The sequence below is a fragment of the Allobacillus salarius genome (assembly GCF_007559425.1).
GTDB lineage: Bacteria > Bacillota > Bacilli > Bacillales > Alkalibacillaceae > Allobacillus > Allobacillus salarius.
In genome coordinates this window covers 1-115,343 of sequence record NZ_VMHE01000002.1, presented here as the reverse complement: position 1 = coordinate 115,343, position 115,343 = coordinate 1, and the positions used below count along the sequence as shown (strand labels likewise).

118 protein-coding genes, 1 pseudogene, 1 riboswitch and 1 other annotated feature (1 of these 121 running past the window's edge) are annotated in these 115,343 nt (G+C 38.7%); of the genes and pseudogenes, 15 read left to right on the top strand and 104 right to left on the bottom strand.

The window, feature by feature from the left end:
* The 11 genes from fliH to topA all read right to left on the bottom strand — a co-directional run.
* A protein-coding gene (gene fliH / locus FPQ13_RS02525) for a flagellar assembly protein FliH (protein ID WP_186279524.1) crosses the window boundary here: on the bottom strand, nt 1–193 show its beginning. It extends 578 nt beyond the left edge of the window; 193 of the gene's 771 nt are visible here — the first part of the coding sequence; it begins with the start codon at nt 191–193; the stop codon falls past the left edge of the window.
* A complete protein-coding gene (fliG, locus tag FPQ13_RS02520; protein WP_186279523.1) occupies nt 186–1,199 on the bottom strand; it encodes a flagellar motor switch protein FliG in 1,014 nt (337 codons plus the stop codon). Before fliG ends, fliH begins: the two co-directional genes overlap by 8 nt.
* 12 nt (nt 1,200–1,211) lie before the next feature.
* The gene (fliF, locus tag FPQ13_RS02515) at nt 1,212–2,789 is read right to left on the bottom strand and encodes a flagellar basal-body MS-ring/collar protein FliF (RefSeq protein ID WP_144087735.1); all 1,578 of its coding nucleotides are present in this window, start codon (nt 2,787–2,789) and stop codon (nt 1,212–1,214) included.
* Between the two features lie 80 nt (nt 2,790–2,869).
* Nucleotides 2,870–3,148, bottom strand: a complete 279-nt coding sequence (fliE, locus tag FPQ13_RS02510; protein ID WP_144087867.1) for a flagellar hook-basal body complex protein FliE — start codon at nt 3,146–3,148, stop codon at nt 2,870–2,872.
* A gap of 59 nt (nt 3,149–3,207) precedes the next feature.
* Complete coding sequence (flgC, locus tag FPQ13_RS02505; RefSeq protein ID WP_144087734.1) at nt 3,208–3,666, bottom strand: flagellar basal body rod protein FlgC; 459 nt, start codon at nt 3,664–3,666, stop codon at nt 3,208–3,210.
* 2 nt (nt 3,667–3,668) lie between these two features.
* Nucleotides 3,669–4,058, bottom strand: a complete 390-nt coding sequence (flgB, locus tag FPQ13_RS02500; protein WP_144087733.1) for a flagellar basal body rod protein FlgB — start codon at nt 4,056–4,058, stop codon at nt 3,669–3,671.
* 338 nt (nt 4,059–4,396) lie between these two features.
* Nucleotides 4,397–5,176, bottom strand: a complete 780-nt coding sequence (gene codY, locus FPQ13_RS02495; RefSeq protein ID WP_144087732.1) for a GTP-sensing pleiotropic transcriptional regulator CodY — start codon at nt 5,174–5,176, stop codon at nt 4,397–4,399.
* 19 nt (nt 5,177–5,195) lie between these two features.
* Nucleotides 5,196–6,587, bottom strand: a complete 1,392-nt coding sequence (hslU, locus tag FPQ13_RS02490; RefSeq protein ID WP_144087731.1) for an ATP-dependent protease ATPase subunit HslU — start codon at nt 6,585–6,587, stop codon at nt 5,196–5,198.
* Between the two features lie 3 nt (nt 6,588–6,590).
* Entirely contained in the window at nt 6,591–7,148 is a 558-nt protein-coding gene (gene hslV, locus FPQ13_RS02485) for an ATP-dependent protease subunit HslV (protein WP_144087730.1), read from the bottom strand.
* 22 nt (nt 7,149–7,170) lie between these two features.
* Nucleotides 7,171–8,070 carry a tyrosine recombinase XerC gene (gene xerC / locus FPQ13_RS02480; RefSeq protein ID WP_144087729.1) on the bottom strand — a complete coding sequence of 300 codons (900 nt, stop codon included), beginning with the start codon at nt 8,068–8,070 and terminating at the stop codon, nt 7,171–7,173.
* Nucleotides 8,071–8,472: 402 nt separating this feature from the next.
* On the bottom strand, nt 8,473–10,545 hold the full coding sequence (topA, locus tag FPQ13_RS02475) for a type I DNA topoisomerase (protein ID WP_144087728.1): 2,073 nt from the start codon (nt 10,543–10,545) through the stop codon (nt 8,473–8,475).
* Between the two features lie 180 nt (nt 10,546–10,725).
* Between topA and FPQ13_RS02470 the strand changes: the two genes are divergently transcribed.
* On the top strand, nt 10,726–10,914 hold the full coding sequence (locus FPQ13_RS02470; RefSeq protein WP_144087727.1) for a hypothetical protein: 189 nt from the start codon (nt 10,726–10,728) through the stop codon (nt 10,912–10,914).
* Nucleotides 10,915–11,029: 115 nt separating this feature from the next.
* Here FPQ13_RS02470 and dprA read toward each other — a convergent pair whose 3' ends face one another.
* The 7 genes from dprA to ylqF all read right to left on the bottom strand — a co-directional run bounded on the left by dprA (nt 11,030) and on the right by ylqF (nt 18,094).
* A complete protein-coding gene (dprA, locus tag FPQ13_RS02465) occupies nt 11,030–11,908 on the bottom strand; it encodes a DNA-processing protein DprA (protein ID WP_144087726.1) in 879 nt (292 codons plus the stop codon).
* A 170-nt stretch (nt 11,909–12,078) separates the two neighbouring features.
* The gene (gene sucD, locus FPQ13_RS02460) at nt 12,079–12,984 is read right to left on the bottom strand and encodes a succinate--CoA ligase subunit alpha (RefSeq protein WP_144087725.1); all 906 of its coding nucleotides are present in this window, start codon (nt 12,982–12,984) and stop codon (nt 12,079–12,081) included.
* Nucleotides 12,985–13,000: 16 nt separating this feature from the next.
* The gene (gene sucC, locus FPQ13_RS02455; RefSeq protein ID WP_144087724.1) at nt 13,001–14,161 is read right to left on the bottom strand and encodes an ADP-forming succinate--CoA ligase subunit beta; all 1,161 of its coding nucleotides are present in this window, start codon (nt 14,159–14,161) and stop codon (nt 13,001–13,003) included.
* Nucleotides 14,162–14,259: 98 nt separating this feature from the next.
* Entirely contained in the window at nt 14,260–14,532 is a 273-nt protein-coding gene (locus tag FPQ13_RS02450) for an EscU/YscU/HrcU family type III secretion system export apparatus switch protein (RefSeq protein WP_246065313.1), read from the bottom strand.
* Nucleotides 14,533–14,540: 8 nt separating this feature from the next.
* On the bottom strand, nt 14,541–16,403 hold the full coding sequence (locus FPQ13_RS02445; protein ID WP_144087722.1) for a hypothetical protein: 1,863 nt from the start codon (nt 16,401–16,403) through the stop codon (nt 14,541–14,543).
* A 12-nt stretch (nt 16,404–16,415) separates the two neighbouring features.
* Entirely contained in the window at nt 16,416–17,189 is a 774-nt protein-coding gene (locus FPQ13_RS02440; protein ID WP_246065311.1) for a ribonuclease HII, read from the bottom strand.
* Nucleotides 17,190–17,245: 56 nt separating this feature from the next.
* Nucleotides 17,246–18,094, bottom strand: coding sequence for a ribosome biogenesis GTPase YlqF (gene ylqF, locus FPQ13_RS02435; RefSeq protein ID WP_144087721.1), 849 nt, complete (start codon nt 18,092–18,094; stop codon nt 17,246–17,248).
* 154 nt (nt 18,095–18,248) lie between these two features.
* On the opposite strand from ylqF, the gene FPQ13_RS02430 reads away from it, so the two are divergent.
* Both FPQ13_RS02430 and trhA read left to right on the top strand, forming a co-directional pair.
* Nucleotides 18,249–19,448, top strand: a complete 1,200-nt coding sequence (locus FPQ13_RS02430) for an iron-containing alcohol dehydrogenase (RefSeq protein ID WP_144087720.1) — start codon at nt 18,249–18,251, stop codon at nt 19,446–19,448.
* A gap of 21 nt (nt 19,449–19,469) precedes the next feature.
* On the top strand, nt 19,470–20,105 hold the full coding sequence (trhA, locus tag FPQ13_RS02425) for a PAQR family membrane homeostasis protein TrhA (RefSeq protein WP_144087719.1): 636 nt from the start codon (nt 19,470–19,472) through the stop codon (nt 20,103–20,105).
* A gap of 60 nt (nt 20,106–20,165) precedes the next feature.
* On the opposite strand, the gene FPQ13_RS02420 is transcribed toward trhA, so the two are convergent.
* From FPQ13_RS02420 to smc, 15 genes are all read right to left on the bottom strand, one after another.
* Nucleotides 20,166–20,894 (bottom strand): ECF transporter S component, encoded by a 729-nt coding sequence (locus FPQ13_RS02420; protein ID WP_144087718.1) that lies wholly within the window; start codon nt 20,892–20,894, stop codon nt 20,166–20,168.
* Entirely contained in the window at nt 20,870–22,546 is a 1,677-nt protein-coding gene (locus FPQ13_RS02415; protein WP_144087717.1) for an ABC transporter ATP-binding protein, read from the bottom strand. The genes FPQ13_RS02420 and FPQ13_RS02415 overlap by 25 nt, the downstream gene beginning before the upstream one ends.
* Nucleotides 22,528–23,358 (bottom strand): energy-coupling factor transporter transmembrane component T, encoded by an 831-nt coding sequence (locus tag FPQ13_RS02410; RefSeq protein ID WP_281281189.1) that lies wholly within the window; start codon nt 23,356–23,358, stop codon nt 22,528–22,530. The genes FPQ13_RS02415 and FPQ13_RS02410 overlap by 19 nt, the downstream gene beginning before the upstream one ends.
* A gap of 182 nt (nt 23,359–23,540) precedes the next feature.
* Nucleotides 23,541–24,524 carry a DUF4430 domain-containing protein gene (locus FPQ13_RS02405; RefSeq protein ID WP_144087715.1) on the bottom strand — a complete coding sequence of 328 codons (984 nt, stop codon included), beginning with the start codon at nt 24,522–24,524 and terminating at the stop codon, nt 23,541–23,543.
* A gap of 21 nt (nt 24,525–24,545) precedes the next feature.
* Nucleotides 24,546–26,819, bottom strand: a complete 2,274-nt coding sequence (locus FPQ13_RS02400) for a prenyltransferase/squalene oxidase repeat-containing protein (protein WP_144087714.1) — start codon at nt 26,817–26,819, stop codon at nt 24,546–24,548.
* Nucleotides 26,820–26,981: 162 nt separating this feature from the next.
* Nucleotides 26,982–27,176, bottom strand: a riboswitch (cobalamin riboswitch).
* A gap of 147 nt (nt 27,177–27,323) precedes the next feature.
* Nucleotides 27,324–27,668, bottom strand: a complete 345-nt coding sequence (gene rplS, locus FPQ13_RS02395; protein ID WP_144087713.1) for a 50S ribosomal protein L19 — start codon at nt 27,666–27,668, stop codon at nt 27,324–27,326.
* A 131-nt stretch (nt 27,669–27,799) separates the two neighbouring features.
* Nucleotides 27,800–28,534: a tRNA (guanosine(37)-N1)-methyltransferase TrmD gene (gene trmD / locus FPQ13_RS02390; protein ID WP_144087712.1), complete on the bottom strand. Its 735-nt coding sequence runs from the start codon at nt 28,532–28,534 to the stop codon at nt 27,800–27,802.
* Nucleotides 28,531–29,052: a ribosome maturation factor RimM gene (gene rimM, locus FPQ13_RS02385; protein WP_144087711.1), complete on the bottom strand. Its 522-nt coding sequence runs from the start codon at nt 29,050–29,052 to the stop codon at nt 28,531–28,533. Before rimM ends, trmD begins: the two co-directional genes overlap by 4 nt.
* A gap of 5 nt (nt 29,053–29,057) precedes the next feature.
* Complete coding sequence (locus FPQ13_RS02380) at nt 29,058–29,447, bottom strand: YlqD family protein (RefSeq protein ID WP_186279521.1); 390 nt, start codon at nt 29,445–29,447, stop codon at nt 29,058–29,060.
* Nucleotides 29,448–29,523: 76 nt separating this feature from the next.
* Nucleotides 29,524–29,751, bottom strand: coding sequence for a KH domain-containing protein (locus FPQ13_RS02375; RefSeq protein WP_144087709.1), 228 nt, complete (start codon nt 29,749–29,751; stop codon nt 29,524–29,526).
* A gap of 15 nt (nt 29,752–29,766) precedes the next feature.
* Nucleotides 29,767–30,039: a 30S ribosomal protein S16 gene (rpsP, locus tag FPQ13_RS02370; RefSeq protein WP_144087708.1), complete on the bottom strand. Its 273-nt coding sequence runs from the start codon at nt 30,037–30,039 to the stop codon at nt 29,767–29,769.
* A gap of 79 nt (nt 30,040–30,118) precedes the next feature.
* The gene (gene ffh, locus FPQ13_RS02365) at nt 30,119–31,459 is read right to left on the bottom strand and encodes a signal recognition particle protein (protein WP_144087707.1); all 1,341 of its coding nucleotides are present in this window, start codon (nt 31,457–31,459) and stop codon (nt 30,119–30,121) included.
* A gap of 14 nt (nt 31,460–31,473) precedes the next feature.
* The gene (locus tag FPQ13_RS02360) at nt 31,474–31,800 is read right to left on the bottom strand and encodes a putative DNA-binding protein (RefSeq protein ID WP_144087706.1); all 327 of its coding nucleotides are present in this window, start codon (nt 31,798–31,800) and stop codon (nt 31,474–31,476) included.
* A gap of 13 nt (nt 31,801–31,813) precedes the next feature.
* Nucleotides 31,814–32,809, bottom strand: coding sequence for a signal recognition particle-docking protein FtsY (gene ftsY, locus FPQ13_RS02355; protein ID WP_144087705.1), 996 nt, complete (start codon nt 32,807–32,809; stop codon nt 31,814–31,816).
* An 18-nt stretch (nt 32,810–32,827) separates the two neighbouring features.
* Nucleotides 32,828–36,394, bottom strand: a complete 3,567-nt coding sequence (gene smc, locus FPQ13_RS02350; protein ID WP_144087704.1) for a chromosome segregation protein SMC — start codon at nt 36,392–36,394, stop codon at nt 32,828–32,830.
* Nucleotides 36,395–36,504: 110 nt separating this feature from the next.
* Between smc and FPQ13_RS02345 the strand changes: the two genes are divergently transcribed.
* Entirely contained in the window at nt 36,505–36,729 is a 225-nt protein-coding gene (locus tag FPQ13_RS02345) for a DUF1128 domain-containing protein (RefSeq protein ID WP_144087703.1), read from the top strand.
* Between the two features lie 504 nt (nt 36,730–37,233).
* On the opposite strand, the gene rnc is transcribed toward FPQ13_RS02345, so the two are convergent.
* The 9 genes from rnc to sdaAB form a co-directional block, all read right to left on the bottom strand.
* Nucleotides 37,234–37,923, bottom strand: coding sequence for a ribonuclease III (rnc, locus tag FPQ13_RS02340; RefSeq protein WP_144087702.1), 690 nt, complete (start codon nt 37,921–37,923; stop codon nt 37,234–37,236).
* Between the two features lie 138 nt (nt 37,924–38,061).
* Nucleotides 38,062–38,295 (bottom strand): acyl carrier protein, encoded by a 234-nt coding sequence (locus tag FPQ13_RS02335; RefSeq protein WP_144087701.1) that lies wholly within the window; start codon nt 38,293–38,295, stop codon nt 38,062–38,064.
* Nucleotides 38,296–38,341: 46 nt separating this feature from the next.
* Nucleotides 38,342–39,082 carry a 3-oxoacyl-[acyl-carrier-protein] reductase gene (gene fabG, locus FPQ13_RS02330; protein ID WP_144087700.1) on the bottom strand — a complete coding sequence of 247 codons (741 nt, stop codon included), beginning with the start codon at nt 39,080–39,082 and terminating at the stop codon, nt 38,342–38,344.
* A complete protein-coding gene (gene fabD / locus FPQ13_RS02325) occupies nt 39,083–40,027 on the bottom strand; it encodes an ACP S-malonyltransferase (RefSeq protein ID WP_144087699.1) in 945 nt (314 codons plus the stop codon).
* Nucleotides 40,020–41,030, bottom strand: a complete 1,011-nt coding sequence (gene plsX / locus FPQ13_RS02320) for a phosphate acyltransferase PlsX (protein ID WP_144087698.1) — start codon at nt 41,028–41,030, stop codon at nt 40,020–40,022. The genes fabD and plsX overlap by 8 nt, the downstream gene beginning before the upstream one ends.
* A 14-nt stretch (nt 41,031–41,044) precedes the next feature.
* Nucleotides 41,045–41,605, bottom strand: coding sequence for a transcription factor FapR (gene fapR, locus FPQ13_RS02315; protein WP_144087697.1), 561 nt, complete (start codon nt 41,603–41,605; stop codon nt 41,045–41,047).
* 519 nt (nt 41,606–42,124) lie between these two features.
* Nucleotides 42,125–44,155, bottom strand: coding sequence for an ATP-dependent DNA helicase RecG (gene recG, locus FPQ13_RS02310; protein ID WP_144087696.1), 2,031 nt, complete (start codon nt 44,153–44,155; stop codon nt 42,125–42,127).
* Nucleotides 44,156–44,158: 3 nt separating this feature from the next.
* Nucleotides 44,159–45,049 (bottom strand): L-serine ammonia-lyase, iron-sulfur-dependent, subunit alpha, encoded by an 891-nt coding sequence (gene sdaAA / locus FPQ13_RS02305; protein ID WP_144087865.1) that lies wholly within the window; start codon nt 45,047–45,049, stop codon nt 44,159–44,161.
* Nucleotides 45,050–45,076: 27 nt separating this feature from the next.
* On the bottom strand, nt 45,077–45,739 hold the full coding sequence (gene sdaAB / locus FPQ13_RS02300) for an L-serine ammonia-lyase, iron-sulfur-dependent subunit beta (RefSeq protein ID WP_144087695.1): 663 nt from the start codon (nt 45,737–45,739) through the stop codon (nt 45,077–45,079).
* Between the two features lie 166 nt (nt 45,740–45,905).
* Between sdaAB and FPQ13_RS02295 the strand changes: the two genes are divergently transcribed.
* A complete protein-coding gene (locus FPQ13_RS02295) occupies nt 45,906–47,165 on the top strand; it encodes an NCS2 family permease (RefSeq protein ID WP_342778562.1) in 1,260 nt (419 codons plus the stop codon).
* Nucleotides 47,166–47,221: 56 nt separating this feature from the next.
* Here the strand turns inward: FPQ13_RS02295 and FPQ13_RS02290 are convergent, their stop codons facing one another.
* Both FPQ13_RS02290 and FPQ13_RS02285 read right to left on the bottom strand, forming a co-directional pair.
* On the bottom strand, nt 47,222–47,785 hold the full coding sequence (locus FPQ13_RS02290) for an FtsX-like permease family protein (RefSeq protein ID WP_144087693.1): 564 nt from the start codon (nt 47,783–47,785) through the stop codon (nt 47,222–47,224).
* Nucleotides 47,745–48,623, bottom strand: a complete 879-nt coding sequence (locus FPQ13_RS02285) for a hypothetical protein (protein ID WP_144087692.1) — start codon at nt 48,621–48,623, stop codon at nt 47,745–47,747. Before FPQ13_RS02285 ends, FPQ13_RS02290 begins: the two co-directional genes overlap by 41 nt.
* A gap of 113 nt (nt 48,624–48,736) precedes the next feature.
* Here FPQ13_RS02285 and FPQ13_RS02280 point away from each other — a divergent pair.
* Nucleotides 48,737–48,823: pseudogene (locus FPQ13_RS02280) on the top strand (IS3 family transposase); the annotation flags it as partial.
* A gap of 69 nt (nt 48,824–48,892) precedes the next feature.
* Here the strand turns inward: FPQ13_RS02280 and FPQ13_RS02275 are convergent.
* Nucleotides 48,893–50,563, bottom strand: a complete 1,671-nt coding sequence (locus FPQ13_RS02275; RefSeq protein WP_144087691.1) for a DAK2 domain-containing protein — start codon at nt 50,561–50,563, stop codon at nt 48,893–48,895.
* Between the two features lie 35 nt (nt 50,564–50,598).
* Nucleotides 50,599–50,958: an Asp23/Gls24 family envelope stress response protein gene (locus tag FPQ13_RS02270; protein ID WP_144087690.1), complete on the bottom strand. Its 360-nt coding sequence runs from the start codon at nt 50,956–50,958 to the stop codon at nt 50,599–50,601.
* 197 nt (nt 50,959–51,155) lie between these two features.
* Here FPQ13_RS02270 and rpmB point away from each other — a divergent pair, with 197 nt between their 5' ends.
* Complete coding sequence (gene rpmB / locus FPQ13_RS02265) at nt 51,156–51,344, top strand: 50S ribosomal protein L28 (protein ID WP_144087689.1); 189 nt, start codon at nt 51,156–51,158, stop codon at nt 51,342–51,344.
* 137 nt (nt 51,345–51,481) lie between these two features.
* Here rpmB and FPQ13_RS02260 read toward each other — a convergent pair whose 3' ends face one another.
* The 15 genes from FPQ13_RS02260 to FPQ13_RS02190 form a co-directional block, all read right to left on the bottom strand.
* Nucleotides 51,482–51,703, bottom strand: coding sequence for a hypothetical protein (locus tag FPQ13_RS02260; protein ID WP_144087688.1), 222 nt, complete (start codon nt 51,701–51,703; stop codon nt 51,482–51,484).
* A 251-nt stretch (nt 51,704–51,954) separates the two neighbouring features.
* Entirely contained in the window at nt 51,955–52,032 is a 78-nt protein-coding gene (spoVM, locus tag FPQ13_RS02255) for a stage V sporulation protein SpoVM (protein ID WP_144087863.1), read from the bottom strand.
* A gap of 37 nt (nt 52,033–52,069) precedes the next feature.
* Nucleotides 52,070–52,708, bottom strand: a complete 639-nt coding sequence (locus FPQ13_RS02250; RefSeq protein ID WP_186279519.1) for a thiamine diphosphokinase — start codon at nt 52,706–52,708, stop codon at nt 52,070–52,072.
* Nucleotides 52,709–52,726: 18 nt separating this feature from the next.
* Entirely contained in the window at nt 52,727–53,374 is a 648-nt protein-coding gene (gene rpe, locus FPQ13_RS02245; protein ID WP_144087686.1) for a ribulose-phosphate 3-epimerase, read from the bottom strand.
* Between the two features lie 3 nt (nt 53,375–53,377).
* Nucleotides 53,378–54,265: a ribosome small subunit-dependent GTPase A gene (gene rsgA / locus FPQ13_RS02240; protein WP_144087685.1), complete on the bottom strand. Its 888-nt coding sequence runs from the start codon at nt 54,263–54,265 to the stop codon at nt 53,378–53,380.
* Between the two features lie 15 nt (nt 54,266–54,280).
* Complete coding sequence (pknB, locus tag FPQ13_RS02235) at nt 54,281–56,281, bottom strand: Stk1 family PASTA domain-containing Ser/Thr kinase (protein WP_144087684.1); 2,001 nt, start codon at nt 56,279–56,281, stop codon at nt 54,281–54,283.
* Entirely contained in the window at nt 56,275–57,036 is a 762-nt protein-coding gene (locus tag FPQ13_RS02230) for a Stp1/IreP family PP2C-type Ser/Thr phosphatase (protein WP_144087683.1), read from the bottom strand. The genes pknB and FPQ13_RS02230 overlap by 7 nt, the downstream gene beginning before the upstream one ends.
* Before the next feature lie 38 nt (nt 57,037–57,074).
* Nucleotides 57,075–58,412, bottom strand: coding sequence for a 16S rRNA (cytosine(967)-C(5))-methyltransferase RsmB (gene rsmB / locus FPQ13_RS02225; protein ID WP_144087682.1), 1,338 nt, complete (start codon nt 58,410–58,412; stop codon nt 57,075–57,077).
* Nucleotides 58,413–58,416: 4 nt separating this feature from the next.
* Complete coding sequence (gene fmt / locus FPQ13_RS02220; protein ID WP_144087681.1) at nt 58,417–59,352, bottom strand: methionyl-tRNA formyltransferase; 936 nt, start codon at nt 59,350–59,352, stop codon at nt 58,417–58,419.
* Nucleotides 59,353–59,385: 33 nt separating this feature from the next.
* On the bottom strand, nt 59,386–61,797 hold the full coding sequence (priA, locus tag FPQ13_RS02215) for a primosomal protein N' (protein ID WP_144087680.1): 2,412 nt from the start codon (nt 61,795–61,797) through the stop codon (nt 59,386–59,388).
* Between the two features lie 2 nt (nt 61,798–61,799).
* Nucleotides 61,800–62,996: a bifunctional phosphopantothenoylcysteine decarboxylase/phosphopantothenate--cysteine ligase CoaBC gene (gene coaBC / locus FPQ13_RS02210; protein WP_144087679.1), complete on the bottom strand. Its 1,197-nt coding sequence runs from the start codon at nt 62,994–62,996 to the stop codon at nt 61,800–61,802.
* A 259-nt stretch (nt 62,997–63,255) separates the two neighbouring features.
* The gene (gene rpoZ / locus FPQ13_RS02205; RefSeq protein ID WP_144087678.1) at nt 63,256–63,447 is read right to left on the bottom strand and encodes a DNA-directed RNA polymerase subunit omega; all 192 of its coding nucleotides are present in this window, start codon (nt 63,445–63,447) and stop codon (nt 63,256–63,258) included.
* Nucleotides 63,447–64,067, bottom strand: coding sequence for a guanylate kinase (gmk, locus tag FPQ13_RS02200; RefSeq protein WP_144087677.1), 621 nt, complete (start codon nt 64,065–64,067; stop codon nt 63,447–63,449). Before gmk ends, rpoZ begins: the two co-directional genes overlap by 1 nt.
* Before the next feature lie 11 nt (nt 64,068–64,078).
* Nucleotides 64,079–64,339: an extracellular matrix/biofilm regulator RemA gene (remA, locus tag FPQ13_RS02195; RefSeq protein ID WP_144087676.1), complete on the bottom strand. Its 261-nt coding sequence runs from the start codon at nt 64,337–64,339 to the stop codon at nt 64,079–64,081.
* 89 nt (nt 64,340–64,428) lie between these two features.
* On the bottom strand, nt 64,429–65,307 hold the full coding sequence (locus FPQ13_RS02190; protein WP_144087675.1) for a YicC/YloC family endoribonuclease: 879 nt from the start codon (nt 65,305–65,307) through the stop codon (nt 64,429–64,431).
* Between the two features lie 199 nt (nt 65,308–65,506).
* Between FPQ13_RS02190 and FPQ13_RS02185 the strand changes: the two genes are divergently transcribed.
* Entirely contained in the window at nt 65,507–67,219 is a 1,713-nt protein-coding gene (locus tag FPQ13_RS02185; RefSeq protein WP_144087674.1) for an Rqc2 family fibronectin-binding protein, read from the top strand.
* Nucleotides 67,220–67,248: 29 nt separating this feature from the next.
* A complete protein-coding gene (locus tag FPQ13_RS02180; RefSeq protein ID WP_144087673.1) occupies nt 67,249–67,572 on the top strand; it encodes a hypothetical protein in 324 nt (107 codons plus the stop codon).
* Here FPQ13_RS02180 and FPQ13_RS02175 read toward each other — a convergent pair.
* From FPQ13_RS02175 to FPQ13_RS02030, 30 genes are all read right to left on the bottom strand, one after another.
* On the bottom strand, nt 67,555–68,928 hold the full coding sequence (locus tag FPQ13_RS02175) for a uracil-xanthine permease family protein (protein ID WP_144087672.1): 1,374 nt from the start codon (nt 68,926–68,928) through the stop codon (nt 67,555–67,557). The genes FPQ13_RS02180 and FPQ13_RS02175 overlap by 18 nt on opposite strands.
* Nucleotides 68,929–69,095: 167 nt before the next feature.
* A complete protein-coding gene (gene pyrR / locus FPQ13_RS02170) occupies nt 69,096–69,635 on the bottom strand; it encodes a bifunctional pyr operon transcriptional regulator/uracil phosphoribosyltransferase PyrR (protein WP_144087671.1) in 540 nt (179 codons plus the stop codon).
* A gap of 210 nt (nt 69,636–69,845) precedes the next feature.
* Nucleotides 69,846–70,754, bottom strand: coding sequence for an RluA family pseudouridine synthase (locus FPQ13_RS02165; RefSeq protein ID WP_144087670.1), 909 nt, complete (start codon nt 70,752–70,754; stop codon nt 69,846–69,848).
* Nucleotides 70,747–71,220 (bottom strand): signal peptidase II, encoded by a 474-nt coding sequence (lspA, locus tag FPQ13_RS02160; protein ID WP_144087669.1) that lies wholly within the window; start codon nt 71,218–71,220, stop codon nt 70,747–70,749. Before lspA ends, FPQ13_RS02165 begins: the two co-directional genes overlap by 8 nt.
* A 127-nt stretch (nt 71,221–71,347) precedes the next feature.
* The gene (gene ileS / locus FPQ13_RS02155) at nt 71,348–74,104 is read right to left on the bottom strand and encodes an isoleucine--tRNA ligase (protein WP_144087668.1); all 2,757 of its coding nucleotides are present in this window, start codon (nt 74,102–74,104) and stop codon (nt 71,348–71,350) included.
* A 45-nt stretch (nt 74,105–74,149) separates the two neighbouring features.
* Nucleotides 74,150–74,365, bottom strand: a binding site (T-box leader).
* A 72-nt stretch (nt 74,366–74,437) separates the two neighbouring features.
* The gene (locus FPQ13_RS02150; protein WP_144087667.1) at nt 74,438–74,959 is read right to left on the bottom strand and encodes a DivIVA domain-containing protein; all 522 of its coding nucleotides are present in this window, start codon (nt 74,957–74,959) and stop codon (nt 74,438–74,440) included.
* An 83-nt stretch (nt 74,960–75,042) separates the two neighbouring features.
* A complete protein-coding gene (locus FPQ13_RS02145) occupies nt 75,043–75,816 on the bottom strand; it encodes a YlmH family RNA-binding protein (protein WP_144087666.1) in 774 nt (257 codons plus the stop codon).
* A 22-nt stretch (nt 75,817–75,838) separates the two neighbouring features.
* The gene (locus FPQ13_RS02140; RefSeq protein WP_144087665.1) at nt 75,839–76,105 is read right to left on the bottom strand and encodes a YggT family protein; all 267 of its coding nucleotides are present in this window, start codon (nt 76,103–76,105) and stop codon (nt 75,839–75,841) included.
* A gap of 4 nt (nt 76,106–76,109) precedes the next feature.
* Entirely contained in the window at nt 76,110–76,541 is a 432-nt protein-coding gene (locus FPQ13_RS02135) for a cell division protein SepF (RefSeq protein ID WP_246065309.1), read from the bottom strand.
* A 10-nt stretch (nt 76,542–76,551) separates the two neighbouring features.
* Nucleotides 76,552–77,226, bottom strand: coding sequence for a YggS family pyridoxal phosphate-dependent enzyme (locus FPQ13_RS02130; RefSeq protein WP_144087664.1), 675 nt, complete (start codon nt 77,224–77,226; stop codon nt 76,552–76,554).
* Nucleotides 77,227–77,244: 18 nt separating this feature from the next.
* Entirely contained in the window at nt 77,245–78,045 is an 801-nt protein-coding gene (gene pgeF / locus FPQ13_RS02125; protein ID WP_144087663.1) for a peptidoglycan editing factor PgeF, read from the bottom strand.
* A 66-nt stretch (nt 78,046–78,111) separates the two neighbouring features.
* Nucleotides 78,112–78,342, bottom strand: coding sequence for a YlmC/YmxH family sporulation protein (locus tag FPQ13_RS02120; RefSeq protein WP_144087662.1), 231 nt, complete (start codon nt 78,340–78,342; stop codon nt 78,112–78,114).
* Nucleotides 78,343–78,438: 96 nt separating this feature from the next.
* The gene (gene sigG / locus FPQ13_RS02115; RefSeq protein ID WP_144087661.1) at nt 78,439–79,233 is read right to left on the bottom strand and encodes an RNA polymerase sporulation sigma factor SigG; all 795 of its coding nucleotides are present in this window, start codon (nt 79,231–79,233) and stop codon (nt 78,439–78,441) included.
* A 79-nt stretch (nt 79,234–79,312) separates the two neighbouring features.
* Entirely contained in the window at nt 79,313–80,038 is a 726-nt protein-coding gene (gene sigE / locus FPQ13_RS02110) for an RNA polymerase sporulation sigma factor SigE (RefSeq protein WP_144087660.1), read from the bottom strand.
* On the bottom strand, nt 80,038–80,949 hold the full coding sequence (locus tag FPQ13_RS02105) for a sigma-E processing peptidase SpoIIGA (protein WP_144087659.1): 912 nt from the start codon (nt 80,947–80,949) through the stop codon (nt 80,038–80,040). The genes sigE and FPQ13_RS02105 overlap by 1 nt, the downstream gene beginning before the upstream one ends.
* Before the next feature lie 216 nt (nt 80,950–81,165).
* Entirely contained in the window at nt 81,166–82,290 is a 1,125-nt protein-coding gene (gene ftsZ, locus FPQ13_RS02100; RefSeq protein WP_144087658.1) for a cell division protein FtsZ, read from the bottom strand.
* A gap of 62 nt (nt 82,291–82,352) precedes the next feature.
* Nucleotides 82,353–83,645, bottom strand: coding sequence for a cell division protein FtsA (gene ftsA, locus FPQ13_RS02095; RefSeq protein ID WP_144087657.1), 1,293 nt, complete (start codon nt 83,643–83,645; stop codon nt 82,353–82,355).
* Nucleotides 83,646–83,794: 149 nt separating this feature from the next.
* A complete protein-coding gene (locus tag FPQ13_RS02090; RefSeq protein ID WP_144087656.1) occupies nt 83,795–84,589 on the bottom strand; it encodes a cell division protein FtsQ/DivIB in 795 nt (264 codons plus the stop codon).
* Between the two features lie 555 nt (nt 84,590–85,144).
* Nucleotides 85,145–86,218: a stage V sporulation protein E gene (spoVE, locus tag FPQ13_RS02085; protein WP_144087861.1), complete on the bottom strand. Its 1,074-nt coding sequence runs from the start codon at nt 86,216–86,218 to the stop codon at nt 85,145–85,147.
* Between the two features lie 132 nt (nt 86,219–86,350).
* Entirely contained in the window at nt 86,351–87,703 is a 1,353-nt protein-coding gene (murD, locus tag FPQ13_RS02080; RefSeq protein ID WP_144087655.1) for a UDP-N-acetylmuramoyl-L-alanine--D-glutamate ligase, read from the bottom strand.
* Nucleotides 87,703–88,686, bottom strand: coding sequence for a phospho-N-acetylmuramoyl-pentapeptide-transferase (gene mraY, locus FPQ13_RS02075; RefSeq protein ID WP_144087654.1), 984 nt, complete (start codon nt 88,684–88,686; stop codon nt 87,703–87,705). Before mraY ends, murD begins: the two co-directional genes overlap by 1 nt.
* 31 nt (nt 88,687–88,717) lie before the next feature.
* Complete coding sequence (locus tag FPQ13_RS02070; RefSeq protein WP_144087653.1) at nt 88,718–90,064, bottom strand: UDP-N-acetylmuramoyl-tripeptide--D-alanyl-D-alanine ligase; 1,347 nt, start codon at nt 90,062–90,064, stop codon at nt 88,718–88,720.
* 1 nt (nt 90,065) lies between these two features.
* Nucleotides 90,066–91,535: a UDP-N-acetylmuramoyl-L-alanyl-D-glutamate--2,6-diaminopimelate ligase gene (locus tag FPQ13_RS02065; RefSeq protein ID WP_144087652.1), complete on the bottom strand. Its 1,470-nt coding sequence runs from the start codon at nt 91,533–91,535 to the stop codon at nt 90,066–90,068.
* A 188-nt stretch (nt 91,536–91,723) separates the two neighbouring features.
* Nucleotides 91,724–93,643: a stage V sporulation protein D gene (locus FPQ13_RS02060; protein WP_144087651.1), complete on the bottom strand. Its 1,920-nt coding sequence runs from the start codon at nt 93,641–93,643 to the stop codon at nt 91,724–91,726.
* A 97-nt stretch (nt 93,644–93,740) separates the two neighbouring features.
* Nucleotides 93,741–95,951, bottom strand: a complete 2,211-nt coding sequence (locus tag FPQ13_RS02055; protein WP_144087860.1) for a penicillin-binding protein — start codon at nt 95,949–95,951, stop codon at nt 93,741–93,743.
* Nucleotides 95,952–95,972: 21 nt separating this feature from the next.
* Nucleotides 95,973–96,347, bottom strand: coding sequence for a cell division protein FtsL (gene ftsL, locus FPQ13_RS02050; RefSeq protein WP_144087650.1), 375 nt, complete (start codon nt 96,345–96,347; stop codon nt 95,973–95,975).
* A gap of 3 nt (nt 96,348–96,350) precedes the next feature.
* Nucleotides 96,351–97,325, bottom strand: a complete 975-nt coding sequence (gene rsmH / locus FPQ13_RS02045) for a 16S rRNA (cytosine(1402)-N(4))-methyltransferase RsmH (RefSeq protein WP_144087649.1) — start codon at nt 97,323–97,325, stop codon at nt 96,351–96,353.
* A gap of 17 nt (nt 97,326–97,342) precedes the next feature.
* Nucleotides 97,343–97,774, bottom strand: a complete 432-nt coding sequence (gene mraZ / locus FPQ13_RS02040; protein ID WP_144087648.1) for a division/cell wall cluster transcriptional repressor MraZ — start codon at nt 97,772–97,774, stop codon at nt 97,343–97,345.
* Between the two features lie 185 nt (nt 97,775–97,959).
* A complete protein-coding gene (gene bshC / locus FPQ13_RS02035; protein WP_144087647.1) occupies nt 97,960–99,582 on the bottom strand; it encodes a bacillithiol biosynthesis cysteine-adding enzyme BshC in 1,623 nt (540 codons plus the stop codon).
* 262 nt (nt 99,583–99,844) lie between these two features.
* Nucleotides 99,845–100,720, bottom strand: a complete 876-nt coding sequence (locus tag FPQ13_RS02030; RefSeq protein WP_186279518.1) for a ketopantoate reductase family protein — start codon at nt 100,718–100,720, stop codon at nt 99,845–99,847.
* Between the two features lie 125 nt (nt 100,721–100,845).
* Here FPQ13_RS02030 and FPQ13_RS02025 point away from each other — a divergent pair, with 125 nt between their 5' ends.
* Nucleotides 100,846–101,325 (top strand): N-acetyltransferase, encoded by a 480-nt coding sequence (locus FPQ13_RS02025; protein WP_144087645.1) that lies wholly within the window; start codon nt 100,846–100,848, stop codon nt 101,323–101,325.
* 133 nt (nt 101,326–101,458) lie between these two features.
* On the opposite strand, the gene FPQ13_RS02020 is transcribed toward FPQ13_RS02025, so the two are convergent.
* The 4 genes from FPQ13_RS02020 to FPQ13_RS02005 form a co-directional block, all read right to left on the bottom strand.
* The gene (locus FPQ13_RS02020) at nt 101,459–101,926 is read right to left on the bottom strand and encodes an RsfA family transcriptional regulator (RefSeq protein WP_144087644.1); all 468 of its coding nucleotides are present in this window, start codon (nt 101,924–101,926) and stop codon (nt 101,459–101,461) included.
* A 96-nt stretch (nt 101,927–102,022) separates the two neighbouring features.
* The gene (locus FPQ13_RS02015; protein WP_144087643.1) at nt 102,023–102,781 is read right to left on the bottom strand and encodes an enoyl-CoA hydratase/isomerase family protein; all 759 of its coding nucleotides are present in this window, start codon (nt 102,779–102,781) and stop codon (nt 102,023–102,025) included.
* Between the two features lie 363 nt (nt 102,782–103,144).
* Nucleotides 103,145–103,318 carry a 50S ribosomal protein L32 gene (gene rpmF / locus FPQ13_RS02010; protein ID WP_144087642.1) on the bottom strand — a complete coding sequence of 58 codons (174 nt, stop codon included), beginning with the start codon at nt 103,316–103,318 and terminating at the stop codon, nt 103,145–103,147.
* 40 nt (nt 103,319–103,358) lie between these two features.
* On the bottom strand, nt 103,359–103,913 hold the full coding sequence (locus FPQ13_RS02005; protein WP_144087641.1) for a YceD family protein: 555 nt from the start codon (nt 103,911–103,913) through the stop codon (nt 103,359–103,361).
* Between the two features lie 157 nt (nt 103,914–104,070).
* Here FPQ13_RS02005 and FPQ13_RS02000 point away from each other — a divergent pair, with 157 nt between their 5' ends.
* A complete protein-coding gene (locus FPQ13_RS02000; RefSeq protein ID WP_144087640.1) occupies nt 104,071–105,282 on the top strand; it encodes a nucleotidyltransferase in 1,212 nt (403 codons plus the stop codon).
* 117 nt (nt 105,283–105,399) lie between these two features.
* Here FPQ13_RS02000 and FPQ13_RS01995 read toward each other — a convergent pair whose 3' ends face one another.
* A complete protein-coding gene (locus FPQ13_RS01995; protein ID WP_144087639.1) occupies nt 105,400–106,428 on the bottom strand; it encodes a SepM family pheromone-processing serine protease in 1,029 nt (342 codons plus the stop codon).
* Nucleotides 106,429–107,211 (bottom strand): patatin-like phospholipase family protein, encoded by a 783-nt coding sequence (locus tag FPQ13_RS01990; RefSeq protein WP_144087638.1) that lies wholly within the window; start codon nt 107,209–107,211, stop codon nt 106,429–106,431.
* Between the two features lie 146 nt (nt 107,212–107,357).
* Here FPQ13_RS01990 and ylbJ point away from each other — a divergent pair, with 146 nt between their 5' ends.
* The gene (gene ylbJ / locus FPQ13_RS01985; protein WP_144087637.1) at nt 107,358–108,587 is read left to right on the top strand and encodes a sporulation integral membrane protein YlbJ; all 1,230 of its coding nucleotides are present in this window, start codon (nt 107,358–107,360) and stop codon (nt 108,585–108,587) included.
* 6 nt (nt 108,588–108,593) lie between these two features.
* Here the strand turns inward: ylbJ and coaD are convergent, their stop codons facing one another.
* Together coaD and rsmD are read right to left on the bottom strand one after the other, a co-directional pair.
* Nucleotides 108,594–109,076, bottom strand: coding sequence for a pantetheine-phosphate adenylyltransferase (gene coaD / locus FPQ13_RS01980; protein WP_144087636.1), 483 nt, complete (start codon nt 109,074–109,076; stop codon nt 108,594–108,596).
* The gene (gene rsmD, locus FPQ13_RS01975) at nt 109,073–109,654 is read right to left on the bottom strand and encodes a 16S rRNA (guanine(966)-N(2))-methyltransferase RsmD (RefSeq protein ID WP_281281184.1); all 582 of its coding nucleotides are present in this window, start codon (nt 109,652–109,654) and stop codon (nt 109,073–109,075) included. Before rsmD ends, coaD begins: the two co-directional genes overlap by 4 nt.
* A gap of 437 nt (nt 109,655–110,091) precedes the next feature.
* Between rsmD and FPQ13_RS01970 the strand changes: the two genes are divergently transcribed.
* Nucleotides 110,092–110,481 (top strand): DUF7147 family protein, encoded by a 390-nt coding sequence (locus FPQ13_RS01970; protein ID WP_144087634.1) that lies wholly within the window; start codon nt 110,092–110,094, stop codon nt 110,479–110,481.
* 58 nt (nt 110,482–110,539) lie between these two features.
* Here FPQ13_RS01970 and FPQ13_RS01965 read toward each other — a convergent pair whose 3' ends face one another.
* From FPQ13_RS01965 to ylbD, 3 genes are all read right to left on the bottom strand, one after another.
* Nucleotides 110,540–110,824, bottom strand: coding sequence for a YlbG family protein (locus FPQ13_RS01965; protein WP_236782462.1), 285 nt, complete (start codon nt 110,822–110,824; stop codon nt 110,540–110,542).
* A gap of 41 nt (nt 110,825–110,865) precedes the next feature.
* Nucleotides 110,866–111,312 carry a YlbF/YmcA family competence regulator gene (locus FPQ13_RS01960; RefSeq protein ID WP_144087632.1) on the bottom strand — a complete coding sequence of 149 codons (447 nt, stop codon included), beginning with the start codon at nt 111,310–111,312 and terminating at the stop codon, nt 110,866–110,868.
* A 61-nt stretch (nt 111,313–111,373) separates the two neighbouring features.
* Nucleotides 111,374–111,751, bottom strand: a complete 378-nt coding sequence (ylbD, locus tag FPQ13_RS01955) for a spore coat protein YlbD (RefSeq protein ID WP_186279517.1) — start codon at nt 111,749–111,751, stop codon at nt 111,374–111,376.
* Between the two features lie 176 nt (nt 111,752–111,927).
* Between ylbD and FPQ13_RS01950 the strand changes: the two genes are divergently transcribed.
* Both FPQ13_RS01950 and ytvI read left to right on the top strand, forming a co-directional pair.
* Entirely contained in the window at nt 111,928–112,299 is a 372-nt protein-coding gene (locus FPQ13_RS01950; protein ID WP_144087630.1) for a YugN family protein, read from the top strand.
* 245 nt (nt 112,300–112,544) lie between these two features.
* Entirely contained in the window at nt 112,545–113,603 is a 1,059-nt protein-coding gene (ytvI, locus tag FPQ13_RS01945; RefSeq protein WP_144087629.1) for a sporulation integral membrane protein YtvI, read from the top strand.
* 190 nt (nt 113,604–113,793) lie between these two features.
* Here the strand turns inward: ytvI and FPQ13_RS01940 are convergent, their stop codons facing one another.
* Both FPQ13_RS01940 and ctaG read right to left on the bottom strand, forming a co-directional pair.
* The gene (locus FPQ13_RS01940; protein ID WP_144087628.1) at nt 113,794–114,243 is read right to left on the bottom strand and encodes a DUF420 domain-containing protein; all 450 of its coding nucleotides are present in this window, start codon (nt 114,241–114,243) and stop codon (nt 113,794–113,796) included.
* Nucleotides 114,244–114,249: 6 nt separating this feature from the next.
* A complete protein-coding gene (ctaG, locus tag FPQ13_RS01935; protein WP_144087627.1) occupies nt 114,250–115,161 on the bottom strand; it encodes a cytochrome c oxidase assembly factor CtaG in 912 nt (303 codons plus the stop codon).
* Between the last annotated feature and the right edge of the window lie 182 nt (nt 115,162–115,343).

Below are 115,343 nucleotides of genomic sequence, written 5' to 3'. Positions count from 1 at the left end.
CTAGTAATTGTTCCGCCCGCTGCTTTGCTTGTTCGATAATCTCTTCTGCAGAAGCTTGCTTTTGATTGACTTGTTCTTGATAAGGTAATTCTTTCTCTATGTTCGAATCATGGATTGACTCTTGAAACGTACCGATTTGAATCGGTCTTCCTGTAAGCTGTTTATCTGACAGATAACGAAAAACATTAGACAATGATGTCATCTCCCCCGCCTCGTGCAATGACTATTTCGCCCATATCCTCTAGTCGTCGAATCGTGCCAACAATTCTCATTTGCGCTTCTTCAACATCCTTCAAACGAACAGGGCCCATATATTCGATTTCATCTCGAATCGTTTCGGACATTCGTTGAGACATATTTTGAAATACGAGGTCTTTCACTTCTTCACTAGCTACTTTCAATGACATGATTAAATCCTGATTCTCTACATCTCGAATAACACGCTGAATGGCTCGGTTGTCTAAAGTGACTATGTCTTCAAATACAAACATTCGTGTTTTGATTTCTTCTGCCAACTCTGGATCACGAATTTCTAGTTCATCCAAAATCGTACGCTCTGTTGATCGATCGACACCATTTAATATTTGGACGATTGATTCAACACCACCTGTTTCCGAGTAGTCTTGCGTGACAGTGGATGATAAGTTCTTCTCAAGTAATTGTTCAACTTCTTCAATGATATCAGGCGCCGTTGAATCCATAATCGCAATTCGTCGAGCAATATCAGCCTGCTTGTCATCCGGTAATTCCGATAGAATTTGAGAAGCTTGCTCTGATTCTAAGTAAGACAACACGAGAGCGATTGTTTGTGGGTGTTCATGTTGAATGAAATTGTATATTTGAGTTGGATCCGCTCGTCTTGCAAAATCAAATGGTCGAACCTGCAAATTAGTCGTTAACCGTGAAAGAATCTTGGAAGCTTCATTTTCTCCCAATGCTTTCTCCAAAACGGTTTTCGCATACCCAATTCCACCTTGTGATATATAATTTTGCGCAAGAGCGATTTGGTGAAACTGATCTAAAATCTCTTCTTTTTGTGCTGGGTCTACTTTTTTGACGGATGAAATTTCTAATGTTAGCTGCTCAATTTCTTCTTCGGTCAAGTGCTTATATACTTGTGCTGAAATATCTGGACCAATGGAGATCAGCAATGCAGCAGCTTTTTGCTTACCTGTCAACTCTTTTTTCTGCGTTACCAATATAGACTCCCCCTAATCCTCTGAAATCCAGCTTCTTAATAATTTAGCGAATTCATCTGGTTGATCTTTTGCGAGCTGTTCAAGCTGTTTTCTTTTTGCAGTTGATTCTGTTTGCTTCTCTTCAATCTTGAAATCTTCAAGGTCGGGAATTTCTTCTTGATATACTTCCTCCACAACTTCCTCTTCATTTTTATTGCGGTATAATAAAAATAAAAGTAATAGAATAGCAATAATCAAAATACCACCAACAATATATAACCATGTTGGAATGCCGGTTTTTGGAGATTCAAAACTTCCTTGTCTCGAAAACTCTTGAAATACGACAGATATATTATTTAATGGCTCCTCGACCTCGACATCTGCTGATATCGATGTGTTCACAATCGAAGAAAGAATGGATTGAATATCTTCTTCAACTGCTGTTTGTTCTGCCGCTGACAATGTAACAGTTTCACCGTTTTCGATCGTAGAGTTATCAACTGCAACCTGGATCCCAATATCACGCACTTCATAAGGACTCTCGACAATCTCTTTTTGGATTCGGTTAAACTCATTGTTAATCGTTTCACGAACCATTTCATATTCTGATTGTCCGTCGCCCTCTTCAATTCCTTGGAGCTCAGGAATATCTGTATCTCCCTCAACTAAAGGAGCACCGTCATTACCTGTATATGTTTCTGTTATCCGGTCAACGCTCACAGGTAATCCTTCCATGTTTTCAAGATCTACCGGTTCGACTAACTCTTCGATTCGATTTTCTTGGGTAAAATCAATATCCGTTGTTACTGATACGACAACTTTGTCTTGACCGATCATCGTTCCGAGTAGACGTTGGACACGACGTTGGATGTCTTTTTCTACCTGCTCTTTAACTTCTTGATTCTGCACGTATGTATTGCCATAACCATTTGTTGAATTATTTATGTCTAAATAGTTAAAGTTTTGGTCCATGATGACGATATTATCTGTAGGGAGATTTGGAACAGCTTTGGATACTAGATGATATAGCCCTCTCACTTGGCTTTCTGAAAAGTTATAACCAAAGTCGGTCTCCAACACGATTGATGCAGATGAATCCTGCATTTCTTCTCCAACAAATATCGTTTTATTTGCACGATTGATTAATACTTTTGCTTGGTTAATTCCGTCAATATTCTCAATTAAGCTTGCTAACTCTGTTTGTAATGCATCGACTTCAATGATTTGTCGTTCTTCATCCGTCATACCCCAAGAAACATTTTCGGAAAAAAACGAGTAATCGATATTTCCGCTGTTCGGGATACCTTGTGAAGCAAAGTCTACTAACAATGAGTCAGATTGTTCTTCGGGAACGAGAATTGATGTTCCGCCATCTGTCAATTCGTATGTAATACCTCGTTCATCTAACTCTGCTTTTAATTGTCCAACTTCTTGATGTGACAAGTTGCTATACAAAGGCGTCATTTTCGTCGATGTCATAAAGTATGTAAGTATGATGATGAGAAGGATAAATATCGATAGTCCACCAATCACCCATGTTTTTTGTGAATTTGAACTACTTTTCCATCTCTCGGTCAACTGCTCACGAAAGCGTTGAATGGATTGATTCATTTTTGTCCCCCAACTTCCATAAATCTCTCTATCTATCTATTCTGGATCGATTTTACTTAGACTTTTGCTAGATTATAAGATTAGATTTGCATTCGCATAACTTCTCTGTATGCCTCAATCACTTTGTTTTGAATTTCTGTAGCGGCTTGTAGCGTTACACCTGCTTTTTGTGCTGTAATCATCACATCGTGCAAGTCTACATCTTCCCCACGAACTAATTGATTTGTTTTTATATCCGATTTTGTTTGTAAATCATTCACGTGGTTAATCGCATTTTTTAATTGCTCTGCAAACTGGTCTTTCGCTTCGGCAGTAGAAACATTGTTACTTTTCTCTCCACGTGACATGGCTAGCTTCATCGGGTTATTCGCTTGCTGTAATGCAGATAGTTGGATTGGATCCATCATTTAAGTCCCCCTTATTTACCGATTTCTAATGACTTCATCAAGATGCCTTTTGAAGCATTCAATGCCGTTACGTTTGCTTCATACGCACGGCTGGCTGTCATCATCCCCATCATTTCCTTCAGCGGATCGACGTTAGGCATCATCACATAACCTTCATCGTTGGCATCAGGGTGATCTGGGTTGTAAACTGGCTCGAATGGTGTCGGGTCATCATTAACCGAGTGGATTGAGACACCTTTTCCTGTGCTTATGTTTTGCTTTCCGATCGCTTTATGTAAAAATTGATTAAATTGCTCGCCTTTAGCTGCTTGGGTAACGATCTTTCTGCGATATGGCTCCCATTCCCCAGCTTCATTCAATTGTGCTCTTGTTGTTTGTTGATTTGCAATATTATCAGCGTGTACATCCATTTTGAACCGATTTGCAGTCAACGCACTTCCACTAATATTAATTCCATCGAACATCCCCATAATTAACGACCTCCACCGAGTACTGTACGGATTGAATTAAATTTTCCATTAATCCGTTCAGTCAATGCTTCATAATAAAGTTGGTTTTTCGATAATTCAGCCATTTCCTTATCTAGATCCACACTATTGCCATTATGGTTATATGTATGGTTTTGATTTTGTGTAATTTTTATCGTTGATGATTGTCGATTGAAAGGTATATGTTTCGGATGAGTCCTCAACGTCTCTAATTTCGATTGTTCTTGTTCTAATTGGGAATGGAAAGATACCTTCTTTGCTTTATAATTGGGCGTATCCACATTCGCAATATTATTGGCAATGACTTTATTTTTTGTTGATGCATAATCTAGACCTTGTGCCAAGTGATTAAACGTATTATTAAATAGCTTCATCAGATTCTCCTCTTTCGACCAAATATCTATGAATCCAAAACCAATCGACAATCTTTACAATTCAATTACTTTATTATTACATAAATCGGTGCTTAAAGACATATTATGCCCAAAACTTTCCTAGTATTTCGATAAAAATAAACCAAAAGTTCTATATAAAGATTTTATTTATTAATAAGATGACTTCGAATCTTTGTTTATGGTCCAAATCAAAATGAATTCATAGCCAGTAGGTCAATTGAAAAAGAAAATAAATCTATTTATCGTTTTGTGATTTTATACAAAAAATACCCCTTGAGTCATTAAAGTGACTCAAGGGGTATTTTATCGTACGTTTATTACATCGTTTTCTTTTCAAGCTCATTTAAAAATTTATCGTTCAATACTTTAATATACGTACCCTTCATACCTAGTGAACGAGATTCAATGACTCCAGCACTTTCCAATTTACGTAAAGCGTTAACGATAACGGAACGTGTAATACCTACGCGGTCAGCAATTTTACTTGCGACCAACAATCCCTCTTTACCATCTAGCTCTTTAAAAATGTGCTCGATAGCTTCTAGTTCACTGTAAGAAAGGGAATTAATCGCCATTTGAACAACTGCTTTACTACGAGCCTCTTCCTCAATTTCTTCAGCTTTCTGGTGTAATATTTCCATTCCTACAACCGTTGCACCATATTCACCAAGTAAGAGATCGTCATCTTCAAAAGATTCTTCTACTCTTGCCAAAATCAACGTTCCTAGTCGTTCTGCTCCACCAAGAATTGGAACAATTGTCGTTAACCCTTGTTTAAACAAATCTTTGTTCTCAACAGGAAATGCAGTGTACTCACTGTCGATATCAATATTGGAAGTTGTTTCTTGGATATTGAATAAGTTACTTGTGTATTCTTCAGGGAATTGTCTTTCTTCAAGCATTTGTTTCATTCGGCTATTCTCAATCTCTTCTTTGATTGCATACCCTAATAATTTCCCTTTACGACTTACTACATAGACGTTTGAATCAATGACATCTTTTAAAGTACCCGCCATGTCATTGAAGTTCACCGCGTTTCCTTGTGTTTTCTGTAACATTTGATTGATGACTCGTGTTCTTTCTAATAATGATTTCATCTTTACATCCTCCTAAATTTTATAAAATGTATTGTGATAAGTCTTTGTTTTTAACAATGGTTGTTAGCTTTTCATCAACATAGTTTTCGGTAATCTCGATTTTTTCCATCGTGATGTCTGGCGCTTCATAAGATAGATCTTCTAGCAGCTTTTCCATGATTGTATGAAGCCTTCTTGCTCCAATATTATCTGTCTCCTGGTTGACTTCATAGGCGATTTCCGCGATTCGTTTGATCGCTTCATCCGTAAATTCTAACTTTATATCCTCGGTTCCCAACAAAGCGGTATACTGTTTGATTAACGCATTTGATGGTTCTTTCAAAATATTGATAAAATCTTCAGTGGCGAGCTTGTTCAATTCGACTCTTATTGGAAATCTTCCCTGTAATTCAGGAATTAAATCAGAAGGTTTCGCCATATGAAAAGCTCCCGCAGCAATGAAGAGCATATAGTCAGTTTTAACAGTGCCGTATTTCGTAACGATTGTTCCGCCTTCTACAATTGGTAAAATGTCTCGTTGGACACCTTCTCGGGAAACTCCTGCTTGCTGATCATCTTTGCCACATACTTTATCGATCTCATCGATGAAGATAATTCCCGATTGTTCTGCATGTTCGATTGCTTTTTGGTGAACTTCATCCATATCAATTAACTTTTGCGCCTCTTCATGAGTCAAAATTTCTCTTGCTTCCTTCACAGGCAGTCTGCGTTTTTTCTTTTTCTTTGGAAGCATTTGGCTAAATGCGTCTTGCATGTTCATACCCATTTGTTCCATGCCTGAACCTTGTAGTGCGTCAAACATGGATGGCGTTTGTTCTTCGACTTGAATCGTGACCATTTGGTTTTCTAACTCACCAAGTTCCAATTGATGTTTAATCCGTTTACGTTTATCCGCCACTTCACTATCTTCTTCCTCATGTTCTTGCGTTTCCTGATTTTGCTGTTGACTAAACAACATCTCGAAAGGATTGGATACGTTTGACTTCTTTTTCTTCTCAGGCACAAGTAGTTTCACAAGTCGGCGGTTTGCTTGCTCTCTTGCTTCTTCTTGAACTTCGATCATTTTTTGTTCTTTTACCATACGAACACTCATATCCACTAAGTCACGAACCATCGATTCAACATCTCGCCCGACGTAACCAACCTCGGTAAACTTAGTAGCCTCGACTTTAACAAAAGGTGCATGGACAAGCTTAGCAAGTCGCCTTGCCAATTCTGTTTTTCCTACACCTGTAGGACCGATCATCAAGATGTTTTTCGGTACGATTTCTTCTTTCAACTCGTTTGGAAGCCGCATTCGGCGGTATCGATTACGAAGAGCAACTGCTAATGCTTTTTTTGCATCTTCTTGGCCAATGATGTATTTATTTAACTGACTTACAATTTCTTTTGGGGTCGCCGTCTTACTCATTCATCATTCTCCTTTTCCGCCAAGTGTTTCAACGACGATTTGATCGTTTGTAAAAACACAAATTTCACTTGCAATCTCTAATGCTGATTTAGCGATGTTTTCAGCATCATCAATATTTCCATAACGTTTCAAGGCACGACCAGCACTTAATGCAAAGTTTCCACCGGAGCCAATTGCCAGGATATCATCATCAGGCTCAATCACTTCCCCAGTACCTGATACTAGTAACATGTTTTCAAGATCCATAACAATGAGCATCGCTTCAAGTTTACGGAGAACTTTGTCACTTCTCCACTCTTTGGCGAGTTCGACTGCTGAACGTTGAAGATTTCCTTCATACTTTTCAAGGTACGCCTCAAATTTCTCGAATAACGTAAATGCATCAGCAACCGATCCGGCAAATCCGGCTAATACTTTTCCGTTATGTATTTTTCTAACTTTACGGGCAGTGTGCTTCATCACGACTGCATTTCCGAGTGTCACCTGTCCATCACCGCTCATCGCTGCCTTTCCATTATGTCGAACGGCAAAAATCGTTGTTGCATGAAATTCTTGTGACATATTTATCACTCCTATATTTCAATTACGCTCTTGGATGTGCATTATCATAAATTCTCTTCAGATAATCCTTTGTCACATGGGTATATACTTGGGTAGATGATAGACTTTCATGACCCAACAACTCCTGTACAGACCTCATATCTGCACCTTGATTCAATAAGTGCGTTGCAAATGAGTGACGTAACTTATGCGGGTGAATTTTTGAAGTCAAGGCAGCTTTTTTAAGCATACGATTTAAAACATACCGAATTCCGCGATCGGTTATAGGCTCACCTAGATGATTCAAAAACACCACATTACTTTCGTTCTGTGATTTACTCTGAAGTTTTGGCCTTGATTCATTAAGATATTTTTTTAATTCCATCTCAGCGAATGAACCAAAAGGCACGTATCTTTGTTTCTGACCTTTTCCGAAAACGAGAAGGAGGCCAGCTGTAAAATCAACATCACCGATTTTTAAACCAACGAGTTCAGTCACACGAATGCCAGTTGCATAGAGTACTTCTAAAATTGCTCGGTTTCGTTGACTTATCGGCGTCATACCATCTTCAGCCGTGAACAATTGTTCCATTTCCTCATCATAAAAAAACTGAGGTATTTTCTTATCCAATTTTGGCATGGAGACATATAGAAAAGGATTTTGTTCGACAACTTCTTCTTTTTCCAAATAGTTAAAGAAAGAGCGTAAGCCAGACAATTTTCTCGAAACCGATTTTTTTGATAACTTTTCTCGATATAACGTCGTTAAATACAAACGAATTTCCACATGAGTAATTCGATTGATTTCATCGATTGACTCTGCACTTAGAAACTGTTCAAATTGCTTAATATCCGTTACGTATTGTTGAATCGTCAACTTAGATGTGTTTTTTTCTACACGCATATAATCTTCAAACGCTTTAACCCATTGTCCAAATATCATGGATCGTCACACTTTCTTATTTAAATCGTTTAAATCTTATCAAAATTTTTTAAATTATTCAACAATTAACACGTTGTCTTCACAAATTTGTTGAATTTAGAAGCAAATCAATCAACAATAATTGGTGATAAATAATCTGTGCTACCCAGTATCTATTTCATGTAAATCCTTAAATAATAAGTTTTCTCTTTGTTTATGATGTAAAGGAAAACTTCTTACCACTGAGTAATTCTATAGGAATGTGAATTGTGTGTCAATTTAAACAAACTCTCTCTATACACTTTTCACAATTTAGATAAAATTTAATCACAAAACCGACTTATTTTTCTAAAAATAGGTATTATTAACCAAAAAAACACTGTTCCTACACTGGAATCCCAGGGAAGGAACAGTATGAGGTGATTATTGCACACCTTCTTTGTAATCGCAATTCGTACACGTTATTTGTGTACCTTTTTTCTGTTTCTTTTCTACCAATAATGACTCACATTTTGGACAAGGGCGATCGATTGGTTTATCCCATGATACAAAATCACATTCTGGGAATCGATCACAACCGTAAAATGTTCTTCGTTTCTTACTTTTACGTTCGACGACTTGCCCTTTTTCACATTTCGGACACGTTACCCCAATTTCTTTAAGAATCGGCTTCGTGTTACGACAATCAGGGAAGTTGGAGCATGCTAAGAACTTTCCATAGCGGCCCATTTTATAAACCATTTCATGGCCGCATTTCTCACAGTTGATTCCTGCAGGCTCATCTTTAATTTCAACTTTTTCAATTTCTTCTTCAGCTTTTTCTAGACGTTTCTCAAAGCCTTCGTAGAATTGACCGACTACACGACGCCATTTTTTGTCACCGTCTTCGATACCATCCAAATCATTTTCCATGTTCACCGTAAACTCGATATCAACAATCTCTGGAAAATATTCTTCTAATAAATCATTGATGATTTCACCAAGCTCTGTCGGGATAAATCGCTTGTTTTCCAATTTGACGTATCCACGGCGCTGGATTGTATCCAACGTAGGCGCATAAGTTGATGGTCGTCCTATTCCTTTTTCCTCCATTGTCTTCACAAGTCTTGCTTCAGTATATCTTGGAGGTGGCTGTGTGAAGTGTTGTTCCGGCTCAATCTGACTCGCTGTTGAATGGCTTCCTTCTTCCAATTCCGGAAGTAATTTTTGCTCATCCTTTTTCTGATCGTCCGTACCTTCTACATATACCTTCATAAAGCCTTTAAACTTCACTTGGGAGCCAGAAGCACGGAACTCGACATCGTTATTCAACAAGTGCACTGTGACAGTGTCTAGTACTGCTGGTGCCATTTGGCTGGCTACAAAGCGTTCCCAGATCAACTTATATAGTTTGTATTGATCATTTGATAGTTTCGGTTTAATCGCTAATGGTTCTTTAGAGACAACTGTCGGCCGAATCGCTTCGTGTGCGTCTTGTGTTTTTTGTTGTGTTTTCTTCGCCCGAGATTTACCGAGGTATTCCTCACCGTACTTACTTTGAATTAAGTTTATTGCTTCATCTTTTGCCGTATCCGAAATCCGCGTCGAGTCTGTACGCATATAGGTAATCAAACCAGTCGTACCCTCTCGACCACCAAGATCGATTCCTTCGTACAATTGTTGAGCGATCATCATAGTTTTCTTTGCACGGAAGTTCAATTTTCGGAATGCTTCCTGCTGTAATGATGATGTAGTGAATGGTAAGGAAGGATTTCTTCTTCGCTCACGCTTGTTCACTTGATCGACTGTAAAATCTTTTCCGTTCAACTGCTTCAATATTTGATCGACATCTTCTCTTGATTTTAGCTCTTTCTTTTTCCCATCCACTCCGTAAAACTTCGCTTTAAATGTTTCACCGTTATGGGAAAATTCAGCTTCGATTGACCAATATTCTTCAGGTGTGAAATTATTGATCTCATTCTCACGGTCGATAATCAGCTTGACTGCAACAGACTGAACCCGTCCTGCACTTAATCCTTTTTTAATCTTTTTCCAAAGTAATGGACTAATATTGTATCCGACAAGTCGGTCCAGTACACGTCTTGCCTGCTGAGCATTCACAAGATCCATGTTGATCGACCTTGGCTCTTTAAATGAATCCTTTACTGCGTCTTTTGTAATTTCATTAAAAACGACACGGCAGGCTTCATCCTCACCTATGCCTAAACTATTAGCCAAGTGCCATGCAATTGCTTCCCCTTCACGATCGGGGTCGGCAGCAAGATAGACTTTTTTCGCCTTCTTGGCTGACTTCTTTAAGTCGTTTAAAATGGGACCTTTTCCTCGGATTGTAATATACCGTGGTTCAAAATCATTATCGACATCGACACCTATTTGACTTTTAGGCAAATCAATAACGTGCCCCATTGAAGCCTTTACTTTATACTTCTTTCCTAAATAGCGTTCAATTGTTTTTGCTTTCGCCGGTGATTCGACGATCACTAAATAATCCGACATATATTCAGTCCTCCTGCGAGGTTTTCTATTTTTGATTTACATTCATTCAAACTGTCTCTATAGGACGTCCAGCCCATTTATTCATCGATTCTAGTCTGCTGATCAGCAGATGATTCCGTTTTTCAAGTGGCTCTACGCAGCCTATTAGGTTGAATTCATCTTATTGATAGCTTTTCTTGTTTGATCGATGGGCTCATTTCACTTATTGGCGGCTTCATTCGATTTATCGGCGGGTTCGCTGTATTTATCGACGGCTCTACTCGATTTATCGGCGGGTTCGTTGCATTTATCGGCGGCTCCACTCGATTTATCGGCGGCTCGTACCATTTGCTCAATGGCCATCAACAAACAGAGAATTTGAATGATTGATTCTATTGTATGAGTACTTTGATTTTCTTTGATGATAAATCTCATTCATTATTAAATACTTTCTACCTGTTTGTCAAACCGATTTTTCATTTTTTGGTTATTTTCATGAAAATTCTTAATTAATTTTATTCCACCAATCTAATAAGTCTTGCGGGTTTGTAATAGGGATTGCTCCCTCCTGCAAAAGCTTAAGGCAACCTTCTGCTTCTGGCAAGAAAATTGAATCAGGAACAACAAAAACATCCTTTCCTTGCTCAAGTGCCTGGTCTGCAGTGATCATTGTCCCACTACGTTTAGTGGCTTCAATAATCAATGTTGCTCGACTTAGTCCGCTAATAATACGATTTCGTTCAGGAAAATGCCAACGATTCGGCTTCATATCAGGTGGATACTCGGTTAACAACAATCCGTGTCTCTCAATTGTTCGATACAATGCCGTATGGGCCTTCGGATAAATATGATTAAATCCAAAAGCTAAAACAGCAATGGTTTTCCCTTGTTGATCTAATGTCAATTGATGGCTCATTCCATCGATTCCATAAGCAAGGCCACTGACAATTGTGACAGATTGCTTGATGAGTGGTGGTAGTAATAAGTTAATTTTATTTTTAGCGGAGGGGGACGGTTTTCTTGAACCGATCACACTTAAATGATTACCACAAAGAAGCTCGCGATTACCGCGTGCATAAAGGATTAACGGGGGATCTGGAATCGTAGCTAAAGAATGTGGATAATTCGGGTCATAAATCGTTATCGGGCGTAACAGGTTAAATTGGCGAGCGGATCTTTGTCGTTGAAGACGATTTTGGAAGTGTTCATATAGTGATTGGGCTTCAGAGGATGTCAATTGAAGTGGTTGAATGAGGTCTCTCCAATGAAGTGAATGCAATCGTTCAAGTGAAGGGTCTGTCAATAAATAATTTTGCACTTTCTTTCGTGTTATTTTTGGATGAGATAGCAAATGGAACAGTTCAAATGAGGGGTTTATTTGCATTGAACAGTGGCTCCTTTGAGAGTAGGTATTATTTAATTTTAATAAAACACAAAATACGCTTGTGATTGTAATCTATAAAACTTGGATTAGTAAATGCTGGGGAAGGTTGAAGGTTATTTCGTAGAATAATAGTTGAGCCCAGACGATTCATCTGGACTCAACCTAATTACTTATTGAACCGTTTTACATTTTTTGGCAAGTCCTTTTTCTTCAAGAACTTTAATCATTGTTTCACCAATATCTGCTGGTGTTTCAGCTACAGCAATACCGCTTTCTTTCATAATGCGTTTTTTCTCATCTGCTGTACCTTTACCGCCAGAGATAATCGCACCAGCGTGGCCCATACGTTTTCCTGGAGGAGCTGTTGCACCACCAATGAATCCGACGACTGGCTTCGTCATATTCGCTTTCACCCACTCAGCAGCTTCTTCTTCAGCTGTTCCGCCGATTTCACCAATCATGACAACTGCCTCTGTTTCTGGGTCTTCATTGAAAGCTTTTAGTACGTCAATGAAATCTGTTCCGTTAACTGGGTCTCCACCGATACCGACCGCTGTAGATTGACCATAGCCTTCTGTTGAAAGCTGATGAACCGCTTCATAAGTCAATGTACCAGAACGAGATACGACGCCGATGTGGCCTTTTTTGTGGATGTAGCCTGGCATGATACCGATTTTAGATTCATCTGGCGTGATCACACCTGGGCAGTTCGGTCCGACAAGACGAGTTTTCGAACCTTCCATCGCTCTTTTAACTTTAACCATATCCAAAACAGGAATGTGTTCAGTAATACAAATAACCAAATCCAATTCAGCGTCTACAGCTTCTAGAATTGCATCCGCTGCGAATGGAGCCGGCACGTAAATGACAGAAGCATTTGCACCTGTTTCTTTAACCGCTTCTTCAACAGTATTGAAGACTGGCACACCTTCTACTTCTTGTCCACCTTTACCTGGTGAAGTACCGCCGACAACTTTTGTACCATATTCAAGCATTTGTTTCGTATGAAAAAGGGCTGTAGAGCCTGTGATCCCTTGAACAATAACTTTTGTATCTTTGTTTACATATACGCTCATGTTCGACCGTCCTTTCTTATTTGACTAGAGATACAATTTTATTTGCACCATCAGCCATTGATTCTGCTGAAGTAATATTCAATCCAGATTCATCCAAAATTTTCTTCCCTTGATCGACGTTTGTACCTTCCAAACGAACGACAAGTGGCATTTCAAGACCAACTTGTTTTGTTGCTTCAACAACACCTTCAGCGATGACATCACACTTCATGATTCCACCGAAAATATTGACAAAAATACCTTTTACGTTTTGGTCAGATAGAATAATCTTGAATGCTTCAGTTACCTTCTCAGTTGTAGCGCCTCCCCCAACATCAAGGAAGTTAGCCGGTTCGCCGCCATAATGCTTGATAATGTCCATTGTAGACATCGCAAGACCAGCGCCGTTTACCATACAACCGATATTTCCATCTAATGCTACATAGCTTAAGTCATATTTGGAAGCTTCGATTTCTTTTTCATCTTCTTCATCCAAATCACGTAGCTCTTGAATATCCTTCTGACGGAATAATGCGTTATCATCAAAGTTCAATTTCGCATCAAGCGCAATAACCTCACCATCACCAGTTGTTACTAGTGGGTTGATTTCAGCAATTGAACAATCTTTTTCGACAAATACTTTGTAAAGGCTCATCATAAACTTAACAGCTTTACCAACGTATTCTTTCGGAATGTTCATATTGAATGCAAGTCTTCTTGCTTGATAAGGGCTTAGACCTACAACTGGGTCAACAACCTCTTTAAAAATTTTCTCTGGCGTTTCAGCTGCCACTTCTTCAATTTCCGTTCCGCCTTCTTCCGATCCCATCATAACGACACTGGAAGTAGCACGGTCAAGGACAACACCTAGATAGTATTCATTCTTGATGTCGCATCCTTCTTCAATCAATAAACGTTTAACTTCTTTTCCATCTGGACCAGTTTGGTGTGTCACCAATGTTTTGCCTAGGATTTCGTCAGCGTATTGCTTCACTTCATCCATGTTTTTGGCGATTTTGACACCACCGGCTTTTCCGCGTCCACCAGCGTGGATTTGCGCTTTAACGACTTTCACATCTGTCGTCAATTCTTTTGCAGCTTCAACAGCTTCATCAACAGAAAAAGCTACTTTACTATTTGGAACTGCCACATTGTACTCGCGGAAAATTTCTTTCGCTTGATACTCATGAATGTTCATGTTACATCCTCCCATCGATAATATCTCTAGCTATAAGAAAACCATGCTGGTCTTATTATACATAAAAAATTGTATCATTCAAAAGAACATTCGCCAAATTACTTGGTTTTTGTCATTTTTTGATCAATTCGATAAATATAAGCGAATACTTCGGCAACGGCTTGATATAATTCTTCCGGGATTTTTTCATTAATATTTAAGTGACTCATTAACTCAATAAGCGCTGGGTCTTCGTGTACGGGAATATCTTCACTAGCCGCCCGCTGCAATATTTCTTCAGCTAATAACCCCTGGCCTTTTGCAATGACTTTTGGGGCTGCTTCTGTTTCACCGTCATAACGTAAAGCGATGGCTGACTTTCGATTTGGCATAAATTTTCTCATGCTTTAAAATCAATCCCTTCACCTTGTTTTAATGGAGAAGGTGAAAAAACATCTGCTGGAAGCTCTTTCGATTTTCTTTGCAGCTTTTTCAAATGAAGGCCAGTGAATTGATAATCAATTCCTTCCAAACCATTTCGTAAATCCTGTTCGTAATGATGTACGATTGAACGAATGGATTTAGGGTCTTGATGATAGATTGTTACATCGACCATTCGGTTAATCACTTGCATATCAATAATGATATTGCTTAGATGTGGAAGATCTAAATAAAACATGATTCGACATTGTTCTGGATGAATCGTACCATCTGCTTGTTTTTTCCCTTCGAAGTCCATCCAAAGATCTTCGTTTAGCCCTAGCATTTCTTTTGGAAGTTGTGCGCTAAACTGAATAAAATCACGATTAGCTTCCATTGATAAATGCATCGCTTGAAGCGTCTGTTGAATTTGCTGAGCCGCTGCTTGGAAAGATGTTGAAGAGGTCTGACTTTGCACTTGTTGCAGTTGTGATAAAATACTCGGAAAATCACTCGACTTCCCTTTCCCACTCTCCACTTGAGTTAATTCCATAAAGCTCGACAATTTCGCCATAACCGTGGTCGCATTGACACTTGATAACTGCGTCATTCCTCTAAAAAATAAAAGTGCACGACTTTGTTCCCCATCTGCTTGTAAATCGAGTAAGTGCGTCAATGAGTTCAGCAATTGTGTTCCATTCGTTGTGCGTAGAAAACCAGCAACGTCAGTGGACTGTTGCTGAATAGAATTTGTCAATTGGTCCAACGTATTTTGCTGCATCGGTAGTTGTTTTTTCAAATTAGCCAGAAAAGTTCCTTGCAGTAAATTGTTAACGACCCGTACTTGTTCTTTTGTGATGGCTCCGTTGTTTCGAATGGATTGCAAAATATCGACAACGGTTTGAAGACTTTTACTTGAATTGCCTAATTGCTGACTTGCCAACTGTTGAATACTTGCCGAGATTTTTTCACCCGTCATTGAAAAAGGAAATGGTTGGGTCTGACCATTGAGCAATTGATTGCCAGACGGTTGAAATCTGATCGATTGCGAAGTAGCCCATGACCGAATATGTGCTGACCATTCGGCATAACTCGTTTGACTAGGAATGACTCCGGCTTTTTTGAAAAGCTGGAAGGTCGTCTGAGATCCACGTCCGACTTCTTTTAAAGCTTGAAACATGAATGTATGTAGTATTTGGTTGCTTGATCGCTCACTTTGAAACAATTGCAGCGAGGATGCGAGCTGGATTTGATTCAAGGTTTGTTGCTTATTTGCCATCATTTGACTTTCTAGCTGCTGAATGGCTTGGTTAATTGATATGGGTTGATTCAAACGCTTAGATAAAGACTGATAGACTTGCTCTGTCAACGGCATATTACGAAGCAACATCTCTGATAAGATTGTCGATCGAGTTGAAAGTGCATCGTTTTTACCCAATGCAAATAATTGCCCAAGGGATTCCTTCGACAGTGGAATTTGTTGTTTCATCAACTCGTGCAATAGCGCTTGGTCAGCCTTTGTTAACTTTAGACCGAGCGTTTGCATTAACACGTTGATCCGTTCAGCAGGCTCATTTGCCGGTTTTTGTGATAGAACTTTCATTTTAATAGCGGGAGAAGTTTCCATCACTTGCATTAAATATCTTTGGTTGACATGAAGTTCCGTATCAATTTGACCAACGATCTGCTTCCCGCTCATTTGCATTAAGGCACGGTTTTCAGGTAAGAACTTAATAACGCGTGCGGGAAGTATTTGTCCAGTCCGAACGGTCAATTTTGAAGAGTCCGTCCGGGACAACCGGATTGATTGAAAAAGTTGATTAATTGGATTCGGTTGCATCACTTTTTTCCTCCGTTAGACAAATTGATTTACAGGGGCAAAGCTCTTCCGATGATAGGGAGTTGAGCCGAGTGTTTTTAACGCCTCTATATGTTCTCTCGTTCCATAACCCATATGTTTTTCAAATCCATAACCTGGATAATCAGAAGCGATATCCTTCATCATACGGTCTCTCGTGACTTTTGCGACTACACTCGCTGCAGCAATTGAGATGCTTTTGGCGTCCCCTTTAATGATCGATGTTTGTGGATAATTGAGATCAGGCAGTTTCATCGCGTCAATTAACAGATGTTCTGGTTGAATCAATAACTCATGGACCGCCCGCTTCATTGCTTCCAATGATGCTTGATGGATATTCATCAAATCGATTTCCGTCGGACTTACTATACCTAAGCCTACTGCAATTGCTTGATCCGTAATAACATCTAAAAAGGATTCACGCTTTTGTTCGCTTAGTTTCTTGGAGTCCGTCAAACCCGGTAAATAAAAGTCTTCTGGTAAAATAACGGCCGCAGCAACAACCGGACCGGCAATCGGACCACGTCCGACTTCATCAATGCCAGCGATTAACTGCACCCCTTGTGATTTCAACTTGTTTTCATATTGCATCATTTCATAAAAAGCTTTTTTCAATTCTTGTTTCTTCAGTTGTCTTTTTTCAAATTGTTCTAGAAGTTTTTGAACACCAACACGTTCGTCATTTTTAATATGAATAAGCCATTCATCCGACACATGGTCACTGAATAGTTTTTCTTTAATCATCGTGATCGTTTCTTTTGTTTCTTTCATCGGTCTCACCTACTACTGAATTCTTGTTGATTATATCGGTTAGTCTATTTTTTTGTTTATACGTGCAGCCGGTCCATCGTAATTCTTCCAAGTTTACCAGAACGAAAATCACGTAAAATGACATCGGATGTTTTTTCATAATCGACAACACCGCCAGCTTGGAGGCATCCTCTTTTCTTTCCGATGACATCAAACCAAGTGACGACATCTTCTTCTGATAGATCGAGGCCGTATCTTTCTTCAAGCAAAGTCGGATAATGTTCTTTCAAAAATTTCAGTAGAAAAACGACAACTTCATCCAAATGAAGAATTGTATCTTTAATGGACCCAGTCGCTGCTAGCTTATACCCTACTTCTTCCTCCTCGAATTTCGGCCATAAAATTCCTGGTGTATCCAACAGTTCAAATTCACCGCGAATTTTAATCCATTGTTGTTTTTTCGTCACTCCTGGCTTGTCACCGACTTCAGCTCGCTTTTTATTCGCCAGTCGGTTAATCAATGTCGACTTCCCAACATTCGGGATTCCGATAATCATTGCCCTGATTGCACGCGGTGCCACTCCTTTACTGGCACGTTTATCATTGACTTCTTGACCTAAATCCTTTGCTTTATGGATGAGCTGTTCAATATCTTTTTTCTGATTCACATCGACGGATAATGCAATATTGCCTTCCTCTTCAAAATGATGAACCCATTGCTCTGTAAGTTTCGGATCAGCTAAGTCATTTTTCATTAATACAACTAGTTTTTGTTTCTCTCCAAGAATCTCTTGAAGCATTGGATTTTGTGAGGAAATCGGCGTTCTTGCATCGACTAACTCAATAACAAAATCAACAAGCTTTAATTTTTCTTGTACTTCCCTTTTCGCTTTGGCCATATGGCCTGGATACCATTGAATTTGCATGCTTCCACCTGCCTATCTTCTCATGACTCTTACTTCTTTCATTATAAGGAATTTTAGATCTTTTGCCTAACTATATTAGTCAGTAAAGGGGGCGTGTATAATAGATAAATAATTAATTCTTTTCAGAAAACAATTGAAGAAAGCGGTGTTTAGAATGTACCAACTATATTGTCGTACATATCAAATGGTCTTGCGCTCCGTCTCAAAATTCCTTCCTTGGAGAGAACCAAGAGTTTTCTCTGGATACAACAGCATCAATCAACTTGCTCCGTTTCTTATTGAACATAAAATGGAACGTGTATTCGTGATAACTGATCAAGAAATTTTAAAAGTTGGATTAATGGATCGTTTTCTTCAACAATTGGAAACAAATAATATTGCTGCATTCATCTATGATGGAACGGTTCCAAATCCAACAATCACAAATATCGAAGAAGCATATACTATGTATAAGGAAAATCATTGTGAAGCCATTGTTGCATTTGGAGGTGGTTCACCGATTGATTGCGCGAAAGCCGTTTTAGCAAAATTAGCAAAGCCTAATCTACCACTTGCCAATATGCGTGGATTGATGAAAATCCGAAAGAAAACAAGCTTCCTCATTGCTGTGCCAACAACCGCCGGAACAGGTAGTGAAGCGACTTTAGCTGCAGTTATTTCAGATCCAGACAGCAAAGAGAAATATCCAATCATGGACCCCGTATTGATTCCAGATGTTGCTGTGTTAGACCCAGTGTTAACGAAGAATTTACCACCACACTTAACAGCAACCACTGGGATGGACGCTTTAACACATGCCATCGAAGTTTATATAGGAAAAAGTACAACAGCTGAAACACGGGAAGCCAGCAAAAAAGCAATAAAATTAATCTTTGAAAATCTATATCTGGCTTATCAAGATGGAAGTAACCTTGAAGCAAGAAAAAACATGCTCGATGCATCGTACTTGGCTGGTTTTGCATTTACCCGCTCTTATGTCGGTAATGTGCACGCAATTGCTCATACGTTAAGCGCATTTTACAACACGCCTCATGGGCTGTCGAATGCTATTATCCTGCCATATGTGTTACAATACTATGGAGAAATAGTCTATGAACAACTCGCAGAACTATCAGAACTTATACAAGTTAGCGAACACACCGATCCAATTGATGAAAAAGCTAACCGCTTTATTGAGGAAATTAAACGATTGAATCATCGAATGCATATTCCTGATCATTTCTCAGAAATTAAAACGGAAGATTTACCACAAATGATTGCCCGTGCCCACCGGGAAGCAAACCCTTTATACCCTGTCCCTAAAACATTTACGAAAAAGGATTTTGAGCAGTTGTATAAAGCCATTAGTGGGTAACCGAGAAAGGAATGGTTCACCATGGATGCAACACACACATTTACAAAAAAAGAAGAAGTGGTCAATGCGATCACCCACGGCATTGGCATCTTACTCAGTGCTGCCGCGTTGGTCTTATTAGTCATTATTGCAGCAATTAATGGAACGGCTTGGCATGTCGTCACATTTTCAATTTTTGGCGCGTCAGCAATCGTTCTCTATACCTCATCAACATTGCTACACAGTTTACGACCTGGACGGGTTAAAAATGTCTTTGAGATTTTAGATCATTCGTCTATTTATTTTTTTATAGCCGGAACGTACACCCCGTTCGTTTTAATTGCCGTAAAAGGTGGTCTCGGCTGGACACTGTTTGGAATTGTTTGGGGTCTTGCGATTGCAGGGACAGTCTTTAAGATCTTTTTCGTAAAAAGATTCATGCATGTGTCTACGTTGCTTTATATTTTGATGGGATGGCTAATTGTCTTAGCATGGAGTCCACTCTCAGCTTATATGACCACTAGCGGGATGCAGCTTCTTGTCGCAGGAGGACTTCTTTATACAGTTGGTGCTATTTTCTATATGTGGAGAGGTTTTAAATACCACCATGCTTTATGGCATTTATTCGTCCTAGCCGGATCGATTACACACTTCTTTTCAGTAGCTACTTTAATTTAAATTACTTAAAGCCCAGTTAGATGACTCGTTTCAAGCGAATCTAACTGGGCTTTAATATGTTTATTTACCTGCTTTTTCATATGCGATTGATGGCTTTATCGTTGGGTCTTCTAGTAAACCGTGTTTCTTTTTAAAACGATTTAAAATCCGTATCCATCTCACACTAAACAAACTGATGAAGATCACATTAGATATTGCATGGGCTAAATCGTGATAAAAACTGGACACATATATACCGACAAGGAACTCCCATGTGAAATTATGCATATTGCTGAAAACAATCCATAAATTCATCATCCAACCGAATATAAATCCCCAAACAAAGCCAAATGAATTTAAGATCCACAAGTTACCTACACCTATAAAATGTCTCAATAAACCAGCACTCATGCCCATCGTCCCCCAAGCAAACATTTGCCATGGAGTCCAAGGTCCTTGGCCTAGAAACATATTTGAAACGATTGCCGCCAAAGCACCAACCAAAAAGCCTGATTCAGCGCCAAAAACCAACCCGACGGTTATAATCACAAAAGAGGTCGGCTGAACACTTGGAAGACCAGCAAAGGGTACACGTGCTACGGCTGCAATCGCTATCAATAACGCCAAGATAACGATTTCTCTCGTTTTTATACTTTTCATTTCAAAACGAATAAAAAACAACATCATCACACAACCAATAATACCTAAACTCAAGAGTAAATAGTTGTGATAATTAAACACGGCATACATGACAATGAGCAAAATAAAAACAATTATAGATGCAATTAAGCTAACTCGTGCTCTTGCCATGAATGCAATACCTCCTCTAACGTTAACGCTTCAGGATATTGACTGTTTTGAGTCAGCCGGTTAATAGATGTTGTATAAAAATAATTGCCAGTAAAAAAAGCATGAGGCAGTGCTTCTGCCGTTATTTCCCCATCGAATAACATGGCACATTTTGTTGCAGTTTTTGCAGTAAATTCAATATCATGCGTCACCATTAGAATCGTCAAACCATCCGAATGCAATTTGCGAAGAATCGATTGTAGGTGAATTTTTGATACGGGATCAAGTCCTTTTGTCGGTTCATCCATGAATAATATAGATGGCTTTGTTAACAACATACATGCTAATGCTGCTTTTTGGACCTCGCCGCCTGAGCAATCATAAGGATGTCGATTCCTTAAATGCTCGATGCCAAATAAATTTAGTAATGATTTTATACGTTTTTCAGAATCTTGGATTTCATGTTGTTCTGCAATTAATTGCATTTCTTTTTCAATTGTATCTTGAATGAAGAAAGTTTGCGGTTGTTGTGATAAGTAAGCGATATTTTGATGAACGCTATCGATTGATTTATGTGTTAATTTACGGCCAAATCGCTTCACACTACCCCGCTGAGGTTTGAGAAGGCCTAGACAAGTTTTCAATAGTGTCGTTTTACCTGAACCATTCCCACCCATAACAGCATAAAAATCACCTCTATTTAAGGAAAAAGACAGCTTTCTCAAAACCATCGATGAACCTTGTTCATATTGAAAATAAACGTCTTTCGCCTCAATAATCGGCTCTGTGTCCGTATTCATTACTTTGTTTTCTATTTTTTCAACGTGATTCATTGAAGGTAATGAAGCAAGTTCTGTTCTCCCTTCATTGACATTCAGTGGAATGCGATCAATGGTTGGTGCGTGATGCAATTCTAAATACATCTGAGATATTGACGGAATGTATGGAAAAAAGCGGTGATCCTGTCTATTATAAATTTGCTGAATAACTTCTCTGCTCTTTCCGTCATGAATAATCTTCCCTTCGTTCATAAACACGACTCGATCAGCCTTATCAAAGATATTTTCCAAACGATGTTCGACGATAATAACAGTTATACCAAGCTCTTTGTTTAATCGTTCAAGCATCATTAACAAATCTTTTGCTGCGACGGGATCAAGTTGGGATGTAGGCTCATCAAGAAGTAATACTCTCGGTTTTAATAAAAGTGCCGATAACAAATTCAAAAGTTGCTTTTGACCACCAGATAATGCTGTCGTTTTCTGATGCAAGAGATGTTCGACACTAAACGTATGAACCATCTCCGCCAACCGTAGCCGCATATCGATTGGTGAATAGCCTAAATTCTCCATACCAAATACAAGTTCCTGCATGACATCATCCATAATAATTTGATTTTCTGGATCCTGAAAGACAAGACCGATCTCTTCGATTAACGTTCTTTCATCCCATTCATCTAACGGTTTCCCTATGTATGATATATCGCCCGATTGCAATCCATGCGGAGAGATTTCCTTTTTCAATAAGTGAAGGAGGGTCGTTTTACCACATCCACTTGGTCCTCCAATAACAACGAACTCCCCTTGTTTTACGTGAAAATTAACCCCATCCAGCGCATAATTATCAGATTCAGGGTATTGAAATGATAACGCCTTTATATCGATAATTTCCATCTTATTTTTTCTCTCCCTTCAATGAAAAGTGGAAAGGACGTGATAATAAACATACTGCAAAAAACAATCCAATCGATCCAAAAAAACTGCCATGGACCCAGCTCTGGATAAATAATCATCTGTCCATAACCTAACCTGCCTCCATAAAAGCAAAGCATCATTAAGCCTGCTAATATGAACAGCCATACCCAATCGCGTTTATCCATAAAGTAAAGAGTATAAGAACTTTTTTTCCCTTCCGTTCCATATCCTCTCGCTTTCATTGAATTGGTCACGTGGATGGCTTCCTCAAGAGACCACGTCAAAAGAATTTGAACTCTAAGCATTCCGTTTCTAACCCTCGTCTTAAAATCACCTACTGTCATACTCATTCCTCTTAACCGTTGAACATCACCAATTTCATTAAGACGTCTTTTCATTAATGGCACAAACCGAATGGCCATCATAATCATTAAAGCGATACGTGGAAGAATTTTTGAAAAAATATATAAAAAACGATTACCGTTTAATATGAGATTGAAAGAAATGAAAACCACTAAAATGATCGCAATAAAAAGCGCCATCGTGATTCCATACATAAACGCTTCTAATGTCACTTGCTTTCCTCGAAAATAAAAAAGAATCGTTGTCCCACGTGAGACAAGAAACGGATTGATCAGGATAATTAGAGTACTCATGATCGATAAGGTTGGTAACCATTTTCGTAAGTCTTTACCTCGATCATGAGATATATTGACAAAAATAAGTAACAATAAAATAGTCACTAAAAATATTGGATGATTAAAATACATCGCTAACGTCAACATACAAATATAATAAAAAAGCTGAACATATGGATGGTAACTGCGAAAACCATTATCGATTTTTCATCACACACTTTCTATGTAAATATCGATATACAACCTATTAAAATAAAACAACAATTCATATAGGAAGGCAGATGAGCCCACATCGAAGAGGGCTCATCTGAAACTTCCGTGAATCAAAAATTACGCTATCTTCTGAAAGGCTTTAAATCAGCCCCTAAATCCTTGCCTAAGTTCGTTGTATATAGCCATTCCACCCGATCGCCTGGTAATAACGGCACTACCCCAGCTCCTCGGTCTGGAAAGATTCCATTGACTCGATACATCCAACCGCTACCAGAGCCTCGGTCAAATTCATAAACGTTTGCAATACCTTCAACATAGGCAGTTGCGCCTTGACCGCCCCGGTAATCCATCTGAATTTTTTTCGCCTTTGTTATCTTGATGAGGGCATCGAGAACGGTGAATCCATCGTTAATTTCCATCTCCGTAGGGGGTAATGGAATCTCGCTATCTGAAATGACAATCGAATGAACAATTGTTTGTGCCTTTTTCGCATCTTCTTCTTCCTTATTCTCATCTGAAGGTTGATCATCCTTTTGTTGATTCTCTTGATTGTTTTCTGAGGAATCCGTTGATTGTTTCTCTTTATCTTTCACTTTATCTTTAGAAGATTGGGAAGGCGTTGATGGTTTTTCGCTCGCCTGCTTCTTCTCTTGCTTTTTATCTGATTTTTGATTGTCTGATTTGCTACTCTTTTTTGTTGTTGATTCACTCTTCGTTTTATCCTTCGATGCTTGCGAAGTCACTTTGTTTGATTGATCATCGTGAGAAACGCTTTTTTCTTCCTTAGCATCTGAAAGGCTTGCTTCCTTTGACTCGGGATCGCTTGCCACTTTTGTTGATTCAGCAGAATTTGACTCATTATTTTCATTTTCTTCTGATGATTTATCTGAATTAGCTTCTTTTCCAATGCCTGACTTCGTTAAATTCGTCTCGAATTCATCATTAATTTTTTCGTGAAATGTAACTTCTTTTACTTGTGACTGCTCCTCAGCTTCCTTCAGCTCATTTGCTTCTTCTTTGGATAATGGTGCGGAACCACAAGCGGCCAATAAAAACAACATAGCAATGGAAAGCAGGATGAAGAGACGCTTATACGACAATTGCATAGTATCCTTCCTTTATTCGTACTATTTAAGATTCTTTTTACGATAATATAGGATGAGAAATGCTCCTATAACAATAAACAATGCCAGTGCTAGCCAATAGCCATACGTCGTGTTTTCTGACTTAGCCTTTTTTTGTTCACTACTTTCTTGTGAATGGACAGCCGTTTCTTCTGACTCGGATTGATTGGCTACCGAATCCGTTTCACTTTCTTCACTCGACTGATTTATGATTTCATTCGAATCCTTCGCGGAAGACGCTAATTGTTCTTTGTTTTCGGATGAATAATCGCTTTCATCTGAATTCTCATGTACATCACTACTAGCAATAAGTTGAATAGATTGTTCTTTTGGTTGAATCGTATTTCCGGGCTCTTTAGCCAGATTGAAATGTCTTTGACTAGTTTTATCATTTGTTAGACTTACACTTTCTTTTTGACCTGCTGGCTCAGTTGGATTTTCCTTAGTATTTTCTTTTGGTTTATTTTCTACAGATGAGTTATTTACGGTTATCTGAGTTGGTTTTTCAAGATTAGTACTTGTACCATCAAAAACGCCAAAAATACTAAAATGATTCGTTTGGAAAGATATTGTCCCAGCTTTTGAGTCATATTTGCCTGAATCAATAGATTCCCATTCATTCGTTTGGTCATTAAAATAATAGACCTGCGGATCCTCTGTTTTTTGTTGGTTGACTTGGAGTGTTAACGTAATTTCATTGTTGCCGAAATCACTGACTTTTGTTTCATCTGCCATCAGTGTAAAGTCATAAACAGAACCTACTGCATCATCCACAGCATATCGTTCCATTTGAATGGTTACTGGTGCACCATTTGATTGCTTCGCTAATTGACTCAGAATCTCCGTCGGAATGTGTACGACTGCTTTTTCTTTGTTAATTTTTAGATCATTTTTGTTTTCAATTAAAGTTTCAATGACCTTTTTATCTAACTCTATCGCTAATTCATTTTGAACCTTTGCATTTTTAGGTTTGATTACGAGCACTCTATCTTTGACGGCTTTTACATCATCAATTCCTATCGTTGCTTCCATCTTTTTGTTTGATTTCGTTGTTGATTTAACTTCAACTTTTAATTCTTTTTTAGATGGCTTTTCCTCTTGTTCTTCCGGTGATTGTTCTTCTTCACCAGTGTCTTCGCCTGAACCTTCCTCATTATCTCCTTCACTTGGTGATTCTTCCTCGTCATCTTTTATAGGAGGTTTTTCCTCACTCTCATCTTCACTCGGAGGTTCTTCTTCGTTACCTTCTTCGCTATCACTAAAATGATAAAGTGACTTTTTCCCTTTCAAAAAGTAATCGTAAGCTACCAATGCTTGCAAAGCTTGTTCAGTTGCCATAGCATTTGAGACACCTTCCCCTTGTGTATGTTTAAATCCACCATCTTCATTCTGATAAGATAACAGGTGAGCAATCAAGCTATCCCCATTTTTCACAAAATCTTCATTGGTTGGATCGATTCCATTTGCTGATAGTCCAATAATAACTTGGGAGGCGGCTTCACTTGTAATTCCACCTACAAAACTCCCTCCATCAAAACCTCCCTCCTCAGTTTGAATATCTGATAGCCAGTTAACTGCGGAATCTATCGACTTACGGACTTCTTCCTGTTCGTTGTAAGGACTTAATCCTGTTAAGGCCATTGCTGTTATATCGATGCTCGGTGAATCAAAGTTTGCATTTAAATGCCAACTACCGTCTTCATTTTGATTGTTTAATAACTCATTAATAAGTTTTTGTCTTGTCCATTTAGCATCATTGGGTACTTCATAATTCTTTGTATCTAAAGCTATTAAGGCAAATATCGGACCGTTATTCCCTTGGAATGTCATTGTCTCAAATCCACCACGACGTTCTGGGCTGTTATAAATCAATTCAATAAGGTTTTTTCCATCAACCTCGACTTGTAATGGATTAATGCCGACAGCAGAAGCAGCAATTACCAAGCGTTCAATATCAGTTATTTTGATACGACCATTTTCTAATCCTTTTTTAACTTGGCTGTTTAAATGATTATAAAAATAAGTGTCGATATAATTATTAGGAACTTGCTTGCCGGCTTGGGCTAATCCTATAGCTTCCCATTCGCTAGTGACCCCATTATTTAAAATAAAATCACTAGCTGAATCTATTGCTTGTTCGATATCATTCTCTGTAATATCAATAGAATTTACAGTTTCTGCACTTTCAGCAGAGGCTATGTAACCATTTCCTAGAGTACTTATAATGAGTAAAAGTGAAATCACTAAATATGATGTAAAACTAAAAACTTTTTGCATCAAAACTCCTCCTAATAGTAATCATCAATTGTATTGATCTCTGAACATAAAAAAACATCTCTAACGAGTAGAGATGTTCAGTGGGCATTCGTTCACTATAGTCAATTTATGTATGTCAAATTAGCATAGTCAGACGCCACACCTCCCTATCCTCGTAGGTTGAATGGTGCAAAAAAACAGGCAGGTCTCCTGGCTTATGGTCATCATTCTCTAAATCCTTCCCATCATTAGACAGTGGAGTGCTTTAGAAAACTCGCAATATACAGTGGCGGGACCGCGCCGGATTTTCACCGGCTTCCCTTTTAATGATTGATTAAAAAGTATTTAATCGAATCAACCTATTTTTACCTATTCAATTATCTATAGTCTATCTGTTTCATCAAAAAACGTCAAACTTGTTTTAATTATCAGCAACTTTACGACAAAAAATTTCCAATGATAAACAAAATAAAAAAGCTGTCCTGAGTACAACGATTGAACTCAGAACAGCTTCTTATATTCTCATTAGCGTCTTTCTTTAATTCTAGCTGCTTTACCACGAAGGTTACGTAGGTAATAAAGTTTCGCACGACGAACTTTACCTTTACGAGCAACGTCGATTTTCGCAACGCGTGGAGAATGTACAGGGAATGTACGCTCAACACCTACACCATAAGAAATCTTACGGACAGTGAATGTTTCGCTAATTCCGCCACCACGTCTTCTAATTACGACACCTTCGAAAACCTGAATACGCTCACGGCTACCTTCGACAACTTTTACGTGAACTTTCACTGTGTCTCCAGCTCTAAATTCAGGTAAGTCTGTACGCAGCTGATCTTGAGCAACTTGGTTAAGAATTTCTTGCATTCTGCTCACTCCTTCCAACAAAATGCTCTTACTTTCTATGAAGTAGCGGAACATTGTTATCACGCTTAACGAACTTAAGCACATTCATAAATATATCATACTGCATTACCAGATGCAATGAAAATTCCATACTACTTTTCTTCGATAATTCGTTCCAAAAGCTTTTGTTGTTTATCCGTTAAATTTGCTTGATCAATTAAATCAGGACGTCTTTCATATGTCCGCTTAAGCGATTCATATTCACGCCAATCCTCAATGTTTTGATGGTGCCCGGACAAAAGGACCTCAGGAACTTGATGACCGCGAAATTCACTCGGTCGTGTATAATGTGGATGCTCTAATAGGTCAGTAGAAAATGAATCTTTCTTGGCTGAATCATTATTTCCTAACACACCAGGCAAGAGTCTTACAACACTGTCTGTAACGACCATGGCACCAAGTTCTCCACCTGTTAATACGTAGTCACCGATCGATATCTCATCTGTTACGAGATGTTCCCGAATTCGTTCATCATAGCCTTCGTAATGACCGCATATAACGATTAAATGCTTCTCTTCGGCCAGCTCCTCAGCTTTCTTTTGGGTATATGTCTCTCCTTGAGGACACATTAAAAGAATCCTTGGTTTCGTCTTAGACTGTTCTGTTAAACTTTCAACAGCATCAAAAATCGGTTGTGGACTGAGTACCATACCAGCTCCACCACCATATGGATAGTCATCTACTTTGCCATGCTTACTCTCCGTATACTCTCGAAAGTCAACTAGGTTATAATCAAAGTGCCCTGCTTCATGTGCTCTCTTGAGAATGGAAGAGTTCATCACGCCAGAAAACATTTCAGGAAATAATGTCAATACATCAATTTTCATTCGGATAGCAGTCCTTCCATATTCTCAATGATGATTTTTTTATCTTCCACATTTACTTGTTTAACGATTTGTTCAATATAAGGAATGAGAGCATCCCGCTGTCCATGCCGTTGAATAACCCACACATCATTGGCTCCTGGTGACAATATTTCTTTAACATGACCAATGTACGTATCATCCGTGAGATATACATCACAACCAATGATTTCATGATAATAAAACTCATCATCGCTCAAGGAGTGTTGATCCTCTCCAGCTACCTTTAAATACCCACCTTTCATCCATTCAACATCATTGATGGAATACCGATCTTCAAAGGTCAATAAATCGAATTGTTTATGCTTCCGATGAGAATGAACGGTTAATACGACCGGTTCGCTTTCTTGATCATTGAAAAAGTAAAGTGTATGTCCAGGGGCGAATCGTTCGTCGAAATCAGTGGTTGAGATGACCCGAACTTCACCTCTAACACCATGGGTATTGACGACTTTTCCTACGTTAAAATAGTTTTCTTTCATGCAAATCACCTATTGATTTTCTCTATTATTCCGTCTTTAATGACGATTTCTCGATTGCCAGCAATATCATCCCATGAATCACCGACTGATAGTTCAATAATCTCCTCAACTTCTCCCTCAACAATTTCACTACCGATCGGTAATGTTTCCAATTGTTCTAATTGATATGTGCACCATTCAATCGAGCGTTTTCTACGTTCCTCTTCTCGATTAAATCGCTTTTCTACTTGATTTGGCGGGAATTTTTTTTGATGAAGTAATTTCTTCTTTTCAAAATAAAGTTGATCGAGTTCAGTCTGATTCTTGGACTTTCTTTTTTCAAACTTTTGTTGAAGGGTTGCTTTACTCTTTGGTGTGATGACTTGCTTGATTTTCGTTTTTCTTAAAATTTTCACGACATCCACCTCGAAAGCGTGTCTTAAAAAAACGTAAAAGTGAAAAAAGGGAAAGGTTAATTTTCCCCCTCCCCATTTACATAATATCTAAGTAGACTCTTTTGTTTGTATCTGAACCTGCAGCATAAACAACCGTACGAATCGCCTTCGCAATTCGCCCGTTTTTACCGATGACTTTTCCAACATCATCCGAATGGACAGTCAAATGATAACGAATTTTTTCATTCGTTTCTTCAACTGTCACTTCGACTTGATCCGGATGGTCAACTAACGGAAGAACAATCGTTTCAATTAAGGCTTTCATGTATATCTCAAATCCTTATTTGTTTGTTTTTGAATTATGAAATTTTTCCATGATGCCTTGCTTAGAAAATAAGTTGCGCACTGTATCACTTGGTTTTGCACCTTTTGTCATCCAGTCTAACGCTTTTTCTTCATCGATTTTAACCTCAGGTGTTTCTGCAACTGGATTATATGTGCCGATTTGCTCGATAATACGTCCATCACGAGGTGAACGAGAGTCTGCAACGACTAATCGATAAAAAGGATTTCTTTTAGATCCCATTCTTTTCATGCGAATTTTTACTGCCATAATTACACCTCCATTTAATCTTTCCTATCACAAGTTTAGATTGTATCAGAGAATTTTTAGTCTGTAAAGGGTTTTTACATTACATGAAAGGAAAATTCATTCCTTTCTTTTTACCCTTCTTCGGACTAGTCATTTGTTTCATCATTTTCTTCATATCTTCGAATTGTTTTAGCAATCGGTTCACTTGGGAAACTGATGTTCCGGAACCTTTAGCAATCCGTTTTTTACGGCTAGCGTTAATAACGGAAGGCTCTACTCTTTCTTGTTTTGTCATGGATTGAATGATTGCCTCGACATGGGATAATTGTTTATCGTCCACTTGAAGATTTTTCATGCCTTTCATTTTATTCGCACCAGGCATCATATTGATCAGTTCATCGAGTGGTCCCATGTTTTTAACTTGATCCATTTGTTCAAGAAAGTCTTCGAAGGTGAATGACATCGACTTAATTTTCTCTTCCATTTCCTTCGCTTTCTTCTCATCAACTTGTGTCTCAGCTTTTTCAATTAAGCTAAGTACGTCACCCATACCGAGAATTCTCGAAGCCATGCGATCAGGGTGAAATGCTTCCAGTTGATCTAGTTTCTCACCCATACCAGCAAACTTAATTGGCTTACCTGTTACAGCGCGAATGGATAATGCGGCACCGCCACGGGTATCTCCGTCTAACTTCGTTAAGACAACCCCGGTGACATCGAGCTGTTCATCAAAGCTCTCCGCAACATTGACAGCATCCTGACCGGTCATCGAGTCAACAACTAAAAATACTTCGTCTGGATTGACCGACTGTTTGATCTCTTGAAGCTCTCCCATTAGATTTTCATCAATATGCAAGCGTCCGGCAGTATCGATAATGACATAATCGTGATGCTCTTCTTTTGCCTTTTCGATAGCTTGATTCGCAATATCTACCGGATTTGCTTCGGTTCCTAACGAGAAAACAGGAAGATCGAGCTGATTACCTAATGTCTCCAATTGGTTGATTGCTGCAGGACGATAAACGTCGGCTGCGACCAACATTGGCTTTCGGTTATGCTTTTTACGTAATAGGTTTGCAAGTTTTCCAGTAGTTGTCGTTTTACCGGCACCTTGCAGACCGACCATCATAATGACGGTTGGTGGCTTGTTTGCTACTGCAATTTTACTTTGTTCGCCACCCATTAATTCTGCCAGTTCCTCTTTTACGACTTTGATTACTTGCTGTCCAGGCGTCAGGCTTTCTAACACCTCTTGACCAATTGCTCGTTCTTTTATCCGTTTAATTAAATCTTTTACGACTTTAAAGTTTACGTCCGCTTCCAATAAAGCTAGTCGAACTTCACGCGTCATTTCTTTGACGTCTTGTTCGGAAACTTTCCCTTTACCGGTGATTTTTTTAATTGTATTTTGCAGACGGTCTGACAAGCCTTCAAATGCCATGTGCAATAGACCCCCTAATCAATGTTTTCCATTTCGTTTAATAACTTTTTCATCTGTTCTAGATTCTCGTTTTCCACAGCAGTCTTCATCTGGTCGATTAATGCGTTCCTTGCCTGAAACCTTCGATAAAGTCCCAGTTTTTCTTCATAATCTTCCAGCATAACTTCTGTACGTTTAATATTATCATAAACTGCCTGCCGACTGACATCATAAGTCTCTGAAATTTCACCTAATGAGTAATCTTCAAGGTAGTACAGGTCCATATAATTCTTTTGCTTTTCGGTCAGCAACTGTTGATAAAAATCGAACAGATAATTGATTCGTGTCGTTTTCTCAAGCATCACGGAATGCCTCCTATTCTTCTGCGCTGTCATCTACAAGATCGCCAAATAATCCATAGACAAACTGATGGGCATTAAATCGTTGAAGGTCCGTCATTTGCTCACCGAGTCCGACGAACTTGACCGGAAGTCCCATTTCATTTCGAATCGCAAGAACGATCCCACCTCGGGCTGTTCCATCAAGCTTCGTTAAAACAATACCTGAAACATCTGTTGCCTCTTTGAATGTTTTCGCTTGAGCCATTGCATTTTGACCTGTCGTAGCGTCCAACACGAGTAATGTCTCATGTGGCGCTCCTTCAATTTCTCGGCTGATTACGTTTTTCACTTTTGATAACTCTTTCATTAAGTTTACTTTGTTTTGCAATCGGCCTGCTGTATCACATAAAAGCACATCAGCTCCACGAGACTTGGCAGCTTGAATCCCATCATAAATGACAGCAGCTGGGTCGGAACCTTCGCTATGCTTGATCACATCGACGCCTGTCCGCTCGCCCCAAACTTCCAGTTGTTCAATTGCGCCAGCACGGAATGTATCACCTGCAGCAAGAACAACCTTCTTTCCTTCTTGTTTCAACTGGTAGGCAAGCTTTCCGATTGTTGTCGTTTTGCCGACACCATTGACGCCCACGATGAGAACAACAGAAAGACCATCTTCGTTGAGGTTCAATTCTTCGATGGATTCTTCGTCACCACCATAGTAAATCTCAACTAATTTCTCTGATATGACTTCTTTGACCTGTTCGGTATCTTTAATATTTCTTCGTTTTACTTCCATCTCCAACTCTTCGATCAATTCCATCACAGTTTGAACACCGACATCTGCGGAGATTAGAATTTCTTCCAATTCCTCAAAAAATTCTTCATCTACTGTACGATACCGAGCGACCAAATCATTCACTTTCGACGTAAAGTTATCACGCGTTTTCGTCATACCCGTTTTAAATTTATTCGTTACCTGTTCGGTCTGGTTGTTAATTTTATCTTTTAGTTTCTTGAAAAAACTCATCTTTCACAACTTCCTTTCTTACGTTAACATCATATCTTTCGTTTCTTCGAGTTTAACGGAAACCAATTTTGACACACCTGACTCTTGCATCGTTACTCCATATAATACATCAGCTAGCTCCATTGTACCTTTTCGGTGTGTGATCACAATGAATTGGGTTTCAGCAGAAAATTCACGTAAATATTTTGCGAAACGGAATACGTTTGCTTCATCTAAAGCCGCTTCGACTTCATCCAATACACAAAATGGCACAGGGCGTACACGTAAAATAGCAAATAACAGTGCAATCGCTGTTAATGAACGTTCACCACCAGATAGCAAGCTTAAATGCTGCAGCTTTTTACCAGGAGGCTGAGCAATAATTTCCACACCTGTTTCAAGCATGTCTTTAGGGTCTGTTAATTGTAGCTCCGCTCGGCCACCGCCGAATAATGTCTTGAATACTTGTGTGAACTCTTTCTGGATTTTTTCGAACGTGTCACTGAATTTCCGGATCATCTCTTCATCCATTTCACCGATGACATCATATAACGTTTGCTTCGCTTCCAACAGATCGGATTGCTGGCGCTTCAAAAAGTCGTAACGCTCTTGGATTCGTTCATACTCTTCGATGGCGCCTAAGTTTACATGTCCTAATTCATCGATCGCACGCTTAATGGTTTTTACTTTTTCTCTAGACGATTCTAAATCATCCGTTACCCCATATTCTTGTTTTGCACGTCCATGTGTCAGTGTGTAGTCATCCTGCAGTTGTTGCAATCGGTTTTCCAATTCAACGTCCAATCGACTCGCATTGACTTCAAGCTTTTGAACTTGATTATTCTCTTGTTCATATTGTTTGTTTTTTTCTTTTACTTCACGCTCAAGATCATCACGTTGATGAGTAATCGACTGTCTTTTTTCTCTTCCTGTATCGATTTTTTCATTCAGCTCCGCGAGATTTTGTCTGTACGTCTTCAAGTTATCTGTCAGGTTTTCAATAGAATCCTTCTGTTCATGGGATTCTTGCAATTGCTTTAATTCTTGTTCTTTCGCTAGCTTGATCTCCTTTTGTTCTTCAAGGTCTGCCAAAGCTTCATCATAGCGATTTTTCTGGTTTCGTACCTCGCTATCTTGTTCAGCATAGCGAATTTGCATATGGTTTAATTTTTCACGAACTTCTTCGTGTTCTTCTTTATAACTAGATAGATTGTCCGTTAAATGTTCAATTTTCTCACGTAAGCGATTCGTTTCTTTCTCTGATTCACCAAGAAACGCAGTTACATCATTCAAATCATTTTTAAGCTGTTTGATTTCAATTTCTAGTTGATCATTCTCTTGATCGTACACATTTAATTGATCTTGTACGTTGGACAATTGATACGTGACAGAGTAGAGCTGTTGTTCTATTTCTTTGATGTTTTCTTCCTGACCTCTTTTTTGTTCTTCGAGCTCATTCATTTCTTGCATTAACTGTTCCTGTTTTGCTAGCTTTTCTTGTAGATTTTGTTCAAATTGCTTTGTTTTCTGTTCATATCGATTCAGTTTGCTCGCTGTTTCGTCCAGTTCTTTTTCTCTCGTGAACAAAGAGGCTTGGTTGGAGTTTTTCTTAGCACCACCTGTCATCGAACCACCTGGGTTCACCACGTCGCCTTCTAGCGTCACAATCCGGTAGCGATGATTCGTTTTCTTCGCAATTTCATTGGCTGCTCTTAAGTTCTCAGTAATCAAAATATTTCCTAGAAGCTGTTTGGCTATCGATCCATATGCTGAATCGATTGATACTAAATCAGCAGCGATACCAATGAAACCATCTTCGTCTAATCGGTTTACGTCTTCCTGTCTAATTTGTCGTGGTCGAATCGACGTTAATGGTAAAAATGTTGCCCGGCCACTGTTAGATTTTTTCAACCAACGAATTGCATTTCTCGCCGCAGCTTCATCGGCGGTTACAATATTTTGAGCTTGACCACCTAACGCTGTTTCGATTGCGGTAACGTATGTTTCATCGATATCCAACAACTCGGCAACCGCACCGTGAATGCCTTGCAGATTCTTCTTTTTGGATGCTTGCAGTACTGCTTTAACGCCGTAATAAAATCCACTATAAGATGCTTTCATTTGTTCTAGCATATCTTTTTTTGAACGCAACTGATCGATCAAGCGGTAAGCTTCTTGTTTTTTACCTTCTGCAATTCGAATGTCTTCTGTTAAAGCATTGTATGATTCAGTCGATTGCTCAAACTTTGTTTCTACTTCTTGGTACTTCGATTGTTCTTGTTCAATTTCTTTTGTATAAGATTGCTCATTTTTTTGTAGTTCTTCTCGCTGTTTAATCAATTCTTCAAAACGTTCATCTAAACGCAGTTTACGATAGCTAGTTTGCTCAATTTGTTTTTCTTTTGAATGCTTTTCATTCTTTTTTGCAGCTTGCTCATTCAGTTGATCGATGTATTGGGCTTTTAATGTCTCGATTTGCTCTTCAACTTGGTTGCCTGTTTGATTTAACTTTTCCTTCAATTGATTGATCGTACGCTTCGTCTCATCACGCTGAGACTTGAGTAAATTTAATTTTTTCTCATGATCTTCAACATCGAACTCGCCTTGTTCGATTTGATCCTGATACGTTTGGATTTGATTTTTTAAACGTTCTTGATTTTCATCAAAGTGTTTTAATTGCTCCGTTAATAAGTTTCTTTTCCCATCCAATTGCTCGATCTGTTGCGTCAATAGTAACTTTTTCTCTTGCCACTCTTCGATTTCTTGGTCTAACGCTGCAATGGATTGACGGTAAGTTTCCAATTGAGCGTCATCTTGATTAATTTCAGTCTTTAAATGGAGTAGGTATTCTTTCTTTTTATCAATTTTGGACAGTAGCTGTTGCCATTCTTCATGGTAGGTTTCAATTTCTGTTACTAACAACGAGACTTCATATTGTTCCAGCTCATCTTTTTTCTCCAAGTATTCCTTGGCAATTGCGGACTGCTTCTGCAGTGGTTCGAGTTGTCCTTCGATCTCGTGAATGATATCTTCTACCCGACTGAGGTTGTCCGCTGTATCGATTAATTTCTTTTCGGCATTTTGTTTCCGCTTTTTATACTTCAGAACACCCGCTGCCTCTTCAAAGATACTTCTTCGCTCTTCAGACTTTGAACTCAGAATCTCTTCGACCCGGCCTTGACCGATAATCGAGAAAGCCTCTTTTCCAAGTCCTGAATCTAGAAAAAGATCTACAATATCTTTTAATCGACACGGTTGTTTGTTAATTAAATATTCACTATCTCCTGAACGATAGACACGTCTCGTCACAGCAACTTCCTCATAATCGATTGGTAGTCGTTGATCTTTATTGTCTAGCGTCAATGTGACTTCCGCGACATTGAGCGGTTTTCTAGAATCACTTCCTGCAAAAATAATGTCTTGCATCTTTGAGCCACGTAAAGATTTCGCTGATTGCTCACCAAGCACCCAGCGAATCGCATCGGTAATATTTGATTTACCACTACCATTCGGCCCTACCACTGCAGTAACTCCAGGAACAAAATCAACGGAGATTCGTTCTGCAAATGATTTGAAACCGACTGACTCCAGCTTTTTTAAATACATATGTATTCACCTACTCATTTCCCGAACTCACTTAACATTTCAACCTATTTATTTTATCATAAATACTAGGCTACAAAAAGTCGACTTAACATGCTAAAGAGGTGAAAACATTGAATTTGAACGAACCAACAGAAGAAAATCTAGAATTTATCATTAACGATTTATCTGAAGAGCTTCAGATTATTAATCGTTCAGTCGTTAAACCTGAAAACTTTGACCTAGCGAACTATCAAGAGATTAAGGACCTTTACGACATGGTAAAAGCAAAACGCCAAGTGAGTGTTTCAGAGATTCATGCGATTATTGATGAATTAAAGAAATACCGGAAGAACTAACTTATTTGTGATAGGGTCGGCTTCTCAACGACTTCTAAAGGTGTGGGGTGCTTCATTCCGGTGTTGAGACGTCTTCTCGATGACATTTCAACGTGCAGAGCACTTCGTTCGGGTGTTGAGACGCCTTCTCGATGACATTTCGACGTGCAGAGCGCTTCGTTCGGGCGTTGAAACGCCTTCTCGATGACATTTCGACTTGTAGAACGCTTCATTCGGGTGTCGAGACGTCTTCTCGATGACATTTCGACGTGCAGAGCGCTCCGTTCAAGTGTTGAGACGCCTTCTCGATGACATTTCGACGTGCAGAGCGCTTCGTTCAGGTGTTGAGACGCCTTCTCGATGACGTTTCGACGTGCAGAGAACTTCATTCCGGTGTTGACACACCTTCTCGATGACATTTCGACTTGTAGAACGCTTCATTCGGGTGTTGAGAATTCCGAAATCTAAATTTCACGAAAGAAACTCCATTCCCTATAAGAATATAGGAAATGGAGTTTTTTAGTTTCATTGTTCTGTTTGCTTCAATGCAGTTAAACAACGTTCAGCGGCACGTTGCTCAGCCTCTTTTTTCGAGCGACCTTTCCCCTCACCACAGTGGCGGTCCTCGATATAACAAGCGGCAACGAATTGTCGATCATGATCAGGTCCAATCTCATTAACGATTTGGTAACTGACTTGTTGCCCTTGTTTTTGAACAAATTCTTGTAAAGAACTTTTGTAGTCCATCGCATGCGAAAAAGCACCCACTTCAATAGTAGGAAACACATTAGACTTTAAAAAATTGAGTGTCGCATCAAAATTTTGATCTAAATATAACGCTCCGATAAATGCTTCGAAGACATCTGCCAATAGTGCAGGACGGCTTCTTCCGCCTGTTGCTTCTTCCCCTTTTCCAATATACACGAGCTTATCCATTCCTAACTGAACGGAAAACTTGTGAAGAGAAGGCTCACAAACAATATTCGCCCGAAGTTTCGTCAATTCACCTTCACTCATTAAAGGGTATCCTCGGTATAAGTATTGAGAAACAGCTAGCTCTAATACCGCATCACCAAGGAATTCAAGGCGTTCATTATCTTTGATTTGGCTTTTTCGATGCTCATTCGCATACGATGTGTGTGTAAATGCTTGCTTTAGTAATTGCTCGTTCTTAAATTTGACGTTGTATTTTTCCTGAAATGATTGGAAGTCCACTCGACTCACCTTTTCTAAAATGAAAGTTAATCTTATTGTATTGTATAACGAAATTGAGCTCGGTGACAAAAGGAATGTCCTGTGTCAAAAGAAATACTGACCCCTATCCTATATGGCAGGGGCCAGCAGTTTTTTTAATTATTGGTTGCTGTTTATGTAGTTAACAGCATCACCAACAGTTTCAATTTTTTCTGCATCTTCATCTGCGATTTCTAAATCAAATTCATCTTCTAATTCCATGATTAATTCAACAACATCTAAAGAATCTGCTTCAAGGTCGTCTTTAAAAGAAGCATTTTCTGTAACTTTTGTTTCATCAACATCTAATCGTTCAACGATCAGGTTTTTTACGCGATCAAATACGTCTGCCATTCACGTCACCTCCCTTCAAAGAGTGCATGTTTATTAAAACATATAACTACATGACCATTCCACCATCAACATGAATTGTTTGACCGGTCATATAATCAGACTCACTAGAGGCTAAAAATTTAACGACATTTGCTACATCTTCAGGCTCGCCTAGTCGATTTAATGGAATCATGTCATACATGTTTTGTTTTTGGTCATCGGTCAACTCATCGGTCATTTCAGTTGAAATAAAGCCAGGGGCAACTGCATTAACATGAACATTACGTGTAGCCAATTCTTTCGCTACTGATTTCGTCATACCGATCACGCCTGCTTTAGCCGCAACATAATTGACTTGTCCAGGATTTCCGCTCACTCCGACAATGGAAGCAATATTGACGATTTTTCCTGCTCGTTGCTTCATCATTTGTCGAGTGACGGCTTTCGTGCAATTGAATACACCTTTTAAGTTCGTATCAATAACTTGATCGAATTCTTCTTCTTTCATTCGCATTAGCAAGTTATCACGTGTGATGCCTGCGTTGTTAACGAGAATATCTAAGCTGCCAAACGTATCAATCGTTTCTTTTACAAGTCGCTTTACATCGTCCGCATCGGCAACATTCGCCTGCACAGCAATTGCCTCTTGACCAAACGATTTAATCTCTTCAACGACGGCTTCTGCTTTGTCTTTACTTCCTGAGTAGTTCACAACAACATTCGCACCATTTTTACCTAAATTAAGCGCGATTGCTCGACCAATTCCTCGTGAGGCACCGGTTACAAGAGCTGCTTTCCCTTTAAACATTTACGCTTCCTCCTTCGTCCAGTCGAGAAATTTTTCAAAGGTCTCTATATCTTGGACTGAAAAGACCTTTGCACGACGGTGTACTTTTTTCACTAAGCCTGAGAGTACTTTTCCGCTGCCAACTTCAACGAATGCATCTACTTCTTCTTCCAGCATGTTTTCGATTGTTTGAGAAAATTGAACCGGAGAATATAGTTGTTCAATCAATAATTGTTTGATTTCATCACTCGTTGTTACTGGTTTCGCATGAACATTCGCATATACCGGAATATTGGCTTCTTGGAAAGTTACTGAATCCAATACAGCTTGAAATTCAATGCTGGCTGGTTTCATTAAAGTTGAATGAAAAGGTCCGCTTACATTCAATGACAGAACTCGTTTTGCGCCTTTTTCCTTCAATTGCTCACTCGCTTTTTCAACACCAGCTACACTACCGGAGATGACAATCTGTCCAGGACAGTTATAGTTCGCGACGTTGACGACATCTCCCGCTTCCGTAACTGCATCTGTAACTTGGCGAATCTCTTCGTCCTTCATCCCTAGTACAGCAGCCATCGTTCCTTCTCCAGAAGGTACGGCTTTTTCCATTAATTTTCCGCGTTCATGAACGACCTTAATTGCGTCTTCCAAGCTTAATACACCCGCAGCGTATAATGCACTGTACTCTCCTAAGCTATGACCAGCTACTAACGCTGGCTCAACACCTCTTTGCTTCAACTGATCATTGATCACCGCACTAATTAATAATAAAGCTGGTTGAGCGTTCTCCGTCTTCGTTAATGTTTCATCAGGTCCATTTAAAATCAGATCACTTAAGGAATAACCAAGTACATCATCCGCTCGCTGAAAAGCATCTTTCACTTCTTGATTTTGGTCAAAGAAACTTTTTCCCATTCCGACCGCTTGTGATCCTTGTCCGGGAAAAAGAAATGCCAATTTACTCATTCGATCCCTCCTCAGTTTGCATCTCTTTCACTTCTTGAGTAATCGCGTCAATAACCTGCTCTTCAACTAATTGACGTGTCTGTCTAATTGCGTTAAAAATCGCTCGGTCATTTGAAGATCCATGCGCTTTAATGACTGGGGCAGCAAGGCCAAACAAACCCGCGCCACCATATTCTGAGTAGTCTAATCGATCTTTCAAGCCTTTCAAATCGGTTTTGACCATAGCAGCTGCAATTTTCGTTTTTGTGTTTGTCATAAATACTTCTTTCACCATAGAAAATAATGTGGAAGCTGTTCCCTCAACGGTTTTTAAAACAACATTTCCAGAAAAACCGTCCGTTACGACGACGTCTGCCACACCATCAAGTAAATCGCGCGCTTCGACATTCCCGATGAAATTCAAGTCCGCTTGCTGTAAAAGCTCAAATGCTTTCTTCGTTAATTCAGATCCTTTTTGTTCCTCTGTTCCGACATTCAGCAACCCTACTCGCGGTTGGTCAATGCCACGAATTTTCTTTGCATAAATGGATCCCATTATTCCGTATTGCAGCAAATGATTTGGTTTTGCATCAACGTTAGCCCCGACGTCCAAGAATAAAAATCCTCCACCATCGACAGTCGGTAATGTTGGACTCAATGCAGGACGTTCAATCCCTTTGATTCGGCCTACCTTAAACAACCCTGCACTCATGAGGGCTCCAGTATTTCCAGCTGAGATACAAGCATCTGCTTGTCCTTCTTTAACCGCTTCAGCCATTAAAACCATCGAAGCATTCTTTTTGCGACGAACTGCTCGCACTGGTTCATCTGTGCTTTCGATTTTTTCATCGGTATGAACGATGGAAATTCGTTCATGTGACTCATTCATAAAGGGCTTAATCTGGTTTTCATCACCATATAACGTGATTTCCAGTTCTTCGTACTCTTTTACTGCTAACAAACTTCCTTTGACGACCGCTTCAGGTGCATTGTCGCCACCCATTGCATCAATTGCAATTTTCATCAGCTAATACTCCTTTATCGATCCGTTGAGCGATACATTTCGAATGTCCCCGAAAATACAAGTTCTTTTTCAACATGGCTATTCACTTCAACGGTAGTTCTTTTTTTATCTGTATGGATCACTTTCGCTTTTGCGACAACCCGCTCATTTAAACGGACAGAACGTTTAAATTGGATGGAAGCATTGACAGTCAATGCTAATTCATCATCAATCACGGCTACACATAACGAGTTAGCCTGTGCGAATAAATGGTGTCCACGGGCAATATGGTTTCTTGAAAAAACATGCTCCGCTTGGATATCTAAAATAGAGATTGCGGACTGATCTAATTCAAGATCAATCACTTCACCAATCACCTCATCTGCGGGAAGTGCTTTTAATGTTTCATCCCAATTTTCTTGGGCAACAGACTCAATTCTTTTTCTCACTTCAGGGATTCCCAGCTCCATACGATCCAGCCGAATCGTTTGAATGCTGACCTGGAATTGTTCTGCTAGCTCTTCATCCGTAATAAACGGAGTCTTTTCAATAGCTTGATTTAATTTCTCTTGACGATCTTTCTTTTTTAGTTTCATTTCATGTTACACCGTCCAGTATTATGACTAGGTCCTAATAGTAATATATAATACAGAACTCATTGTTGCAATGATTTTTTGAGTCATCTTATGACTCACTAAAAATCATGAACTTGCACGTAACAATTGATAGCATACAAAATATAAGCGAATGACGAAGGAAAGAGGCCGGGTCAAATGATATTTAGTTAAAGAAAAATCCGAACATCGATTCTTAAATATATGAATCGGTTCGGATTTTATTAGCGTAGGAAAAACACGAAGACTCCTGCGGTCAACTAAAGGCGGCCACGTCCTGTGGCCAACGTTGACACTAGTCCGTCCTAGTCGTCGGGATGAAAAGCCTAGATGAGACCCTGCAGTACGATAGTACGAGGAGGCTCAACAGCGCCCGCGGTATAGAAGACACTGCGATTAATCGCAGATGTCGCCTTATGCCCTGTGGGTAAAAGCGTAGTGTTTTTCCGAAGTGGTGGACGACGATTCAAGTTATGTCCCAGCCGTCAATCTATAAATCAATTAGTCAAAAATCCGTTCTTGGATTAATGGATCTGAGAGTATCATTTCTTTTAGCACGCGGTATTCGGGTTCTTCGATCAAATTATCTTGAATAATTCGGACAGCGTCTTTTCGTGCAACCTCCAACGCCCGGTAATCCTCCGTCAAATCCGCCACTTTAAATTCTGGTAAACCACTTTGCTTTTTACCGAAAAAGTCACCTGGTCCGCGTAGTTTTAAGTCGTGTTCAGATAACTCGAATCCGTCCGTCGTCTCTGTCATCACACTCATCCGCTCCCTGCCTTGCTCTGTTTTCGGATCGGCCATCAAAATACAATAACTTTTATTGCTTCCCCGTCCGACGCGTCCTCTTAATTGATGTAATTGTGCTAATCCAAATCGCTCAGCACCATAAATCAACATCATCGTTGCGTTTGGGACATTCACACCAACCTCAACGACAGTGGTTGAGACGAGTACTTGAATCTCATTTTCAGCATAAGCTCGCATTACTTCTTCCTTTTCATCTGGGTGAAGTCTCCCGTGCATGAGTCCAACCTTTATCGAATCCGGCATCCAAGCTTGCAATTGCTCATAGACTTCAATCGCATTCGATAAGTCCAGTTGTTCAGATTCTTCAATGAGCGGACAAATGACATAAGCTTGGTGACCATTTTGGATTTCTTTTAACATAAAATTTAAAATACGTTCAAGCATATTTTCCTTTACCCAATAGGTTTCTATCGGAATTCTTCCAGATGGCATCTCATCAATTGTCGATACATCCATATCACCAAGTGCCGTAATGGAAAGTGTTCGAGGAATTGGCGTTGCTGTCATAAATAAAACATCCGGTGTGACACCTTTATCTCGCAATGTCTTACGTTGTTCTACTCCAAAACGATGTTGCTCATCAATAATAATTAATCCTAATTGATCAAAAACGGTATCATTCTGAATTAACGCATGAGTACCGATTAATAAATCAATCTCTCCATTTTGCAATCGCTCTAATTTTTCACGTCGCTTCTTGCCTTTAATTGAGCCAGTTAATAACTCGATTGTTAGACGGTCTCCGAGCAAGGATTGTAAAGACTCTGCATGTTGTTCAGCCAAAATTTCTGTTGGGACCATTAACGCACCTTGTTGACCGGATAACGCTGTTGCATACAAAGCGATCGCAGCAATGATCGTTTTCCCGGAACCGACATCTCCTTGAAGTAAACGGCTCATGCGTGATTCACTCTTTAAATCAGTTAAAATCTCGTTCAGTACCCGTTGTTGGCTATTCGTTAGTTGGAATGGCAGGGATTGGATGAATTTGTTTAATTGATGCTCGTCATATTTTTTGACGAGTCCTTCCATCCGCTTTTTGTTTTCTTTTCGAATCCATTGCATTTTCAGTTGAAACAACAATAATTCTTCATAAATCCACCGCCTGCGAGCGTGCTTTAAACTCACCTTCGAACGCGGTTGATGAATTTCACGAATCGCTTGCTGCCTTCCAGGGATTTTATATTCCTTTAGATACTGCTCAGGTAGTAATTCTTCGACTTCAGAAAGTGAAGCCTTCAGCGAATAAGAGATCCACTTTTTTAATTGGTTCGTCGTAATATTTCCTTTTGTTGAATAGACGGGCTGAATTGTTTGATCTTCAAAACCTTTTGGGTGATATTTATGTACCGTTATTTGAAGTCTTCGCTCATCCCATTTTCCTGTTAGCGTAACTTGTTCACCAGGAATGAGTTTATCTTTCAAAAAATTCTGGTTGAAAAAGACCGCTTTTACTGCAACATGACCAATCGTAAGTGTACAGGTTAATCTAGATTTTTTTCGTCCATAAAATTGAACATGTGGTTGTGACGCGACGATCCCTTGAATGGTAGCAACTTCGTCGTGTGCAATTTCTGTCAGTGGCTTCAGTTCATGAAAATCATAACGAAAAGGAAAGTGGAAGAGTAAATCTCCCACTTTTTCAATGTTCATTAGTTGTAGTTGTTCAGCTGTTTTATCTCCGACGCTTGGTATATTGGTTACTGGTTCCTTAATCACTTGTTACCCTTCTTTCGATGCTGCAGCAGGACCGAAAATCTTCGCTGCAAGTGCTCTTCCTGTTGGTGTTGCCGCAAGACCACCTTCACCAGTCTCTCGAAGGGTCGACGGCATTGATTTTCCGATTCTAAACATTGCTCCGATGACCTCGTCACACGGAATACGGCTCGTTACGCCTGCTAAAGCCATATCGGCTGATACGATGGCTTGGGACGACCCCATCGCGTTTCGCTTCACACAAGGCACCTCAACCAATCCTGCAACTGGATCACACACAAGACCGAGCATGTTTTTAAGTGTCATTGCCATTGCTTCAGCTGACTGCTGAGGAGTTCCGCCCGCCATTTCGACAGCAGCTGCACTGGCCATTCCCGCTGCTGATCCGACTTCTGCCTGACAGCCGCCTGCTGCACCAGAGATCATCGCATTATTGGCAATCACTTGGCCAAAAGCACCCGCTGTGAATAAAAAGTTAATCATTTGCTTTCGTGTCGGATTCAGTCTTGGTTTCAAACCAAATAACACACCCGGAACACATCCCGCACTTCCAGCGGTAGGTGTTGCACAAATCGTGCCCATCGCTGCATTCACTTCATTCGTTGCAACGGCTTTACTAATGACATCGAGTACTAATTCACCAGATAATGTATTGCCTTTTTCCATATAATTTTTCAGTAGTACAGCGTCGCCACCTGTTAAGCCAGAAGTCGATTTCACACCATTTAATCCATCTTTTACGGATTTTTCCATGATGTCCAAGTTACGTCCCATTTCCGCAAAAATTTCTTCCCGTGGTTTTCCGGTTTCTTCAACTTCTTGTCGAATCATAACTTCAGCAATAGAGATATTATTTTCCTTGGTTGCCTCAATTAATTCACTTACGTTTTTAAACAACATGCTGCTTCCCTCCCTCTATCTGTTTTATTCCGAAATAGAAATGACATTTAAAATATGATCACAGCCTTCAAGCTTTTCCATAACCTCGCCTGGAATACGCTGATCTGTCTCGATAATCATCATTGCTTCTTTTCCTATATCACGACGAGATACTTCCATATGACCGATATTAATTTTATTGTCGGCCAAAACGCTTGTCACGGAAGCGATTGCGCCATGTCGATCATTATGCAAAACAAGAATCGCCGGGTTTTCACCACTTAATCGTAGTTCAAAACCATTAATTTCTGTAATTTCGGCTTTACCTCCACCGATCGAAATGCCTACAAGTTCGAAATCGCTTTCATCGTCTCCGATTTTTATACGTGCAGTATTCGGGTGATCTGATGCTCCTTCTTCTTCGATGAATTCATAAGACATCCCCGCTTCTTCTGCTAATTCAAAAGCTTTTCTAATGCGCTCATCAAATGTATCAAAATCCAATAAACCACCTACAATGGCTACATCCGTACCATGGCCTTGATACGTCTTTGCAAAAGAACCGTACAAATGGATTTTGGCCCATTTTGGCTGACGTCCATATAATTGACGAGCCATCTTTCCAATTCTAGCAGCTCCTGCTGTATGTGAACTTGACGGACCAATCATTACCGGACCAATCACATCAAAAACCGATCTAAATTTCATAAGGCACCATCCTTACTTATTGTCTTACTTCTATTTTACCAAGAAATAAGGAAAAGCCCAACCTTATATAAACAAAATCATTTGCAAAGCTAGTCTACGTACCTATATAATGTCTCTTGGGTTTCATCCCGGGTGGGTCGAGGGTTAATAAAAAAGAAGGAAAATGATGAATAGACTAAATAAAAATTGGATACGTGAAATCTCTGCCGGCTTAATTGGCTATTTAACGACTGTCTATATTGTCGTCGTCAATAGCGCTATCTTGGCAGACGCTGGATTAGATATGGAATTCGGTATGATTGCTACTATTCTAGCGAGTACACTCGGTTGTATATTGATGGGGATTTGGGCAAAGCTGCCACTCATCATCGTACCTGGCATGGGTGTCAATGCGTTATTCACCTACTCCATCGTTCAACAATATGATTATTCGTATGGAGAAGGCTTAGGTGTAGTGGTCATTGCAAGTCTAATTTTCGTTATTACCGCTTTTACACCAATGGGTTCGTACTTAAGCCGTGCAATTCCGAATACGTTGAAACATGGTATTACAATCGGCTTAGGATTATTTTTAATATTAATTGGATTGGAAAATGCCCAACTCATTGTCAGTGGGAATCATTCCATCATTTCTCTAGGTGATCTTTCTTCACCATATGTCATTGTGAGTTTAGTGACGTTACTCATTGGTGTACTTTTATTTGTTAAAAATGTACCAGCGAACTTTTTGATTACAATGATTGTTGGTACGATGCTTACTTTCGTATTCGGACTTTCAGAACAGGAGCCGATTACCATTTCACTCAGTAGCTTAACAGACGGATGGATTGCACCCGAGTTTCATCACATTGGTCAAATCACATTTTGGGCAGCTGTTTTGCCCCTTGCCCTTGTCTTGATTTTCGAAACAATTGGCATTCTACAAGGACAGGTTGACATGCTCGAAAAGCCTGAGCGATATAAAGTAGGCAGTAAAAGCTCTTCTATCGCTGCTTTATTTAGTGGCTTTTTCGGTACATCACCGACAATCCCGGCTGCAGAAAACGTCGCAGTAATTGCCGCGAAAGGACGAACAGGCCTGGCAAGTGTCGTTGCCGGTGTACTCTTTTTATCAACCATCTTACTGATCCCTTACATCAGCATGATTCCAGCAAATGCAATCAGTCCGATTTTAATCATCGTTGGTGTGCTAATGATGCAAAACATTAAACACATTAATGTAAATGATCTGACGGAAGCTTTTCCGATGTTCTTGATCATGTTCATGATTCCATTTACGTACAGCATTGCTGATGGAATGGCATTTGGGTTTATCGCTTACCCATTAATTAAATATTTTACAGGAAATAAAGAAGCAACCACTCCGATTCTATGGGTGATTGCCGGATTATTTGTTTTGGAGTTTATCGTCAAGGCAACGATGTAAAAGAAAGCACCTCAGGGATTTGAGGTGCTTTCTTATAGTCTAATTAGGATAGACATTTAAGCAGATAGACTGTTTGTTTTGATATGTTTCCTGCGCAATAACCTTTCGATAAAGATTCTAGATATGAACATGACTACGCTAAACAATACCAAGCAAACACCTATAATTAAGATGATATGGCTTAAGCTAATCGAAAATAAAATAGCGTAGACAAACGTACTTAAGATCATCCCCAATACAACGGCCACTGAGCTCCAAATGGCAATTTCTTTTAATAATAAGCGGGATATATCTTTTAAACTCCACCCAATTGAGAGATAGGTTGTAATTTCTTTTTCCCGCTCTCTTAATAAAGAATAGTTACTTTCTAACAAGGTGATTATTCCTAGAATATACGTAACTACGAGGATGATTGTATGCCAAGCATTAATCTGGACATTAACAAATTCACCTAATGCGGTTACATTGGTCGTCGTCACCGTACCTGTTAACGCCAAATAAACAATTGAATTTAAACTACTGACCAAAAACAGTTGTACAAAGGTTGTCCGAATATGTTTTTGATAAAAAGCTAAGTTTTTACTGACTAAAGAATTTTTTCTTTTGATTTTCTTCACCATTCATTCGCTTCTTCCCTTTTGAACTGGTGATTTGTTTCGTATAGTAATGATTCATTACAAGCATGAAAATGAGAAATGAAATCGCTGAACAAATAAATAAGAAAAGTAAATCCCATTCCATGACTGAAAAAGCAGGGATTGCCACAACAAAAGGAACGGCTATTCCGATGCTCGCCAATATCAATAATAGATTCTCTTGTTTTCCAATTCGTCTGATATCACGATTTAACCAACCCATTTGTTGATACAAAAGAATGTCTTTTTTATTAACGACAGACCAAAAATGTGAACGATTCAGCATGTAAGTTAACACAACTAAGACAAACAATAAGCCAAGAAGCAGGTTGGTCAAACTCCACTCAGAGATAATAGTTCCAGCTGCTCCTAAAGTCGTCCACGATTCTTTGACTGTACCGATATTCTCAACGTCCATTTCCATCGTTTGCGGTGATGACCCTGCAATCTTGGTCACCATGAGACCTATCTCTTCCAGTTCATCAGTGATGGCATCAATTTTCTGGATTGATTCATCCGTGTAACCCGTAATTCCAGCAACTTTAATCCGGATTGCATCAATCGGTTGATCACCTTTGACAAGGACAGAACTCTCGATATTCGTTACACCTTTAGCCGGGGGAGTAATAAAACTTCCCGGTGTCAAGGTCGGTTTCAATTCCACCTCATTGCCATTTTCATCTTTCCCGTATACCGGAGAAAATTGATAGATTCCGAGCGGACTGGATGCCAAATCGATATCCCTTTCCTCAAAATCTATGGTATCAACAGGATCGAGTATAACAACGTCTTCTCCTTGATCGAAGGCTTCTTCACTTGTCATCCCTTTCTTGATAATTTCCCGATACGTCGGTTTTTTCGGTATATTAAAGAGCGAGGAGTATTATTTCCTAACAGAAAGCACGACACCTTTGTAGATCTGAAAGAAGCCGCTTCAAATACATTCATTTTTACAATCACCAAAGGTACCAAAAAGGACTAAATGGCCTTAGTCCAATTGAATATCGGACGAAGGCCATTTAGGATTAATTTGACTTATTTTCATTGTCTACTTGACGGGTAGCAGTTCATCCACCCGCTGTTTCATTTTTCTTATTCCACTGAGAAAATAAATGAATAGATCGGCTGATTGCCTTTGTGGATTTCAACTTCGATCTCATCGTATTCTTCTTCGATAAAGGACTCGATTGCTTCGACTTCTTCATCTGTCGCTTCTTCACCTTGAAGAATCGTGACGATTTCATCTTCTTCATCATCAATCATGTTTTTAAGCAATTCTTTAACGGTTTCCATTTTATCTGGATTGACAGCTTCTATATCCCCATCTTGGATTCCCATAAAGTTGCCTTCTTTGATTGTTTTGCCATCAATCGACGTATCACGGACAGCATAAGTCACTTGACCCGTTTTGACGTGATTCGTTGCCTCAGTCATTTCTGCTTGGTTCGCTTCCAAATCTCCTTCTGGATTAAACATCAGCATAGCACTCATTCCCTGTGGTACCGTTTTTGTCGGGACTACTTTCGTAGGGAAATCAACTAGCTCACAAGCCTGCTCTGCTGCCATGACAATATTTTTGTTGTTAGGTAAAATAAGTACGTTTTCAGCGTTCGCTTGCTCTACTGCCTCGACGATGTCTTGTGTACTTGGATTCATCGTTTGTCCACCTTCTATGACAACTGTTGCACCAAGGCTTTCAAACATTTCTTTAATTCCCTCTCCCATCGCTACAGTTACGATGCCCAAAGGAATCTTTTTCGCAGGTTTTTCTTCTTTTTTCGGCTTTTCACCGACAATAGATGTATGCTGTTCACGCATGTTTTCTATTTTGATGTTGATCAAGCTTCCATATTTTTGTCCGATCGTCATCGTTTCACCAGGATACTCGGTATGAATATGTACCTTCACAACATCATCATCTGAAACGACTAATAATGAATCACCATGCTCGCTTAATGTGTTTCGATATTCTTCCTCATCAAAAGGATGATCCTTTAGTTTATCCTCTTCAAATTTAACCATAAATTCAGTACAGTAACCGAACTCAATATCTTCCGTATTCATAAAGTCTTGGTGCATTTTATGGTGTTCAGCACTGACCATCTCATCAATGGATGGAGCAGCAGCACTCGTCTGAGGCAATTCTTCACCCTTCAATGAAGCTAAGAAGCCTTCATAAACCGTAACGAGACCTTGTCCACCACTATCGACTACACCGACCTCTTTTAACACAGGAAGCAAGTCAGGTGTGCGGTCTAGTGAAGCTTTTGCTTCTTTCAAAACCTCTTCGATAAATTCAATGACGTCATCGGTGTTTTTTGCAGTGATTGTGCCTTGTTTAGCAGCATCTTTCGCGACAGTCAAAATCGTCCCTTCGACCGGTTTCATTACAGCTTTATACGCTGTTTCAACACCTGCTTCAAGTGCTTCTCCTAAATCACTCACCGTTAAACTTTCTTTACTTTCAACACTCTTGGAAAATCCTCTAAATATCTGTGACAAGATGACACCAGAATTTCCACGAGCTCCCATCAATAGACCTTTTGCAAATGAAGCAGCTACTTCACCAACATGATCCTCTGTAACCTTTTCAACTTCTTTTGCTCCAGAAGTCATTGTTAAATTCATGTTTGTACCTGTATCTCCATCCGGAACAGGAAAAACATTCAATGAATCAATCATCTGTGATTGATTCGACAAATGATTCGCACCCATAAGAACCATTTGTGCAAAATCTTTTCCGTTTAATTTCTGTATAGCCACGGTTCTATTTCCTCCCTTAAATCCAATCCTATCAACTATCCCGTTACTCGTACGCCATGAATATAAATATTCACAGCTTTAACGTTCAAGCCAATCATTCGTTTCAAAGCATATTTCACTTGATTTTGTACGTTATGAGCTACTTCTGATACTTTTGTGCCATAGCTGACAATGATATACATATCAATCGTCAGGTCTCCTTCATCATTTGTAACGACGACACCTCTAGAGAAATTTTCTTTTCCTAATATCTCTGAAAGTCCATCTCTGAATTGATTTTTGGAGGCCATTCCAACAATACCATAGCATTCTGTCGCTGCACCCCCAGCAACTGTTGAAATGACTTCTTTTGATATTGTTACATGTCCATATTCATTCGTGATCTCAACTGACACGTAAACTCCTCCTTTTATAAAGCACCTAAACTACAGCTATTTTACTATATCGCATTCTCTTTTAAAAGGTTATCTGTACAATAGGTCTTCTGTCAAGTTAAATTTCTTGATATTCCATTATTTTTCGATTGAAATCTAGTGTTGCATGTGATAAATTATATGAGTATGAATTCACGAATAGCAGGAGGGATTTTAAAATGGCTCGTAAATGTCAAGTTACTGGACGTAAAACAAGTACTGGTAATAAGCGTTCTCACGCAATGAATGCCAATAAACGTAGCTGGAAAGCGAATGTTCAAAAAGTACGTATCATGGTTGACGGTAAACCTAAAAGAGTATACGTTTCTGCTCGCGCTCTAAAATCAGGTAAAGTAGAACGTGTTTAATCATGTTCGATAAAAGCAGCTTTCGAATGAATCAATCATTCATCGAAGGCTGCTTTTTTTGTGGTTAAAATTGGTTTTTAAATGCACATTAAAAATGTTCGGCTAATTGCTGAAGGTCGACTCTCAACTGCTGAAGATTAATGCCTAACTGCTGAACTGACGAGGCTCACTGTTGAAGTTTGACGCTTAACTGCTGAACTGACGAGGCTCACTGCTGAACTGACGCGACTCACTGCTGAAGTTTGACGTCTAACTGCTGAACTGACACGACTCACTGCTGAAGTTCGACGCTCAACTGCTGAACTGTTGCATATGACTGTTGAAGTTTGATGCCTAGCTGCTGAACTAGCGCGCCTCACTGCTGAAGGTTACCTGCTAGCTGCTGAACTGATGCGACTCACTGTTGAAGTTCGACGCTCAACTGCTGAACTGTCACAACTCACCGCTGAAGTTTGACGCCTAACTGCTGAACTGACGTGCTTAACATCTCAGCTTTAGCGATCCACCAAGCTCAGCCCGTCCAGTTAAACGAAAAAAATTGGTTGAAACTCACAAATGAGCATCAACCAATTAATTTTACAAGAATAGATAAGTTCGTTATACACCATTATTATTTTTTAAATAAATTCATGACCCCACGAACTATGCCACCTAAAAATCGTGGGAGTTTAAACGTATAAAATTTCATTTTCCCCCTCCTATTCCTTACCGATCCACATTCCTGCTTAATCCCGACTCTTTATAACTAATAATATGCCCTTACTAAATGAATAAGTACACTTTTTTTCAATGCATTCATTCGAAACGGTAAACGAGGATCCAAATGTTATCGTTTCACCGTCGAGATTGTACCGGAAACCTTCTAATGTTAAGTCTTCTACTTGCTCGGTAATGGAAAGGAATGAAACATAAGGGTATTGTTGCTCTTTTTCTATAGAATAAGTACCTGGATAATGAAGTGACAGTTGATTTTGTCGGTCGACGAGTTTGGCCGCAATATTTACTTGAGCAAGCTTTTTAAGCAAAAACATATTAACCCAAGCATGATCTAAACGGCCACCTGTCGCACCGAAAATCCATACATTACTCGCTTTTAAATCAATCGATTCATCGATGGCTAATTCTAAATCTGTATAATCTTTATCAGCAGGAAATTGTTTGAACGTCTTTGCATGTGCTTGAATGGTTTCATGTTCTACTTGAGAAATCGAATCAAAATCACCGATAGCCAAATCAATTTCCATTTGACGTTTAGCTAGATAAAGAGCTCCGTGATCGACACCAATCCAAAAATTGATCCATGGATAATCGTCAAAATTCGGGATTTTTTCTACCGGTCCGCCTGCAACAATTCCTATTTGCAAAGAGTTACTCATACAAAATCACAACGACTCTTTAATGGCTTTGATGGCTTCTATACGGTTTTCTTTGTTGAAAATTGCACTTCCAGCGACCAAAACATCAGCTCCTGCATCAATGCATTGTTTTGCAGTATCTTGATTAACGCCACCGTCCACTTCAATTTCATATGAATAACCATGCTCAGAACGTAAATCAAAAAGTTGCTTTATTTTATTTAGTCCGCTTGGAATAAATGACTGTCCTCCAAAACCTGGGTTGACAGTCATGACCAACACAAGATCTACGTTTTCCAGTACGTATTCAATCGATTCAACAGGAGTTGCTGGGTTAATGACGACGCCTGCTTTGACACCGGCTTGTTTAATTTGCTGGACGACTCTATGAAGGTGTGGACAAGCTTCCTGATGTACGGTGATAATATCAGCACCCGCATCGACAAACGCTTGGATATAGTGTTCTGGATTCTCAATCATTAAGTGTACATCTAATGGTAAATCGGTAACTGGTCGAATGGCATCGACAATCAATGGTCCAATGGTAATATTCGGCACGAAATGACCGTCCATTACATCGACATGAATATAATCTACTGCAGACTCTACTTCTTTAATCTCTTCCCCTAATTTAGCGAAATCAGCTGAAAGAATAGAAGGTGCTATTTTAACCATAGATTAATACCTCGGCTTTCTAGAGTTAATTTCTTCATAAAAAGTTTTGTAATGTTTGTATCTAAACGCAGGAATATCTCCTGTATCCACCGCAGCTTTCACTGCACATTTGGGTTCTTTCATATGCATACAGCCCCGAAACTTGCATTCATCTTGCAATTCGACGAATTCAGGAAAACAATAGCGTAATTCATCTAATTCAATCTCAGAGAATTCAAGTGAACTAAATCCTGGTGTATCAGCAATTAATCCCCCGGCTATTGAGAACAATTCTACATGTCTTGTCGTATGCTTACCTCGACCGAGGCTTTTCGAAATATCTCCGGTTTCCAGTTGTAAAGAAACATCAAGCACATTTAAAAAAGTGGATTTACCGACACCGGACTGCCCAGCAATGACACTAATTTTGTCTGCTAAATGAGGCTGGACAGCTTCATAGATTGTATTGGCCGGATCGTCTTTTGAAAACGTCAATAAATCATAGCCGAGTGAACGATAATCACTCATAAATTGATCAATCGACTCTTGTTTCGATTCCTTGACTAAGTCGGTTTTCGTTAAAATAATCAATGGTTTAATTTCTTTATGTTCAATAAGCACCAAAAATCGATCGAGTAACAATGGGCTAAAGTCTGGTTCTGCGAGTGAATTAACAATCACAGCTTGATCGATATTGGCAACTGGCGGACGAATGAGCTCATTGATGCGTTCATCAACAGAAACGATTGTCCCTGTCCCATCCGCTTGAACTTCAACTTTGACACGATCACCGACGAGTGGCGTAATTTTTTGTTTTCTGAATAAACCCCTGCCTTTACACTCAATCAACTGATCTCCGGAGAGTACATAATAAAAACCACTCAACGCTTTGATGATTCTTCCTTCCTTCATCTGTTCACCCTTTCTTTATTCTTCATAAGGAACCGATTGTTCGATATACGTTTCCCCATCTCTTACGACACGGTAGCTAGCCTTTTCACCCGGATTAACCGTCAATTCAATCTCATACGTCGTATCAGCATAGATTGTTTCTTCATGAAAAACATTATTAATGTTTCTGTTGGCATCGCCAATATAAATGACGACTTCTTGCCCAATCGGATCATTTGAAGAATCATTTTCACTATTTTCATCTTCACTGTTTTCGTTGTTGTCTGGTGTTTGTTCACTCTCAGGTGGGTCATATACAACTTCAAAAGTTTCAGTCTTCGTCACTGGTTTCAAATCCGGTCCTTTAGAAACGACGACACGGAATTCATCCCCTACTTCCAGCTCTGTGTTCGAGCTAGGGCTTTGTTGTATTATTCTACCTTCACGCACATCGTCTGAAAATTCTTCCTCGGTTACTAAGGATAAATTATTTGTTTTTGCATAGTCTTGTACATCTTCAAGCGACCATCCTTCAACAGATTGAAGGCTTACAGTAGGCGGCCCGTTACTGACATCAAAAATAACCCTTGTATTTTCCGGAATGATTTCTTCCCCTGGCTCAGGTTGAATTTGAGCAATAATTTCCCCTTCCGGCTTGTCAGAGTCCTTCCGATATCCGATTACTTCCTGATAACCGTTTGATTCAAGAAGTTTTTTAGTTTGTTCAAACGAACTGCCGACATAATCTGGGAATTCTATTTTTTCTTGCCCCATACTTGTCACAATAGTAACTGTCGCACCTTCCTTCACCGTATTACCTGCACGTGGTGAAGTTTTGACAACGAGGCCTTCTTCAATCTCTTCATCATACACTGTATCTCGTTCAACTTCCAAACCCAAGTCAGTCAATTCACTGAAGGCTTCTTCATATGTTTTGCCAGCAACATCTGGAATTTCTATATCATCAGGAATCAACATTTTCGGTAAAACAAACAGAGCGATGATTGCTGCGATTACAACGAGTGCACTGAATGAAATTAAAAATATCATCCATTTTTTTGATTTTTTATTCGGTTTGTCTTTTGCTTGTTGCTCGGAATTGACGATTGTTTTTCCGTCTTCCTCTTCAAACTTCATATTTGGAGGAACCACTGGCATCACTTTAGTATCTTCTCCCTCTTCAACCGGAGGGATAAACCGTTCTTCGTCTTGACGGTCTGTATTCAATACTGTTTTCAAATCACTTTCCATTTCATCAATTGATTGATAACGGTGAAGTGGATTTTTTGCGGTCGCTTTCAACACGACATTTTCTAGGCTTTGAGGAACACTTGGTTGGAAACTTCTTACATAAGGTGTCTCTGTTTGCATATGTTTTAATGCTACTGAAACAGCTGATTCACCAGAAAAAGGCAATCTTCCGGTCAACAATTCAAACAATACAATGCCAAGTGAATAAATATCTGATTTCTTTGTTGCCGTTCCACCTCTAGCTTGCTCCGGAGACAAATAATGAACAGAACCGAGTACGTCATTCGTTTTCGTCAACTGTGTGGAGCTAAGCGCGCGTGCAATACCAAAGTCCGTAATTTTCACATTACCATACTGATCCATTAAGACATTTTGTGGTTTGACATCGCGGTGGATGATTCCGTTCGTGTGTGCGTGAGATAATGCAGATGTCAGTTGGAGCATGATCGCGACTGCATCTGATGCAGATAACGGGCCATTATTTTGAATATGTTCCTTTAATGTATGACCCTCAACATATTCCATAACCATATAATAAACATTATTTTCTTCTCCCACATCGAATATATTGACGATATGATCATTCGATAAGCTTATGGCTGATTCCGCTTCTCTTCTGAATCGTTCGATAAACTCATTGTTGTTGGAATACTCCATCTTCAAGACTTTAATGGCAACTTCCCTGTTCAAGATTAAATCTTCACCTAGATAGACGTTTGCCATTCCGCCTCCGCCAATTGTATGCAAAATTTTATATCGTTCGTTTAGGATTTTTCCTGTTAACACGTTGAAACACCTTCTTCGTCCCCGTCATCTACCCATAACAGCAAAGATATGTTATCTTCGCCGCCACGGTCGTTTGCCAATTGAATTAGTTCATCAAGCTTATCTTCCGTTTTACGATCTTGCAAAATGACTTCCTGAATTTCCTTCTCGGAAACTTTGTTCGTTAACCCGTCCGTACATAAAAAAAGATAGGGTTTGTCTTCGTTAAGTGAGAAGGTGTGTAATTGCACATCCAAAGATTCTTCTGTTCCGACCGCTTGGGTTAAAACATTCTTCTTAGGATGAACTTCAGCTTCTTCCATCGTTAATTGGCCACTACGAACTAACTCATGAACAAAAGAATGGTCCTCTGTCTGCTGGACGACTTCTTGATGATTAATTGTATAAAGCCGACTATCACCGATATGTCCAACAGCAACTTCATTATTAAAGATAATTGCAGCAGTTAAGGTTGTCCCCATTCCTTCACAATCTACATTTTCTTTAGCATAGTTCAAGATTTTTTGATTAGCTTCTTGAATCGTTTGTTCTAACCATGTGCTCGCAACTTCAATGGATGAAATCTTTGATGTCTCATCCCATTTTTTATGTAACTGGGACACGGCCATTTGACTAGCCACATCACCAGCATTATGTCCACCCATTCCATCTGCAATTACAATGAGAAGTTGACCTGTAGGATGTTTAAAAACCCCACCGGCATCCTCATTGATTGAACGTACTTTTCCTCGGTCTGATTTAAAATATGCAGTCATTTCTGCACCTCATTTCTCATATCTTACTCATTTTACTATCATTTTTTTCGTTTAATTCGCGTGATAAAGAAACCATCGGCAGCAAAATCATGAGGAAATAGTTGTAAACCAAAAGGTGTTAAGCCGGATAAGTCTTTACAAGACTCAGGTAATTCTTCAAAAAACATTTGATCAATCTCAAATTCATCTGTTTCTTCCATCACTTGTGCAATGAGTTCATCATTTTCTTTACGATCTACCGTGCAAGTACTATAAACAAGTTTACCATCTTGCTTTAATAAAGGTAGAACTGCTTGTAATAACTCTTTCTGAATCTTAGCCAGCGATAAAATATCTTCTTCCTTCTTTGCGTATTTAATATCTGGTTTACTTCGTAGGACACCAAGACCAGAGCATGGTGCATCCAAAAGGATTCGGTCGAAACTGAACGCTTCAAAACGATTCGGCAATTGACGGCTATCCAACGCTTCTGTTTCAATCATCGATAAACCTAGCTGCTTAGCTCTTTCTTCTACTAGCTTTATCTTCTTATCATGTAAATCATACGCATAGATAACGCCTTCATTATTCATTTTTTCGGCCATGTGCGTCGTTTTTCCTCCTGGCGCACTGCAAGCATCAAGGACAGTCATTCCAGGTAAAGGGTTGACCATTTCAGATACGAGCATAGAAGTTTCATCTTGAATCGTTAACTGATCAGGAAATAAGTGGCTATTTAATATATTGCCAGAATTGATGACGAGTCCTTGTTCAGACAAGTCAGACGGTCTTGCCTCAATATTTTCCTCAGAAAGAATCGACAAAGCTTCTTCTCTTGTCGTACGCAATGGATGAACACGAACAGAAACATTTTTACGTTCAATATTAGACCAGCACATCTGCTCCGTTGTGTCATATCCATATGCATCAATCCATCGTTTGACCAACCAAGTTGGATGACTTGTTTGGATGGATAGTCTTTTCACTCGGTCTTGAATATTTTTAATATCAGGCGGTCCTTGTCGTTGCAAGTTTCGAAGTACACCATTAACAAATCCAGAAATACCTTTATGTCCACGTCTTTTAGAAATTTTCACTGCTTCATTGATGACTGCATGATCTGGTACTCTGTCCAAATAAATCATTTGATAAAACGATAAAATGAGCAACCATGATACCCATGAATCCGTCTTTTTGTTTTTCGTAAAATGATTTATAAAATACTCAAGCGTCAGCTTACATTGCAGACTGCCGTAAACGAGTTCTGTCATCAAGTTTTTGTCTTCTTGACTAAGCTGATTCTTTTGTATCGCTTGATTGATCAACAAGTGGCTGAATCCACCTTGGTCGCCGACTTTCAGCAATAGATCCAGTGAAATTTCTCGCACGTTCTTCATCTTATCATCCTAACTGCTCACCTACTGTGAAGTAATCCTTACTGCCACGCAAAAAATCTTCTGTTTTCATACGTTTTTTTCCTGCAGGCTGAAGCTCTGTTATGTTCAGTTGCTTTCCATCAGCTGTTCCGATGAATAATCCATCTTCAACTCGAAGGATTTCACCTGGTTTTCCATTTGAAGTTTGTTCGACCTTTTCAGCCCACCAAATCTTTATCGTTTGATCTTTGTAAGTTGTATAGGCGACTGGCCATGGGTGAAGACCACGGATATGGTTATAGATTTCTTCTTGCGTCTTTTGCCAATCTATTTTCTCTTCTTCACGTTTAATCGTATATGCATAAGTCGCATTTTCATGATTCTGTGGTGTCGCTTTCACTTCATTTGAGAATATTGCTGGTAAGGTTTTTTTCAATAAGCCTGCCCCAACAATCGATAACTTATCATGAAGACTTCCGGTGTGATCGTTCTCTTCGATTGGAATAGCCTCTTGACTAATCATATCGCCCGTATCCATTCCTTCCGCCATATACATAATGGTAACGCCTGTTTCTTTTTTGCCTTGCATGATGGCGTAGTGAATCGGCGCTCCACCACGTAACTCAGGAAGCAAGGAAGCATGTACATTAATACAACCAAAAGGAGGTACATCTAATAATTCTTTCGGTAAAATTTGTCCGTAGGCAGCTGTAACAATAAGGTCAGGTTCGTATTGTAAAATTTCCTCAAAATCTGTTCGAATCTTTACCGGTTGAATAACCGGCACACTATGTTCCAAGGCAAACGCCTTCACCGGAGAAGGTGTCATTTGTCGTTTTCTTCCTCTCGGTTTATCCGGTTGAGTAACGACTGCTACTACATCGTAATCTGAATCAATTAACATCTTCAATATAGGAACACTAAAATCGGGTGTACCCATAAACACAATTTTTTTCGTCATATAATACTCCTCTTCAAGTCTATTCTTACTCATTTACATAAAGTAGTATGGATCAAAATCAATCGTCATTTGAAGTTTATTTTGATTCACTTCTTTTTTAAAGTGTTCTAATACACTTCGTAGAGCGTAATCAACTTCTTCTTTTCGCTTATATTTTATCATGCATTGATAACGATAGCGATCCTTAATCCGTAGCATTGGCGACGGAGTTGGGCCTAACAAAATCGACTCTTGTGATAAATTTTTGGCTAACTCGTTGGCTAGCTCATTGGCCATTTGATTCACTTGTACGTGATTTTCATGCGATAAATTAATCAATACCATAAAGTAATATGGTGGATAACCAACCTGTTTTCGAAAGTTCATTTCTCGCTGAAAAAAACCTTCAAAATCGTATTCACTTGCCAATACGACGGAATAATGATCCGGCGTGTAGGTTTGGACGACCACTTCTCCAGGTAATTCATGACGTCCTGCCCGGCCACTGACCTGAGTCAATAATTGAAATGAACGTTCACTTGCACGAAAGTCTGGCAAATGAAGCATTGAATCGGCTGCAATTACACCAACAAGTGTCACATTCTTAAAGTCGAGTCCTTTGGCAATCATTTGGGTTCCAAGTAATATATCCGCTTCACCACGTCCGAATTGGCCAAGTAATTTCTCATGAGCTCCTTTTCTCGATGTCGTGTCCACATCCATTCGAATGACACGTGCTTTTTCAAACTGAGTTTTCAATGCCTCTTCTACTTTTTGTGTCCCTGTTCCGAAAAATCGGATCGCATCACTTTCGCAATTCGGACAAGTTTTTGGCATACCCCGTTCTGCATTACAGTAATGACATTTCAATTTATGTTGTCTTTGATGGTATGTCATCGAAATATCGCAGTGTTCACATTGTATCGTTTCGCCACATTCTCGGCACATGACAAACGATGAATATCCTCTACGATTCAACAGTAGAACGATTTGTTCATTTTTATCTAAACGGTCTTGAATTTTCTCGGTCAATGATTCAGAAAACATCGAGCGGTTTCCTTTTTCCAACTCTGTTCGCATATCAACGATTTCAATGCGCGGAAGATCTTGATCATTCACACGATCTTTTAGCTCAAGTAATGTATAGACATCTTTTGAGGCTCTTGCGTAAGACTCCAACGTCGGTGTTGCACTTCCTAAAACAACGGGACATTGGTGTACACGTCCTCGATATTTTGCCACTTCACGCGCATGATACTTTGGATAATCTTCTTGTTTATAGCTTGTCTCATGTTCCTCATCAATAATAATAATGCCTAAATTTTCAAAAGGAGCAAACACAGCTGACCGCGCACCAACAACAACACTTACTTCTTTTCGTTGGATTTTTCGCCATTCATCATACTTTTCACCTTGGGATAGCGCACTATGTAAAACGGCTACTTCTCCACCAAATCGTTCCTTGAACCGAGTTACCATTTGGGGAGTGAGAGAGATTTCTGGTACAAGCACAATCGCTTCTTTTCCTTCATCCATTACCCGCTGAATGGATTGCAAGTAGATTTCTGTTTTCCCACTACCTGTCACACCATGCAATAGGAATACTTCATGCCTTTTTTCATCAATCGAAGTATGAATCGGTTCAATCGCTGATTGTTGTTGTTCGGTCAGCGATAACGGTTTAGTTCGTTCGGTCGTATTTTTTTGATAAGGATCCCGATAGACTTCTTTTTTCACACGTTTTAAAATCCGCTTATCGATCAGTTGATCTATCGGGCTTTTCGTCGTTTGTAGCTTTTTTATTAAGTCATTCAGTAAAATCGGCTGTGGTTTTTTTGAAAAAAATTCTAATATTAACCGTTGCTTCTTCGCTTGGCTACCTAAGTCTTCAATCGCTAATAGCAACTCATGTTCACCGACAGCCAATTCGATATATGTGTCCTTTTTTATCCGATTCTTGCCTTTCACGCTATATTTCACATCAATGAGTCCTTCTTGGACCATCCTAGTTACTTGGCTTGCAGGTATTTGATGTTTTTCTAGCTCTTCAAAAGGAAATACTTCTCGTCCTTCTGCAGCAATCTTCCAAACATCAGGAAGTTCGTCTTCATCGGCCAACAACCAAACTTCCTTTTTATACTTTGCCTTAAAAGCTGCCGGTAGCATTGCTTGCATAGCGGAAATTCGATAGCACAAAGTTTCCTCTTGTAACCACTTAGACAAATCGAGTAATTCGTTCGTCAAAACAGGTGTGTGATCCATAACACTAATAATCTCTTTTAATGATTCAAACTGACTTCCATTTGTCAGTTCAGTTACAAATCCCATTACTTTTCGTGGTCCAAATGGCACGATGACACGAACTCCTGGTTGCACACTACCTTCTAGATTTTCTGGGATCTCATAGTCAAATAAAGAATCGATTGCTGCTGCTGCAACATCGATGACGACCTTTGCTACCGCCATGCTTATTCCTCCGTCATTTTTCGATTAACTAATTGCATCAATTTTTCTGCAATTTCTTTCTTCGTTGCATAAGGAATCCGGTGTTCTTCTTCATCCTTTGTATAAAAAACAACTTCATTGTGATCTGATTGAAATCCTTTTTGAAAACCGATTTCATTAATGACAATGGCATCGAGTTGTTTGCGTTTTAACTTTTCTTTTCCATATGTCAATGGTTGTTCTGACTCCGCAGCAAACCCAACCAAATATTGATTCGTTTTTTCTTTACCTAGTGTTGCTAAAATGTCTTGGGTACGTTCAAGTTCAATGACAAGGTCACCATCTTTTTTCTTCAGCTTTTGATCAGAAGTTTGCTTTGGACGATAATCTGCTACTGCTGCTGACTTAATGACTAAATCTTGTTCAGGGAATTCTTTTATTACAGCTTGATACATTTCATCTGCTGACTGCACATCAATGGTTCGGATACCTGCAATTTTAGCTAAGGAAACTGGTCCAGATATGAGAGTGACTTCAGCTCCGAGATCCTTTGCTGCTTGAGCTAAGGCATAGCCCATCTTTCCAGATGAGTGATTTGTAAAAAATCTGACCGGATCAATGATTTCTTGCGTAGGTCCTGCTGTAATTAGAACTTTTTTACCTTTCATCACTTCTGTCTTTTTTTCATGGTTATTAATGACTTCAATAATGCGTTCTGGTTCTTCCAAGCGGCCTTTTCCTACATAACCACATGCCAAATAGCCGTCCCCTGGTTCAATAAAACGGTAGCCCATTTTTTCAAGTTCAATTAAATTCTTTTTGACAGATGGATGAGCATACATATGAACATTCATCGCAGGTGCAACGTAAACAGGTGACGTTGCCGCCAACAGCGTAGTGGTCAACATGTCATCAGCTAGACCATTCGCTATTCTGCCCAGTAAATGGGCCGTAGCTGGTGCCAATATAATAAGATCTGACCAGTCTGCCAAGTCAATATGGGCAATTTTCTCAGGATTTTTTTCATCAAATGCATCCGTATAAACCGGATTTCTCGATAACGCTTGGAAGGTAAGCGGTTGGACAAATTCTGTTGCACCTTCTGTCATAATTACTTTAACATCGGCTCCCTGTTGGACTAACTTACTTGTTAATGCACACGCTTTGTAGGCAGCGATACCGCCGGAAACACCTAACAGAACCTTTTTTCCATTTAACATGTGATAACCTCCGTTTATATACGATTCAATTAAGCTTTAGAATCATCATCTTAATCAACAGTCTATACCGTACATGAAGAACATTATTGTACTTCTATCATAACGTCTTGGAACAATTAGATAAAAGAACTCATTTCAGTATGCGTTCTTTAGAAACTATTACAATTATACGTGAATCGAATATCTGTTTCCACTAGATGATATTCCATCAAAAAACCCGACTTCTCTTGTAAATGAGAAGCCGGGTCTATCAATCGTCTTACTGTTTGACTGTCAATTTTTCATCTAGAATTTCTTCCAGTGCAATTCCAACCCATTTTTTAGATGTTGGATTTTCAACCATATAGTTTTCCTTTTGATGAAGTTCTCTAGCGCGTTGTGCGGCAATTGTTACGATTGCATATTTAGAATCGATTTTTTTCAATAAGTTATCTACAGATGGTTCGAGCATTACAAATCCACCCTTCCTAATGCTTTTTTATATTGTTTAGAAACTCGCTCTCTCTTGCAATGTTCACTCACGACAATTGATTGAATACGTGAAACAGCTTTTTTCACTTGATCATTCACGACGACATAATCGTATTCATCCATCATATCAATTTCTTTTTTAGCTTCCAACAAGCGATTCTTCACTAAATTTTCCGTCTCTGTACCACGATCGATAATTCTGTTTTTTAGTTCCTCTAAACTTGGTGGGAACAGAAAGATAAAGACACCTTCAGGAAAGTTTTTCTTTACCTGCATGGCACCTTGCACTTCAATTTCTAAAAATACATCCTTACCCGCTTTAAGTGTTTCTTCCACATAAGCTTTCGGTGTTCCATAATAATTTCCTACATACTCAGCATACTCAATTAGTTCATTTTGCTCAATCATTTCCTCGACTTCTTCTTTACTCTTAAAGAAGTAATCCACACCGTTTGTTTCACCGACTCGCGGTTTACGGGTTGTAACAGAAATTGAATATTGCAATGCGGGATCTTGTTCAAATAAAGCTTTTCTGACCGTTCCTTTTCCTACACCGGATGGACCGGATAGAATAAACAGGATTCCTTTTTCATCTTCCACAAACGTTCCTCCTAATTATCTCCGTTCATATCGTCATTATCAATTCGTCCACCGACTGTTTCTGGCTGAACAGCAGATAGAATAACATGATCGCTATCTGTAACGATAACCGCTCTCGTCCGACGACCATATGTTGCATCAACAAGTTTATTTTCATCTCTTGCGACAGTAATAATTCGTTTAATTGGAGCCGACTCTGGTGAAACGATGGAAATGATTCGGTTTGCTGACACAACATTACCAAATCCAATATTAATCAGTTTCAGATTCATTCTCTACTCCCCTAACTAGTTCAATATATCCTCTTGTATTTTTTGTGAATATACCTATTATACGCTAAAAACAACTAAAAACTCAAATTCTATTCTATATTTTGTACCTGCTCTTTGATTTTCTCTATTTCACTCTTCATTTCAACAGCTATTCGGCTAACTTCAGAGAGAATTGATTTTGAAGCGATCGTATTCACTTCTCTTAACAACTCTTGTGCGATGAAATCAAGCTTACGACCAATTGACCCGTTCTTATCTAGCGCTTCTAAAAATTGTTCGATATGTGAATGAAGTCTCGTCAATTCTTCTGCTATATCCGCTTTTTCTATTTGAATAGCGGCTTCTTGAACAATTCGTGCTTCATCGATACCTTGCCCTTCAAGCATCTTTTCTAATTTCTCTTTCAAAGAATTGAATTGTTCTGTTTCTAACCGTTTCGCATGCTCCTCTAATTGGACTGTATAGCTTTTCAATGACTGAATACGGTTGATGAAATCTTTTTGAATCGCTTCACCTTCAGTAGTCCGCATCTCTATGACCTGCTGAAGTGCTTCTTGCATACCATCTTTGATTGTCTTCAGCAGTTGCTCATCTAATACATCAGGTTCTTCGATATAAAATAAATTTTCCATAGAAAGAATATGTTCGATAGATAGAGAGCCTTGTATATTTCCTTTCTCTTGAATGGCTTCGATGCTTCTAAGATATTGATCAAATAGATCCCAATCTACTTGCATTTTTTTGTCTGTCAGTTGTTCTCCATTGCAAGCTATGTAGACATCGACTCTTCCCCTGCTCAACTCGGCTTTCATTTGTTTTTTCAATTCATTTTCGTATGGATAAAGCTCACGAGGAATTTTACATGAAATGTCTAAATAACGATGATTGATTGTTTTTACTTCGATGGTGATTTGTCTTTTTTGATTATGTGAAACAAAGCGACCATAACCTGTCATACTTTTAATCATTTGAATCACCTTACCTTTTTCATCTCTTATTATTCTTGCACTAATGAAAAGAGTTTTTCAACTGTTTCGAGTGATGATTGTTTTCAATTTTACATTTGATGCAGTTATACAACATTATTAATTTTGTTCTACAAAGGCTCACACATTCTATTCAGCCATTGTTCATGATACACTATTGAAAGAAAAGAGGTGTTTTTTTATGCCATTAGACGGAATCGTCACTTACGCGTTAGTCGAAGAACTTTCAACTGAATTAGTCACTGGACGCATGACAAAGATTCATCAACCAACCGAACATGAATTAATCATTACTGTTCGAAAAAATGGTCAAAATAAAAACTTATTACTCTCTGTGCACCCGAATTATGCTCGGGTTCATTTAACAAATGAGAAATATACGAACCCAAAAGAACCACCATTGTTCTGCATGGTATTAAGAAAATACTTAGGTTCAGGTTTCATTAAATCTGTTGAGCAAATTAGTATGGAACGAATCATTAAAATCAGAGTAACAAGCAAAGATGAAATTGGTGACTCGCTAGATTACGACTTGTACATTGAATTAATGGGCAAACATAGTCACATCTTGTTAGTCGATCCGAGTAGAAATGTAATCCTTGAATCCATGAAACATATTGGATTTTCACAAAATCGATACCGGGCACTGTTACCTGGCCAAACGTATATCTTTCCACCTGATCAAGGCAAGATCAATCCGTTAAAGCTTGACCCAGCAGAGTTTGTCAAAAAACTAGACTTTAATACAGGTAAAATTGACCGTCAGATCCTATCTATTCTGATGGGCGTTTCTCCTTTGGTTAGTCAATCGATTGCAAATCTCGCTTATCTAGGAGATGAAAAGAAATATATTGAAGTTTTTGAACGATTTCAAACTCAATTAATGGAGAACGATTTTTATCCACATATAGGACGTGGTCAAAAGGAAGATTTTCATGTGTTGAAAAACGTACAGCTAGAAGAACCGACTACCTCATACGAAACAGTCAGTGAGATGCTCGATACTTTTTATCAAGGAAAAGCTGAACGTGATCGTGTCAAGGGATTGACGTACGATATCATGCGTTTACTTAAAAATGAACGAAGCAAAAACGAACGAAAAATTAAAAAGCAGCAACAAACATTGAAAAAAGCTGAAGATGCTGAACAATACCAAAAATATGGTGAATTACTGACTGCTCATATGCATCTTGTAAAACCTGGCGACAGTCAAGTTACGGTAATTGATTATTATGATCCAGATCAAAAAGAAATCTCAATTGAGTTAAACCCGAATAAATCAGCCAGTGAAAATGCACAACAATTATTTAAACAGTATCAGAAACTAAAAAAATCAAAAGAAGTTGTTACACAAGAAATTGAAAAAGCTGAAACAGAAATCGATTACTTGGATCGGTTGATTCAACAGCTTGAAGATGCTCGTGAAGAAGATCTGGAAGATATCCGAGCTGAGCTTGAAGATGAAGGCTATTTAAAGAGAAAATCTACGAAAAACAAAAAGAAAAAGAAGAAAGTTATTCATTTTGATCGTTTCCAAGCGACAGATGGTACAGAGATCTATGTTGGACGAAACAATAAACAAAACGAATACTTAACGAACCGTCAAGCAGATAAAGAAGATATCTGGTTACACACAAAAGACATACCCGGTTCACATGTCATTATTAAATCATCGAGTCCAAGCGAAGAAACGATTGTAGAAGCTGCGACGATTGCAGCTTTTTACAGCAAATCGAAACACTCTTCCTCTGTGCCGGTAGATTACACAAAAGTGAAACACGTCCGAAAACCAAATGGTGCAAAACCAGGATTCGTCACGTATGACAACCAACAGACGGTTTATGTAACACCTGTTGAAAGCGAAATTGAGAAATTAAGAATGAAAGAATTATAAAACAGTATTCGAGTAATAGGTGGCTTGAATTGGTTATCGGATGGTTCCAACCGTTTGTCGGGTGGCTGGACGCGCCTGTCGGGTGGCTCGAACCGTTTGTCGGGCGGCTGCAAGCGTTCGTCGGGCGGCTGGAACCGTTTGTCGGGCGGCTGGACGCGCCTGTCGGGTGGCTGGAACCGTTCGTCGGGCGGCTGCAACCGTTTGTTGGGCGGCTGCATACGTTCGTCGGGCGGCTCGACGTGCTGAGCGTATTCAATTCAAAAAATTCATACGGGGATGCGTATCACTTCGGCATGCATCCCAATATGAATTTCTTCAAACAGATTTCTTCATTTTCAACTTACTTTTTCTGACTTTTTATTATTATCCTTGACTTCGAACATTCCCTCTGTGTCTTGAACTTCGTCTCTTCCAGGTAAGATTAGGTTTAAAATTACTCCGATAATTGCTGCAAGTGCCATTCCTGCAATTTGTACGTTTTCGTTAATTTGAATGAAAGCACCACCGACTCCAATGACAAGAATGACAGAGGAGATTATTAAATTCCGTTTCTTCCCTAAGTCAATTTGATTGTCGATTAACATGCGTAGTCCACTTGATGCTATAATCCCGAATAATAGAATTGATACCCCGCCCATTACTGGGGTCGGTATAGATTCGATTAAAACGGAAACGAGATCAATAAAGCCAAAGGTGATGGCTAAAACGGCTGCTCCTCCGATGACAAACACACTGAATACGCGTGTAATGGCCAGAACGCCGATATTTTCACCATAAGTCGTATTAGGCGGACCACCTAGTACAGAAGCGATGATTGTTGCCACCCCATCACCTAAAATCGATTTATGCAAACCAGGGTTCTTTAAAAAATTGCGCTCAGCGATTTTTGACAGAACCATTTGATCTCCGATATGTTCCGTAATGGTTACAAGAGCAACAGGTACCATGATTGCGACAATAGACAAGCTCAGCACATCCGTTGGCGCATAATCAACGAACGGGATTAGAAAATCAGGTTTAGCTATTAATGCTCCAAAAAATTCCCCAATAGAGGAACTGGATGTTAACTCATTCCAGCTTGCCTGTAAATTTGTTGTATCAACTGCTCCCATAAATAACGCAGAAACATAACCACCAACAATTCCGATTAAGATCGGGATTAAGTTGAAAAATCCTTTAAAGAAAATCGATGCGATTACTGTGATTCCCAATGTTATAAGTGCAATTAATATATAAGTTGTACTATAATTTCCTTCATCATCATACATTGCCATTTCAATAGCTGTTGGTGCTAGTCCAAGTCCGATGACCATAATAACTGGTCCTACAACAACAGGTGGTAAAAGATACAGTAACCAATTTACACCGCTGATTGAAATCAATAAAGCAACTACCCCGTATACAATCCCTGCGAGGAATGCACCTACCATCGCTCCAGCAAGTCCATCAGCCATACTTGCAGCAATAATCGGTGCGATGAAAGCAAAACTAGACCCTAAGTATGCTGGTATTCTTCCCTTCGTTATAAAGATATAAGCAAGTGTTCCTAATCCACTAGTAATCAGCGCTACGTTTGGTGGCATTTCCGTTAAAAATGGTACGAGAATTGTTGCTCCGAACATAGCGAATATGTGTTGCAAGCTAAGAATTAACCACTGGTTCCATTTAGGTACATCGTGAATATCTAATACTTTTTCTTGATTTGACATCGTTTTACCCCTCCGACCTGTAATTTTGACCATAAAAAAACTCTCTGCTGGTCGCAAAGAGGGTAGACGTCATACGGATTCCGCATACGTTTCCTTATGCGACCTTGCCAGCCTCTCTGGACTGAGATTTAAAGGTCTTTCATTTTCATTGTTTCAACATGTTTCATTTATTCATAAATGCTTACTTCATCTTGTTCATCGACTTCAGACAACTTCACTTTGATCACTTCATTTGTTGCAGTAGGGATGTTTTTACCGACATAATCAGCTCGAATAGGTAATTCGCGGTGACCTCGATCGACCAATACGCCCAATTGAATAGTCTTAGGACGACCGAGGTCAATGACTGCATCCATCGCGGCTCTTACTGTTCGGCCAGTATAAAGAACGTCATCGAGTAAAACAACTTTCTTTCCTTGGACTGTTGATGTAATATTTGTCTGGTTAACCGTTGCTTCATCCTGCGTGTCTTTATTCGATAAATCATCTCGGTAAAGTGAGATGTCTAGCTCTCCAGTCTCGACATCTACTCCCTCAATTTCCTTTATTTGTTGCTGAATTCGATTCGCTAAAGGAGTCCCTCTTGTTTTAATTCCAACAAGTAAAAGATCTTCAGTACCTTTGTTTTTTTCTAGGATTTCATGAGAGATTCGTTTAATTGCTCGAGAGATCGCTGCATCGTCTAATATTTTTGTTTTTTCGTTCATAGATTCTTCCCCCTTCCTATTCACCTCAAAATAAAGAACTTCGACGGCTTTAAGACATAAAAAAACTCTTTTGCCACAAGATGACAAAAGAGGATTTTTCACCGCACAAAAAATTTTGTGTAGGTTTATCCGTCACCTTGCTGATCTCACAGGACCATTCTTAAAGGTTCATTATACTTAACGTTAATTTTACTCGCTTATGAAAAAAAGTCAAGGTCTCCGATCAATTTCCTTCAAAGTCTCTTTAAAAATAGCCGGAGCATCAGCTGTCACAATAATTTTCTCTGACGTAATCGGGTGATTGAACTCTAATCGTCTAGCATGTAAAGCTTGTCCTTCTGTATCCAACGTCTTTCTTTGACCGTATTTGGGATCTCCGACAATCGGAAAACCGATGTATTTAAAATGAACACGTATTTGGTGTGTCCGGCCTGTTTCCAAATCGCAAACGACATGAGTGTAATTCGGAAAGCGTTCATGGACTCGGAAATGGGTTATCGCTTCTTTTCCATGATCAACGACAGCCATTCGTTTGCGGTCACTCGGATCTCTGCTGATCGGCGCTTCAATGGTACCTAATTCATGTTCAATTTCTCCATGGACAATGGCTTGATATTGCCGTTTAACATTTCGCTCTCTTAACATCGTTGCAAGCTTTTCATGAGCGTCGTTCGTTTTAGCCACAACCATTAGGCCGCTTGTATCTTTATCCAAACGGTGAACGATTCCAGGACGAAAATCTCCATTAATGTCGGAAAGCTCCGTATGAGCAATCAAACCGTTTACAAGCGTACCATCCGAATGCCCGGCAGCTGGATGAACGACCATTCCTTTTGGTTTGTTGACAACCAACAAGTGTTCATCCTCATAACGAATATCCAAATCCATTGATTCGGGTTTCAATTCGAATACTTCCTCTTCAGGAATTTCCCATTCGATGAAGTCGCCTTGCTGGCACCGATAATTCGTCTTTGCTTTTTTTCCATTTACTTGTACTAAGCCGTCTTTAATCCACGATTGAATTTGGCTTCGTGATTCCTCTGGATTTAATGTCGTCAATAACTTGTCCAGTCGGGTTGTATGAAATTGTTCTTCTACTAGAACAGATTGTTTAGTCATTCTTTATCTTCCCTTTTCCCTTAGAGTCTTCAAATAAAATGAGAATGATAATTAGAATTACTCCGATTGTTAAGGCTGAGTCTGCGATATTAAAAATCGGAAAATTATAATCAAAAATATAAACATCGATGAAGTCGACAACCTCTTGAAATAAAATTCGATCGATGAAATTACCGATTGCTCCACCTAGAATAAAAGAGAAACCCAATTGTAGCATCGGTTGGTCACGATTTGTTTGAATAAAGTAAATCACTACACCAACTACAACGATTGTAACGATGTAAAAAAACCACATTTGCCCTTCCAATATTCCCCAGGCTGCTCCGCTATTTCTATGAGAAGTAAAATACAAAAAGTTTGGAATTAACTCTAGTTGCTCACCTATTTCCATTCTGGTAACAACTATATACTTTGTCACTTGGTCGATTGCTATTAAAAATAATGCAAGTATGTAGTATTTAAACACCTTGATTCGCTCCTTCCACTCTTTGATTGTAGCACAATACAATCATGCATTCGATAAAAAATGTGAGTTGCATATAAATATAACTCCAGCTACTGATCAAGTAGTAGCTGGAGTTATTCACTAGCAACTATTCACTTCTCATGTCTTCAACGATTGGTGCACAACGTTCACATAGATCTGGATAATTTGGATCGTTGCCGATTGTTTCTGTAGATACCCAGCAGCGCTGACACTTTTCGCCTGGATGTTCTTCAACAGCGACCGATACACGCTCGTAAGCCTTAGCCAAATGATTAGCTTCCTCTAGTCGTACTTCGGAAACAATGAAGTATTGATGCAAGTTCTCTGTCTCTTTTAAGAGATCAAAGGTTTTTTCATCTTTTGGAACAATTGTTACAAGAGCTTCTAGTGATTTACCAATCACTTTATCCTCACGCGCTTCTTCCAATGCTTTCAATACATCTTCTCGCACTTCCATCAGTGCTGCCCACTTCTCTTTGACAGTGCCGGCATTTTCAGGGAGCTTCGCTTCCGGTAGGTCCGTTAGCTGAACACTTTCTTCATTAACTCCTGGAATATAAGACCAAGCCTCGTCCATCGTATGTGAAAGAATTGGTGACAACAGCTTAGTTAAGCTAACAACAATTTCATGGTAAACCGTTTGAATACTTCTTCTTCTTGGGTGATCAGCTTTTTCAATATATAAAATATCTTTTGCAAAATCCATATAGAATGAACTTAGATCAACGGTAGCATAATTGCTGATTGTATGATAAATAACAGAGAAATCATACGCATCGTAAGCTTTTTTCACTTTATCAATCGTCTCTTGTAGACGAATATACATAAACTGATCGACTTCTTCTAGCTCCTCATAAGAAAGTGCATCTTTTGCTGGATCAAAATCTTGCAAGTTTCCAAGTAAGAAACGGATTGTATTTCGGATTTTTCTATATACTTCTGCTACTTGCTTCATAATGTCATCTGAAATACGTACGTCTCCGGAATAATCCGCACTGGCGACCCATAAACGAAGAATATCAGCACCATACTGTTTCATTAGTTTAGAAGGTAAAATGACATTGCCCATGGACTTACTCATCTTACGGCCTTGACCATCCAGTGTAAATCCGTGACTCAAAATTCCTTTATAAGGTGCTTTACCAGTGACAGCTACAGCTGTTGATAAAGAGGAGTTAAACCAGCCACGATACTGATCTGAACCTTCAAGGTATAAATCAGCGGGGCGTTGTAATTCTTCTCTTTCTTCAAGTACACCTTGGTGGGTAGAACCAGAATCGAACCAAACATCCATAATGTCTGTTTCTTTTGTAAATTCACCATTTGGACTTGAAGGGTGTGTAAATCCTGCTGGAAGCAAGTCTTTCGCCTCACGCTCAAACCAAACGTTCGAACCATGTTCACGGAACAACTCAGCGACATGTTCAATCGTTTCATCCGTAATAATTGGCTCACCTGTCTCCCCATAGAATACAGGAATCGGTACACCCCAAACTCGCTGTCTGGAAATACACCAATCTTCACGGTCCTTCACCATGTTCCACATACGGGTCTCACCCCAATGTGGATGCCACTTCACATTTTTGATTTCACTTAAGATATCATCACGGAAATCTTTAATGGAAGCAAACCATTGAGAAGTTGCTCGGAAAATTGTCGGCTTCTTTGTTCGCCAATCATGCGGATAAGAGTGTGTAATAAATTCCAAGTGCAACAATGCACCTGTTTCTTCTAATTTTTCTGTAATGGATTTATTTGCTTTATCATAAAATTCACCTTCGAAGCCTGGCGCTTCATCCGTGAAAACACCTTTATCATCAACAGGACTGAGAGCTTCTAAACCATATTGTTTCGCTACCCAAAAGTCATCTTCACCGTGACCTGGTGCTGTATGCACACAACCGGTACCAGCATCTGTTGTGACGTGATCACCGAGAATGACTAAGGAATCTCGATCATAGAACGGATGCTTAGCTACAATATTTTCAAGCTCGGAGCCCTTCCAAGTCTTCTGAATTTCTGGAGAATTCCATTCCAACTTTTCAGCGACTTCGTCAATTAATTCTTCTGCAATGATATATTTCTCGCCATTAACCGCAACTAACACGTATGTCAGTTCGGGATGTACAGCAATCGCCAAGTTCGCAGGAATCGTCCATGGAGTTGTCGTCCAAATGACGAATTTCTCATCGCCGTCCAGTACACCTTTTCCATCTGTAACATTAAATGCGACATAGATTGATGGAGAGCGCTTATCTTGGTATTCAATTTCCGCTTCAGCCAGTGCAGATTCTGATGACGGGGACCAATATACTGGTTTTTTACCCTTATAAATATATCCACGTTTCGCCATTTCACCAAAGACTTTAATTTGATTCGCTTCAAAGTCTGGTCGAAGTGTAATATATGGATTATCCCAGTCACCACGGACACCAATTTGTTTGAACTGTGTTCGTTGATTGTTAATTTGCTGCAACGCATACTCTTCACAAAGTTTACGAAACTCCGCTGGAGACATTTCTTTCCGGTTAATTTTTTTCTTTTTTGTCAATGCGACTTCGATCGGTAAACCGTGAGTATCCCAACCAGGGACATAAGGAGCATCATAACCATTCATTGATTTATGTCGAACAATAATATCCTTTAATACTTTGTTCAAGGCATGGCCCATGTGCAAATCACCATTTGCGTACGGAGGACCATCATGCAAGATGAACTTTGGTCGACCTTTTGTTCTTTCTTGTACTTTTTGATAGATATTTTGTTCTTCCCAATTTTGTTGCATTTCTGGTTCACGTTTTGGTAAATTTCCACGCATCGGAAATTCCGTTTGCGGCATGTGTAATGTATCTTTATAACTCATTATGTTCCTCCTCCAAAGCTAATAAAAAAGCCCTCTCATCCCCTATAAAGGGACGAGAAAGCTCGCGTTACCACCCTAATTGAACAGAAAAAGTATTTCTGTCCCACTCGTTCGTTCGTAACGTGAACAACACGTTCAAGCCTACTTTTTCGACTTGAAAACTCAGGGATGATTTTCCTTTATGTGAAGTCACCAGGCTCACACCTTCCCCGGCTCGCTTTGGACAATTTCATAAAGTACTCTTCCCATCATCGTTTGGAAATAATATTTTATTGATTGCATGAAAATTATATGGAAAGAAAAATAATTCGTCAAGCATTTGATTTCAATTTATTATTCGGATGTAGAATATTGATTCAATCTCGGCTCTTCTTCTTGGTCTTGATTAGAATCAATTTCAAACAATTCCTCCCAATCATTTGTGTCGATAATATCCAATTGAGCTTCCACAAGCATTTTCAAACGTGTCCGAAATACTTTAGCTTGCTTTTTAAGCTCTTCGACTTCCATAGCCGTACTTCTTGATTTAGCTAAAGCATCATTAATAATGCGATCGGCATTTTTCTCTGCTTCTTTAATAATAAGCTTTGCTTCTTTGTTCGCATTACTTTTCACTTCATCAGCGGATTCTTGTGCAACCAAGATCGAGCGATTCAACGTTTCTTCAATGTTCGTGAAATGGCTCAATCGCTCTTCCATTTCATAAAGTTTATCTTCAAGTGATTTCTTTTCGCGGATCACTTTTTCATAATCCTTGATGACAAGGTCTAAAAAGTCATTGACTTCATCTTCATCATAACCTCTGAACCCGCGTGTAAACTCTTTATTGTGAATATCTAGTGGCGTTAATGCCATGTAATCTCCCCCTATTGTACGTTCACTACCGATTACTGGTTAACTTTCGACAAAAACGGTGAAAATCCTGCCATTTCGGCAATTTATTTTAACAATGCGGTTTTAATTCGCTGTTTATCTTTTTTCGTTGTTCCAAGCACTTCCATCATCTTACTTCTTCCTTTATTTCTTACGGATATTAAATCTCCTGGTTCTAGTTGATAAGCCGGTTGCTGTATGACTTGATGATTCACTTTGACTGTTTCTTTTTCAATCATTTTTTGTGCTTGTTGCCTAGACATCCGGTAGATTTCTTTCATGACGACGTCTAATCGAACCGATGAAACAGTACTTTCTTTTATTTCCCAGTTTTGAGTTGGAACAACAATATGATCTAACTTTACTTCTTCTAATGATACACGACTTTTTTTAATTTGTGTCAAATTCATTTGAAAATAAGGAGCTAGACTCTCATCACAAATGATTTGAAATTCTCCTTCAGCAATTGTCAAATCACCTAGCTTCTTTCTATGTATGCCTAACGACATCATACTTCCCAATACATCTCTGTGACTTAACGTGACAAATTTCGCCGGATAAGTGCCCCGTAGCGCAGTCAGTTGAAAATCCTCTTGAGAAATATCAACATAAAACGGCGCGAGAATCGCTCTTTTACGTTCAGCTTCATCATAGCCACCGTCAAAGGATAAACGAAACTCTTCATCTTGACCAATTATCGATTGAAAGACGATCTGTTCACGTGGATCCAAAAAGTCCGTCAATACAGAAACATGAGTCCTTTCCACTTGATCTTTCCAATCTAAAATCTGATCGATCAAATGCTGTTCTTCTGGTCTGAAGTGCTGATAGATCTTCATGGTTCTCCTCTTTCTTAACGAATTAAACTAGCATTCCATATAGAACCCACACACCGTTTGATGCTAGTTGTAATGCGATAATCGCAACAATTGGCGAAATATCCAACATACCAATTGGTGGGATGATTTTTCGGAAAGGCTCTAAATAGGGTTCGGTAATTTTTCCAAGAAATTCACCGACACCACTTTCCCGTGCACCTGGAAACCATGACATCAAAATATAGATGATTAATGCCCAGGAATAAATGGATAATGCGGTTGAAAGTAATTTAAATACTTCAAATAACATACTCTTACCTACCTTTTCGTTGGAACTCAAACTCTTCATCGATCAAACCGTTGATACTACCAGAAATGCTGACATGCTCTGGTGTACATAAAAAGGTTTGGCTTCCTAGTTTTTGAATTTTTCCGTTTAAGCCATAAACTGTACCACTAAGAAAGTCAACCATACGCTTACTATTGGTTTGATCTAAGCGCTGCATGTTTATTACGACTGATTTTCTTTTCTTAATGTGTTCTGCAATCTCTTCTACTTCTTCAAATTCTTTCGGTTCACAGAGAACCATTCGTGAGTCTTGTTGCACGGAGTGTATACTGACGATATTACTTTGTTCATGAGTCGCAATAGATGCTTCTTTCTTCTGTTCTTTACTTGCATAGTAACTTTCTTCTTCCCCATCCAAATCGAAGAACCCTTTTACTCGATCCATAAAACCCATCATTCGTCTCCTCCTATTCTTCACCAACAAGACTTGATCCAATACGGATATGTGTTGCACCTTCTTCAATTGCAATCCGATAATCATTGCTCATTCCCATCGATAAATAGTTGCAAGGTGCATAATCTAACGATAACTGTTGAATTTCAGTTTGTAATTGTTTTAATGATTGAAAACAGTTTCGAATAACGTTTTCATCGTCTGTATGAGGCGCCATTGTCATTAAACCAACTACATTTATTTTAGGATATTCCTTTAAAGACTGAACAAAGTCACTCACCTCATCTGTTTTAAGTCCATGCTTTGAACTCTCGCCACTTACGTTCACCTGGACGAAACATGAGATTGGATGTTCCGCTCGTTTATTAATTTCTTTCGCCAACGACTTCCGGTCCAATGAATGAATGTAATCTACTTGGTGAATAATTTCTTTAACTTTCCGAGATTGTAATGTTCCAATAAAATGCCACTTCGCTTGATCATCAATCGCTGTATATTTCTCTTGGAATCCTTCCACTCGGTTTTCTCCTAAATGTTGAATCCCTGCCTCAATGGCTTCTTGAGCTCTTTCAACAGTAACATATTTAGTAACAGCAATTAGTTGAATATCTTCTGCATTTCGATTTGTGACCTCACATGCTTTCTGAATGTTTTTTTGAATGTTTGCTAGATTGTTTTGTACAGACACGTCTAACGCTCCTTTGAATTATAATACTCCTAAAAAAGCAGCCATCCTGCCTGTCTTGCCATTGTCCCTACGATAAGAATAAAATAAATCTTCTTGCTCAAATGTACAATAATTGGTTTTTAAAATTTGATCCGGTCGAATACCTGCTTCCACAAAGATTCGTTCATTAAGTGTTTTTAAATCGAGCAGATAATGACCTGGTTTCGTTGCAACTAAAACTTGTGCGTGTTCTTTAGGTATCTGTTCAGCCACGGCGTCATTCACTTCATAGTGAGTTTGTGAGATCGACGGCCCGATTGCTACATGCATGTCCGAGAGTTTGCTTCCCTTTTGTTGAAATTTTTCCACTAACTTTTGGCCGATGCCTTTTACTGTTCCCTTCCATCCAGCGTGGGCCATACCGAAGTAATGGTTCTTAATATCAATTACATATAACGGTACACAATCAGCATAATATGTAACCAAAAAATCGTTCGGGTTATCGGAAAACATTCCATCAGCATCAAGTAATGGCTTGTCATGTTGCAGTTGTTTGTCATCCATCTGCCTGTCCGTCAAATCCACGATTCGGTCACCGTGTATTTGGTTAATACATCTCCACTGAATCAGATCTTTATTCAAAGCATTTGTGGTGATCTGACGGTTTTCCATGACATCTTCTCTATGATCATTCACATGCAATCCGAGATTCAAACCTTCAAATGGAGGCTTGCTGACGCCGTTATTTTTCGTTGTGAATCCAGCAATAACTCCATATTTTTCCCACTCTTTTATGAGCAGCATTGCTGTCGATTCATCGTAGTTAAATACATCTTTCACACTGAACGCTCCTTACATACGCTTATTTTATCATAATTGTTAGGATTTTTCTCATGTAATAATCGCTTAATTCAGGCGAACTAATATGACATCCGTTCCTATTTTAACAATATTCGTCCATGGAATCTTCAACTCCTCCTCATTTCCGAGTAGCCCGAACCATTTTTGACTGATTGTTACGATCAAATACGTCACAACACCTACTGTTACATCAATTTCTATATCTCCAACAAACCCTACTTTTTCACCTGAATCAATATTAATAATATCTTTTGATTGCAATTCCGAAAGCAACATAAACGATCACCTCATTATAGAATATGTCGCTGAACAACAAAAAAAGCCCAGAAATTCTGGACTTTTTTATACAAGTACGAATCAACAGCTTGAAGACTATGCTTCATCCATCTTTTCTAATACACTTTTATTCATTTCTTGTATGGCTGTTTTTTCTAATCTAGATACTTGAGCCTGTGAAATACCAATTTCATCGGCTACTTCCATTTGTGTTTTTCCTTCAAAGAAACGTTGATTAATAATTAATTTTTCACGACTATTTAATTTCTGGATACCTTCCCGGATCGCTAAATCATTGACCCAAGAAGTTGCTTTTTCCTTTTCATCTCTCAGTTGATCAAGTACGAAAATAGGATCGCTTCCATCATTATAAATTGGTTCAAATAATGAGACTGGATCTTGGATTGCATCTAAAGCAAATACGACGTCTTCATGAGGCAATTCCATTTCTTCCGCTATTTGTTTCGTTGACGGTTCAGCATTGTTTTTCCCGATTAAGTCTTCACGAATTTGTAAAGCTTTGTAGGCAATATCCCGTAAAGACCGTGACACACGAATCGGATTATTATCTCGTAAGTATCTTCTAATTTCACCTATGATCATCGGTACTGCATAAGTAGAAAATCTCACATTATGACTTAAATCAAAATTGTCTATGGATTTCATTAAGCCGATACAACCAACTTGAAATAAATCGTCCATATTTTCGCCACGATGATTAAATCTTTTTATCACGCTTAATACTAATCTTAAGTTACCGTTAACAAGTTGTTCTCTTGCATCGAGCTCCCCTTTTTGCATTCGTTTAAATAAAAATCGCATTTCGTCATTCTTTAAAACAGGTAATTTTGACGTATCTACACCACAAATTTCGACTTTATTTCTTGCCAATGTTTACCCCTCCCGCTGGAGTTGATGTCATTTATCAGTTTCTCCAGCAAGACGGATTTTATTCGACAAATAAATCAAATCAAACCATTTTATTAAACTCTCGTTTCAATCGTTTGATAATTTTCTTTTCAAGCCTTGATATATAAGACTGTGAAATCCCTAATTCCTGAGCTACATCTTTTTGTGTCTGTTCCTTATTCCCTGCTAATCCAAATCGCATTTCCATAATTTGCTTTTCACGACCGTTTAAGTTCTTCAAAGCATTTAATAATAGCGATTTATCAACAGAATGATCTAATTCCCGTGTGATGAGGTCATCTTCCGTTCCAAGCACATCAGCTAACAACAATTCATTTCCATCCCAGTCTGCATTCAGTGGCTCATCAAATGATATTTCTGTTTTTCGTTTATTATTTCTTCTTAAGTACATGAGAATCTCGTTCTCGATACAACGAGAAGCATAGGTTGCCAGTTTAATTTTTTTCTCTGGGTTAAACGTATTGACCGCTTTAATGAGACCAATTGAACCTATACTAATTAAGTCCTCAATATGAATTCCAGTATTCTCAAACTTTTTTGCAATATAAACGACTAAACGTAAATTATGTTCAATTAACATTGATTTCGCTGCTTGATCTCCATTTGTCATCCGCTCAAGTACATGCCTTTCTTCATCTTTTGATAATGGTGGCGGTAACGCTTCACTACCACCGATATAATAAACTTCATCTCTCTTAATAATCCTTAACTTAACCAGTAGCTTAACTAAGTATCTTTGAATATCACCTAGAAGTTTACGAACCATTAAGATACCCCCTCTGATTGAAATATTTTTGTTCTTTTTGACTGAAATACCAATGAATGTAATAACACTTGAAAGTCAATTGAGTTTGAGAATCGGCCCTCTTGGACACCAGCATAGACATTTTTCGTTGTATACGTAATAGAGTTATATTCAATGCTCACACGATCCAATAAAATCGCCTTTAAATAATTCTCCCCTCCTCCTGCAGCTTTGTATGGAATAAGTTGAATCGATAATTGCGATTGCTCACTTGTAGATAAAGACGCTGATTGAAGCATTTTGTTTGTAACCGACTCTCCGAATAGTCGTTGAGAAGTCGATTCATCTAATAAAATGACAGGTTTTTTTGATATCGGATGTGTCAATTGATTTCCGGAATCATAAAATCCATTTGCTTTAATCTGGGTGTTGTTATAAGTCAAAAAAACTGGATATAATTGTTGCTCATTCATCCGATGAATCGTGAGTCGCTGAAACTGTTCTTTCGTTAAATAAAGCACAATTGGAAATAAAGCGGATACAGTAATCCAACTATAAACATTTCCATAACCTTGTGTAAGGTTATTCAAAGGTATAGTTCCGTCCAAAAATGTATAAAGTCCATAGATTCCTCCACCAATCGTGAAGTTGACAATGTAAAAGCAAAACCATTGTGTAACCAATGTCTTCAAATGACGATAAGAGAAAGCGATCCAAACAATTCCAATGGAATAAATGAGTTTCGCTAACGGTTGAAACAGCCAATCAAGCCCTAGTCCAATTGATAATGGGATGATCAACGATGCAAAGAGTGCACCGAAGAAGACTCGCTTCCTGGAGAATACAGATTTCGTTAACCAAGCAACTAGTAGTAAGATTGTCCAATCAAATAATAAATTGAGTAACCAAATTAAATCCAAATATAGCTGCATTGCTTACTCCCTTTTGACAAGCATTTAACAAGAGTATAGCTGAACCACCATAAAAAAACTGTCACTTTATCAGTGCATCTTCTTTCTTATTTTGGTCTTTTTTGACGAATATTTTGAGGAGAGGAAATGGATGTAGGTCGACTAAATCAACAATAAAAAAGCCTGATTTAACGAGTAGCAGTTAAATCAGGCTTTTGATTGTTTTTCGTTATCCATTTAGTCGCGATTTCGATTCCGTAAAAACGTCGGAATATCTAACGTATCTTCTTCATAAGAAGGTTGTTGTGCAGTTGTACGCTCAGGCTTACGCTGGGATTGAGGCGCTGATGAAGGAGTTGGACCTGCAGCTGGGCGCTGTGTATGTGGTCTCTGCTCATTTGATTGAGCACTTTCATCAAATCCTGTCGCAATGACTGTTACAACAATTTCGTCTTTTAAATTTTCGTTGATTACTGAGCCGAAAATGACGTTTACCTCTTGATCTGCTGCAGAGGTAACAATTTCAGCAGCTTCTTGTACTTCAAACAGGCTTAAATTGGTTCCGCCTGAGATGTTCATTAAGATACCATGTGCACCATCGATTGATGTTTCCAATAATGGAGATGAGATAGCTTTCTTTGCAGCTTCTCCAGCTCGGCTTTCACCTGTTGCTACACCGATTCCCATTAATGCTGAACCTTTGTCTTGCATAATCGTTTTCACGTCTGCAAAGTCCACATTAATTAATCCCGGAACAGCAATTAAATCAGAGATGCCTTGAACACCTTGTCGAAGAACATTGTCGGCTTCACGGAATGCCTCAAGCATCGGCGTATTTTTATCTACAAGTTCAAGTAGTCGATCATTTGGAATAACGATTAACGTATCGACGTTTTCTTTTAATGAATCTACTCCACTACCTGCTTGGACAGATCGTTTACGGCCTTCGAATAAAAATGGTCGTGTAACAACACCAACCGTCAAAGCACCTAGCTCTTTTGAAATTTGTGCAATGACAGCAGCTGCACCAGTACCTGTTCCGCCCCCCATTCCAGCGGTAACAAATACCATATCAGCACCTTGAAGAACTTCTTCAATCGCTTCCTTACTTTCTTCAGCTGCCTTTTTCCCTACTTCTGGATTGGCGCCCGCTCCTAAACCGCGAGTTAATTTTTCACCAATCTGTAGTTTTGTTTCAGCTTTTGATAAGTTTAATGCCTGTGCATCTGTGTTAACGGCGATAAATTCTACACCTTGTACACCATTTTCAATCATACGATTAACAGCATTACTTCCACCGCCACCGACACCGATGACTTTTATTTTTGCTAATTGATCATTGTTTGACTCAAAATCCAACATATTCGTTCCTCCCATTCATTATCCCTTTTTCCGTTTTCTATGTTGAAGGAGACGCTTCATTTTTAATCAAAGAAATAATTTTGTAATTTTTTAAGAATCGGTTCCTTATCTTCTTTCTTTGGCTTAGCCTTCTGTTCTCTACGAGGCTTTTCTCGATTTTCCATTGATGGAACCGGTTCAGCCTGATTTAATTTTCCAATACCTTCTTGAAAAACTTTACCTTGTATTTTCGCATTTTGATGTGCGAATTGCAAGGTTCCCAGTCCTACAGTGAATTGAGGTTCACGAACACCTATGTAAGTTGGAAACGATGTTCTGACATTCGTTCGGAAAATATCTCTAGCAAGTTCCGTTACACCAGGCATATTTACAACGCCACCTGTCATCACATACCCACCAGGTAATTCGAGCAAACCCATTCGTCGTATTTCTTTTCTGACGAAATCAAAGATTTCAGCTAAGCGAGCTTCAATAATTTCTGAAATTAATACTTGATCAAACTCTTTTTTCTCATTGCTTCCGATTGTAGTGACTGAGAACGTGACATCTTTTTGTGCTTCAGGTACATACGCATGTCCATAATCTTTTTTCACGTTTTCAGCTTCTTCAATTGTTGTTTTCAAGCCGATAGATAAGTCTTTGGTTATATTATCCCCGCCTAGAGGAACAACCAATGTATCAATCATTTGGCCTTCCACAAATACGGAAACAGTAGTGCTTCCAGCGCCGATGTTGACTAAAGCTACTCCGAGGTTTTTCTCATCCTTTGAGAGTGCGACTTCTCCTGCTGCCAAAGGCTGTAAGCAAATATCTTCTACTTCCAACCCTGCCCGCTCTACACATTTTAGAATGTTATGTAGATTCGTCTTTCCACAAGTAACTAATAACCCGTGCATTTCTAAACGAACACCAATCATTCCGCGTGGATCGTTAATCTCATCCTGGCCATCTACAACAAACTGTTGTGGATATACATCGACAATCTCTCTTTCTGGAGGAATAGAGATTACCTGTGATGCATCAATGACTCTCCGAATATCTTCATCGCCAATTTCTCTTGTTTCACTAGATACAGCGACAACGCCATGGCAGCTTTGCAAATGAACATGGCTACCATTAATTGACACAATTACATTTTTTATTTCCATATCAATCATTCGTTCAGCTTGCTCAATGGCGTTTTGAATGGAGTGAACAGTTTGGTCAATATCGACAATTGCTCCCTTTTTCATTCCGTTGGACTCAGCTGTTCCTACACCAATGACATTTAAACCATCGTTTGTTACTTCACCGATGATTACTTTTACTTTTGATGTACCAATATCTAAACTAACTAATACATTACTGCGATTCATGCCTGCACCTCCACGTAAGGCTCACCTGTCATTATTCAAATTTGTTTCGTGTAACAAATACAATTTAATTACTTCTTCCATACTAATTCGATTAATTCTTTAAAATCCCTGCATATTCAACAAAATTCTACATTTATAAAGCTGTTCATTTATTGCTCAGATTCAACTTGATCTTCTTGAGTGCTCGCTTCTTCCTCACTTGAATAAGGTTGGAAGTAAGCACCGACGTCAATATGAATGACACCTTCTTGATTTGGTTGAATTTGAGAAGCTATAGATGGGTATAGCTTAATCTTTGATGAGAAGTCTCGAATTGAAGCAATGACTTCATGACCATCTGCTGTATATATCAGAATTTTATAATCGTTGATTTCATTAGGGATCCAGTAAATTTCTGATAATAATTGATTAATAGATTCAGGTAATTTCTCAAGCTGTTCTGTTAATAATCTTAACATCTCAGGACTATTGAAGTCATGTAATAACGGAGCATCTCCTAAAGGTTGGTCCAATTGCTGGTCTTTTAGCATTGTTCCGTCTTCTAGGATTGGATAATAATGATCACCTTCACGAATATAGGCAACACGTGCCAACTCACTTATTGTAATCTCATAACCGTTATACCATTTTCGATCAATTTCTACACTGCTAATTTCTGGATGTTGTAAAATAAGATCTTTAGCTGCATCCAATTCGACTCCCCAATAGTTCTCGTCCATTGAGATTTTACTCAAATCGATAACTTCGGATTCTTCGACTCGATGATTGCCTTTCACATCGATGTTTTTCACATAACTTAATGGGGATTGAATATAAACAATCACTAAAACCAATATCAATATTATAGTTAAATACATGACAAAACGTCGATTTGCTTTTCGCTTTCTCGCTTTCTTGAGTTGCGGTATTCGATCTTCAATTGAAATAATTTTTTTATCAGCCATGAAATGTTTCTCCTAAACAATACATTTCAAATATATTATTCTTTCATTATAGCATAGTTTGATTGACTTAAAATATGGTTTTTTGCCCAATTTTTATCCAAACTTTGATAGATAAGATTACTGTTTTATAACAATTTACTTTGGTAAGGGCCGTTGTTGATATTGTGATCCGCTATCGGTGGACGCTTTTACCCACAGGGCATAAGGCGACATCTGCTATAAATCGCAGTGTCTTCTATACCGCGGGCACGGCTCGAGTCTCCTCGGCCTAAGACCACGGCCTGCGGGGTCTCGAGACTCGTGCTATTCCGACGCCTAGGACGGCTAGTGTCAACGTTGGCCACAGGACGTGGCCGTTTTTAGTTGACCCGCAGGAGTCGCCACCTTCGCTTCTCACAATTCAACAACCTAATCTACATCGTTAGAAAATCAACATTTCTATCAAAACCTAACACTTAACAATCTGTGGCCTAGTGAAACTGAAAATTGGAATAAAAAACGCTCATTCTCCTAAAAATCTTCATGGAGAATGAGCGTTTAAACAAAATGGAAAGGTCAACGAACGGGGAATTTAGCATGTTTACTAATGTTTAATAATATGCCTAATGCAAATAATGTAATGGTTAATGAGGAACCTCCATAGCTCAATAAAGGTAGAGTGATTCCCGTAACTGGAATTAACCCAATGACAACACTGATATTGATCATCACCTGAATCGCAATCATTGTTGTCACACCGAAAGCTAATAACGAACCGGAAATGTCTTCTGTATGTAGAGAGATGAGCACCCCACGCCATATAATGACAAAGAACAGAAAGAGGATGAAGGTTGACCCAATTAGGCCTAACTCTTCAGCAATGATTGCAAAAATAAAATCATTTTGAGGCTCCGGCAAATAAAAGTATTTCTGCATGGAGTTACCGAATCCTAGACCCATTAACCCTCCTGGGCCGACGGCATATAAAGACTGAATGATTTGAAAACCATCACCTAAAGGATCTTCCCATGGGTTCAAAAAAGCATTAATTCGACTAATTCGATATGGTGCAGAAGCAATCAATGCAATAAAACCCGCAATGCCTACGCCACCTAGAATTACAAAGTGCTTAATTTTAGCTCCGGAAATAAAAATCATAAAGATTCCAGTACAGATGAAAACAAGTCCTGTTCCTAAATCAGGTTGTAACATCATTAAGCCAAAAGGAATCACAATGAATAACAAAATTGGTAGAAAACCCTTCGCAAAATGCTTTAACCCTTTTTGGACTTTTGGAAGTAAAGATGCATATAAAATAATCAAACCAATTTTCATAAATTCACTCGGTTGAATACTGAACGCACCGACCCCTATCCAGCTTTGCGCACCACCACGAACAAGTCCAACTCCGGGAATCAATACAACCATTAATAAAAATAAGCATAGTAGATAAATCCACAAAGAAAAACGTAACCAATGATGATAAGAGATTCGCATCGTAATCCAAATCGCGACTAACCCAAAGACAATAAATAAAGTCTGTCTTTTTAAATAAAAAAACTGATCATTAAATTGATAACCTGCCCAAACGGATGATGAACTGTAAACCATCACAGCTCCTAAAAACAGAAGGATTAGAATAGCCGTCATTAAAACGAGATCAATTGATTGTTCTGTACGATTTTTAACCAAAAAAACATCCCCTTACTTCGTCATTCGGAAGTCAGGGGCTAAATGAGTCCGGTAAGAAACAGAAGACAAACACTACCTTGTCCTAAGCCCCTACTTTAGTTTATGCACAGTTTCGATGAACATGTCACCGCGTGCTTCAAAGGATGGGAATTGGTCCCAACTAGCACAGGCTGGGGAGAGTAGAATGATGTCACCTGGTTTACTCAATTCATATGCTTTTTTCGTCGCTTCCACTAAGCTATCTGTAATCGTTATCTGTTTAAATCCTTTTCGCTTTCCTGCCTCATACAATTTATCTTTCGATTCACCATACACTATACAGTTTGTCACATTATTGAAAGAATCGAACAGCTCATCGAATTCATTGCCTCGATCTAATCCACCTGCAATCAATACAATCGGCCGCTCAAATGAACGGACAGCTTTTGATGTCGCTTGGATGTTCGTTGCTTTTGAATCATTATAAAAAAGCCGTTCATTCAACCGTTCGAGGAATTGCAAACGATGCTTAACACCTATAAATGTTCGTAGCTTTTCGATAATTATTTCATCCGATATGTGAAATGATTTGGCAATGACAATACTTGCTAAGACGTTTTCAAGATTATGGTTCCCTGGCAGAGCGACTTCGTTCTTGCTCATTAATTTGTTCCCACGAAATTGGATTTGGTCGTCTTTGGTCAGTGTAATTTCGCTATCGGAATCATTGCTTACGGAAAAATATACACGTTTTCCGTTACCAGGGATTTGTTGTGAAGAAGTTAATGAATCAAGTTGATTTAAAATGGCTACATCCTCGTTCGTTTGGTTTTGAAAAATCTTTAACTTGGAGTTAATATAATCTTCCATCGAATGATGATAATCTAAGTGAGCTTCAGTTAAATTCAGTAAAATGGCATAATCAGGCTTGAATGTTTTTGTCCCTTTTAATTGAAATGAAGATAATTCCATTACAACTGGCTGATCTTTTTTCTGCTCCCGCAAAACCTCTGATGCCACATTACCGATGTTACCGGCGATGAGTGGGTTAAATCCTCCAGCTTGCAATAGCTCAAATATTAACGTAGTCGTTGTTGTTTTACCGTTTGATCCAGTAATCGCAATCAACGGACCTTCCACCAATGGATACGATAACTCGACTTCCGTAATGACAGGAAGATCTCTGTTTAATGCTTCTTGGATAATTGGATTATCGTATGGAATTCCAGGATTTTTCACCACTAGGTCAATGTCATTCAGAACGGTTAATGGGTGTTTGCCAGTAATGACATCACAACCCATTTCAGTAAACCGTTTTGCCGTTTCATTTTCTTCTAACGGAAGACGATCATTAATTCTAAAGTCAATGCCAGAATCATATAATAACTGTGCAGCTGCTTCTCCGCTTTTGGCCAAGCCTAAAACTAATACTTTGTTATATGGGAAGTTCGTCAACGTTTTCATTAAATCCCCACCTCAATAAGTATACCTAGTGCTGCACATAAAATACCGACAAGCCAAAAACTTGTAACGACCTTCCATTCAGACCACCCGATCAATTCATAGTGGTGATGTAATGGACTCATTTTAAATACACGTTTACCAGTTGTCTTAAAAGAAATCACCTGAATGATGACAGATAGTGTCTCAATAATAAAAACGCCACCAATCAATACAAGTAAAATTTCTAGTTTCATTAAGATAGCTACCATAGCTAATGAGGCACCAAATGCCAGTGAGCCAGTGTCACCCATGAAAACCTTTGCCGGATGACTGTTAAAAACTAAGAAACCTAACAAAGCACCCACAACTGCAAGAGTGAAAATAATCAAATCAGGTGGTAGTTGATGATACCAACCGATAATAGCAAACGCCGCGAATGCTACTGATGCAGTTCCTGCAACGAGGCCATCTAATCCATCTGTCAAGTTGACGGCATTGGAAGCTCCTACGAGCATCAATAATAAAAACACAGCATAAAACCAACCGAAATCAACTGATAAATCGGTACCAGGTAAAGCTACCTCGGTATTATAGCCTTGCCGGTCAAGAATGAAAAATACAATAATAGCAATTATTATTTGGCCAAGCATTTTTTGTTTTGATGTAAGACCTAAGTTTCTTTTAAATTTAATTTTAATAAAGTCATCCAAAAAACCGATTAATCCATATCCTAATAGGACAAAAAGTAAAATAAATGTGGAACTAGAAAATTCACTCAATCCATCTTTCGCAATCATGATTAACGTTGTTAGGACAATAGAAACGATAATCATGACTCCTCCCATCGTCGGTGTTCCTGATTTTGCTTGGTGAGATTTTGGCCCTTCTTCACGAATACTTTGGCCAAATTTTAACCGACGCAAAAAAGGGATGATAATTGGTGATAGCAAAACCGTAATTAAAAATGATATCGCGATTGTTAAAATTATTGTTAGTACACTCACAGTATTTTTCCCCTTCTATTGACGCGTTTTCTTAATAAATTGCTTCAATTATTTCCTCTAGCTTCATGGATCTCGAGCCTTTAAACAAAACGACAGTGTTTTCATCAAGGAGTGAAGCTATTTCTTCGATCAATTCTTGTTTGGACGTAAAATGTTTTTGTTTTCCTGAAAAAGTAGCGGGTAATCCGTCCAAAATAAACCGACTACTCGTCCCAAAGGTGAAAATAGCATCAAATTGTTCATCCAATGATTGTCCGACCTTCTTGTGCGCTTCTTCCGCAAAGTCACCGAGCTCCAAAATATCCGCAAGTACAGCTACTTTTCGTTGATAATCCATCTTTTTAACAACATCCAAAGAAGCAATCATCGAAGTGGCTGAAGCATTATACGCATCATTAATTAATAATGCGCCCTCTTTTGTTTCTATTTTTTCAAATCGCATTCCTGGAATAATGACGGTCTCTAATTGCTCAGCTGCTTGGTTGATGTTTACATTCATTAATTCGGAAACAGCAATTGCAAAAGCTGCGTTCAATGCTTGGTGTTTCCCCAAGAGCGGTAACGTAAACGTTGTCCCGTTAATGGTAACATCAGATTGTTCCTGACCTTGAACATATGCTTCGACACGATAATCATTTTTTGAATTAAATCCGCAATAAATCTTATTCGGATAACTATCACTCGTTAACAATGGCTCATCACCATCAATGATTAACTGACCTTGTTTTTGTAAGCCAGCCGTAATTTCTAACTTGGCTTTTGCAATACCTTCACGACTTCCTAAAAATTCGATATGTGATTCACCTATATTTGTAATGACGGCATGATTAGGTCGTCCAATTAAAGATAATAGCTCGATTTCACCAAATGCGCTCATTCCCATTTCTGCGACTAATACCTCGACATCTCGCTCCATCCGTAAAATTGTTAAAGGAAGACCAATGTGATTGTTCAGATTACCTTCTGTTTTTGCGGTTTTATACTTCACGCTTAAGCAAGAGGCAATTAGCTCTTTCGTTGTTGTTTTTCCATTTGAACCCGTCACACCGATTACAGTTGGGTTGAGTTCTTGACGATATACTTTCGCTAACTCTTGCAAAGCTTTCAACGTATCGTCTACATAAATTAAGGGAAAATCTTCTGGAATATCATCCGGCTTCTCTGTGCGCGACCATAACGCTGCTACAGCACCTTGCTCAATTGCGCCAGAAATAAAGTCATGCGCATCAAAGCGATCTCCGACAATCGGAATAAAAAGTCCACCCTCTACCGATTGACGGCTGTCCGTATAAATATGATGAATCGATAAATTCCTCTGTTGCTCTGTTAACTGTTGTTCAAATATATCTGCGACGAAATTTAACGTAAATTTTTCCATACTAGGACTCCTCGTACTTTTCTTCAATCATTGCTTTTGCGATTTCACGGTCATCAAAATAATTTCTTACTCCATTGATTTCTTGATACGTCTCGTGTCCTTTACCGGCGATCAAGACAATATCACCATCCACTGCTCGGTCAATCGCATATTGTATAGCTGTTTTTCTATCTTCAATTACAGAAAAAGATTCCTCAGAAAGATGGTCTGTCATATCATCTAAAATAGCTTGTGGATCCTCCGTTCTTGGGTTATCCGATGTGAAGATAACATGATCACTATATTTCATTGCTGCGTCTGCCATCTTAGGCCGTTTTGTTCGATCTCGATCGCCACCACTGCCAACAACTGTATAAACTTGATTTGTTTTTATTTCAGAAATGGATTGCAGTACATTCTCCAATGAATCGGGTGTATGAGCGTAATCGACAATTACAGATACTGGGTAATCATTAGAAACCGATTCAAAACGTCCTGGTACTCCTTTTGTTTGCTGTAAAGCTTTTTTGATTGTTTCGATTGGAACATTATACGTATAGGCTACCGCAATAGCTGCCAACATATTATAAACATTAAATTTTCCTGAAAGCTTTGTCTCTATTTTTGTTGTAAATGCTGGTGAACTGACAGAAAAAGAGCTGAAGTCTGCACCTAGCTGCAAATCAGTTCCTCTGATGAACGCTTTTTCACTCAAACCATATGTCACAATCGGTTGAGCACACGCACGCTCCATAACGCCTGCGTATTGATCATCGATATTAATTACGGCTGTTTTCCCATCGTCAAATCGATTGCCTAACTGAGAAAATAATAGTGACTTAGCATGTGCATAATCATTCATATCCGTATGGTAATCCAAATGGTCTTGTGTAAGGTTCGTATACGTAGCCGTATTAATATCCACTCCATGAACTCGCCCCATGCTCAGTGCATGCGAAGAAACTTCCATGATGACTGTCTCAACGTTTTCATCGACCATCTTACGGAAGTTTTTATGTAAGAACAAAGCGTCAGGTGTTGTATTTTTAACCGGGTAACGCTGATCTCCAATTTTCATGTCAATAGTACCTATTACTGCCGTTTTGTGACCATAAAAAGTAAAAATATCATCTAGTAAATACGTCAAAGTAGTTTTACCATTCGTACCTGTCACGCCAATCACATTCAGCTGACTGCTTGGATGACCATAAAAATAATCAGCAAGCTGAGCCATTGCTTTCGATGTATCAGGTACTTGAATGACAGGGACACTCGTTTCGACTTGTTTTTCAGCAATAATTGCTATTGCTCCATTCCGAGTTGCCTGCTCAGTATAGTCATGTCCATCCACAGTAAAACCATCTATACAAATAAAAAGTGAATGATCACTCACTTTACGAGAATCCATCTCAATCGAATGAACCACTTGATCGGATACCTCTCCCTTGATCTCTTTAATTTTCAATTGATCGATTAATTCCTTTAATTTCATATATATATCTCCTGCCTTACAACTCGTATCTTTGTAATGGTTATTATAGCAAACTTTAATGGATAAAACGATGATAACTGTGTGTTTTCAAATTCCTTTTTCTTATCTTATATGCTTCATATGATGAGTGATCGACACGAAGTAAACGCTCCGTGTCGATTAGTTGTTATTTTTAAATAAAAAAGGTGTTAATCACCCATAAAAACTCTAATGGTTGAACCAGGTTTTACTTTTGTTCCGCTTTCAGGTGATTGTGATATTACTTCTTTTCCATCACCTTGCACATCAATAGTCAAGGTTGATAGATATTGTTGTAAGTCGCTCGTCGTTTCCCCAATAAGATTCGGTACTTCTACCGGTGGAGATTCAGGCCACTGATAATCCTTCTCCAACCCTTTTTGTTTCTTTGTGTTTTTGTGACTTAATACATCATCTATGATTCTTCCAGCAATTGGGCTGGCAACAACACCACCAAATTGAACGGTATCCTTTGGGTTATCTACTGCAACATACACTAATACTTCCGGCTTGTTAGCAGGTGCAAATCCGATAAATGAAACGATGTGGTTATTCTCTAGATATTTTCCATCTTTGCCGACTTTCTGTGCTGTACCTGTTTTACCGCCAACTCGATAACCATCTACATAAGCTCCTCGTCCTGTTCCGTTGCTGACGACATGCTCGAGAGCACGTCTTACCTCTTTCGACGTTTCATTCGAAATGACTTGCTTTTTTAATTCAGGTTCGCGCTCCATAATCGGTTCATTCGTTTTAGGATCATATAACCCTTTTACGACATACGGTTCATATAGATATCCACCATTAATGGCCGCCGCAACTGCGGTAACTTGCTGGATCGGCGTCACGGATACTCCTTGACCAAATGCAGTAGTCGCTAATTCCACTGGTCCAACTTGATCTTCTTTAAATAGAATACCCGAGCTTTCCCCTTCCAAATCAATTCCCGTCTTACTTCCGAAGCCATACTCTTTAATATACGTAAATAACCGTTCTTTTCCAACCATCTGTCCTAAGTTAACAAATCCTGGGTTACAGGAGTTTTGTGCAACTTCCAAGTATGATTGATCTCCATGCCCGCCTTTATGCCAACATCTTAAACGAGCTCCATCAACTTTGACATAACCTTGATCGTAATACGTATCTTTATCTAAATCGACAAGACCTTCTTCAAGAGCAGCAGATAAAGTAATAATCTTAAAAGTAGAACCTGGTTCAAATGTGCTAAACACAGGTAAATTTTGGTTATATACTTCTGGACTGACTGATTGATATTCGTTCGGATGATAGGTAGGTCTCGTTGCCATTGAAAGAATCTCTCCATTTTGTGGATTCATGACAATAGCTAAAGCGCTATCTGGATTATACTTTGCCACAGCTTGATCTAATTCACGTTCGACGATTGCTTGTATTTCGGCATCAATCGTCAAAGTTAAATTCTTACCATCGATTGGTTCCGTATAGCGGTTCGAACGATCATTCATTCGTCCACCTTTTGCATCAGAAAAAAATGAGAGTGCACCATTTTTACCGCTTAATTGATCGTCATAGCTGGCTTCAAGTCCTGCCAATCCTTGATTATCGATTCCAGTAAACCCGAGCACATGTGAGAGTTGTGTACCATACGGATAGTAACGAGTCGAATCTTCAGCTAAGTAGATTCCAGGTAGATTTAAATTACGAATCTCATTCGTTTGCTGTTTTGTCAGCTTTCTTCCTTCTGGATGAATCATTTCAACAGATACCTTGTTCGTTAAATGTTTCATTAATTTTTCACGTTCAATGGAGATAATATCCATCAACTGGTCTGCCACTTTCTCCGGATTTTCAATTTGTTTCGGAACGACTGCTAGACTTGGTGCAACAGTGTTCCCTACTAAAACCTCACCATTTCGGTCGACAATCTCTCCACGTTCAGCTTGAAATGGTATATCTCTTGTCCATAAATCTTCAGCACTTTCCATAATTTCGTCACCCGATACGAGTTGAACGAAAGAGAGTCTCCCTAGCATGATTAAAAAATAAACGGCCAATAAAAAAAAGACAATGATCAATCGCCTTCTCACGGTCAACATCGATACATGCTTCATTCTTGAATCCTCCTGAAGTTAGCGTAGTACCTAATTTATGAGAAAGCTTGTCTGTTTAGACCATTGTCTTTTTTTATATAAATTTTATCTAAATTCATTATTCGTCTTCGTTTGCGTCTTGATCAGATGAATCGTCGGCTGCCGATTCACTTTGTTGATTTTCGAATTGTTGTTCTTTGCTCTGTAATTCTATAACCAATTGATCATCTTCATTCAGTTTTGTTCCAGGTTTGATACTCTGTTCGACAACAAATCCACTGCCATCAAACTCAAGTTCCAAATCAAGCAATTCACTAAGATGAAGCACATCTCGTAAAGGCCATCCTAATAGATTTGGCATTTTAGCTTCGCCTTCCGTTAGAACGAGCAAGCGATTACTTGGAAATAAACGATCTCCCTCAATCGGTCTCGAATCTGCAGCTTTTTCGCCCGTACCTAATGAAACGACTTCAATACCTTTTTCTTCATATGTTTCTTCCAGGTCGTCTATGGATGATCCGATGATGTTATCAAGTACAATTGGTTCCATTTGATCAGAGTTTTCTTGGTCTGGCTGTACATTCAAATAATTTAAACTGTTTTCCATAACGGTTTTGTAAATATAAGATGTTGTGCGCGAACCCTCATAGGAATAATCAATATTCGGTTGTTTCACTGCTACAAACATCAATAATTCTGGATCATCTTTTGGCGCCATCCCCATAAATGAAAACAAGTAATTGGAAGGTCCTGTTAGCCATCCACCTGTTTCAGGGTCAGGCAGTTGAGAGGTTCCGGTCTTTCCTAAAGATGAATAGCTATCTAATTTAAAATTCTTTCCGGTGCCATGTTCTCCGGTAATGACAGTCTCGAATAAATCTCGTAATTGTTTTGATGTTTCGGCACTAATTGGTTCTCCAACGATTTCCGGTTCCTTTTCGTAGAGTATTTCCTCAGATTCTGAGTCAACAACACTTGAAATGACATACGGCTTCACCATTTTACCGTCATTTGCTATTGCCGTTGCGGCTTTCATAATTTGCATCGGAGTAAACGTAGATCCTTGACCGTATGACATAGTCACCTTTTCCATCGGATACTGATAAACCATTTTCCCAAGACGCTCCCCAGAAAGGTCAATCCCTGACATTCGATCTAAATGGAACGCTTCGATATATTCCATGAACGTATCTGGTTTAATTTTTTCCCATAATAATTTGGCCACTGCGACGTTGGATGAACGTTGAATTCCTTCGTCATAGGTAATTTCACCCCAACCGACATTATTATGGTCACGGATATATCGGTAATTCTCATTAATACGATATTTCCCAGACTCATAAGTCTCACTACCGTTATAAACGCCTTCTTCCATCGCTGCGGCTACCGTGAACATTTTCATTGTCGAACCAGGTTCAATTGGATAGGATATAACATCGTTATACCAATTCGTAATATTTTCTGGGTGGTTCGGATTAAATGTCGGCCTGTTACTCATAGCCAACATCTCTCCCGTTTTAGGATCCATAACAGCTGCTACCATACGCTCTGGTTGGTATTCTTTTTCAATTGTCGTCATCGCATCTTCTAAAAATGTTTGGATTTTTTGATCAATCGTTAAGTAAACGTGATCCCCATTTTTAGGTGGTTTGACGACTTCATCCGCATTCAATAGTTTATATCCGTATTTGTCACGATTATAGCTTACTGAACCAGATTCACCTTGCAAATATTCATCCCATTCTAACTCAACGCCGAATTCCGCGACAGGTTCACCTTTTTCAGCTCGTGTATATCCTAGTATATGTGAGGCAAAAGCTCCGTTTGGATAATATCGTTGCATTTGCTGTTCAAAATTGATACCAGGTAAACCGAGTTCTTCGATGTCCTCCATTTCAGCTTCGGACAAATTATTTGCCTGCATACCAAATTCCACTTGAAATCGATCATTTTCAATTCCATTTGTAATGATCTGTTCAATTTCATTTGGTTCTTTCTGTAGAAACGGAGCTAACTTCTCCGCAGTCTTCGAAGGATTTTTAACATGCAAAGGTGTTGGCGAATTTTCAGAATAAGATTCGTCAATAATTGCATAAAGTTTATAGGTCGGTCGATTATCGGCTAAAACCATACCTGTTCGGTCCATGATTTTACCACGTTCATAACTCAATTCTTTGCCGACCTGTCTATACTTATTCGAATAATCAATTAAATCGACCGATTGCACTTCTCCTCCTACTTGGATGTACACAAATCGGCCGATTATGATTAAAAATCCTAATGTAAATATGCCAACCAAAAAGATCAGCATGATGTTTTTTTGTTTCATTCTCACCGAAAATCCCTTCCCTTAAGGGGTATTATTGGCTTGTTTTACGTTGCTGTTTTTAATATCAAGTCCATGTTTTTCTGCGATGGTCAAGATTCTTGTTGGATTACTCAGTTCTTGAACTTCTGCACGAAGGGAAACATTTTGGGATTGTATCGTTTCAATATTACTGTCCAATTGCTGAATATCACGGTTCAATGAATTGACTGATGTAGAAAACATAACCATGTAAATAGCGAAACAAGTAATTACCAATATTCCTAAAGTATACAAAAACTTTTCACCTTTTGTAAATAACGTTTTTTTGGCTTGTTCAGCATGATGTTCCGTTTGACGGGATGTTTGGTCCTTCCGATGTGGAAATGTTTGATATTGTCTCAGTCTTTCAGCACTCATTTTTTACTTCCCCTTTCCGTTCAGTGCGTATTTTTCGTCCCATTCCGTGACTTTCTCACAAATCCTTAATTTTGCCGATCTTGAACGACGATTTTCATCCAATTCATTTTCATTCGGTACAATCGGCTTCTTATTGATAAGCTTAAATGGCGGTTGGATCTCTTCAGGCAATAAAGGTATTTCTTTTGGAACATCTTCGGGTGTACTCCATTTTTTCATTGCTTGCTTACAAATTTTATCTTCCAATGAGTGAAATGTGATGACAGCAATCCTACCGCCAATAGCCACTTTTCTAGCCGCTTGGTGTAACGCATCTTCGAACACATTCAATTCATCATTTACGGCAATTCGAATTGCTTGGAAGATTCGTTTAGCTGGATGTCCACCTTTCCTTCTTGCCGGTGCCGGTATTGCTTCCTTAATAATCTCCACTAACTCTAGTGTTGTCTCAATCGGCTTTTCTTCTCTTTTACGCTCAATGTTCCGCGCAATTTGTTTAGAAAATTTTTCTTCTCCATATCTGAAAAAAGATTTAACGAGCTGTTCATAAGTCCAATGATTGACTACTTCATACGCGCTCAATTTCTGAGACTGATTCATCCGCATGTCCAGTGGTGCATCATTGTGGTAACTAAATCCTCTTTCAATTTGGTCCAACTGTGGTGAAGAAACGCCTAGATCAAAGACAATCCCTTCAACTTCATTAATGTTCAACTCATCCAACGCTTCTTCAAGCTGAGAAAAGTTTCGATGGATGAAAGTAACTTGATTCTCGTATTCAGATAATAATGCTTTCGCATGTGTAATAGCTGTTTCATCCTGATCAAAAGCGATCAGATGGCCTTTGTCTGTCAATTGTTCAATAATTTTCTTTGAATGACCTGCGCCTCCAAGAGTGCAGTCCACATAGGTGCCATTCGGCTGGATAGACAAACCCTCAATCGTTTCTTTGTTTAATACACTGAAGTGTTCAAACATCTCTTCACCCTCCAACATTAAATGTCGAAATCCATCATATTTTCTGCGATTTCAGCAAAAGATTCTTCCGATTCTTCTACATAGTCTGTCCAAGCATCGCGCGCCCATAATTCGATTCGGTTCGATACGCCAATCACAATACATTCCTTATCCAAATTGGCATATTTTCGGAGGGGTGATGGAACATTGATTCTGCCTTGCTTATCAATTTCACACTCAACAGCACCAGAAAAGAAGAAACGCGTAAATGCTCTTGCATCTTTCTTTGTAACTGGTAACTTCTTCAGTTTCTCTTCGAGGATTTTCCATTCATCCATGGGGTAGGCGAACAAACAATGATCTATTCCACGAGTGAGCACAAAGGAGTGACCTAACCCATCTCTAAATTTAGATGGAATAATAATTCTACCTTTTGTATCAATATTATGTTGAAACTCACCCATAAACATAGACTTCGCCCCACCTTTTTTTATAGTCTACCACAATCCTCCACTTTGAACCACTTTTTTAATAAAAAATTATATATTTAATAAAAAAACATGCCCAGTCAAAAGACTGAGCATGCTTAAAACCTTGTTATATAAAGTATTTTAATGATTTTATTGAAAAGTGGGGCGTGGTGGTTAGTGAGTGGTTACAAATTCACGATTAGGTGGTCCACTTCCCATTTTGGTGGGATTGTTGTCAATCTCGATGGTAAGTCCCACCCATATTGATTCATCCAATAAATTAAATTCCACTTCCGCTCTTGTAAGCCACCATCAGGATGATAATACGTATCTAACGTGTCATATCTCTTTATCCGTAGCTGATGATTACTTTCAACAGTTCGCATAAATCGTTTCTCTACATATGCCAACTCTTTTTGTATTTTCTCCAAGTTTTTCTTCGAGAGTCCTTCCATATCAGAGCTGATTGATTCTGCGATCTCTTGAATCGGTTGATGAACTGTCTCAATATGTTTCTGTACTTCTTGAAATGTTTCTTCAATCGGCAATTTCGTCTGTCGGTTCAACCAGTTCATTTTTTGTGTGTACACACCTGATTGAATCAATGATTCGATGGATAGATCCATTCCATCTATCCATGATTGATGGTTGGATTGAAGAAGCGTCATCGATAGACGAGGCATGACGATTGGCAATGTTAAGTCCAAACATCGAAAAGCATTTTTCAGTATTGACCAATATGCCAATTCACCAGGTCCTGCGTGAAAAGCCAATACAGGGAAAACGAGTTCTTGCATGAGTGGACGTGTAATAACGTTATTACTTAATAATTCAGGTTCTTTCTTTGCGATTTCTAACAGTTCTTCCGTTCGTAAAGAAACGTGTCCATCCTTCGTCTTCCATTTGTCATTTTCTCTCATGAGTAACTGTCTTTCACCATCAACATGATAAAACAGATGCCCATCATCACTTTCTGCATCAATTGAAATGGTATAACCTTTGTCTTCTTGATGCTGTAAATCTCGAACAACGGCTTTTGCGATGTTCGGTTGCTCCTCAATCATCCGCACAAAATAAGATGATTCAAGTTTTCTTAGATCAGAATCATCTGAATCAACTAACACTAACCCTTCTTCTTGAAACATTTGATGGGTGAGTGTTCCAAAGAAATCTACATACGTATCACTCTGTTCAGCAGTTTCTTTTAGTTGGTTGTATATCTTCTTTGTATGTTTGGTTTCTTGAAAAGTAGAAAATATATTTTCCAAGAAAATAGCCGCTTCTTTTTTCGGCAACTTTATTGATGAGACAGATTGCTTGGATTCTAACTCACCATCAATGGCAACCTTCTTCAACCGATTCGGATTTTTCTGAATGTATATATGGTTGATTTCTTCAAAATCATGATCTTCACCTGCAATCCAAAAGACCGGAATGACGGGTTGCTGCAAGTGTTCTTCTTGCTCTTTTGCATGAACAAGAATTGATATCATTTTATGAATGGTATATAACGGACCGGTTAAAATCCCCGCCTGTTGTCCGCCGATGACGACTGATGAATTCGGATTTTTTAACGTTTCTATATTTTTTTCAACAGCTGGACCCGCTCCCCATTTTCGATTTTGCTTTAACAAAATTTTTGCGAGTTCTTCCCGTTGATAATCACCTTGTTGAAGCTGAGAAAGTCGTTTTTTATAACTTCGTAGTTGATAAGGATCATAGTCGAATTGTGAAAAGATCGATTCCTTACGATCTCGATAATCTTGCAACAATTGTGATTGCTGTAACTGAATTGGAATTGTTTGCATCGTTTAACCCTGCCTTTATTACTTTACTCGGTCGATACCTAGCTGTTATTTTATCGAAAAACCCACTGACTTTCATTAAATCTGTTTACGGATACTGGATAATAGAGCGATAATCATAAAAATAATATATAAATCATTTAGAGAGTGAAGGAAAATTCAATAAACAAAAACGAATGAATAAAGTGAAGTAAAGGGCGGCTGTGTTCCTCCGAATCCACGTACACTCTTTTGAAAATAGCAATGATGAAATTGATTCAATCAGCTAACGTTTATGACCTATTTCTTTTGCTTTCACTAGTAAAGTGATCGCTTCATGGGTCGGAACGATGTTTGGATATTGGTTAACTAAATAACCATTTAAATAATCTATTTCCGTCCGTTTTCCTGACTCGATGTCAGCAAACATGGAAGATTTATTCCGTGCTGTTTTTTCACAAATGGCTATCGTTTTTTCCCACATTTCTTCTTTTGGTAAATTCAAAGCTTCACAAGCTTCCTCATTTAATTTCGCAGCTAACCGCTTCATATAGCTATTTTCCAAAATTTCACCGTTAAAACATTCAAATATAGCTGTTAACGGATTGATGACACAATTTATGACTAGCTTCTTAGCTTGCCTTCTTTCAATGTTTTGTTCGAAAATAACCGGGAATATCGGGCTATTTATTTGCGCCACGAATTTTTTTACCGCTATCTTCTCTTTATCATCCATGCTTCCGACGGATAAACGTCCAGCTCCTTTTTGCTGAATTTCTGTATTGCCATTCCGGGTAATGCCGTGATCGAAAACACCAATAAAAACGTTTGCTAGTATACCTTCAAGCTCGTCTTCATCGAACATTCCATTTTGAACGAATACTAGGTTGCTAGACGCTTTCAGTTTTTTAAAGTGAGGATACAATGTTTTGGTAGCTGTTTTTTTTGTCGCGATGATGTAATAATCATGCTCGATAGATAGATCGGTATATGAGTATATCGGTAAATGTACTTGTTCATCGCCTAGTTGGATACCTTTTTCTTTCAGTTCAGCAAGTTGCTCTTCCCGACGAACATAACCTGTCACATTCAACCCGTTCTTTGCCATGTGATGTGCCATAAACATCCCGACAGCTCCCATTCCAATTACGGCAATATTCATACCCATTGCTCCCTCTTTGCATGAAATAAGTAAATGAATCCTTCTATTCGATGTGAACGATTTCATTTAAATTCAATCTCCAATATACTATAATAATAAGGAGAAACAAAAGGAGGAACAAGCTTATGTCGGTAAAAGTTGAGAGATTATTGATAAACTTCCGTACGATTGAAGAATTCAAAAAGTTTAAACAGTATGGGATGCAAGAACTTTCGATGAAAGAAGATCTAGAACACGATATGATCGAAAACAATAGTGAATCTCCGTTTTATGGAATTTATTTCGGTGATTCTTTAGTCGCTCGCATGAGTTTGTATAAAGTTAAATCAAAATATGATTACTATTTTGAACCGAAACAAGATTATTTAGAACTATGGAAGTTAGAAGTGTTAGAAGGCTATCGAAGAAGAGGATTCGGTGAACAGTTAGTAGCATACGCGAAGAGCTTCAATCTACCTGTTAAAACGAACGCTAGAGTGAACTCACACGAGTTCTGGGAACGAATGGGCTTTCAAGCTGCTCACTATGATGTAGAGCGTGATTTTGGTGAAAATCCTTATATTTGGTTGCCTGAAGGCGTTTCAGAGCAAGTTGATGCTAAGTAAATGATTTCTAATAATCAGAGCAATCCGGAAACCGACGTCATTTTCCTGACCCAACAATTCGTTGGCTCACTAGAGATGACTCCAATTTCCGGATTTTTTAATACTTCATTGAGTTTTTGCTCTCAATACTAGACTATTTTTCTTGTTCTTTTAAGGACTGAATCTTCTCTGATATTTCATTCAAGACTTGATTATACAATGCTAACTTTTTATTCAGTTCCTCAACCCTCGTATCGATTGAACCATTGTTATGTGGTTGTTGAGAATATTCACCTTTCAACCGTTCCAATTGACCGATGACTTCATCGAATGATTCAATTTTTTTGGTAGAATCTTTTCCTTGTTTCGTAAATGACTTGTTGCTTGAAGGCTCACTCTTCAAGTTTTTCCGATCTTCTTTTGCAAGAGCAATCGCCTTACTATATTGCTTCCTAATATTGGCATTCCACCGAAACCCGCAAGCCTGAGGTGTCCTCGAGAGTTTATTTGCAACCTCCTGAAACGCTTTCATCTGTGTTTTGCCTTCTCGTATGTACCGAATGACTGTTTCGGCTAACAGTAAATCTTCATCTTTTGTCCATGAATCTTGACGAGTTACCACACATCTTCCCCCCTTAGCCTAGCTACTGTATTAAATATTTATGCATAGGCTTAGGAAGATAGACGAAAAATATAATAATTATAGGATTGCTTTTAATTATTTGGAGAAAAATCGATTAACAGCTTCAATATGGGCTTCACTCTCCCAAAGCTTGCTGCAGGTAGCCACCTCTTCATCCATTTCAAATATTAATTGCTCAATAGAATGGTGTCGCAACCATTGAGCTTTCCAGCTTCTTAATTGTTCTACACTTTTTGAAAGGAACATAGTTAATTCTTCGGCATGGGGTACGAATTCTTGATGAATAACTTTTTGTATAAATCCCGCTTCTTCTAATTCTTTCACACTTTTTATTGCTGATTCGATTTGCCAATAATGAGCCTGTTGAGGGTGTATTCGTCTATAAAGTAACGATCCGCCTCCCCAACCGGTAGCAATGCCTAGGTTTCCTTGTACAAAACCATAATTTCCATTCTCTGATGCAAAGCGAAAATCACAGGCAGATGCAAGTTCCATACCGCCACCTCGCGCAGAACCGTTCATCCAGGCAAGCGTCGGAAAAGGAAGAGTTGCAATTCGATATAAAACTTCTTGCATCGGTTTTAACAACTCATATGCTTCGTCAGCCTTTAAATGGCCATGGAAATCTTTTAAGTCGCCCCCTGAACAAAATGCTTGCTGTCCTTCACCTGTTATGACCAACAGTTTTATGTTGTCGTTATTCTCCAATTCGGTTATGTATTGAGCGAATAAGGAAACAACTTCTTTAGAAATCGCATTTCGTTTATTCGGTCGGTTGATCGTTAGTACCGCCAGACCATTTTCATATCGTTCATATTTCAATACTTGTTCCATAAAGGATTTCCCCCGTCATTTAATGTGCTATTCGAAGATAGAAGTGAATTTTGGCGTGCTGTCCCTGAATAGAGTGCTTCTAATCAAAGATAGAGGTGAATTTTGATGTGCTACCCCTGAATAGAGCGCTCCTAATTGAAGATAGAGCGATATTTTAATGTGCTATCCCCGATTAGAGCGCTTCTATTCGAAGATAGAACTAAATTTTGATACGCTATCCCTGAATAGAGCGCTTCTAATCAAGGGGAGTGCTTCATTTTGGCGATCTATCCACGAATAGTATTTACCCCAACAAATATTTTGAGCCAGTAATTTTAAAAAAGATGCCTCTTATTTGTAAGAGACATCTCATTTATTCTAGCTTTACTTTTCTACAACTTCTTCACCTTTGTATTGTCCACATTCTTTACATACGTGGTGTGGTTTCATCATTTCGCCACAGTTAGGGCATTCAACCATACCAGGTACATGTAGGTTTTTATGTGTACGACGTTGGTTTTTAACTTTTTTGGAAGTTCTTCTTTTTGGTACTGCCATGATTCTACACCTCCTCTAATGAATCAACAAATCCATTTCATCATTCATTGTTTTGATCTTTATCAAAAAATTTCTGTAACGAAGCTAGACGCGGATCTACCGGTTTATCTTCTCCGTTATCTTCTTCATGAGTGATTTCTTGCTGTTCGATATGGGTGTCTTCGGTTCGCATTTCCCAACCTTCTCCCTCATCTTCTGCTTCACTCAATTGTTCTTCATCACTATATACCCGTACAGGGACTTCCAATAAAATATTTTCCTTGATATAAGGCGCTAAGTCAAGTACTTCTTGCTCAATTAAGAAAATCTCTTCTTCTTCCGATGCTACATAATCCACTTTCGTGAAATTCTCTGTCGCATCAACCGAAAAAGGATACTTAACATCAACTAGCGTTCTTGCGCAAGGTAAAATCATCGTCCCTTTTAGGTTCAAATCAAATTGATAAACTTTACCGACCAATGTAGCTTCTCCGTCAACTTCCACATCAGAAATGCGACGAATATCATTATTCATCTCTTCCAAGTCAGAAACATCTAGACTACCTTGGAACGTGTAAGGTTCATGTGCTTTGATTTTTTGAAGCGGTATAATCATTGTTTATCACCTCAAGGCAACAAGAGTAATTTTAAAAGGAAATACACCTTTTGTCAATATTTTTTCTTAACAGCAGGAAAATATTTTTATCCATCCTTGATTTTTTCCTTTGTTTCCTTCTAAATTATACTTAAAGAATGAAGAAAGGGCGAGGAAAATGCGTACTTGTGGACTGATCGTCGAATATAACCCTTTTCATAACGGACATGCATATCACTTGGAACAATCCATTCGTAAAGCAAATGCAGATGTCACCATTGCAGTGATGAGCGGAAATTTTCTTCAGCGTGGTGAACCAGCAATTACTGATAAGTTTTCCCGAACAAGAGCCGCTTTAACAAGTGGTGTTGATTTAGTTGTTGAATTGCCTCATGTCTATGCCTGTCAATATGCTGATCTTTTTTCCAAAGGAGCGATCGCCACATTAGACGCTTTAGGTGTAGAACAAGTATGTTTTGGAAGTGAGTCTGGAAATATACAACCCTTTTTAGATGGCTATAATAAATGGTCTACTGGAAAGGCGGTTTTTGAAAAAACGTTAAAAGAAGCCTTAACGAGCGGCTCTTCATTTCCACAAGCTAGCAGAGAGGCATACCGAAAGCTTAATCTAACCTCTGATAATTTCGACTTGAGCCAACCAAATAACATCCTTGGCTTTAGTTATGTGAAAGCCATTAAAGAACTGAATGCTAACATCGAGCCCGTAACAGTAAGAAGAACTAAAAGTCATTATCACGATGAGGAAATCGAGTATTCAATCGCGAGTGCTACGAGTATCCGGAAAGAACTGTTCAATCAGCATCTCATGACTACTCACGCAAAGCAAGCGATGCCACAATCGACAGTCAACGAGTTAGAAACCTATCTACAAACAGCCGGGCGTTGGCATGAATGGGAGGGTTATTTCTCGTTACTTCGGTATATCGTCCAAGTAACACCGATTGAAGGTTTACAACAAATACATGGTGTTATTGAAGGTCTTGAGTATCGACTAAAAGAGACAGCTGATAAAGTGAATAATTTTCATGAATGGTTGGAACTCTTAAAGACGAAACGATATACATACACACGTCTTCAACGCGTGTTTGTCCACTTGTTAACCCAGCTTAAAGCTGAAGATATGCTTAAAGCTACGGAAACCGATCAAGTCCCTTACGTAAGAATTCTTGGAATGAATGAGCAAGGCAGATCCTTTATCAATAAGCAGAAGAAAAAAATGACTGTGCCACTCATTTCAAATTTACAGCAAATGACCCATGAATTTTTGACAATTGAAGAACGGGCAACGAATGCTTATTACGCCATCATTGAACCTGAAGTAGGTAGGGAATTAAAAAAACAAGAGTTAACGGGACCGATCTTACTTTAATTTCCTTACAATCAGTCCATTAAAAGTATCCGTATGCATAACTTTAAATCAGCTTCCGATGAATAGAAAAATCGGAAGCTTTTTCATGCGTTCCATGCACCGCTTCCGATTTCCTATTTATTCTTCCTTTACAGGCAAGCTTTCCAAGTAATCAACAGCATCTTGAAATTGATCAATTGGTATAATTTTCATATCCGTTTCAATGTCTTCCGCCGTTTTTTTGGCCACCTCATAGTTAGAGCCTTTTTTTCCACCCTCGTTAGGAGCAAGAAAGATGTCAGCCCCTGCATCGTCTGCAGCTACTACTTTTTTATCAATACCACCAATCGGATAGACTTTCCCATCATAATCAATTTCACCTGTAGCTACAATTTGATAACCTTTCGTTATATCTTCATCTACAAGTTGATCGTAAACCTCTAAGGAAAAGATTAACCCTGCACTTGGTCCACCAATTCGGCCGCTGTCATAGGTCACCTCACGATCATGAACAATTTCACGATCGGTTACAAGCGAGATTCCAATACCAGGACGGTCAAGTGTATCACCTAAAGGGACTAATTCAACTTGTAAATCCATTTCCTTATCTTCTCGGCTGATCGTCAAATGCAGTTCATCACCAACTGATTTTGATGAAGTAAGTTCAATGACTTCTTCTGCCGAATTGACTTGCTGACCTTCGACTTTAACAATTTGGTCACCCGATTGTAATACTCCTTCAGCAGGCATATCTTCCATTACCATGCCGACATAAACACCTTGATAATTAATCGTCAAATCTTCTCCAGCTGCTTGAAAAGCGACAACTGTCGCTGCCTCTTGAGAACTTTCCATGAAGTGTAACTGCGCTTCCATATATTCATCTTGGCTGATTCCTTCTGGTCGGACATCTTCCAAATCATAGATATCAAAATATGGACGTATTTTTGCCATTAGATAAAAAAGTGGGGTTGCTTGACCACCGCGTACGGTTACAAGGTTCATTTCACCTTCGCTGTCACTACCTTCTTCTACTTTCACTACACCATCCAATGCCCGTATGTCACCTGGCTGGTAAATGTAATAGTCCAATTTATAAAAGCTTAAAAAGAACGTAATCGCTAATGTTACCACTAAAACTAATATATGTTTTCGTCTAAAATACATTTATTGATCCTTCCAATCTGCAATCATTTTTTTGATGGGATCAAGATATTTGACAGCCTCAATCTCACCTTCTCGAATGATTTCTTCAATTTGAGTATAGTTTCTAGAACTATACTGATAAACATGCGGACGCATGACAACTTCAGCGTTCATGATTGCTTGCTGGGTAATATCATCTTGCATAATATCAATACTTTGCATAATCACATCATAAATCGTGTTTACATCAGAGTTGCTCTCAAACTTAGAGCAATCTACGGCAATGACCAAATCCGCTCCCATATCGCGGACGACAGAGATTGGAACACGGTCAATTACGCCCCCATCAACTAGCATGCGGCCATCTATTTCTTCTGGTGCGAATATACCGGGAATGGAAATGCTTGCTCGTACAGCTTTCGCAACGCTACCTTCTTTCAAAACAACCTTCTCTCCACTATAAATATCTGTAGCAACTACATGGACTGGAATTGGAAGTTCTTCTAATTGTTTTTGATACGTAAACATTTGGATATATGTTTTGATTCGGTCACCTTGAATTAATCCTAATTTTGGAACAGTAAAATCCATAAAATATTTTAATTTAAAGGTCGAAGCGAGCATATATAAATCCTCAATCTTTTGGCCTGCACCATAAAAAGTCCCGACTAACGCCCCCATACTGGATCCTGCTATGTAATCAATCGGTATGTTCGCTTCTTCTAACTTTTTTATTACGCCTAAATGTGAGAAGCCTCGAGCCCCACCGGAACCTAGCGCCAAACCAATTTTCGGTCTTGCCATATGAACGAACTCCTCCACTCTTCGTCAGTTCAATGCATATCTGAATGATGTACAAGCGTATATTTGAACCAGGTAGTTATTTACAAGTTTATTTTACTATGTACAGGACTATTCGTACAGTCAGGGTACTTCAGGGAGGAACCATTGTGAAAGAACACGTTAAATCACTCGTTATGGCAATTTCAGCTTCCTTTTTAGGTGTGTGTATTATTCTTTTTCCTGAACAATCCTTTGAGGCTTCCTTCCGAGGTATTCAACTTTGGCTCGAAGTCGTCTTCCCTTCCCTGCTTCCTTTTTTTATTGTAGCAGAATTATTAATGGCCTTTGGAGTCGTTAAATTCATAGGTGTTTTATTAGAGCCGATGATGCGACCGTTATTCAATGTTCCAGGGACAGGCGGTGTTGTTTTAGGTATGGGGTTAGCCAGTGGATACCCAGCCGGCACGAAAATCACAAGTCAGTTACGCAAAGAGAATGTGATTAGCAAAACAGAAGGAGAGCGTTTAATTTCCTTTACGAATGCTTCTAATCCCCTTTTTATTTTTGGTGCCGTCAGCATAGGGTTCTTCCAAAATGCTAAAGTAGGCCTACTGCTTGCAGTCAGTCATTATCTTGGCTGTATATTGGTTGGTTTGTGCATGCGTTTTTATAAGAAGAATGAGCGCTCTAGCGAAAATCTAGAAAAAAACACAAAAAAAGAAGGTCTGCTTATCAAGAGAGCGTGGAAAGAACTCCACACTCACCGCTTGGAACATAAGCAGACACTCGGACATGTGCTCGGTCGAGCCGTCACATCAGCTATTCAAACATTATGTATGATTGGTGGTTTTATTGTTCTCTTTTCAGTACTTAACCGAATTTTATACCATACGGGTGTGACTGTTCAATTGGCAGATTTGTTGAACTCGATTTTATATCCTTTCGAGAATCTTAAACAATTCACATTGCCAATCATCTCAAGCATATTTGAAGTCACAATTGGTTCCCAGTTGATTACACAAACAGAGCATACGACAATTCTTGCCCAATTGATCGTTGTCAGTGGAGTTCTTGCATTCAATGGATTATCCATTCATGCGCAGATCGCTTCGATTGTAGCAGAAACGGATTTACGATTTGCTCCATATTTCTTTGCTCGATTCTTACACATTCTTTTTGCTACATCTTTAACATTCATTCTCTATAAGCCACTCTACGTGAACCGTTTTTCTGAATCTACAAACGAACTACCGGTTATACAGCCTGAACCAAATCCAAGTTGGTTCAGTCAGTTTTATGAACATTTCATTCATTTAGGGCCAATCTTTACGATGCTCACATTGATTACATTTTGTATTTATATGATCTACAAAGTCAAAAAGGTTCCGACACGTTGAATAATTCTATTGTTCATATTTTTTACGTAACGCATTTTCTACAGCTTTCGGTACTAAATCAGAAACGTCTGATTGATATCTTGCCGCTTCTTTTACAATACTGGAACTTAAAAAGGAATACTGATTATTTGTCATCATAAATAAAGTTTCCACTTCAGCATTCAGCTTACGGTTCATTGAAGTGATCTGCATCTCGTACTCAAAGTCACTGACAGCACGGAGGCCACGTAGAATAGCTGAAGCGTTTTTTTCTTTGGCATAATCAACGACGAGGCCTTTACTCTCATCTGCAGAAACATTCGGTAAATCCTTCGTTGCTTCTTTGATTAGTTCAATTCGCTCTTCAACTGTGAATAAAGGTGACTTTGATTGATTCTTAAATACAACAACAATCACTTCTTCAAAAATCTCAGCCCCGCGTCGAATGATATCCAAATGTCCATTCGTGATTGGGTCAAAACTTCCTGGACAAACTGCTATTTTACTCATTTGTCATTCCCCCTCTGATAATAACGATAAATGGTGATCGATGTTAAAGATGTCTTCGAAGATTGTTTTTCTTTTAAAAATAGACGTGTGCTCTCAGGCAGCACTTCATCTTGATTATGTTCACACACGATAAGTGCATTGTCAGCCAACACTTTTGCATCATGCAAGTTTTCAAATATATCGTCAAATGATATTTTTCCATAAGGTGGGTCGAGAAATACATAATCAAACTTCTTATCCCTTTTCCCTGCAGCTTTTATTGCGCGAAAAGCATCTGTTCTATAAATCTCACACTGTTCAGTTAATTTTAATTGACGAATATTCTCTTTAATCAATTTATTGGCTTGGTAGTCTTTGTCTACGAATATAACATGATCCATGCCACGGCTTAATGCTTCAATTCCTAAAGCACCGCTTCCAGCGAAAAGATCCAGTGCAGTGCCACCTTGAAAATAAGGTCCGATTGAATGGAAAAGTGCCTCCTTCACCTTATCAGAAGTAGGTCTCGTTTTTTTATTTGATACCGTTTTTATCGGGTGACTCTTGTATTTTCCAGAAATAACTCGCATGAAATTCACCTTTTCAAGAAGTTTATGTATATCTTTGAATGATTCTGTTAAGGATATTCACAAGAGCGGTATTAGAGGAACCGTTCTATACGGAGAAGTCTTATCATTCCCCATAAGTACTTCTTCCGGTTTCTCCTCTCCCTTTTTGTACTCTTTGTTATGCAAAGAGACCTTTTGCTCTTTTTCATTATGAAAAAGAGCTTTTTTTATGAACAAAAATGTAAGCGGTTAAATGTTTTGCCTAAACAACTAACACATATTTATTGTATATCCATCACTTACAACAAAATGTCCTGCCATTCAGCAAATTCTTTTTCATTTTACCAAAAAGTCTGCTTTCTTGCGAATAAATTCACAAACTTCTTTTGACATGATAGATTATAGGAAGATTCTTACGTGAGACATGAAGTTAGACGAAACAATCGCGCACAATGAGGAGAATGATTATGGGACAACGATTTATTCAATTGGGAGAAGGCTACAGCGACTTTTTTGAATTAGTGACTCTCATCGAGCATATGCCACAACGGGTAATGCACTTATATGCTTTTCATACAAAAAAAGATGGTGAAGATCGAACTTCTTTAGCGGCATCTTTTCAACCGACCAAGCAAGGTAATTTCCAACCGATCTATATTTGTTTAGAAGGAATACCCCGCCCGAATGACGTTGATAAAAATGTTCGATATGAACAGTTTCAAGAACTAGCTGAAAAATATCAGCTCCAAATTGTCGAAATGGAGGTCCCTTCTTCTGATCAATATCATGAATTAACTTTATATTTTAATCAATTGATTTCTATTTTACGGCTTAACCATTTGCTTCCGCCGTTATAAGAGCATAAAAATAAGCTCCAAAGTGTATGTCGTACATACTGCTTTGGAGCTTTTTGTATTAACTAGTCCTTGGGAAGCTTTCCAACTCCCCTTGTCTTTTGATTGGCTTTTGCCGATGTTCAAACTCCATTTCAACTTCAGGTCTAAACGAAATATCCACTCGCTTAACGAAGTTATAGTTTTCAGCTTGCTGTTTCACATCCTCAAGCTCATCTTGATCTACGTAAATCAATGCGTATTTCTTTTTCTTAGAGGCATAGATTAAATGCCCTAAACGCTTTAATTTGCGCAAATTCTTCATATGTCTAAACCAAATAATAAGACCTTGTCGCTTTGTGAACATCATCTACCCCCACTTTTCACGCTATATCGTCTAACCATTCATTAGGAAGCTTGACAGCCGCATGAACCACCGCTGCCACATCCGCAGCCGGAACCGTGATCTTTTAATGCAAACCCTTCACGTGGCGCTTTTATGTTCTCACTAATTGAAGTGGCCACAATTTCGGAAACATCGTCCAATAAACCTTGCAGTGCTGTTTCTTTTTGACGAAATATGGCTACACGGTCGTGCATGTCGAGCTCTCTTTTCGTCCCTCGAATTTCCTTCATAATTTTTGTATAGTCTGGGTGGTAACGACCAAAGCGCTGCACATCTTCATAATCATCTTTCATCGCTACAAAATTATGAATGAGCTGTGCAGCTCCCTCGTCTTTATATAAAAGATCTTTCTCTATCTGATAAGCTTCATATTCTTCTGATTGCTTGATCATTTGACCAAGTTTCTCAGCTTGCTCGAGTAATTCAATAACTTCAATATTGGCTAGCACTCTGACACCTCCATAGGGCTATCATAACAAAATGAAAAGCATTTTACCATGCTTTTACTATTTAGAAGAAAGGGCCCATATGAGATCCCTTGTTTTGTCGCTTCGATTGATTTACTTGGTCTGATATGCGTTGAATTTGTTCCATCGTACTGGATAATTGTTTGACATGCTTTTCAATACGGTCAACATCCATTTCAGATAGTTTATGCAAAATATCTTGCCATTTAATTTTTTGGCTCGAATCTTTTTGTTCATCCCCCTCTGCTTTTGATTCAATGTCTTGTTGAAACAGGATAGCCGCTTCGCCATATTGATCCCACTCATTATAGAGTGATTGCCAATCATATCCGTCTTTTTTCAATTGCTCGAATAATTTTGGTTTTTCACGAACAAAATTACGAAACTCTTGGACCCGTTTCGGCAATATAATTCCTGACATTTTCATCCCTTCCCTTACATTGATGCTATATACTACGTACAATCAGGCGATTTGGTTCAAAGAATCAATTATGTCTAATTTGTTACACATTGCTGATAAATCCCCATTAACAATTGATTATTGATGAATTTCATACTATGATAATCTTAGTGAGAAGATATAGAAGAGGTGATTGAATGAAAATCGAGAACAAGAATTTTGATGGAACAGTAATTCACCAAGAACCGTTGACGCATATCATGGAGAAAAACGGCTTTGTGTTAGGTTCTCAGTGGGATTATGAACGTATGACTTTTGATTATAAAATAAACTCAACTTTAAAAAATGTTACTTACTACCTACGTGTAGCAGGGGAAGCCATTGAAGGTGACGTTGATTTTAAATCAGCAGTCATTCGTTTGAAAGAACCATACTTAGGTACACATTATTACCCACACGGTGTAGAGTATGGTGAAGATGAAGAATACCCTCAACAAGTATTGGACAAAGTTGATCGGGTTATTCAAAAGCTTGGCGATGACTTACAAAAATATATGGAAACTCATTAAATTAGTTTTAGTGAAAACTTCATTTCATTCAAATACAGAATGGAATGAAGTTTTTTTGTTTATACTGATTTAAAAAGAGCAATTACATTTTTTTGTTGCTACTTAACAACAACATATCAGACTTTTGGGTGAGTCACTTGTGAATTGAAAATAAATTCATATTATTTCTTTTATTTGTTGTTAGCATTTTGCCGAACGTGGTATATTGTACTTACACAGTATTATGAAGGGAGTTTTATATTTAAGTGGTAAGAAATTTAAATAAAAAATATTGGATCATTGCTTTACTCATTATTCTCTTCATTTTATTTTTATATTTTATCTTGCCAATCTCAATACCTCTCATACTAGCATTTCTGACAGCTCTTGTTTTAAACCCTTTGATTCGTCTCTTCATGCGAAAACTGCGGTTAACTAGAATGACATCAGTATTGATTGTTTTTTTCGTTTTTATCCTATTCCTCGGAACAATCGGTACATATACAACGATAAAAACGATTGGTCAGGTCGTACACATGGCTGAAAACGCGCCATCTTATATTTCAAATGTTGAAGACGTATTGGTCGATTTAAGAGAAGATATTGAGTCGTATACGAAGGATTGGCCGCCTCAATTTATTCGAGAAGTGGAAGAACGAGCTATTCAAAACTTTGATAATTTCCAAGCACAACTAATGGAATATATTGAAATCGATAATATCGCACAAATTTTTGTTAAAATACCTGAATTTTTGGTTGGTTTAATCGTCTATTTAATTGCGCTATTTTTGTTTATGCTCGACTTGCCATTGTTGCGAAATAAAGTTTATTCATTCCTCTCTGAAGAGTCTCAAGAAAAACTGAAATACATGAATGCCAGGTTATCTCATGTGTTTCTCGGATTTTTTAAGGCACAATTTCTCGTTTCATTGATAATCCTTGGTGTTACTTTAGTAGGTTTGTTATTTATTACACCTGAGATTGCGATCATCATGTCAATAACCATTTGGCTTGTCGATTTAATTCCAATCATCGGTTCTATCATTGTTCTCGGTCCTTGGGCATTATATATGTTCATCATTGGAGACATTGGCATGGGGATACAACTTTCCATATTAGCAGTCATATTACTCGCTATACGCCGAATCATAGAACCGAAAATGATGGGCCATCACATCGGCTTACGTGCCCTACCGACATTAATCTCTATGTATCTGGGCTTACAATTAATTGGCTTTGTCGGGTTCTTCCTTGGCCCATTAGTTGTCATCTTATTCAACTCAGCTCATGAAGCAGGAATCATTCGGTTTAAAGTGAAATTTTAAGTTAACTAAAGACCTCAATTTCAGTCCTATATGACTAAATTGGGGTTTTTATATGCAACAAAGACTGTGACTTAGTTAGTACGACATTTTCAAATATCGCTATTACACTCGAACTACTTCACGCTTGTTTAAATTAAAAAACTCCAGGAAGAGACTAAACGTCTTTCCCTGGAGATAAGCACTTATGGTATTAGAAAATTGCTTTAAATAAGCTCGTACTGTGCCCACCGTCATAAAGAACGTATAACAACAAGTAAACGGCAACACCTGTAATCGCTGTAAAGAACCAAATAATGCTTGTATAAGGTCCGATTTTACGATGTTTAGTAATCTTTCTTTTAAATGCTAACGTAAGGGAAATTATTCCGAAAACCCCTCCCGTTGTAGCCAAGAAAATGTGAAAAATTAGGAAAATAGTATAATAGATTTTTATATCATCCGGACCACCAAACGCTGTGTTTCCTATAAAGATCGTACGTGACATATATAGGATGAAAAAAGACAGCGCTGATATAGAAGCTAAAATCATTGTAATTCGATGAGCTTTATATTTTTTCTTTGCGATAAATATCCAACCGATTGCCACAAGTATCGCACTTAATATGATAAAGAATGTACTGATGGTTGGTAGAAATGGCATTTAAAATCAACCTCTTTCTGGTGTGATGGTTTGCTGTGATGATGGCAATGGATCGATTCCTCTGTTTTCACTGTTATACCAAGCATAAAACAATGCAGCTAAAACGCCACCGTATATAAATTCTTGGGATACTTTCATCACGATTCCCGCTAATTGTTGATCATTGACTAAATCAACATTCATAAATATTTGTGGTCCACCAAGATTTAAACCTTGTAACACCTCAACAGGCACACATAGCGCCAATGCATTCATAAATGCATCTGGTTGCGAATAAGTCGCATATAATGGTGCATCAGCGAAGATGATTAGTGCACACGATGGTGTAATCAATAAGCCACTTCCAAAAATATAAAAAATCTTATAGAGCGGTCGAATAATTACACGTTCTTTAAATGGTGTCATTAACGGCCACCAGAAAAAGAATGCTCCTACAAAAATCACCAATGTAATGCTCCAGTGTACAAAGTTATTCGTTTTGGAAAAATCCAAAATCACCGGTAAGTGATAAAACGAAAACAATGCGTGGAATACAATAATCGCAATTAGTGGCTTGGTGAAAAAATTCATAATCGGACCAATGGTGCGATTGTTAAATACTTTTCTCCACCATTCTTCTGGAATCCCTTTGATCACAAGCATAGGCATAATCAAGTAAAAGATTACCATTTGCAACATATGAACTGAAAGAAAGATATGGGACATGAGATATAAAGGAGCACCTTTAATTAGATAAAATAATGTAAGTGCTAGATAAAACCAGAGCTGTTGCTTTCCAGCCGGTCTCTCCTTCAACCCTGCCTTCTCTTTTAGCGGGCCGGTAAATAAGTAATATAATAAGCCTAATAAAATGGTTATGAGTAACGTTAATGGATTCCAAAGTGCTTGGAAACCAAATATTTGTAGTTTATCCCACATTTTTGAATTCACCTCGGGAGTTTTGTCTATTACGTGTTTACCTCAGTATACAACATATTTTCTTTGTACTCGACTCATAAAACCAACGTTTGAAAAATTGTAATAATTGAACTACCCACCACTTAACAAACTACGGTTGTTTGAAGTGGGGGATTCCTAAGAACACCAGCGTAACCGCCAGT

Coding starts and splice junctions, on each gene's coding strand:
- FPQ13_RS02405 (WP_144087715.1), bottom strand. CDS start 24,524: ATGCAATTGTCGTATAAGCGTCTCTTCATCCTGCTTTCCATTGCTATG.
- smc (WP_144087704.1), bottom strand. CDS start 36,394: ATGTATTTAAAAAAGCTGGAGTCAGTCGGTTTCAAATCATTTGCAGAA.
- rpmF (WP_144087642.1), bottom strand. CDS start 103,318: ATGGCAGTACCAAAAAGAAGAACTTCCAAAAAAGTTAAAAACCAACGT.
- FPQ13_RS02140 (WP_144087665.1), bottom strand. CDS start 76,105: ATGTTATTTGAAGTATTTAAATTACTTTCAACCGCATTATCCATTTAT.
- FPQ13_RS02285 (WP_144087692.1), bottom strand. CDS start 48,623: ATGACAAGTGAAGAAGCCTTCGATCAAGGAGAAGACGTTGTTATACTC.
- fmt (WP_144087681.1), bottom strand. CDS start 59,352: ATGACGAAAAAAATTGTGTTTATGGGTACACCCGATTTTAGTGTTCCT.
- mraZ (WP_144087648.1), bottom strand. CDS start 97,774: ATGTTTATGGGTGAGTTTCAACATAATATTGATACAAAAGGTAGAATT.
- ffh (WP_144087707.1), bottom strand. CDS start 31,459: ATGGCATTTGAAGGCTTGTCAGACCGTCTGCAAAATACAATTAAAAAA.
- flgC (WP_144087734.1), bottom strand. CDS start 3,666: ATGGGGATGTTCGATGGAATTAATATTAGTGGAAGTGCGTTGACTGCA.
- sucC (WP_144087724.1), bottom strand. CDS start 14,161: ATGAACATTCATGAGTATCAAGCGAAAGAAATTTTCCGCGAGTACAAT.
- FPQ13_RS02055 (WP_144087860.1), bottom strand. CDS start 95,951: ATGAAACAAAAAAACATCATGCTGATCTTTTTGGTTGGCATATTTACA.
- FPQ13_RS01950 (WP_144087630.1), top strand. CDS start 111,928: ATGAAAATCGAGAACAAGAATTTTGATGGAACAGTAATTCACCAAGAA.
- trhA (WP_144087719.1), top strand. CDS start 19,470: ATGGATGCAACACACACATTTACAAAAAAAGAAGAAGTGGTCAATGCG.
- hslU (WP_144087731.1), bottom strand. CDS start 6,587: ATGAGTAAGACGGCGACCCCAAAAGAAATTGTAAGTCAGTTAAATAAA.
- priA (WP_144087680.1), bottom strand. CDS start 61,797: ATGGCGGTAGCAAAGGTCGTCATCGATGTTGCAGCAGCAGCAATCGAT.
- ftsY (WP_144087705.1), bottom strand. CDS start 32,809: ATGAGTTTTTTCAAGAAACTAAAAGATAAAATTAACAACCAGACCGAA.
- FPQ13_RS02015 (WP_144087643.1), bottom strand. CDS start 102,781: ATGGAACAAGTATTGAAATATGAACGATATGAAAATGGTCTGGCGGTA.
- ylqF (WP_144087721.1), bottom strand. CDS start 18,094: ATGCAAATTCAATGGTATCCAGGCCATATGGCCAAAGCGAAAAGGGAA.
- flgB (WP_144087733.1), bottom strand. CDS start 4,058: ATGAAGCTATTTAATAATACGTTTAATCACTTGGCACAAGGTCTAGAT.
- coaBC (WP_144087679.1), bottom strand. CDS start 62,996: ATGTTAAATGGAAAAAAGGTTCTGTTAGGTGTTTCCGGCGGTATCGCT.
- FPQ13_RS02290 (WP_144087693.1), bottom strand. CDS start 47,785: ATGGTGAAGAAAATCAAAAGAAAAAATTCTTTAGTCAGTAAAAACTTA.
- FPQ13_RS02030 (WP_186279518.1), bottom strand. CDS start 100,720: ATGAATATTGCCGTAATTGGAATGGGAGCTGTCGGGATGTTTATGGCA.
- fabD (WP_144087699.1), bottom strand. CDS start 40,027: ATGAGTAAATTGGCATTTCTTTTTCCCGGACAAGGATCACAAGCGGTC.
- FPQ13_RS02440 (WP_246065311.1), bottom strand. CDS start 17,189: ATGAAAGAAACAAAAGAAACGATCACGATGATTAAAGAAAAACTATTC.
- FPQ13_RS02120 (WP_144087662.1), bottom strand. CDS start 78,342: ATGTTGCTTTCGGAATTGCAATCAAAAGATATTATTAATATTGATTCA.
- FPQ13_RS02420 (WP_144087718.1), bottom strand. CDS start 20,894: ATGGCAAGAGCACGAGTTAGCTTAATTGCATCTATAATTGTTTTTATT.
- FPQ13_RS02150 (WP_144087667.1), bottom strand. CDS start 74,959: ATGGCATTAACGCCACTAGATATTCACAATAAAGAGTTTACACGCGGG.
- remA (WP_144087676.1), bottom strand. CDS start 64,339: ATGAATCTGAAACTGATTAATATTGGATTTGGTAATGTTGTGTCAGCA.
- pyrR (WP_144087671.1), bottom strand. CDS start 69,635: ATGAACGAAAAAACAAAAATATTAGACGATGCAGCGATCTCTCGAGCA.
- FPQ13_RS02000 (WP_144087640.1), top strand. CDS start 104,071: ATGCGTACTTGTGGACTGATCGTCGAATATAACCCTTTTCATAACGGA.
- FPQ13_RS02145 (WP_144087666.1), bottom strand. CDS start 75,816: ATGAAGATCTATCAGCACTTCAGACCAGAAGAACAGCATTTGATCGAT.
- FPQ13_RS02005 (WP_144087641.1), bottom strand. CDS start 103,913: ATGATTATACCGCTTCAAAAAATCAAAGCACATGAACCTTACACGTTC.
- FPQ13_RS02450 (WP_246065313.1), bottom strand. CDS start 14,532: ATGCCAAATCGAAAGTCAGCCATCGCTTTACGTTATGACGGTGAAACA.
- plsX (WP_144087698.1), bottom strand. CDS start 41,030: ATGAAAATTGCAATTGATGCAATGGGTGGCGACAATGCACCTGAAGCG.
- fabG (WP_144087700.1), bottom strand. CDS start 39,082: ATGTTTAAAGGGAAAGCAGCTCTTGTAACCGGTGCCTCACGAGGAATT.
- rsgA (WP_144087685.1), bottom strand. CDS start 54,265: ATGAAGGAAGGAAGAATCATCAAAGCGTTGAGTGGTTTTTATTATGTA.
- FPQ13_RS02400 (WP_144087714.1), bottom strand. CDS start 26,819: ATGCAAAAAGTTTTTAGTTTTACATCATATTTAGTGATTTCACTTTTA.
- FPQ13_RS02105 (WP_144087659.1), bottom strand. CDS start 80,949: ATGCAGCTATATTTGGATTTAATTTGGTTACTCAATTTATTATTTGAT.
- ctaG (WP_144087627.1), bottom strand. CDS start 115,161: ATGTGGGATAAACTACAAATATTTGGTTTCCAAGCACTTTGGAATCCA.
- FPQ13_RS02295 (WP_342778562.1), top strand. CDS start 45,906: ATGAATAGACTAAATAAAAATTGGATACGTGAAATCTCTGCCGGCTTA.
- fliE (WP_144087867.1), bottom strand. CDS start 3,148: ATGAAGCTAGCCATGTCACGTGGAGAGAAAAGTAACAATGTTTCTACT.
- xerC (WP_144087729.1), bottom strand. CDS start 8,070: ATGATATTTGGACAATGGGTTAAAGCGTTTGAAGATTATATGCGTGTA.
- FPQ13_RS02190 (WP_144087675.1), bottom strand. CDS start 65,307: ATGATTAAAAGTATGACAGGTTATGGTCGCTTTGTTTCACATAATCAA.
- ileS (WP_144087668.1), bottom strand. CDS start 74,104: ATGAGTTATAAAGATACATTACACATGCCGCAAACGGAATTTCCGATG.
- sdaAB (WP_144087695.1), bottom strand. CDS start 45,739: ATGAAATTTAGATCGGTTTTTGATGTGATTGGTCCGGTAATGATTGGT.
- ftsA (WP_144087657.1), bottom strand. CDS start 83,645: ATGAATCGCAGTAATGTATTAGTTAGTTTAGATATTGGTACATCAAAA.
- spoVM (WP_144087863.1), bottom strand. CDS start 52,032: ATGAAATTTTATACGTTTAAACTCCCACGATTTTTAGGTGGCATAGTT.
- FPQ13_RS02175 (WP_144087672.1), bottom strand. CDS start 68,928: ATGTCAAATCAAGAAAAAGTATTAGATATTCACGATGTACCTAAATGG.
- ftsZ (WP_144087658.1), bottom strand. CDS start 82,290: ATGTTGGATTTTGAGTCAAACAATGATCAATTAGCAAAAATAAAAGTC.
- rpsP (WP_144087708.1), bottom strand. CDS start 30,039: ATGGCAGTAAAAATTCGCATGAAAAGAATGGGATCTAAAAGAAATCCT.
- rsmB (WP_144087682.1), bottom strand. CDS start 58,412: ATGAAGAACGTGCGAGAAATTTCACTGGATCTATTGCTGAAAGTCGGC.
- fapR (WP_144087697.1), bottom strand. CDS start 41,605: ATGAAACTAAAAAAGAAAGATCGTCAAGAGAAATTAAATCAAGCTATT.
- FPQ13_RS01970 (WP_144087634.1), top strand. CDS start 110,092: ATGGGACAACGATTTATTCAATTGGGAGAAGGCTACAGCGACTTTTTT.
- hslV (WP_144087730.1), bottom strand. CDS start 7,148: ATGTCACAAGAATTTCATGCAACAACGATTTTTGCCGTTCGACATAAT.
- FPQ13_RS02025 (WP_144087645.1), top strand. CDS start 100,846: ATGTCGGTAAAAGTTGAGAGATTATTGATAAACTTCCGTACGATTGAA.
- FPQ13_RS02070 (WP_144087653.1), bottom strand. CDS start 90,064: ATGGAAAAATTTACGTTAAATTTCGTCGCAGATATATTTGAACAACAG.
- ftsL (WP_144087650.1), bottom strand. CDS start 96,347: ATGAGTGCTGAAAGACTGAGACAATATCAAACATTTCCACATCGGAAG.
- FPQ13_RS02135 (WP_246065309.1), bottom strand. CDS start 76,541: ATGATGGGTTTTATGGATCGAGTAAAAGGGTTCTTCGATTTGGATGGG.
- rpe (WP_144087686.1), bottom strand. CDS start 53,374: ATGGTTAAAATAGCACCTTCTATTCTTTCAGCTGATTTCGCTAAATTA.
- FPQ13_RS02090 (WP_144087656.1), bottom strand. CDS start 84,589: ATGGCTGATAAAAAAATTATTTCAATTGAAGATCGAATACCGCAACTC.
- FPQ13_RS02230 (WP_144087683.1), bottom strand. CDS start 57,036: ATGACTGCATATTTTAAATCAGACCGAGGAAAAGTACGTTCAATCAAT.
- FPQ13_RS02360 (WP_144087706.1), bottom strand. CDS start 31,800: ATGCTTGAGAAAACGACACGAATCAATTATCTGTTCGATTTTTATCAA.
- rsmH (WP_144087649.1), bottom strand. CDS start 97,325: ATGTTTGAACACTTCAGTGTATTAAACAAAGAAACGATTGAGGGTTTG.
- codY (WP_144087732.1), bottom strand. CDS start 5,176: ATGAAATCATTATTAGAAAGAACACGAGTCATCAATCAAATGTTACAG.
- FPQ13_RS02185 (WP_144087674.1), top strand. CDS start 65,507: ATGCCATTAGACGGAATCGTCACTTACGCGTTAGTCGAAGAACTTTCA.
- ylbD (WP_186279517.1), bottom strand. CDS start 111,751: ATGTCAGGAATTATATTGCCGAAACGGGTCCAAGAGTTTCGTAATTTT.
- rpmB (WP_144087689.1), top strand. CDS start 51,156: ATGGCTCGTAAATGTCAAGTTACTGGACGTAAAACAAGTACTGGTAAT.
- sigE (WP_144087660.1), bottom strand. CDS start 80,038: ATGGTTCGTAAACTTCTAGGTGATATTCAAAGATACTTAGTTAAGCTA.
- bshC (WP_144087647.1), bottom strand. CDS start 99,582: ATGCAAACAATTCCAATTCAGTTACAGCAATCACAATTGTTGCAAGAT.
- FPQ13_RS01995 (WP_144087639.1), bottom strand. CDS start 106,428: ATGTATTTTAGACGAAAACATATATTAGTTTTAGTGGTAACATTAGCG.
- FPQ13_RS01990 (WP_144087638.1), bottom strand. CDS start 107,211: ATGGCAAGACCGAAAATTGGTTTGGCGCTAGGTTCCGGTGGGGCTCGA.
- FPQ13_RS02060 (WP_144087651.1), bottom strand. CDS start 93,643: ATGAAGCATGTATCGATGTTGACCGTGAGAAGGCGATTGATCATTGTC.
- fliF (WP_144087735.1), bottom strand. CDS start 2,789: ATGAATCAATCCATTCAACGCTTTCGTGAGCAGTTGACCGAGAGATGG.
- coaD (WP_144087636.1), bottom strand. CDS start 109,076: ATGAGTAAAATAGCAGTTTGTCCAGGAAGTTTTGACCCAATCACGAAT.
- FPQ13_RS02415 (WP_144087717.1), bottom strand. CDS start 22,546: ATGGAAATTATCGATATAAAGGCGTTATCATTTCAATACCCTGAATCT.
- sucD (WP_144087725.1), bottom strand. CDS start 12,984: ATGAGCGTATATGTAAACAAAGATACAAAAGTTATTGTTCAAGGGATC.
- FPQ13_RS02165 (WP_144087670.1), bottom strand. CDS start 70,754: ATGACTAAACAATCTGTTCTAGTAGAAGAACAATTTCATACAACCCGA.
- spoVE (WP_144087861.1), bottom strand. CDS start 86,218: ATGACGGCTATTCTAATCCTTCTGTTTTTAGGAGCTGTGATGGTTTAC.
- dprA (WP_144087726.1), bottom strand. CDS start 11,908: ATGCAAATAAACCCCTCATTTGAACTGTTCCATTTGCTATCTCATCCA.
- rplS (WP_144087713.1), bottom strand. CDS start 27,668: ATGCAAGAAATTCTTAACCAAGTTGCTCAAGATCAGCTGCGTACAGAC.
- topA (WP_144087728.1), bottom strand. CDS start 10,545: ATGTCGGATTATTTAGTGATCGTCGAATCACCGGCGAAAGCAAAAACA.
- rimM (WP_144087711.1), bottom strand. CDS start 29,052: ATGAAAGAAAACTATTTTAACGTAGGAAAAGTCGTCAATACCCATGGT.
- FPQ13_RS02065 (WP_144087652.1), bottom strand. CDS start 91,535: ATGAAATTAAAGGAATTAATCGATCAATTGAAAATTAAAGAGATCAAG.
- murD (WP_144087655.1), bottom strand. CDS start 87,703: ATGAAAACGTTGACGAACTTCCCATATAACAAAGTATTAGTTTTAGGC.
- trmD (WP_144087712.1), bottom strand. CDS start 28,534: ATGAAAATTGATGTATTGACATTATTTCCTGAAATGTTTTCTGGCGTG.
- FPQ13_RS01965 (WP_236782462.1), bottom strand. CDS start 110,824: ATGTTCACAAAGCGACAAGGTCTTATTATTTGGTTTAGACATATGAAG.
- rpoZ (WP_144087678.1), bottom strand. CDS start 63,447: ATGCTCGAACCATCTGTAGATAACTTATTGAAAAAAATCGATTCTAAA.
- FPQ13_RS01940 (WP_144087628.1), bottom strand. CDS start 114,243: ATGCCATTTCTACCAACCATCAGTACATTCTTTATCATATTAAGTGCG.
- FPQ13_RS02335 (WP_144087701.1), bottom strand. CDS start 38,295: ATGGCAGACGTATTTGATCGCGTAAAAAACCTGATCGTTGAACGATTA.
- FPQ13_RS02430 (WP_144087720.1), top strand. CDS start 18,249: ATGTACCAACTATATTGTCGTACATATCAAATGGTCTTGCGCTCCGTC.
- FPQ13_RS02375 (WP_144087709.1), bottom strand. CDS start 29,751: ATGAAAGCCTTAATTGAAACGATTGTTCTTCCGTTAGTTGACCATCCG.